The 106,166-nt window shown below is 60.7% G+C and carries 94 protein-coding genes and 1 pseudogene; 69 read left to right on the top strand and 26 right to left on the bottom strand.

All coding sequences use genetic code 11. The features are described from left to right. Nucleotides 1–74 precede the first annotated feature (74 nt). Nucleotides 75–578: pseudogene (locus tag ACP7AD_RS10240) on the bottom strand (FtsX-like permease family protein); the annotation flags it as partial. Nucleotides 579–756: 178 nt separating this feature from the next. Between ACP7AD_RS10240 and ACP7AD_RS10235 the strand changes: the two are divergent. The 3 genes from ACP7AD_RS10235 to ACP7AD_RS10225 are packed head-to-tail and all read left to right on the top strand — an operon-like array spanning nucleotide 757 to nucleotide 3,981. Then, nucleotides 757–1,152, top strand: a complete 396-nt coding sequence (locus ACP7AD_RS10235) for a hypothetical protein (RefSeq protein ID WP_426146350.1) — start codon at nucleotides 757–759, stop codon at nucleotides 1,150–1,152. Beyond that, nucleotides 1,152–2,534 (top strand): KGGVGR-motif variant AAA ATPase, encoded by a 1,383-nt coding sequence (locus ACP7AD_RS10230; RefSeq protein WP_426146352.1) that lies wholly within the window; start codon nucleotides 1,152–1,154, stop codon nucleotides 2,532–2,534. Before ACP7AD_RS10235 ends, ACP7AD_RS10230 begins: the two co-directional genes overlap by 1 nt. After that, nucleotides 2,527–3,981: a hypothetical protein gene (locus tag ACP7AD_RS10225; protein WP_426146353.1), complete on the top strand. Its 1,455-nt coding sequence runs from the start codon at nucleotides 2,527–2,529 to the stop codon at nucleotides 3,979–3,981. The genes ACP7AD_RS10230 and ACP7AD_RS10225 overlap by 8 nt, the downstream gene beginning before the upstream one ends. 30 nt (nucleotides 3,982–4,011) lie before the next feature. Here the strand turns inward: ACP7AD_RS10225 and ACP7AD_RS10220 are convergent, their stop codons facing one another. The 4 genes from ACP7AD_RS10220 to ACP7AD_RS10205 all read right to left on the bottom strand — a co-directional run bounded on the left by ACP7AD_RS10220 (nucleotide 4,012) and on the right by ACP7AD_RS10205 (nucleotide 8,845). After that, entirely contained in the window at nucleotides 4,012–5,220 is a 1,209-nt protein-coding gene (locus ACP7AD_RS10220; protein WP_426146355.1) for an ABC transporter permease, read from the bottom strand. After that, a complete protein-coding gene (locus ACP7AD_RS10215) occupies nucleotides 5,220–5,975 on the bottom strand; it encodes an ABC transporter ATP-binding protein (protein WP_426146357.1) in 756 nt (251 codons plus the stop codon). Before ACP7AD_RS10215 ends, ACP7AD_RS10220 begins: the two co-directional genes overlap by 1 nt. Further along, on the bottom strand, nucleotides 5,972–7,321 hold the full coding sequence (locus ACP7AD_RS10210) for an efflux RND transporter periplasmic adaptor subunit (RefSeq protein ID WP_426146359.1): 1,350 nt from the start codon (nucleotides 7,319–7,321) through the stop codon (nucleotides 5,972–5,974). Before ACP7AD_RS10210 ends, ACP7AD_RS10215 begins: the two co-directional genes overlap by 4 nt. Nucleotides 7,322–7,384: 63 nt before the next feature. After that, on the bottom strand, nucleotides 7,385–8,845 hold the full coding sequence (locus ACP7AD_RS10205; protein WP_426146360.1) for an efflux transporter outer membrane subunit: 1,461 nt from the start codon (nucleotides 8,843–8,845) through the stop codon (nucleotides 7,385–7,387). Nucleotides 8,846–9,564: 719 nt separating this feature from the next. On the opposite strand from ACP7AD_RS10205, the gene ACP7AD_RS10200 reads away from it, so the two are divergent. The 5 genes from ACP7AD_RS10200 to ACP7AD_RS10180 all read left to right on the top strand — a co-directional run bounded on the left by ACP7AD_RS10200 (nucleotide 9,565) and on the right by ACP7AD_RS10180 (nucleotide 14,402). Then, a complete protein-coding gene (locus ACP7AD_RS10200; protein WP_029526237.1) occupies nucleotides 9,565–10,338 on the top strand; it encodes an ABC transporter ATP-binding protein in 774 nt (257 codons plus the stop codon). Nucleotides 10,339–10,340: 2 nt separating this feature from the next. Then, on the top strand, nucleotides 10,341–11,045 hold the full coding sequence (locus tag ACP7AD_RS10195; protein ID WP_426146363.1) for an ABC transporter ATP-binding protein: 705 nt from the start codon (nucleotides 10,341–10,343) through the stop codon (nucleotides 11,043–11,045). Between the two features lie 59 nt (nucleotides 11,046–11,104). Next, entirely contained in the window at nucleotides 11,105–12,298 is a 1,194-nt protein-coding gene (locus ACP7AD_RS10190; protein ID WP_426146364.1) for an ABC transporter substrate-binding protein, read from the top strand. 81 nt (nucleotides 12,299–12,379) lie between these two features. Continuing rightward, a complete protein-coding gene (locus ACP7AD_RS10185) occupies nucleotides 12,380–13,264 on the top strand; it encodes a branched-chain amino acid ABC transporter permease (protein ID WP_426146365.1) in 885 nt (294 codons plus the stop codon). A 169-nt stretch (nucleotides 13,265–13,433) separates the two neighbouring features. After that, nucleotides 13,434–14,402 (top strand): branched-chain amino acid ABC transporter permease, encoded by a 969-nt coding sequence (locus ACP7AD_RS10180; RefSeq protein WP_426146367.1) that lies wholly within the window; start codon nucleotides 13,434–13,436, stop codon nucleotides 14,400–14,402. A 218-nt stretch (nucleotides 14,403–14,620) separates the two neighbouring features. On the opposite strand, the gene ACP7AD_RS10175 is transcribed toward ACP7AD_RS10180, so the two are convergent. Both ACP7AD_RS10175 and dbpA read right to left on the bottom strand, forming a co-directional pair. After that, on the bottom strand, nucleotides 14,621–15,355 hold the full coding sequence (locus tag ACP7AD_RS10175) for an SDR family NAD(P)-dependent oxidoreductase (RefSeq protein WP_426146369.1): 735 nt from the start codon (nucleotides 15,353–15,355) through the stop codon (nucleotides 14,621–14,623). Between the two features lie 82 nt (nucleotides 15,356–15,437). Further along, nucleotides 15,438–16,847 (bottom strand): ATP-dependent RNA helicase DbpA, encoded by a 1,410-nt coding sequence (gene dbpA, locus ACP7AD_RS10170; protein WP_426146370.1) that lies wholly within the window; start codon nucleotides 16,845–16,847, stop codon nucleotides 15,438–15,440. Nucleotides 16,848–16,974: 127 nt separating this feature from the next. Between dbpA and ACP7AD_RS10165 the strand changes: the two genes are divergently transcribed. The 6 genes from ACP7AD_RS10165 to ACP7AD_RS10140 all read left to right on the top strand — a co-directional run bounded on the left by ACP7AD_RS10165 (nucleotide 16,975) and on the right by ACP7AD_RS10140 (nucleotide 22,773). Beyond that, nucleotides 16,975–17,796 carry a phosphatase PAP2 family protein gene (locus tag ACP7AD_RS10165; RefSeq protein WP_426146372.1) on the top strand — a complete coding sequence of 274 codons (822 nt, stop codon included), beginning with the start codon at nucleotides 16,975–16,977 and terminating at the stop codon, nucleotides 17,794–17,796. Nucleotides 17,797–17,878: 82 nt separating this feature from the next. Beyond that, a complete protein-coding gene (gene gorA, locus ACP7AD_RS10160) occupies nucleotides 17,879–19,246 on the top strand; it encodes a glutathione-disulfide reductase (RefSeq protein WP_426146374.1) in 1,368 nt (455 codons plus the stop codon). A gap of 71 nt (nucleotides 19,247–19,317) precedes the next feature. Continuing rightward, nucleotides 19,318–20,817 (top strand): AMP nucleosidase, encoded by a 1,500-nt coding sequence (locus ACP7AD_RS10155; RefSeq protein WP_426146375.1) that lies wholly within the window; start codon nucleotides 19,318–19,320, stop codon nucleotides 20,815–20,817. Between the two features lie 463 nt (nucleotides 20,818–21,280). After that, nucleotides 21,281–22,354: a DUF6352 family protein gene (locus ACP7AD_RS10150; RefSeq protein WP_426146377.1), complete on the top strand. Its 1,074-nt coding sequence runs from the start codon at nucleotides 21,281–21,283 to the stop codon at nucleotides 22,352–22,354. A 103-nt stretch (nucleotides 22,355–22,457) separates the two neighbouring features. Continuing rightward, complete coding sequence (locus ACP7AD_RS10145; RefSeq protein WP_426146378.1) at nucleotides 22,458–22,598, top strand: hypothetical protein; 141 nt, start codon at nucleotides 22,458–22,460, stop codon at nucleotides 22,596–22,598. A gap of 13 nt (nucleotides 22,599–22,611) precedes the next feature. Then, entirely contained in the window at nucleotides 22,612–22,773 is a 162-nt protein-coding gene (locus tag ACP7AD_RS10140; RefSeq protein WP_011802893.1) for a hypothetical protein, read from the top strand. A 126-nt stretch (nucleotides 22,774–22,899) separates the two neighbouring features. Here ACP7AD_RS10140 and icmF read toward each other — a convergent pair whose 3' ends face one another. Further along, complete coding sequence (gene icmF, locus ACP7AD_RS10135; RefSeq protein ID WP_426146381.1) at nucleotides 22,900–26,193, bottom strand: fused isobutyryl-CoA mutase/GTPase IcmF; 3,294 nt, start codon at nucleotides 26,191–26,193, stop codon at nucleotides 22,900–22,902. A 391-nt stretch (nucleotides 26,194–26,584) separates the two neighbouring features. Here icmF and ACP7AD_RS10130 point away from each other — a divergent pair, with 391 nt between their 5' ends. From ACP7AD_RS10130 to ACP7AD_RS10115, 4 genes are all read left to right on the top strand, one after another. Next, complete coding sequence (locus ACP7AD_RS10130) at nucleotides 26,585–27,787, top strand: ABC transporter substrate-binding protein (protein ID WP_426146383.1); 1,203 nt, start codon at nucleotides 26,585–26,587, stop codon at nucleotides 27,785–27,787. A 110-nt stretch (nucleotides 27,788–27,897) separates the two neighbouring features. Beyond that, nucleotides 27,898–28,773, top strand: coding sequence for a branched-chain amino acid ABC transporter permease (locus tag ACP7AD_RS10125; RefSeq protein ID WP_426146385.1), 876 nt, complete (start codon nucleotides 27,898–27,900; stop codon nucleotides 28,771–28,773). Nucleotides 28,774–28,775: 2 nt separating this feature from the next. Then, nucleotides 28,776–30,713, top strand: coding sequence for an ABC transporter permease subunit (locus ACP7AD_RS10120; RefSeq protein ID WP_426146387.1), 1,938 nt, complete (start codon nucleotides 28,776–28,778; stop codon nucleotides 30,711–30,713). A 13-nt stretch (nucleotides 30,714–30,726) separates the two neighbouring features. Then, nucleotides 30,727–31,449, top strand: a complete 723-nt coding sequence (locus ACP7AD_RS10115; protein ID WP_426146389.1) for an ABC transporter ATP-binding protein — start codon at nucleotides 30,727–30,729, stop codon at nucleotides 31,447–31,449. A 118-nt stretch (nucleotides 31,450–31,567) separates the two neighbouring features. On the opposite strand, the gene ACP7AD_RS10110 is transcribed toward ACP7AD_RS10115, so the two are convergent. Further along, nucleotides 31,568–32,497: a PPK2 family polyphosphate kinase gene (locus tag ACP7AD_RS10110; RefSeq protein ID WP_426146390.1), complete on the bottom strand. Its 930-nt coding sequence runs from the start codon at nucleotides 32,495–32,497 to the stop codon at nucleotides 31,568–31,570. A 151-nt stretch (nucleotides 32,498–32,648) separates the two neighbouring features. On the opposite strand from ACP7AD_RS10110, the gene ACP7AD_RS10105 reads away from it, so the two are divergent. Both ACP7AD_RS10105 and cqsA read left to right on the top strand, forming a co-directional pair. Beyond that, nucleotides 32,649–33,089, top strand: a complete 441-nt coding sequence (locus tag ACP7AD_RS10105; RefSeq protein ID WP_426146392.1) for a rhodanese-like domain-containing protein — start codon at nucleotides 32,649–32,651, stop codon at nucleotides 33,087–33,089. 151 nt (nucleotides 33,090–33,240) lie between these two features. Continuing rightward, nucleotides 33,241–34,488, top strand: coding sequence for an alpha-hydroxyketone-type quorum-sensing autoinducer synthase (gene cqsA / locus ACP7AD_RS10100; RefSeq protein ID WP_426146394.1), 1,248 nt, complete (start codon nucleotides 33,241–33,243; stop codon nucleotides 34,486–34,488). Nucleotides 34,489–34,492: 4 nt separating this feature from the next. Here cqsA and ACP7AD_RS10095 read toward each other — a convergent pair whose 3' ends face one another. Both ACP7AD_RS10095 and ACP7AD_RS10090 read right to left on the bottom strand, forming a co-directional pair. Further along, entirely contained in the window at nucleotides 34,493–35,482 is a 990-nt protein-coding gene (locus ACP7AD_RS10095) for a response regulator (RefSeq protein ID WP_426146395.1), read from the bottom strand. A 47-nt stretch (nucleotides 35,483–35,529) separates the two neighbouring features. Beyond that, nucleotides 35,530–36,807 carry a sensor histidine kinase gene (locus ACP7AD_RS10090; RefSeq protein WP_426146396.1) on the bottom strand — a complete coding sequence of 426 codons (1,278 nt, stop codon included), beginning with the start codon at nucleotides 36,805–36,807 and terminating at the stop codon, nucleotides 35,530–35,532. An 85-nt stretch (nucleotides 36,808–36,892) separates the two neighbouring features. Here ACP7AD_RS10090 and ACP7AD_RS10085 point away from each other — a divergent pair, with 85 nt between their 5' ends. Beyond that, entirely contained in the window at nucleotides 36,893–37,561 is a 669-nt protein-coding gene (locus tag ACP7AD_RS10085; RefSeq protein ID WP_426146398.1) for a LuxR C-terminal-related transcriptional regulator, read from the top strand. 86 nt (nucleotides 37,562–37,647) lie between these two features. After that, complete coding sequence (locus ACP7AD_RS10080) at nucleotides 37,648–38,415, top strand: type III pantothenate kinase (protein WP_426146400.1); 768 nt, start codon at nucleotides 37,648–37,650, stop codon at nucleotides 38,413–38,415. A 622-nt stretch (nucleotides 38,416–39,037) separates the two neighbouring features. Here the strand turns inward: ACP7AD_RS10080 and ACP7AD_RS10075 are convergent. Next, nucleotides 39,038–40,513: a wax ester/triacylglycerol synthase family O-acyltransferase gene (locus tag ACP7AD_RS10075; protein WP_426166100.1), complete on the bottom strand. Its 1,476-nt coding sequence runs from the start codon at nucleotides 40,511–40,513 to the stop codon at nucleotides 39,038–39,040. Nucleotides 40,514–40,787: 274 nt separating this feature from the next. On the opposite strand from ACP7AD_RS10075, the gene ACP7AD_RS10070 reads away from it, so the two are divergent. Continuing rightward, nucleotides 40,788–41,042 (top strand): acyl-CoA-binding protein, encoded by a 255-nt coding sequence (locus tag ACP7AD_RS10070; RefSeq protein ID WP_426146403.1) that lies wholly within the window; start codon nucleotides 40,788–40,790, stop codon nucleotides 41,040–41,042. A 20-nt stretch (nucleotides 41,043–41,062) separates the two neighbouring features. Here the strand turns inward: ACP7AD_RS10070 and ACP7AD_RS10065 are convergent, their stop codons facing one another. Both ACP7AD_RS10065 and ACP7AD_RS10060 read right to left on the bottom strand, forming a co-directional pair. Continuing rightward, nucleotides 41,063–41,230: a hypothetical protein gene (locus ACP7AD_RS10065; protein ID WP_426146404.1), complete on the bottom strand. Its 168-nt coding sequence runs from the start codon at nucleotides 41,228–41,230 to the stop codon at nucleotides 41,063–41,065. Between the two features lie 12 nt (nucleotides 41,231–41,242). Continuing rightward, a complete protein-coding gene (locus ACP7AD_RS10060) occupies nucleotides 41,243–41,590 on the bottom strand; it encodes a polyhydroxyalkanoic acid system family protein (RefSeq protein WP_426146406.1) in 348 nt (115 codons plus the stop codon). Between the two features lie 543 nt (nucleotides 41,591–42,133). Here ACP7AD_RS10060 and ACP7AD_RS10055 point away from each other — a divergent pair. Further along, nucleotides 42,134–44,956, top strand: a complete 2,823-nt coding sequence (locus tag ACP7AD_RS10055) for a PAS domain S-box protein (protein ID WP_426146408.1) — start codon at nucleotides 42,134–42,136, stop codon at nucleotides 44,954–44,956. Here the strand turns inward: ACP7AD_RS10055 and ACP7AD_RS10050 are convergent. After that, entirely contained in the window at nucleotides 44,946–46,079 is a 1,134-nt protein-coding gene (locus ACP7AD_RS10050) for an aminopeptidase (protein ID WP_426146410.1), read from the bottom strand. The two genes, ACP7AD_RS10055 and ACP7AD_RS10050, sit on opposite strands and share 11 nt — an antisense overlap. A 16-nt stretch (nucleotides 46,080–46,095) precedes the next feature. After that, nucleotides 46,096–48,198, bottom strand: a complete 2,103-nt coding sequence (locus tag ACP7AD_RS10045; RefSeq protein WP_426146411.1) for a molybdopterin-containing oxidoreductase family protein — start codon at nucleotides 48,196–48,198, stop codon at nucleotides 46,096–46,098. Nucleotides 48,199–48,349: 151 nt separating this feature from the next. On the opposite strand from ACP7AD_RS10045, the gene ACP7AD_RS10040 reads away from it, so the two are divergent. From ACP7AD_RS10040 to ACP7AD_RS10025, 4 genes are all read left to right on the top strand, one after another. Beyond that, nucleotides 48,350–49,486, top strand: coding sequence for an ABC transporter substrate-binding protein (locus tag ACP7AD_RS10040; protein WP_426146413.1), 1,137 nt, complete (start codon nucleotides 48,350–48,352; stop codon nucleotides 49,484–49,486). Nucleotides 49,487–49,632: 146 nt separating this feature from the next. After that, the gene (locus ACP7AD_RS10035; protein WP_426146415.1) at nucleotides 49,633–50,499 is read left to right on the top strand and encodes a UbiA prenyltransferase family protein; all 867 of its coding nucleotides are present in this window, start codon (nucleotides 49,633–49,635) and stop codon (nucleotides 50,497–50,499) included. After that, nucleotides 50,496–51,467: a lysylphosphatidylglycerol synthase transmembrane domain-containing protein gene (locus ACP7AD_RS10030; RefSeq protein ID WP_426146417.1), complete on the top strand. Its 972-nt coding sequence runs from the start codon at nucleotides 50,496–50,498 to the stop codon at nucleotides 51,465–51,467. The genes ACP7AD_RS10035 and ACP7AD_RS10030 overlap by 4 nt, the downstream gene beginning before the upstream one ends. A 102-nt stretch (nucleotides 51,468–51,569) precedes the next feature. After that, entirely contained in the window at nucleotides 51,570–53,120 is a 1,551-nt protein-coding gene (locus ACP7AD_RS10025) for an ArnT family glycosyltransferase (RefSeq protein ID WP_426146418.1), read from the top strand. Between the two features lie 937 nt (nucleotides 53,121–54,057). Here ACP7AD_RS10025 and ACP7AD_RS10020 read toward each other — a convergent pair. From ACP7AD_RS10020 to ACP7AD_RS10010, 3 genes are all read right to left on the bottom strand, one after another. After that, nucleotides 54,058–54,831 (bottom strand): hypothetical protein, encoded by a 774-nt coding sequence (locus ACP7AD_RS10020; RefSeq protein WP_426146420.1) that lies wholly within the window; start codon nucleotides 54,829–54,831, stop codon nucleotides 54,058–54,060. Nucleotides 54,832–54,907: 76 nt separating this feature from the next. After that, nucleotides 54,908–55,579: a TetR/AcrR family transcriptional regulator gene (locus tag ACP7AD_RS10015; RefSeq protein ID WP_426146422.1), complete on the bottom strand. Its 672-nt coding sequence runs from the start codon at nucleotides 55,577–55,579 to the stop codon at nucleotides 54,908–54,910. A gap of 229 nt (nucleotides 55,580–55,808) precedes the next feature. Beyond that, on the bottom strand, nucleotides 55,809–56,408 hold the full coding sequence (locus tag ACP7AD_RS10010; RefSeq protein WP_426146424.1) for a phasin family protein: 600 nt from the start codon (nucleotides 56,406–56,408) through the stop codon (nucleotides 55,809–55,811). 234 nt (nucleotides 56,409–56,642) lie between these two features. On the opposite strand from ACP7AD_RS10010, the gene ACP7AD_RS10005 reads away from it, so the two are divergent. Further along, nucleotides 56,643–58,637 carry an SDR family oxidoreductase gene (locus ACP7AD_RS10005; RefSeq protein ID WP_426146426.1) on the top strand — a complete coding sequence of 665 codons (1,995 nt, stop codon included), beginning with the start codon at nucleotides 56,643–56,645 and terminating at the stop codon, nucleotides 58,635–58,637. 36 nt (nucleotides 58,638–58,673) lie between these two features. Here the strand turns inward: ACP7AD_RS10005 and ACP7AD_RS10000 are convergent, their stop codons facing one another. After that, nucleotides 58,674–59,015, bottom strand: coding sequence for an H-NS family nucleoid-associated regulatory protein (locus ACP7AD_RS10000; protein WP_426146427.1), 342 nt, complete (start codon nucleotides 59,013–59,015; stop codon nucleotides 58,674–58,676). Between the two features lie 487 nt (nucleotides 59,016–59,502). On the opposite strand from ACP7AD_RS10000, the gene ACP7AD_RS09995 reads away from it, so the two are divergent. The 27 genes from ACP7AD_RS09995 to ACP7AD_RS09865 all read left to right on the top strand — a co-directional run bounded on the left by ACP7AD_RS09995 (nucleotide 59,503) and on the right by ACP7AD_RS09865 (nucleotide 86,958). Then, nucleotides 59,503–60,354 (top strand): Wzz/FepE/Etk N-terminal domain-containing protein, encoded by an 852-nt coding sequence (locus ACP7AD_RS09995; RefSeq protein WP_426146429.1) that lies wholly within the window; start codon nucleotides 59,503–59,505, stop codon nucleotides 60,352–60,354. Between the two features lie 97 nt (nucleotides 60,355–60,451). Beyond that, nucleotides 60,452–61,525: a dTDP-glucose 4,6-dehydratase gene (gene rfbB, locus ACP7AD_RS09990; RefSeq protein WP_426146431.1), complete on the top strand. Its 1,074-nt coding sequence runs from the start codon at nucleotides 60,452–60,454 to the stop codon at nucleotides 61,523–61,525. Beyond that, a complete protein-coding gene (gene rfbD, locus ACP7AD_RS09985) occupies nucleotides 61,522–62,427 on the top strand; it encodes a dTDP-4-dehydrorhamnose reductase (protein ID WP_426146433.1) in 906 nt (301 codons plus the stop codon). Before rfbB ends, rfbD begins: the two co-directional genes overlap by 4 nt. A 32-nt stretch (nucleotides 62,428–62,459) precedes the next feature. Then, nucleotides 62,460–62,744: a nucleotidyltransferase family protein gene (locus ACP7AD_RS09980; RefSeq protein WP_426146434.1), complete on the top strand. Its 285-nt coding sequence runs from the start codon at nucleotides 62,460–62,462 to the stop codon at nucleotides 62,742–62,744. After that, entirely contained in the window at nucleotides 62,741–63,205 is a 465-nt protein-coding gene (locus ACP7AD_RS09975; protein WP_426146435.1) for a hypothetical protein, read from the top strand. The genes ACP7AD_RS09980 and ACP7AD_RS09975 overlap by 4 nt, the downstream gene beginning before the upstream one ends. 33 nt (nucleotides 63,206–63,238) lie before the next feature. Further along, nucleotides 63,239–64,126, top strand: coding sequence for a glucose-1-phosphate thymidylyltransferase RfbA (rfbA, locus tag ACP7AD_RS09970; protein ID WP_426146436.1), 888 nt, complete (start codon nucleotides 63,239–63,241; stop codon nucleotides 64,124–64,126). Continuing rightward, entirely contained in the window at nucleotides 64,123–65,169 is a 1,047-nt protein-coding gene (locus ACP7AD_RS09965) for a PDDEXK nuclease domain-containing protein (RefSeq protein ID WP_426146437.1), read from the top strand. Before rfbA ends, ACP7AD_RS09965 begins: the two co-directional genes overlap by 4 nt. Before the next feature lie 14 nt (nucleotides 65,170–65,183). Next, a complete protein-coding gene (gene rfbC, locus ACP7AD_RS09960) occupies nucleotides 65,184–65,726 on the top strand; it encodes a dTDP-4-dehydrorhamnose 3,5-epimerase (RefSeq protein ID WP_426146439.1) in 543 nt (180 codons plus the stop codon). Between the two features lie 149 nt (nucleotides 65,727–65,875). Beyond that, on the top strand, nucleotides 65,876–66,811 hold the full coding sequence (locus ACP7AD_RS09955) for a WxcM-like domain-containing protein (protein ID WP_426146441.1): 936 nt from the start codon (nucleotides 65,876–65,878) through the stop codon (nucleotides 66,809–66,811). After that, nucleotides 66,808–67,377 carry a GNAT family N-acetyltransferase gene (locus ACP7AD_RS09950; protein ID WP_426146442.1) on the top strand — a complete coding sequence of 190 codons (570 nt, stop codon included), beginning with the start codon at nucleotides 66,808–66,810 and terminating at the stop codon, nucleotides 67,375–67,377. The genes ACP7AD_RS09955 and ACP7AD_RS09950 overlap by 4 nt, the downstream gene beginning before the upstream one ends. After that, nucleotides 67,374–68,471 carry a DegT/DnrJ/EryC1/StrS family aminotransferase gene (locus ACP7AD_RS09945; protein ID WP_426146444.1) on the top strand — a complete coding sequence of 366 codons (1,098 nt, stop codon included), beginning with the start codon at nucleotides 67,374–67,376 and terminating at the stop codon, nucleotides 68,469–68,471. The genes ACP7AD_RS09950 and ACP7AD_RS09945 overlap by 4 nt, the downstream gene beginning before the upstream one ends. A 126-nt stretch (nucleotides 68,472–68,597) precedes the next feature. Continuing rightward, nucleotides 68,598–69,848, top strand: a complete 1,251-nt coding sequence (locus ACP7AD_RS09940; RefSeq protein ID WP_426146446.1) for an O-antigen translocase — start codon at nucleotides 68,598–68,600, stop codon at nucleotides 69,846–69,848. Nucleotides 69,849–69,892: 44 nt separating this feature from the next. Beyond that, nucleotides 69,893–70,804 carry a glycosyltransferase family 2 protein gene (locus ACP7AD_RS09935; RefSeq protein ID WP_426146448.1) on the top strand — a complete coding sequence of 304 codons (912 nt, stop codon included), beginning with the start codon at nucleotides 69,893–69,895 and terminating at the stop codon, nucleotides 70,802–70,804. Next, nucleotides 70,729–72,150 (top strand): hypothetical protein, encoded by a 1,422-nt coding sequence (locus ACP7AD_RS09930; protein WP_426166097.1) that lies wholly within the window; start codon nucleotides 70,729–70,731, stop codon nucleotides 72,148–72,150. Before ACP7AD_RS09935 ends, ACP7AD_RS09930 begins: the two co-directional genes overlap by 76 nt. Next, nucleotides 72,147–73,040 carry a glycosyltransferase family 2 protein gene (locus ACP7AD_RS09925; RefSeq protein ID WP_426146452.1) on the top strand — a complete coding sequence of 298 codons (894 nt, stop codon included), beginning with the start codon at nucleotides 72,147–72,149 and terminating at the stop codon, nucleotides 73,038–73,040. The genes ACP7AD_RS09930 and ACP7AD_RS09925 overlap by 4 nt, the downstream gene beginning before the upstream one ends. A 48-nt stretch (nucleotides 73,041–73,088) precedes the next feature. After that, complete coding sequence (locus ACP7AD_RS09920; protein ID WP_426146454.1) at nucleotides 73,089–73,886, top strand: glycosyltransferase; 798 nt, start codon at nucleotides 73,089–73,091, stop codon at nucleotides 73,884–73,886. A gap of 63 nt (nucleotides 73,887–73,949) precedes the next feature. Beyond that, nucleotides 73,950–74,903: a UDP-glucose 4-epimerase family protein gene (locus ACP7AD_RS09915; RefSeq protein ID WP_426146456.1), complete on the top strand. Its 954-nt coding sequence runs from the start codon at nucleotides 73,950–73,952 to the stop codon at nucleotides 74,901–74,903. After that, complete coding sequence (locus ACP7AD_RS09910) at nucleotides 74,900–75,460, top strand: sugar transferase (RefSeq protein ID WP_426146458.1); 561 nt, start codon at nucleotides 74,900–74,902, stop codon at nucleotides 75,458–75,460. Before ACP7AD_RS09915 ends, ACP7AD_RS09910 begins: the two co-directional genes overlap by 4 nt. Nucleotides 75,461–75,599: 139 nt before the next feature. Further along, on the top strand, nucleotides 75,600–77,582 hold the full coding sequence (locus ACP7AD_RS09905) for a polysaccharide biosynthesis protein (protein WP_426146460.1): 1,983 nt from the start codon (nucleotides 75,600–75,602) through the stop codon (nucleotides 77,580–77,582). Between the two features lie 124 nt (nucleotides 77,583–77,706). After that, entirely contained in the window at nucleotides 77,707–78,633 is a 927-nt protein-coding gene (gene argB / locus ACP7AD_RS09900; RefSeq protein ID WP_426146462.1) for an acetylglutamate kinase, read from the top strand. Nucleotides 78,634–78,918: 285 nt separating this feature from the next. Further along, complete coding sequence (locus ACP7AD_RS09895) at nucleotides 78,919–79,608, top strand: TetR/AcrR family transcriptional regulator (RefSeq protein WP_426146464.1); 690 nt, start codon at nucleotides 78,919–78,921, stop codon at nucleotides 79,606–79,608. 24 nt (nucleotides 79,609–79,632) lie between these two features. Then, nucleotides 79,633–81,429, top strand: a complete 1,797-nt coding sequence (locus ACP7AD_RS09890) for an acyl-CoA dehydrogenase C-terminal domain-containing protein (RefSeq protein WP_426146466.1) — start codon at nucleotides 79,633–79,635, stop codon at nucleotides 81,427–81,429. A 29-nt stretch (nucleotides 81,430–81,458) separates the two neighbouring features. Continuing rightward, complete coding sequence (locus ACP7AD_RS09885) at nucleotides 81,459–81,893, top strand: DUF2147 domain-containing protein (protein WP_426146468.1); 435 nt, start codon at nucleotides 81,459–81,461, stop codon at nucleotides 81,891–81,893. 48 nt (nucleotides 81,894–81,941) lie between these two features. Next, nucleotides 81,942–84,356, top strand: a complete 2,415-nt coding sequence (locus ACP7AD_RS09880; RefSeq protein ID WP_426146470.1) for a 3-hydroxyacyl-CoA dehydrogenase/enoyl-CoA hydratase family protein — start codon at nucleotides 81,942–81,944, stop codon at nucleotides 84,354–84,356. Nucleotides 84,357–84,409: 53 nt separating this feature from the next. Further along, entirely contained in the window at nucleotides 84,410–84,892 is a 483-nt protein-coding gene (locus tag ACP7AD_RS09875; RefSeq protein WP_426146472.1) for an endonuclease domain-containing protein, read from the top strand. A 53-nt stretch (nucleotides 84,893–84,945) separates the two neighbouring features. Beyond that, entirely contained in the window at nucleotides 84,946–86,142 is a 1,197-nt protein-coding gene (locus tag ACP7AD_RS09870; protein WP_426146473.1) for an acetyl-CoA C-acyltransferase, read from the top strand. 30 nt (nucleotides 86,143–86,172) lie between these two features. Next, entirely contained in the window at nucleotides 86,173–86,958 is a 786-nt protein-coding gene (locus ACP7AD_RS09865; protein WP_426146475.1) for an enoyl-CoA hydratase, read from the top strand. A gap of 193 nt (nucleotides 86,959–87,151) precedes the next feature. On the opposite strand, the gene ACP7AD_RS09860 is transcribed toward ACP7AD_RS09865, so the two are convergent. Next, nucleotides 87,152–88,813 (bottom strand): L-lactate permease, encoded by a 1,662-nt coding sequence (locus ACP7AD_RS09860; RefSeq protein WP_426146476.1) that lies wholly within the window; start codon nucleotides 88,811–88,813, stop codon nucleotides 87,152–87,154. A gap of 519 nt (nucleotides 88,814–89,332) precedes the next feature. Here ACP7AD_RS09860 and kdsA point away from each other — a divergent pair. Further along, nucleotides 89,333–90,175 (top strand): 3-deoxy-8-phosphooctulonate synthase, encoded by an 843-nt coding sequence (kdsA, locus tag ACP7AD_RS09855; protein WP_426146478.1) that lies wholly within the window; start codon nucleotides 89,333–89,335, stop codon nucleotides 90,173–90,175. A 42-nt stretch (nucleotides 90,176–90,217) separates the two neighbouring features. Here kdsA and ACP7AD_RS09850 read toward each other — a convergent pair whose 3' ends face one another. Beyond that, nucleotides 90,218–91,633 carry a phospholipase D-like domain-containing protein gene (locus ACP7AD_RS09850; RefSeq protein ID WP_426146479.1) on the bottom strand — a complete coding sequence of 472 codons (1,416 nt, stop codon included), beginning with the start codon at nucleotides 91,631–91,633 and terminating at the stop codon, nucleotides 90,218–90,220. A gap of 315 nt (nucleotides 91,634–91,948) precedes the next feature. Here ACP7AD_RS09850 and ACP7AD_RS09845 point away from each other — a divergent pair, with 315 nt between their 5' ends. After that, the gene (locus ACP7AD_RS09845; RefSeq protein WP_426146481.1) at nucleotides 91,949–92,473 is read left to right on the top strand and encodes a phasin family protein; all 525 of its coding nucleotides are present in this window, start codon (nucleotides 91,949–91,951) and stop codon (nucleotides 92,471–92,473) included. Between the two features lie 152 nt (nucleotides 92,474–92,625). Beyond that, complete coding sequence (locus ACP7AD_RS09840; RefSeq protein WP_426146483.1) at nucleotides 92,626–93,117, top strand: thioesterase family protein; 492 nt, start codon at nucleotides 92,626–92,628, stop codon at nucleotides 93,115–93,117. Between the two features lie 4 nt (nucleotides 93,118–93,121). Here the strand turns inward: ACP7AD_RS09840 and ACP7AD_RS09835 are convergent, their stop codons facing one another. Further along, a complete protein-coding gene (locus tag ACP7AD_RS09835) occupies nucleotides 93,122–94,396 on the bottom strand; it encodes a multifunctional CCA addition/repair protein (protein WP_426146485.1) in 1,275 nt (424 codons plus the stop codon). A gap of 276 nt (nucleotides 94,397–94,672) precedes the next feature. Between ACP7AD_RS09835 and ACP7AD_RS09830 the strand changes: the two genes are divergently transcribed. After that, the gene (locus ACP7AD_RS09830; protein WP_426146486.1) at nucleotides 94,673–94,903 is read left to right on the top strand and encodes a hypothetical protein; all 231 of its coding nucleotides are present in this window, start codon (nucleotides 94,673–94,675) and stop codon (nucleotides 94,901–94,903) included. 18 nt (nucleotides 94,904–94,921) lie between these two features. On the opposite strand, the gene ACP7AD_RS09825 is transcribed toward ACP7AD_RS09830, so the two are convergent. Next, nucleotides 94,922–95,605: a glutathione S-transferase family protein gene (locus ACP7AD_RS09825; RefSeq protein ID WP_426146488.1), complete on the bottom strand. Its 684-nt coding sequence runs from the start codon at nucleotides 95,603–95,605 to the stop codon at nucleotides 94,922–94,924. Nucleotides 95,606–95,629: 24 nt separating this feature from the next. Continuing rightward, nucleotides 95,630–96,580, bottom strand: coding sequence for a complex I NDUFA9 subunit family protein (locus ACP7AD_RS09820; RefSeq protein WP_426146490.1), 951 nt, complete (start codon nucleotides 96,578–96,580; stop codon nucleotides 95,630–95,632). A 148-nt stretch (nucleotides 96,581–96,728) separates the two neighbouring features. On the opposite strand from ACP7AD_RS09820, the gene ACP7AD_RS09815 reads away from it, so the two are divergent. Further along, nucleotides 96,729–97,172, top strand: a complete 444-nt coding sequence (locus ACP7AD_RS09815; RefSeq protein WP_426146491.1) for a hemerythrin domain-containing protein — start codon at nucleotides 96,729–96,731, stop codon at nucleotides 97,170–97,172. Nucleotides 97,173–97,326: 154 nt separating this feature from the next. On the opposite strand, the gene ACP7AD_RS09810 is transcribed toward ACP7AD_RS09815, so the two are convergent. Beyond that, a complete protein-coding gene (locus ACP7AD_RS09810) occupies nucleotides 97,327–97,794 on the bottom strand; it encodes an acyl-CoA thioesterase (protein WP_426146492.1) in 468 nt (155 codons plus the stop codon). Between the two features lie 47 nt (nucleotides 97,795–97,841). On the opposite strand from ACP7AD_RS09810, the gene ACP7AD_RS09805 reads away from it, so the two are divergent. From ACP7AD_RS09805 to ACP7AD_RS09770, 8 genes are all read left to right on the top strand, one after another. Further along, nucleotides 97,842–99,704 (top strand): ABCB family ABC transporter ATP-binding protein/permease, encoded by a 1,863-nt coding sequence (locus ACP7AD_RS09805; RefSeq protein ID WP_426146494.1) that lies wholly within the window; start codon nucleotides 97,842–97,844, stop codon nucleotides 99,702–99,704. Nucleotides 99,705–99,803: 99 nt separating this feature from the next. Next, complete coding sequence (locus tag ACP7AD_RS09800) at nucleotides 99,804–100,763, top strand: LysR substrate-binding domain-containing protein (protein WP_426146495.1); 960 nt, start codon at nucleotides 99,804–99,806, stop codon at nucleotides 100,761–100,763. A 193-nt stretch (nucleotides 100,764–100,956) separates the two neighbouring features. Continuing rightward, entirely contained in the window at nucleotides 100,957–101,856 is a 900-nt protein-coding gene (locus tag ACP7AD_RS09795; protein WP_426146497.1) for an amino acid ABC transporter substrate-binding protein, read from the top strand. A 109-nt stretch (nucleotides 101,857–101,965) separates the two neighbouring features. After that, entirely contained in the window at nucleotides 101,966–102,688 is a 723-nt protein-coding gene (locus ACP7AD_RS09790; RefSeq protein WP_426146499.1) for an amino acid ABC transporter permease, read from the top strand. A 1-nt stretch (nucleotide 102,689) separates the two neighbouring features. Beyond that, nucleotides 102,690–103,358 carry an amino acid ABC transporter permease gene (locus tag ACP7AD_RS09785; protein WP_426146501.1) on the top strand — a complete coding sequence of 223 codons (669 nt, stop codon included), beginning with the start codon at nucleotides 102,690–102,692 and terminating at the stop codon, nucleotides 103,356–103,358. Nucleotides 103,359–103,404: 46 nt separating this feature from the next. Next, a complete protein-coding gene (locus tag ACP7AD_RS09780) occupies nucleotides 103,405–104,142 on the top strand; it encodes an amino acid ABC transporter ATP-binding protein (RefSeq protein WP_426146503.1) in 738 nt (245 codons plus the stop codon). Between the two features lie 97 nt (nucleotides 104,143–104,239). Then, nucleotides 104,240–105,298, top strand: a complete 1,059-nt coding sequence (gene pyrC, locus ACP7AD_RS09775; RefSeq protein ID WP_426146505.1) for a dihydroorotase — start codon at nucleotides 104,240–104,242, stop codon at nucleotides 105,296–105,298. After that, nucleotides 105,295–106,152, top strand: a complete 858-nt coding sequence (locus ACP7AD_RS09770; protein ID WP_426146506.1) for a DUF3025 domain-containing protein — start codon at nucleotides 105,295–105,297, stop codon at nucleotides 106,150–106,152. The genes pyrC and ACP7AD_RS09770 overlap by 4 nt, the downstream gene beginning before the upstream one ends. The last annotated feature ends 14 nt before the right edge of the window (nucleotides 106,153–106,166 follow it).

Here is a 106,166-nt window from a genome sequence, read left to right as displayed (position 1 = left end):
CTGAAATACCGGTTTTTCTGAATCACGATAGGAACTTAGCTTAGCTGTCGATAAGCTCTGGTTCCTAAGCCCCTAAACAAATAGAGCACCTGCATCAGGCTGGCCAGTCCGATCGACGCGCCGGTTGCCAGCACGATGCCGATCAGCCCGCCCAGCGCCGCCAGCGCCACCGCCTCGATCAAAAACTGCAGCAGCACCTCGCGCTCCAGCGCGCCAATCGCCAGCCGCAGGCCAATCTCGCGGGTGCGCTCGGTCACGCTGACCAGCATGATGTTCATGATGCCGATGCCGCCCACCAGCAAGCTCACCGCCGCCACCGCGCCCAGCAGCATGGTCATGACCTTCGTCGTGCTGGAGAGCGTGTCGGCCAGCTGCTTGGTGTCCAGCACGTTGAAGTTGTCCTCGTCGCTGTCGGCCAGCTTGCGTCGCTCGCGCAGCAGCTGGCTCAGGCTGGCCTTCACGCGCTCGGCGTTGCTGCCTTCCTTCATCGACACCAGCAGGGTGTTGACGCGGGTGTTGCCGGTGATGCGGCGCTGCAGCGTCTTGATCGGCAGCAGCACCATGTCGTCCTGGTCGTTGAAACAGTACAAAAGTGGCGGAAAATGAACCTCGATTTTCAGTACTGCATTGACTTTGCAATACAAACTAGAAACCGTCTGTCTTGGCAACAGCCAAACGTAGCAAAAGGATTTCAAGCACATGAGCGCAGCGACGATGCCCCGCCCCGTAGACTATATAGAGTCAGCACGCCGACACATGAAAGACGCTCGCGTTTTGATGGATGCTGGCCGCCAGGCGAATGCGGGCCAACTGCTGGGATTTACTGTTGAATGTGGCCTGAAAGCCTTGCTGGTCGCTTGCGGTGTTGAGAAGGACCCAGAGGGTGGCGTGTCATTTGGCAGCAAATTACGAGAGCATTTACCCAAGCTGAACACAAAGATTGTTTCATTGGGGCACCTAATTCCCGATGGACAGCGCTCCACACACTATCTGGCCATGCTACCCAATGTGGACAAATTCTTAGACTGGAAAGTGGAGCACCGCTACTTCAGGGAGTCGGCTTTGCCACTAACTTCCCTGCCGCAGTGGAATCTGGCGGCACAAGAAATAAATGAAATGCTGGATCAAGCAGAAATTGATGGAGTGATGTGATGGCAATGACCCGATTTAACGATGCCTTGCGACTGGCTACTGAAACAGTTCACGCTCCAGAACTGCCCAAAGAGTGGCCGGTGTGTGTGGTGCGTGATGTCTATGGCCGGATACGTTTTGCCATTGACTGCAATGCAGACCAATATCCCACTCACGCCCGCGAACACCTTGAGTCCACATTGGCCAAACTGGGTGCTTACGCCACCAAAGGCGAAATCATTTTCAGGGATGATTTATCCAACCCAGACGTCCTTTTTAAAAGCCCGGACTGGCACTTGACCACTGTTTCTAGCGGTTTTGACGAGGAAGGACAGGCGAAACCGGAGTTGCCCGTTCAGGTGTTGGACCGTCAAATCATGGGTCAAGACTGGCTTAACCCTGTCAATCAGCCAGAGCCACACCCGCACAGAATTGTTTTCTATGGACTTAAAGGAGGCGTTGGCCGATCCACCGCTTTAGCGATGGTTGCTTATGGGTTGGCGCGTACAGGCAAGCAGGTTTTATTACTTGACTTCGACTTGGAGTCTCCCGGTCTGTCTGGCTTGCTGCTGCCGCCTGAGCGGGTCACCGAGTTCGGCCTAGTGGACTGGTTTGTGGAAGACGCGGTTGGGCAGGGTGACTCTGTCTTGAGAAATCTTGTCTCCTCCAGTCCACTAGCTGACACCACGCCAGGCACCATTCGCGTGGCCTCTGCCATGGGGCAAGGCGAGTCGGCTTATTTGTCCAAGCTGGCTCGCGTCTATGCCGACGTGCCCAGCCGCGAAGGCCGTCCAGGCTTGCAGCGCTTTGCGGCCCGAATGCAATCTGTGGTGCAGCAGTTGGAAGCCCAAGAACAGCCCGATGTCGTGCTGATCGACAGCCGGGCTGGCTTGCATGATGTGGCCGCTATTTCCATCACCAGCTTGGCAGACACGGCATTGTTATTTGCCACGGACGGGGCGCAGAACTGGCAGGGCTATGAACAACTGTTTGCGCATTGGCAGCATCGGCCAGAAGTCTGCAGGCAAGTGCGCGAGCGGCTGGCCATCGTGCAGGCGCTGGCCCCCAAGGGCAACCGGGAAGGCCGCTCCAAAGCATTCCTGAATCACGCGTACGAGCTGTTTTCGAGCACGCTTTATGACGAGATTGCGCCTCCTTCCATCAATGCCGCCGTGCCGTTGCCTGTGGTTCAGTCCGATGATGATGCTCCTTACAACCCTGACATGGGTAATGAGGCCGCGCCGCATTTCCCCATCCGGGTTGATTGGGATGAAGTCTTTCAAGAGTTCGACCCCAAGGTTCGCCCGGAACAGGGCGGCGTGAGCGACGCCGAAATTGATGCCAAATTTGGGGCCCTGATTTCCTGGGTGAAATCGAGATTGCAGGGGACTAATAATGAATGACGTGCAAAAACTCAGGGCCGGAGTCCGTGAAGCGGCCGATTCTTTGGATCAAGCCGGTGGGGTACCTGACCGTGCTCCTGTGTTTACCTATGTGCCGCCCAGCCATGCGCGTGCTCTGGACCCAGCAGTCACGTTGGTCGAGGGGATTCGAGGGGCGGGTAAAAGCTTTTGGTGGGCGCAACTCGCATCACCAAGTCACCGGAAATTTATTCAGACTGCATTTCCAGAGGTTCGTTTTAATGCGCGCTTGAAAGTAGCACGTGGCTTTGGGACCAGACTGGAAACTAGTGATGCACCCAGTGCGGAGGTCCTTGCCCAATTGATTGAAAATTATCGCCCGCGCTCCATCTGGCGTGCCGTGCTGGCTTTTCACGCGGGCTTTGGCGGTGAATTTTCTACCTTGAAGCGTTGGTCTGAACGGGTTAAATGGATTCAGTCCAATCCGGAAGATTTTGATGAACTGCTAGATCAGGCAGATAAAAATCTCGATGCACGCGGTGAAACTTTGCTGATATTGTTCGACGCACTAGATCGGCTTGCTGAAGACTGGAAGCACATCAACCCATTGGCAAAAGCATTATTGCAAGTAGCTTTGGATGCGCGTTCCACGCGCCGGATTCGGTTTAAAGTTTTTGTGCGGCCCGATATCTTGCAAGACCCTGCCATTACCGGATTTCCTGATTTTTCCAAACTTCTGGCACATAAAGCTGATTTGAATTGGCGAAGGGCTGATTTATATGCTTTATTTTTCCAATGCATGGGCAACTCAGAAACAGGTGGTGCAACTTTTCGCAGTATGGTGAAAGAAGTATCTGGTGTTGCATTAATCAAAAAAGGGGATGGCTGGGTATTGCCTCCTTTGTTGCGCTCTGATGAATCACTGCAAGAGCAGCTTTTTATCGAATTGGCCGGCGAAGCTATGGGCAGCAGTAAAAAACGTGGCAAACCCTATACTTGGCTGGTTAATCACCTGCAAGATGGTCTGAATCAGGTGAGTCCGCGTAGTTTTTTTGCAGCACTCAGAACAGCAGCAGAAGATACTCCCGATGATTTTCCGCTGACCATTGATTACAGAGCTATTCAGACGGGCGTACAAAAAGCTTCACAGATTCGTGTGCAGGAGATCACAGGTGAGGATTACCCTTGGATTCAATTGGTGATGGCTCCGCTCTACGGAAATTTAACGGTGCCTTGTGAGACCCAGGAATTCGAGAAAATCTGGCACCAGCACGACACGCTGGCAGGCTTGGAAGAAAAATTGAAGGCCGGTAAAGCTGCTGTCAAACTGCCCCCACAAAATCTGGCTCTTGGAACCCCCGGAATCTTGCGTGATTTGGAGCTTTTGGGCATCGTTCAACGCCTGCTTGATCAACGCATACAAATGCCCGATGTTTATCGGATCGCCTTTGGGCTTGGCCGCCGGGGAGGCGTCAAGCCGTTGAAGTGAATTTTTGTGATAGCCAGCTTCTGGCCGTGTTCACTCGTGCCGCAGCGCCTCGATCGGGTCCATGCGGGCGGCGCGCCTGGCCGGAAAATAGCCGAACAGCACACCAATGCCGGCCGAAAACACAAATGACACAACATTCACCGTCGGATTAAACAAATAGGGCACCTGCATCAGGCTGGCCAGTCCGATCGACGCGCCGGTTGCCAGCACGATGCCGATCAGCCCGCCCAGCGCCGCCAGCGCCACCGCCTCGATCAAAAACTGCAGCAGCACCTCGCGCTCCAGCGCGCCAATCGCCAGCCGCAGGCCAATCTCGCGGGTGCGCTCGGTCACGCTGACCAGCATGATGTTCATGATGCCGATGCCGCCCACCAGCAAGCTCACCGCCGCCACCGCGCCCAGCAGCATGGTCATGACCTTCGTCGTGCTGGAGAGCGTGTCGGCCAGCTGCTTGGTGTCCAGCACGTTGAAGTTGTCCTCGTCGCTGTCGGCCAGCTTGCGTCGCTCGCGCAGCAGCTGGCTCAGGCTGGCCTTCACGCGCTCGGCGTTGCTGCCTTCCTTCATCGACACCAGCAGGGTGTTGATGCGGGTGTTGCCGGTGATGCGGCGCTGCAGCGTCTTGATCGGCAGCAGCACCACGTCGTCCTGGTCGTTGCCGAAGGCGCCCTGGCCCTTGGACGCCAGCACGCCAACCACTTCGCAGGAAATCTGCTTGACGCGCAGCGGCTCACCAAGGGCCGGGCGCGCGCCAAACAGTTCGCGGCGCACGGTTTCGCCAATCAGGCAGACGGCGGCGCCGGCGCGCAGCTCGTCGCGGGAGAATTCCCGGCCGTCGCCGATGGTCCAGTTGCCGGTTTGCAGCCAGGCGTTGGTGCTGCCGATGACGCTGCTGGTCCAGTTGCGGCCGTTGGCCACCAGCGTGCTGCTGGCGCGGGCCTCGGGCGCGACCGCCACAATGCCGCCGATCTGGCTGGCGATGGCGTCGGCGTCGAGTTCGCTGAACGAAGGCGCGACGGCGCCGCCGCTGCCCGGCCCCATGCGCTGGCCGGGGCGCACCTGCAGCAGGTTGGTGCCCAGCCCGGAAATCTGGTTTTGCACCGCCAGCGTCGCGCCGTTGCCCAGCGTGACCATGGTGATGACGGCGCTGACGCCAATCACGATGCCCAGGATGGTTAAAAAGGAACGCAGCAAATTGCGCCGGATCGAGCGCAGCGCCAGCAGCAGGGTGTTGAGCAGCATCAGCGGACCTCCGCCACGGGCAGGGCAGCGCCGGGATGTTCCAATCCGGCCGGGTGCGGGTTGCGCATATCGCTTTCCACCAGGCCATCGACGAATCGCACGATGCGCCGCGCATAGGCGGCCATGTCGGGCTCGTGCGTGACCATCAGCACGGTGATGCCCTGGTCGGCATTGAGCCGCCACAGCAGTTCCATGATCTCGCGGCTGCGCTGGGTATCAAGGTTGCCGGTCGGCTCGTCGGCCAGCAGCACCGCCGGATTCGTGACGATGGCGCGGGCAATCGCCACGCGCTGCTGCTGCCCGCCGGACAGCTCGGACGGCATGTGGTGTTCCCAGCCCTTGAGGCCTACCTGGTCGAGCGCCCGCGCGGCGCTGGCATGGCGGGCGCCAGCGGCTTCGCCTCGGTAGAGCAGCGGCAGCTCGACGTTTTCCTGCGCCGAGGTGCGCGCCAGCAGGTTGAAGCCCTGGAACACAAAGCCGAAAAAGCGCCGTCGCAGCAGGGCGCGCTGGTCGCGCGTGAGCGACTCGACATGCACGCCCTGGAACAGGTATTCGCCCGAGGTCGGCGTGTCCAGGCAGCCCAGCGTGTTCATGGCGGTGGATTTTCCTGATCCGCTGGGGCCCATGATGGCGACAAAATCGCCAGCCTCGATGTCCAGGTCAACGCCCTTGAGCGCCAGCAGCGCGGTGGCGCCTTCGCCATACAGCTTGGTGATGCCGCGCAGGCGGATCAGCGGCGGGGCAGTGTCGCTCACGATGCGGCCCCGGTAGCCTGCTGGTCGGTGATGACCGCCATGCCTTCTTGCAGTTCGGTGCTGCTGACTTCGGTCATGCGGCCGTCGCTGATGCCGGTGGTCACCGAAACGGCCAAGGCCTGGCCGTCCTTTAGGACCCAGACCTGCCTGGCGCCGGCGGCTGCTGCGGCGCTGGTGTCGGCTGGTTTGCGCGCGCCGGGGCGTGGCATGCGCGGCATGAGTTTGGAGGCAAAGCTGCCGCCGGACGCCGCCGCCGCCGGGCTGCCGTCCTGCGCCGGCGCAAAGCGCAGCGCGGTGTTGGGCACCAGCAGCACGCCGCTGCGCTCGGTGGCAATGATGGTGGCCGCCGCCGTCATGCCGGGGCGCAGGCTCAGGTCGGTGTTGTCGACGTTCAGGTAGGTGACGTAGGTGACGACGTTGTCGGTCTTGGTCGAGCCGAAGGCGACGCGTGTCAGCACGGCCGGGTAGCGGCGCGACGGGTAGGCGCTGACGGTGAAGCTGGCCTTCTGGCCGGTCTTGACCGCGCCGACGTCGGCTTCATCCACGTTGACTTCCAGGCGCAGCTGCGTCAGGTCCTCGGCCACGGTGAACAGCGTCACCGCCTGCAGCGAAGCGGCCACGGCGTTGCCCGGATCGACCGTGCGCGTCAGCACCACGCCGTCGATCGGCGAGCGGATCGACGCCTTGGACAGGTTGGTCACGTCGGTCGAGACGGCGGCGCGCGCTTCGGCCACATTGGCGCGGGCGCTGGCTTCAGCCGCCACGGCGCGGTCCAGGGTGGCGCGGGCGGTGTCGAGTTCGGCCGCCGACGGCACCTTTCCGCCGGACAGGCGTGCGACTTCCTCGAAGCGCGCCAGGCTGGCCCTGGACTCCTTGACGGTGGCGCTGCTTTGCGCCTGCTGCGCCTGCGTGGCGGCCAGCGAGGCGCGCGAGCGCAGCACCTGGTCTGACAGCTTGGCGGTGTCGAGTTCGACCAGCACCTGGCCTTTCTTGATGCGGTCGTTCACATCGACCAGCACACGCTTGACGGTGCCCGAGAGTTCGCTGCCGATGTTCACCGCGCGCGTCGGCTGCAGCGTGCCGTTGGCCAGCACATTGAGGGTCAGGCCGCCCCGGCTGACGGTTTGCGTCACATAGCGCGGCAAGGCGCTGGCCTTTTGCCCGGCCTGCCAGTACGCCAGGCCGGCCAGCAGCGCCACGACGAGCGCGGCGACGATCCAGGGCGCGGGGCGCCGCCACCAGGGCCGCGCCTGGTCCTCGTTCAGCAGGGCCTGGAGGTCGTCGGCCGACGGCGTGGACGGCGATGCGGGCGAGGGCGAAGCGGCAAGGGGCTTGGGGGTGTTCATGGCGTGGGCGTGGGCGCGAATGGCGTGTGAAGTGGCGAGAAAAAGGGTGCGTGCCGTGCGCGGCTAGGCCGGCGGCTGGGGCGGCGACTCCAGCGCGCGCGTCCAGCCGCCGCCCAGCGCCTTGTACAGCCGCACATGGTCGGTGCTCAGGCTGGCGCGGGTGCTTTCCACGCTGTCCTGCGTCGAAAGCAAGGTGCGCTGGGTTTCCAGCACCGCGCGAAAGTCGATCAGCCCGCTGGCATAGCGCTGGCGGGCCAGCAGGTCTGCATTGCCGGCCGCTTCAGCCGCCGCCTGCAGACGGGCCAAGCGCTCGCGGTTGCCCTGTAGCGACACCAGCGCGTCCTCGACGTCTTTCAGCGCGATCAGCACCGTGGCCTGGTAGCCAAGGCGCGCCTGCTCCAGCGCGGCCTGCTGCGCGCGCACCTGCGCCCGCGCCGCGCCGCCGTCGAACAGCGGCACCGAGACGCCGGCCAGCAGCGCGTTGGCGACCGACGCGCCGCCGGTCAGCGTTCCCAGCGTCAGCGCGCGCAGCCCGAGCGAGCCGCTCAGCTGAAAGCCGGGGTAGCGCGCCGCATCGGCCTGCGCCATGCGGGCCAGCGCCGCCGTGATGCGGTGCTCGGCAGCGCGCACATCGGGGCGCTGGCGCAGGGTTTCGGCCGGAAAGGCCAGCGCCAGGTCGGCTGCCGCCTGCGGCACTGGCGCGTCCGTTGCCAGTTCGCTGCGCAGCACGCCGGGCGACTGGCCGGTCAGCACCGCCAGACTGCTGGCGACCTGCGCGATGCCAATGTCGAGCGACGGAATCTGCGCGGCGGTCTGCTCGCTGGCGGCAATGCCTTGCTCCACGTCGAGCGACGACGCCAGCCCGGCCTGGGCGCGCCAGCGGGTGAGCTGCAGCGTCTCGCGCTGCGCCGCGAGGCTGCCCTGGGCAATCAGGCGCTGCGCCTGCAGTCCGCGCAGCTGGAGGTAATTGATGGCGGTTTCGGCGGCCAGCGACACCTGCACATTGCCCAGGCTGGCGGTGGCGGCCCCGACATCGGCATCGGACGCGTTCAATGCGCTGCGGTTGCCGCCGAACACGTCGGGCTCCCAGCTGGCATCAAAGCCGGCCTGAAACAGGTTGCCCGCATGGCTGCCGCCCGACTTGCTGCGCTGCGCTGAGGCCGAGGTGTCCACCCGGGGACCAAGTCCGGCCGCGCTCACGTCGCGCAGCGCTCGCTCCTGCCCCAAGGCGGCCTGCGCGGTGCGGATGTCGGTGTTGGCCTGCAATGCCCGGGTGACCAGTTCGGTCAGCTGCGGGTCCTGAAAGCCCTGCCACCATACGGCCAGCGACGCGGCGTCGGCGGGGCCGGAGGCGTAAGGCGCGGGCGTTGACCATTCGGCGGGCACTTGCGTTTCCGGCAGGGCTTGATTGGAAGGCGTGGTTGACGCGCAGGCTGAAAGCAGCGCTGCCAGCGCCAAGGCCAGCGGGGCCAAGCGGTTGCGGGCTTTGCGGGGCAGGCAATGGGCGGGAGGTTTAAGCGGCATCGGGTCAGACGGTGGGGCGGGCTTGGTCATTTTGCGGCGGTGATGGCCGGGTAATCCCTGATGATTGATGAATTTATGTAAAGCTTGGGTTGGCATGGCTTGATCTTCGTCTTGTGGGCGCTGCTTCGCTTTGCTGGCCGGGAATCGCCCGGCGGTGACTCACTTTTCTTTGCTTCGCCGAAGAAAAGTAAGCAAAAGAAAGGCGATCCGGCTGTCTGGAACCCTTCGCTGCGCTAGGGGCAGCGCCGGCCCGGCCAACACGGGGCAAGCAAGGATAAACAGCCGAACAGCCGCAGCGACGGGTTCCAATCAATAAGTGCTACTAATTCAATATCGACTAGTGCATGTGTAATCAAACGCAAGAAGCACTTTTACTCAAAATCCGGACTGAATTGGCGTGCGGCCTTACTTTCCATTTCACGCAGACAGCGCACGGCCAGAAGCATTTTCGCAGCCGGGGCATGAATTGAAGCCAGGCCGGATCGCAGCAGCCAGTCTGCCGGACACAAGGTGCCGTATCCAGTCTGGATTCAGTGACTTGAAAGTGGCACGGGACGCTACCTTTCATTACGAAAAACTACCTAAGGGTCTAACCCGGTAGCGGCGCGTCCTCTGCATGAATAGGATTGCCCTGTAAGTTTCACGAAACGCTGTGCAACAGCCGTACAGGCCGTTTCGTGAAATGAAGTGACCTCAACCCAACCTGCCGGAGAGCCAATTTGCCAGTGGACTTCATTCTTGAAACGCGCAGCCTGACCAAAGAATTCAAGGGATTCATTGCGGTCAACAATGTGGACCTGAAAGTCCAGCGCGGGCACATTCATGCGCTCATCGGCCCCAATGGCGCCGGCAAGACGACCTTCTTCAACCTGCTGACCAAGTTCTTGACGCCCACGCGCGGCAGCATCACCTTCAACGGCACCGACATCACCTTCGAAAAGCCGGCGCAGACCGCCCGGCGCGGCATCGTCCGCTCGTTCCAGATCTCTGCGGTGTTCCCGCACATGACGGTGCTGGAAAACGTACGCGCCGCGCTGCAGCGCAACCTGGGCACGTCGTTTCATTTCTGGAAGGCCGAAAGCACGCTGTACCCGCTGCACGACCGTGCCCGCGCCCTGCTCGATGAAGTCGACCTGGGCCAGTTTGCCGACGTGCTGACGGTCAACCTGCCTTATGGCCGCAAGCGCGCGCTGGAACTGGCGACCACGCTGGCGCTGGAGCCCGAGCTGATGCTGCTGGACGAACCCACGCAGGGCATGGGCCATGAAGACGTGGACCGGGTCACGCAGCTGATCAAGAAAGTCTCGGCTGGCCGCACCATCCTGATGGTCGAGCACAACATGAACGTGGTGTCGTCGATTGCCGACCGCATCACCGTGCTGCAGCGCGGCGCCATCATTGCCGATGGCCCCTATGCCGAGGTGGCGAAGAATCCACTGGTCATTGAAGCCTACATGGGCACGACCAACACCGAGTTGCAAGGCGCGCACTGACCATGACCAAAGAACTGCTCCGCATCGAAGACCTGCACGCCTGGTATGGCGAGTCGCACATCCTGCATGGCGTGAACCTGACCGTGAACGAAGGCGAAGTCGTCACGCTGCTGGGCCGCAACGGCGCTGGCCGCACCACCACGTTGCGCGCCATTGTCGGCATGACCGGTGCCCGCAAGGGCTCGATCAGGGTCAACGGCGAAGAAGCGCTCAAGCTCGCGCCGCACAAGGTGGCCCGGCTCGGCGTGGGCTACTGCCCCGAGGAACGCGGCATTTTCGCCAGCCTTTCGGCTGAAGAGAACCTGATGCTGCCGCCGACGATTGCGCCGGGCGGAATGACGCTTGAAGAGATCTACGCCATGTTCCCCAACCTCAAGGAACGTGCCAGTAGCCCCGGAACCCGCCTGTCGGGCGGCGAGCAGCAGATGCTGGCGGTGGCGCGCATTCTGCGCACCGGCGCGCGGCTCTTGCTGCTCGATGAAATCTCCGAAGGGCTGGCGCCGGTGATCGTGCAAAAGCTCGCCGAGATGATCCTGGCGCTGAAAGCCAAGGGCTACACCATCGTGCTGGTCGAGCAGAACTTCCGCTTTGCCGCGCCGCTGGCCGACCGCTTTTATGTCATGGAACACGGCCAGATCGTCAAGCAGTTTGCCCAATCCGAGCTGAGCCAGAACATGGGCATGCTGCAGGAGTACCTGGGCGTGTAGGCCACAAGCCTGCCCGCCTTTTTTCAACCGTTTCAACCACGCAACCAGGAGACAAAAAAATGAAACTCAAACTACTCGCGCTGTCCATCACGCTCGGATTTTCCGCTGCTGCTTCGGCGCAGAACACCGGTCCGGTCAAGATCGGCTTTATCACCGACATGTCCAGCCTGTATGCCGACATCGACGGCCCGGCCGGCGGTGAAATGGTCAAGTTGGCGGTGCAGGATTTCGGCGGCAAGGTGCTGAACCGTCCCATCGAGGTGCTGACCGCCGACCACCAGAACAAGGCCGACGTGGCTTCGTCCAAGGCTAGAGAATGGATCGACAAAGACGGCTTGTCCATGCTGATTGGCGGCACCAACTCCGGCACGGCCCTGGCCATGGCCAAGATCGCCGAAGAAAAGAAGCGCCCCTTCATGGCGATTGGTCCCGGATCAGCCCGACTGACCAATGAAGCCTGCTCGCCGTACACGGTGCATTACGCCTATGACACCGTGGCCCTGGCCAAGGTCGCCGGCACGGCGCTGGTCAAGTCCGGCGCCAAGAACTGGTTCTTCCTGACGGCCGACTATGCCTTTGGCTATTCGCTCGAAGGCGACGCGTCCAACGTGGTCAAGGCCAATGGCGGCACCGTGGCCGGCGCGGTGCGCCATCCGCTCAATGCCTCGGACTTTTCGTCTTTCCTGCTGCAAGCCCAGACCTCAAAGGCGCAGGTGCTGGCGCTGGCCAATGCGGGCGGCGACTTCACCAACGCCATGAAGGCCGCGCGTGAATTCGGCATCAACAAGACCATGAAGATCGCCGGCCTGCTGGTGTTCATCAACGACGTGCACAGCCTGGGACTGGCCAACACCGAAGGCCTGCAGCTGGCTGACAGCTGGTACTGGAACCAGGACGACGCATCGCGCGCCTTCGCCAAGCGTTTCTTTGACAAATACAAGCGCATGCCTTCGAGCCTGCAGGCCGCCGACTATTCGGCCGCGACGACCTACCTCAAGGCCGTCCAGACTGCCGGAACCACCGATGCCGACAAGGTGATGGCGACCATGAAATCCATGAAGATCGACGATTTCTACCACAAGGGCCAGATCCGCGCCGACGGCCGGATGATCCACGACATGTACCTGTATCAGGTCAAGTCGGCCAAGGAATCGACGGTGCCATGGGACTACTACAAGCTGGTGGCCAAGGTTCCTGGCGACCAGGCCTTCACCACGGCGGCCGAGTCCAAGTGCGCACTGATCAAAAAATAAGCTGAAGCACGGGGCGGCTGGTCGCTTGGCGCGACCAGCCGCTTTTTTTTAACTTGGCAAGGCATGAACTGACGGTCACCCATGGAAATTTTCGGTATTCCCCATCAAGCGTTTCTGGGCCAGCTGCTGCTGGGCCTGGTCAACGGCGCGTTCTACGCGATGCTCAGCCTGGGGCTGGCAGTCATCTTCGGCCTGCTCGGCGTGGTCAATTTCGCGCACGGCGCGCTCTACATGCTGGGCGCCTTCGCTGCCTGGATCATGCTCGACAAGTTTGGCATCAACTACTGGTTTGCGCTCGTGCTGGCGCCGCTGGTGGTGGGCGCCTTCGGCGTGGTGATCGAGCGGCTGTTCCTCAAGCACCTGTACAAGCTCGACCCTTTGTACGGCTTGCTGCTCACCTTCGGCCTGGCCTTGATCGTCGAAGGCGTTTTCCGCGAACTGTATGGTGCTTCGGGCCAGTCCTATCCGGTGCCCGAACTGCTGTCGGGCGCCACCGACCTGGGCTTCATGATCCTGCCGAACTACCGCGCCTGGGTGGTGCTGGTGTCGCTGGTGGTCTGCCTGGGAACTTGGTTCATCATCGAGCGCACCAGCCTGGGCGCCAACCTGCGCGCCGGCACCGAAAACGCCGCGCTGGTGCAGACCTTCGGCATCAACGTGCCGATGATGGTCATGCTGACCTACGGCGCCGGTGCTGCGCTGGCGGCGCTGGCCGGCGTGCTGGCCGCACCGATCATCCAGGTCAACCCCTTGATGGGATCAAACCTGATCATCATCGTGTTCGCCGTGGTCGTGATTGGCGGCATGGGCTCGATTCTGGGCTCGGTCATCACCGGTCTGGCGCTGGGCCTGGTCGAGGGCATGACGCGCGTTTTTTACCCCGAGGCTTCCAGCATCGTGGTGTTCGTCGTGATGGTGATCGTACTGATGGTGCGGCCCGCAGGACTTTTTGGCAAAGAAGCATGAACATGGCCCCCACGCTCCCCACTTCGTGTGGTTCGCTGCCCCCCGGGTGGGCCGCTGCGCCTGCGGCCCGGCAAAGCCGGTTCCGCGGCCCCTGCTTGCTGGGAGGGGGCGCACCTGCGCTCCCCGCTGCGCTTGGCTCGTTGCACACCATGCCCTTCGGAACCATCCAATGAACAACTCAAAAAAAATCACCCGTATCACCTACATCGCGCTGCTGGCGCTGCTGCTGGCCGCGCCGGTCATCGGTCTCTATCCCGTATTCGTGATGAAGCTGCTGTGCTTTGCGCTGTTTGCCTGCGCGTTCAATTTGCTGCTGGGCTTTACCGGCTTGCTGTCGTTCGGCCATGCCGCGTTTTTCGGCTCGGCCGCTTATATCACTGGCTGGTTCGTCAAGGAACAGAACTGGACGCCTGAACTGGCGATTCTGGCCGGCACCGTGGGCGCCGGATTCATCGGGCTGGTGGTCGGCGCCGTGGCGATTCGCCGCCAGGGAATCTACTTTGCGATGATCACGCTGGCGATTGCACAGATGGTGTATTTCGTCTGCCTGCAGGCGCCCTTCACCGGTGGCGAGGACGGCCTGCAAGGGGTGTCGCGCGGCAATCTGCTCGGAATGTTCTCACTCCAGTCCGACACGGCCATGTACTACTTCGTGGTGGCCATTTTCGTGCTGTGTTTCCTGTTCATCACGCGCATCGTCAACTCGCCGTTTGGCCAGGTGCTGAAAATGATCCGGGAAAACGAGCCTAGAGCCATTTCGCTGGGCTACCAGGTGGACCGCTACAAGCTGCTGGCCTTCGTGCTGTCGTCAGCGCTGGCCGGGCTGGCCGGTTCGCTCAAGACGCTGGTCATGGGCTTTGCCACGCTGTCCGACGTGCACTGGTCGATGTCCGGCGAGGTGATCCTGATGTCGCTGCTGGGCGGCGTGGGCACCTTCTTCGGCCCGGTGATGGGCGCGGGCATCGTGATTTCGTTGCAGAACCTGCTGGCCGACAAGGTCGGCTCCTGGGTCACGGTGATCATCGGAGTGATCTTCGTGCTCTGCGTGCTGGCCTTCCGCAAGGGCGTGGTCGGCGAGTTGCAGGCATTGCGGGAGCGCCGCAAGGCGGCCGCGCAGCTGGCTGCCAAGCAGGCTTGACGCTACACCGGCGCCGGTGCTGGCGCCGGTCAAAGACAAAATACGCGCAAGGCAACTTGCCGCGCACTTTTTCGCTTGACTATGCTTTTTATAGCTGCTAGCGCAGTTGCGGTATGCGCAAAAGCCTGTTTTCTCTTAAAAAATGGCAGCGTCGCAGCGCCAGCCAGCTTGACCGGCCAGACACTGAAAGCAGGAGCGAAATTTCAGCAGGATACCGCTCAAAAAGGCAGCGTCCGGCCCTGGTAGTCCATCAGGCTGCCGGTGTCGGCCGGCTGCAACCCCCCCATCACGGCCAGCAGGTCGCCGGCGGCTTCGCTGGCCGCCCGCACTTTCAAGCCGGTCTTGGCAAACGGCTGGCTCAGCGCGGTGTCGATCGTGCCCGGATGCAGCGCGACGCAAACCGACGCGCGGTTGCGCCGGGTCATCTCGACCGACGCGGTTTTGACCAGCTGGTTCAGCGCCGCCTTGGAGGCGCGGTAGCCGTACCATCCGCCCAGCGCGTTGTCGCCGATGCTGCCGACCCTGGCGGAAACGAACGCCGCCACGCAGCGGCCCTGCCGGGGCAGTAGCGGCAGGAAATGCTTCATCACCAGCGCCGGGCCGATGGCGTTGACCTGAAACACATGCTGCAAATAGCCGGCGTCCAGCTGGCTGAAGCTGCGTTCGGGCTGGCCATGCGGGCCGTGCAGAAAGCCGCTGGCGACGACCAGCAGGCGAAGCTCAAGATGCCGCGAAGCGCACTGCGCCGCGACCCAGTCCGCCGCCACTTTCAAACTCGCTTCATCGCCATAGTCAATGGCCGGAAGGCTGCTGCGGCTCAGCGCCAGCACCGCCGCATAAGGCTGCGGCCCGCCGGCCGCGCCGGAAAGATTCGCCACCAGCGCCGCTCCGAGGCCGCCAGCGGCGCCGATCACCAGCGCCGCGCCGGAAGGCGGATTTTCAGCAGGGTTCATGATGCTTCTTTATTCATAGCGTTCAGCGCAAGCACAGCAAGCGCAAACAGCTGGTTTGATCATGCAAATGCCGTGCATTCGCTCAGGCCTCGTCTTCCATCAGCCGAACCCGCACGCTCTTGCCCTTGACCTTGCCCATGGCCAGCTTGTGCAGCGCGTCAGCCGCAATACGGCGGTCCACCGCCACATAGGTCGAGAACTCGTTGACGTTGATCTTGCCGACCTGCTCGCGGGTGAAGCCGGCCTCGCCGGTCAGCGCGCCGAGCACGTCGCCGGCGCGGATCTTTTCCTTGCGGCCGCCAACAATTTGCAGCGTCGCCATCGGCGGGCGCAGCGGCTCCTTGCTCGCGGGCGTCAATTCTTCCAGCTTGTGCCATTCGGACTCGGCCTTTTGCAGCACCTCGATCTTGCCGACCGAGCCCATCTCGTCCATGCTCGCCAAGCTAATCGCCCAGCCCTCCTCGTCGGCGCGGCCGGTGCGGCCGATGCGGTGGATGTGGATTTCACTGTCCGGCGTCACATCGACGTTGATGACCATCTCCAGCTGCGAAATATCGAGCCCGCGCGCGGCCACGTCGGTCGCCACCAGCACCGAGCAGCTGCGGTTGGCAAACTGCACCAGCACCTGGTCGCGCTCGCGCTGCTCCAGCTCGCCGAACAGCGCCAGGGCGATGAAGCCCTTGTCCTTGAGCAGCTGCACCAGCGCCCGGCATTGCGACTTGGTGTTGCAAAACGCCAGCGTGCTGACCGGCCGGTAGTGGCTCAGCACGCGCGCCACCGCGTCCAGGCGCGCCTCGTCGTGGTCGCTGTCCTCGACCTGGTACCAGCGCTGGCGAATCTTGCTTTTCTCGTGCTGCGCCTGCACGGTAATCGTCTGCGGGTTCTTCATGAACTGCTGGCTGATCTTGGCGATGCCTTCCGGGTAGGTCGCCGAGAACAGCAAGGTCTGGCGCTCTTTCGGGCATTGCTTAACGACAGTGGCGATGTCGTCGAAAAAGCCCATGTCGAGCATGCGGTCGGCTTCATCTAACACCAGCGTGTTCATGGCCTCCAGGTTCAGGTTGCCGCGCCCCAGATGGTCCATGATGCGGCCCGGCGTGCCGACGACGATGTGCGCGCCGTGCTCCAGGCTGGCGATCTGGCCGCGCAGCGCGACGCCGCCGCACAGCGTCACGACCTTGATGTTTTCCTCGGCGCGCGCCAGGCGGCGGATTTCGGTGGTGACCTGGTCGGCCAGCTCGCGCGTCGGGCACAGCACCATCGCCTGGATGGCGAAGCGACGGGCGTTCAGGTTTGCCAGCAGCGCCAGCGCGAAGGCGGCGGTCTTGCCACTGCCGGTCTTGGCCTGGGCGATCAGGTCCTTGCCGAGCAAGGCGACCGGCAGGGCGGCGGCCTGGATCGGCGTCATCTGGGTGTAGCCCAGTTGCGTCAGGTTGGCCAGCACATGGGCCGGCAGCGACAGGGCGCTGAAGTCAGTAGAAGGAGTAGTCATATCCCTTGATTATCGTGACTCGCGCCCTGCCTGCGGCCGGGCAAGGCTGCTGCGGCAAACCCCGGTAAGCTTTGGCGGTGCCCGCGCCCTTGCCTTTGCCGCCGTTTTGGACACCTGACATACCGCCATGGAACTTGATTCACCTGCTGTTTTGAACGCCGTCCAGTCGCTGGCCCTTCATGCGCTGCCCGCCTTTGGCGTGGCGCTGGCGGCGGTCATCGCCGCCGTCAGCGGCCTGTGGTGGCTGGGCCTGCGCTACGGCGTCCACCAGGACACCAGCCGGTTCACGCCACTGGCCTACCTGCTGGGCTACCTCGCGCTAGGCTTTGCGCTGATCATCGGCGCGGCATCGCTGTTTGCCGAAATCGCTGAAAACCTGGGCGACGGCCGCAAGCTGGGCCAGCTGGACCTGCTGTTCTCGGACACGATCCGCTCCACGCTGGCCCCGGGCGCTTTCAGGGTGTTTGCCCTGCTGACCCATTTTGGCGACACCCTCACACTGACCAGCTTGTGCATTCTGGGTGCGCTGTGGCTGCTGCGCCAGCGCCAGCGCGGCCTGTGCCTGGGTTGGGTGCTGGCGTTCGTCGGCAATGCGCTGCTGAACCGGACGCTGAAAAGCATTTTTGAACGCACCCGCCCGGTGCATGACAACGCCCTGGCCTTTGCCGACGGCTGGAGCTTTCCGAGCGGCCATGCGTCGGGTTCGGTCGTGGCCTATGGCATGCTGGCCTATCTGTTGGTGCGGTTGCTGCCGGCCCGCTTCGCCCGCGCGCACCTGCCAATGGTGGCGCTGGCAGCGGCGTTGGCGTTTACCGTGGGCAGCAGCCGCGTGTTCCTGCAGGTTCACTTTGCCAGTGACGTGCTGGCCGGTTTTGCCTCGGGCTCGGCCTGGCTGGCGGTGTGCATCGCCGCGCTGGAACTCAGGCGCTACCGCCAGCGCCAACCGTGAGGCCACGCCAGCAACAACGCCGTCGCTGCCAAAAGGTCATCCGAAAACAGCACAATCACGGCAAGACTACACAAGGAACCCTATGAGCGATTTTGACTTTGACCTGTTCGTGATTGGCGGCGGCAGCGGCGGCGTGCGCGCGGCGCGCATGGCGGCGCAGCGCGGCGCGCGCGTCGGCCTGGCCGAAGTGGCCGAGATGGGCGGCACCTGCGTCAACCTGGGCTGCATCCCGAAAAAGCTCTACAGCTACGCAGCCCACTTCGCCGAAAGCTTCGAGGAATCGCACGGCTTCGGCTGGGTCAGCGAAGCGCCCGTGCTGAACTGGGACACGCTCAAATCCAACCGCGCCAGGGAAATTTCACGCCTCAACGGCATTTATGTGCAGCTGCTCAAAAGCTCGGGCGTTCATACCATCAATGGCTGGGCGTGCCTGGTGGACGCGCACACAGTCGATGTTGGCGGCCAGCGCCACAGCGCCAAACACATCCTGGTCGCCACCGGCGGCAAGCCCAGCATTCCCGAATTTCCGGGCAGCGAGCACGTCATCAGCTCCAACGAGATGTTCGACCTGTCACCCTTCCCGCAGCGCCTGCTGGTGGTCGGCGGCGGCTACATCGCCTGCGAATTCGCGTCGATCTTCAACGGTCTGGGCGCGAAGGTCACACAGCTTTACCGGGGCCATCAGGTGCTGCGCGGCTTTGACGAGGAAGTGCGCGCCTTCATCGCTGGCGAAATGGTCAAGAGCGGCGTGACGCTGCACCTCAACACCGACGTCGCCTCTATCGAGCGCTCCGAAGGCGGGCTGCAGGTGCGGCTGCTCGACGGCAGCCACCTCACGGTGGACAGCGTGCTGTATGCCACCGGCCGCGTGCCGCTGGTCGAAGGCCTGGGCCTGGACGCGGCCGGCGTGCGGCAAGCCAAATCCGGCGCGGTCGAGGTGAACGAGCAGTACCAGACCTCGGTGCCATCAATCTACGCCGTCGGCGACGTCACCGCGCGGGTGCAGCTCACGCCAGTGGCGCTGGCCGAGGCGATGGTCGTGGTCGATGCGCTGTTCGGCCCGGCCGGCGGCAAAGCGCCGCGCAGCATGAGCTACGACTTCATCCCGACCGCCGTGTTCACGCACCCGAACATTGGCACCGTCGGCTATACGGAGCTTGACGCGAGTGAGAAATTCGGCAAGATCAGCGTCTATAAAAGCGACTTCAAGGCGCTCAAGCACACGCTGAGCGGCAGCACCGAACGCACCTTGATGAAGCTGATCGTCGAGGACGCCACCGACCGCGTGGTCGGCCTGCACATGGTCGGCGCCGACGCCGGCGAGATCGTCCAGGGCTTTGCCGTGGCGATGAAGGCCGGCGCCACCAAGGCGGTGTTTGACGGCACCATCGGCATTCACCCAACGATGGCCGAAGAATTCGTGACGATGCGCGAGGCGGTCAAGCGCTGAATCTTGCGGGGCAGCACGAATCCTGCCCTGCCGCCCATGATGAATACCAAAACCGCAAAGTGATCGAGTCCATGCCCTTCCTGCCCCCTTTCATCGCCCCCACCCGCTACAGCGACCCGGCGGTCGCGCTGGCGCAGGTGCGCGCCATCTACGACCAGCAGATCAGCCACCTGCGCAGCGCCATGCAGCGCTACGTGGCCGGCGACACGCTGCCCGGCCATGTGCGCGCCTGCTATCCGTTCGTGCGCATCCACACCGAGACAGTGGCGCGGGCCATCCTGGAAACGCCAGACATCGTGCAGCTGAGCTACGGCTTTGTCGCCGGACCGGGCCACTTTGAAACCACCCTGACGCGGCCCGACCTGTACAGCGACTACTACCTGGCGCAATTTCGCCTCTTGATGCAAAACCATGACGTCGAGCTCGAAGTGGGCACCAGCACCCAGCCGATCCCGATCCACTTCTCGTTTGCCGAGAACGACCATATCGAGGGCACGATGAGCACGGCGCGGCGCATGCTGATGCGCGACGTGTTCGACCTGCCCGACCTGGCGGCCATGGACGACGGCATCGCCAACGGCACCTACGAGGCCAGCCCTGGCCAGCCACAGCCGCTGGCGCTGTTCACGGCGGCGCGCGTCGATTATTCGCTGCAGCGCCTGCGCCACTACACCGGCACGTCGCCGCACTGGTTCCAGAATTTCGTGCTGTTCACCAACTACCAGTTTTATATTGACGAATTCGTTCGCCTGGGCCACCAGGAAATGGCCAACCCTGACAGCGAATACATCGCCTTCATCGAACCGGGCAACGTGGTCACGCGCCGCGCCGGCCTGAGCGCGCAGGAAGGCGACGAGCTGGGCGTGCAGCCCCCGCGCCTGCCGCAGATGCCGGCCTACCACCTGGTGCGCGCCGACCGCAGCGGCACCACGATGGTGAACATCGGCGTCGGACCGGCCAACGCCAAGAACATCACCGACCATGTCGCCGTGCTGCGCCCGCACGCGTGGATCATGCTTGGCCACTGCGCCGGCCTGCGCAACAGCCAGCAGCTGGGCGACTATGTGCTGGCCCATGGCTATGTGCGCGAAGACCATGTGCTCGACGAGGAACTGCCGCTGTGGGTGCCGATTCCGGCGCTGGCCGAGATTCAGGTTGCGCTGGAGGCGGCCGTGTCGGAGGTGACGCAGCTCAAGGGGCCGGAACTCAAGCGCATCATGCGCACCGGCACCGTCGCCTCGACCGACAACCGCAACTGGGAACTGCTGCCGGGCAACCAGCCGCAGCGCCGCTTCAGCCAGAGCCGGGCGATTGCGCTTGACATGGAAAGCGCGACGATTGCGGCCAACGGCTTTCGCTTCCGGGTGCCCTACGGCACGCTGCTGTGCGTGAGCGACAAGCCGCTGCACGGCGAGATCAAGCTGCCGGGCATGGCGAACCAGTTCTACCGCGACCGGGTGGACCAGCATTTGCGCATTGGCATGCGGGCGGTGGAGTTGCTGCGGGCCGAGGGCATCAGCCAGTTGCACAGCCGCAAGCTGCGGAGTTTTTCGGAGGTGGCATTTCAGTAATTTTTGCTATGGTTTGAATAGCTCGTTGCGCTTACTGGTAGTGCGCAGGAGTGCTTTTTGGCCATGATTTGTTGGTTGATGAGCAGCAGGGGCTTTGCTTGGTTGGGCTGGCCGGGGGTTGCCCGGCGGCAACTCACTTTCTTTTGCTTCGCCAAAAGAAAGTAAGCAAAGAAAAGGCGACCCGGCTGTCTGGGTCCCTGCGCTTCGCTTCGGGCAACCTGTGATGAGCGGCAAAAGCGGGGGGCCGCGCAAACTCGCCTGCGGCTCAAACAGCGCGCGGCCCTGATCCCGCTTTTGCCGCTCATCACAGGCCCAGCCAGAACGGGACTTGCGGGAGCGGATTCGGATTCGGGCGTTTTCGCCTCTAAAGTTCCTTCCGGTTTACGCGTCTGGGCGGCTATCAACAGAAATTATTTTCTGACTCTTTCCCGCGGTCCCATCACGCTGTGCGACGATGGCGCTCATGCAAAATTTCTGGCCTTCCAGTGGCTTTAGCCCGCTTCAGCGCAATCCTCGCGGATGGCTGTTGCCAACCGACGATTACCTGCGGTGTTTCCTGGCCCGTCCGGAACTGGCGCCAGTGCCAGAATCCTGCCAGGCCGAACGGGCTTTGCATGCGGCCCTGCTGGCATTGCCGTCCGGGCCGGTCACACCTGCCGATTTGCAGAAGGTGCAGGACCAGGATGCGCGCGACAGCTACCAGCTCTTTTTGCGCTTTCGCGATGGCCTGCTGGCCGCCGGCACGCTGGAAGCCTATTACCTGGGGCTGTTCGCGCGCGACGGAACGGGCGTCATCACCATTCCCCCGCTGTTCATCGACCTGCTGGCGCAGGCCATCGTTCACAACCTGCTCCATGATTCGCAAGATGCGTATGAAGTGCGCGCCGGCGAAATGCTGTTTCGCCCCCAGCGCATCAGCACGCAGGACGGCCAGGTGCTCAGTGGCGACCGCGAGGTGATCGACATGTTCAACGAAACCGGCGGCCTGGGCGACTTTGGGCGTTTTCTGGCTGAGTCCAAGGCGCCGCTGCGAACCGTCAGCCTGCAGGTGCTTGGCGACGCCAACGCTTCCGATTACTGGCAATTGGCTGATCGCCATGCTTTCTTGCTCGACCTCACGCACGAAGTCACCACTGACCTGAGCCACGGCCTGGTGCTGAAAATGACCCGGGCGCGCTCCGGCCTGAAGGCGCTGGCCGGCGTGCTGCAAAAATGGGTTCGCCACTTTCTGGGCATCGGCGTCGTCATCCGGCCCTTGCAAAAGATCGATGATGATGCCTGGCGCTGGCATCTGGGACTCGACACGGAGGCGACGGCCCTGCTCAATGACCTGTATGAAGGCCGGGACGTGGCAACGGAACGCCTGAGCCGGCTGGTCAGCCTGTTCCGCCTTGATTTCGAAGACCCGCAGGAAATGCGCGCCGACGTGGCAGGCAAGCCGGTCTATCTGGGACTGATGATGAATGCCGAGGGTGTGCTTCGGATCAAACCGCAAAACCTGCTGGTGAACCTGCCGCTGCGTGCTTGGATGCAGTGAGGGCGTGTGCGCCTGACAGGCTACCGGCCTCTTGCCATCGCCTGTCCCAACGGCAAGGGCTCGCCTGCAAGTCGCCCATGCGGCCGTAAAAGCAGGGCTGCGTATGGGCTTCACCCTGGCGTGCGTGTCGCTGCCGCTATTGCCTGCCATCGGCGAGGCCGGTGGCGAATTGGCCAGGGATGGCTGCACAAATGCAGACGATGGCGCGCAGTGGCTTAAAATCAGCCGTTCAGCCCATTTTTAACCCGGAGTCTCCCATGTCCAAGAAAATCAGAGTCGAGGCCGACATCTGCGCCCCCAAGCCAGTGCCGCCAAAAGGCTACACCATCACCACTGGCAACGGCCAGAAGATCAGCCTTGAGCGTGGTTCGCACACCCGCAGCAAGAAGAATCCAGGCAAGCGTCCCCACCAGGGTTAAGCCACGGACTGGCCGGAGCCTTATGTGCTCGGCCAAAAAGAAACCCGGACTACCGAGGCGCGATCCGCATCGGTTGTCCGGGTTTCTTTTTTTTAATGCCGGGTGCGGAGCCGGTGCTGGTGAGGCTTACATATTGCGCCGGTACTGCCCGCCGACTTCAAACAGCGCATTGGTAATCTGCCCGAGCGAGCAGACGCGCACCGCGTCCATCAGCACCTCGAACACGTTCTTGTTCTCGATCACCGCCTGCTGCAGGCGCTTGAGCTGTGCCGGGGCTTCGCCGGCATGGCGGGCGTGGAAGTCTGCCAGCCGCTGGAGCTGGCTCTGCTTTTCCTCGTCGGTCGAGCGGGCGAGCTCTAACTTGTCGTGCACCGCGTCGCCGTGCGGGTTGCGAAAGGTGTTGACGCCGATGATCGGCAATTCGCCAGTGTGTTTCAGCATCTCGTAGTGCATCGACTCGTCCTGGATGCGGCCGCGCTGGTAGCCGGTTTCCATGGCGCCGAGCACGCCGCCCCGGTCGGCGATGTTCTGGAATTCAGCCAGTACGGCTTCCTCGACCATTTCGGTCAATTCCTCAATGATGAACGCGCCTTGCGACGGGTTTTCATTCTTGGCCAGGCCCCATTCGCGGTTGATGATGAGCTGGATCGCCATGGCGCGACGCACGCTGTCTTCGGTCGGCGTGGTGATGGCTTCGTCAAAAGCGTTGGTGTGCAGCGAGTTGCAGTTGTCGTAAATCGCAATCAAGGCCTGCAGCGTGGTGCGGATGTCGTTGAACTGGATTTCCTGCGCATGCAGGCTGCGGCCCGAGGTCTGGATGTGGTATTTGAGCTTCTGGCTGCGTTCGTTCGCGCCGTATTTTTCCTTCATCGCCACGGCCCAGATGCGGCGGGCGACGCGGCCCATTACGGTGTATTCCGGGTCCATGCCGTTGCTGAAGAAAAAGCTCAGGTTCGGCGCGAAGTCGTCGATGTGCATGCCGCGCGCCAGGTAGGCTTCGACAAACGTGAAGCCGTTCGAGAGCGTGAACGCCAGCTGCGAAATCGGATTCGCGCCGGCTTCGGCGATGTGGTAACCGCTGATCGACACGCTGTAGAAGTTGCGCACATTGTGATGCACGAAATACTCGGCGATGTCGCCCATCACCTTCAGGCTGAACTCGGTCGAGAAGATGCAGGTGTTCTGGCCTTGGTCTTCCTTCAGGATGTCGGCCTGCACCGTGCCGCGCACATTGGCCTGCACCCATTCGCGGATTTTCAGGATCTCGGTGTCGGTCGGCTCGCGGCCGTTGTCCGCCTTGAACTTGTCGATGTTCTGGTCGATGGCGGTGTTCATGAACATCGCCAGGATGCTGGGCGCCGGGCCGTTGATGGTCATCGACACGCTGGTCGTCGGGCTGCACAAATCGAAGCCGCCGTAGAGCACCTTCATATCGTCCAGCGTGGCAATCGACACGCCCGAGTTGCCGACCTTGCCGTAAATGTCCGGGCGCGGGTCGGGGTCGTTTCCGTAGAGCGTGACCGAGTCGAAGGCGGTGGACAGGCGCTTGGCCGCCATGCCCGAACTCAGCAGCTTGAAGCGCGTGTTGGTGCGAAACGGGTCGCCTTCGCCGGCGAACATGCGGGTTGGGTCTTCACCCTCGCGCTTGAAGGCAAAGGTGCCGGCGGTGTAGGGGTAGCTGCCCGGCACGTTGTCCAGGATCAGCCACTTGAGGATTTCGCCGTGGTCTTCGTAGGTCGGCAGGCAGACCTTGCGGATCGTCGTGCCCGACAGCGATTTGCTGGTCAGCGCGGTGCGGATTTCCTTGTCGCGGATCTTGACCACGTACTCGTCGCCGGCGTAAGCCTTTTGCATCTCGGGCCACTGGGCCAGCAGCTTTTTGGCTGACGGGTCCTGTGTCTGTTCGCGCTCGACGGCCAGCTTGACTACCGCGTCAACAGCGTCAAGGGTGTCGGATTTGCTGGCGGTCAACATGCTTGAAGTGGCGCGCAGCTGCTGGATTTCCCGTGCCAGGTGGGCTTGTTCTTTTCCGCGCTTCTTGTAGCCGCGCACCGTGTCGGTGATTTCGGCCAGGTAGCGCGTGCGTGCGGCCGGCACCACCGGCGTCTGGTTGGTGCTGTGGCGCACATTGACCAAGGGCAGGGCGCCGTCAGTGAGCGACAGGCCGAGCGCGCCCAGGCGCACCTTGAGCGCCTGGTACAGCGCGGTCACGCCGTCGTCGTTGAAGCGCGCGGCCATGGTGCCGAACACCGGCATCTGGTCGGCCGGCGTGTTCCAGGCTTCCTTGTTGCGCTGCACCTGCTTGGCCACGTCGCGCAAGGCGTCGAGCGCGCCCTTGCGGTCGAACTTGTTGATGGCGACGAACTCGGCAAAATCGAGCATGTCGATTTTTTCCAGCTGACTGGCTGCGCCGAATTCGGGCGTCATGACGTACATCGGCACATCGACATGCGGCACGATGGCCGCGTCGCCCTGGCCGATGCCGGAAGTTTCCACGATGATCAGATCGAAGCCGGCGGCCTTGCAGGCGGCAATCACGTCCGGCAGAGCCTTGCTGATTTCCGAGCCGAAGTCGCGCGTTGCCAGACTTCGCATGAAGACGCGTTGGCCCTGGCTCCACGGGTTGATGGCGTTCATGCGGATGCGGTCGCCGAGCAGCGCGCCGCCGCTCTTGCGCCGCGACGGGTCGATGCTGATCAGGGCCACGCGCAACTGGTCGTTCTGGTCGAGCCGCAGGCGGCGGATCAATTCGTCGGTCAGCGATGACTTGCCGGCGCCGCCGGTGCCGGTGATGCCCAGTACCGGTATCTTTTTAGTAGCAGCCTGCGTCCGCACCGCCTGCACCAGAGCCTCATTTGCCTTGCCATCTTCAAGCGCGGTAATCAGCTGGGCCAGCGCCCGCCAGTTCATCTCGCCATGACCTTCGATGGCCTCGATGCCGGTGGGCGCAAAGCCAGAGAGGTCCTTGTCGCAGCGCATCACCATCTCGCCGATCATGCCGGCCAGGCCCATGCGCTGGCCGTCCTCGGGGCTGAAGATGCGCGCCACGCCGTAAGCCTGCAGTTCGCGGATTTCCGGCCCGACGATCACGCCGCCGCCGCCGCCAAACACTTGGATATGCTCACCGCCCCGGCTTTTGAGCAAGTCCACCATGTACTTGAAGTACTCCACATGTCCGCCCTGGTAGGAGCTGATGGCAATGCCCTGCGCGTCTTCCTGCAGCGCGGCCGTCACGACCTCGTCGACGCTGCGGTTGTGGCCCAGATGCACGACTTCGGCGCCCATGCCCTGCAGGATGCGCCGCATGATGTTGATGGCTGCGTCGTGCCCGTCAAACAGGCTGGCGGCGGTGATGAAACGCACCTTGTTCGTGGGGCGGTAGCTGGCAAGGGCTTTGTAGTCGGCAGACAGATCGGTCATGGGGAAGTCTCCTCGGGGGTGGCAAAAAGCACCCTGAGGTGCCAAAACGCCATGATATTACGTTTACGTAAACGTCAACTTACAGCGGCGGAAAATATCGGTACTTTTAGCTTCAATAAGCGACTCGATTTTTTAGGCTGTTGAGCAAAGGGTTAACCCGAATGTTTTTTTGCGGGGATATTGGAAAGTGATGGCGTGAAATATTTTGTGTGTCGTGTTAAAAAATATTCAGCTTTTTTGGGCCTGGCTGAGGGTTTCTCTGAGGAAAACACCCATGCGGGTTTCTGTCGAGTCGGCTAGATTAATAACCAACCCATGCGCTGTAAAAGCCACGGGGCAGTCTGGCGTTGAACACTGCGTACGCCGAGCTTATTCATCATTAGGAGACATCATGACTTTTCGTTTTGCCCAACTGGCGGTGGCCTCAGCCGTTCTGAGTTTCGCTGGCATGGCCAGCGCGGCTGACCCCATCAAGATCGGTGTGTCGGGTCCGTTTACCGGCGGTTCGTCGTCGATGGGGGTCAGCATGCGCGACGGCGTCCGGCTTGCGGTCGATGAAATCAACAAGTCCGGTGGCGTGATTGGCCGCCAGCTGCAGGTCGTCGAGCGCGATGACGAAGCCAAGAATGAGCGTGGCGTGCAGATTGCGCAGGAGCTGATCAACAAGGAAAAGGTTTCGGCCACTGTGGGCTACATCAATACCGGTGTGGCGCTGGCGTCGCAGCGGTTTTTCCAGGAAGCCAAGATTCCGGTCATGAACAACGTGGCCACCGGCAGCCTGATCACGCAGCAGTTCAAGGACCAGCCTGAAAACTACATCTTCCGCAATGCGGCGCATGACAGCATCCAGGCCCCGATGATTGTGGAAGAAGCCATCACACGGCGCGGCTTCAAGAAGGTCGCCATTCTGGCCGACTCTACCAACTACGGCCAGCTTGGCCGCGCCGATCTGGAGACCGCGCTGAAAGCCAAGGGCATCACCCCGGTGGCCACCGAGAAGTTCAACATCAAGGATGTGGACATGACGGCCCAGTTGCTCAAGGCCAAGGAAGCCGGCGCCGAAGTCATCCTGACCTACGGCATCGGCCCCGAACTGGCGCAGATCGCTAACGGCATGACCAAGCTGGGCTGGAAAGTGCCGATGGTCGGCAGCTGGACGCTGTCGATGGCCAACTACATCGACAATGCCGGCCCCGGCGGCGAGGGCGCGCGCATGCCGCAAACCTTCATCCAGGAGCCGACGACGCCCAAGCGCCAGGCGTTCATCATCAACTACCTGAAAACCTTCAACCCGAAGAACCAGCGTATCGACTCGCCGGTGTCGGCGGCCCAGGGCTACGACTCCATCTACCTGCTGGCTGCCGCCATCAAGCAGGCGAACTCCACCGAAGGCCCCAAGATCAAGGCGGCGCTGGAGGACCTGAAGACGCCGGTTGAAGGCGTGATCACCACCTACAACAAGCCCTTCACCGCCAAGGACCACGAAGCCATCACGGCCAACATTCCGGTGTTCGGCGAGGTCAAGGGCCAGCGCGTGGTGTATGCCTACCCGGACGACCAGAAGAAGGCGTCTGAAGTGCGCGTCAAGAAGTAAGTCTGAAAGACTGCAGAGAGCAAAGCACCGCGCCAGCTGCCGCGGTGCTTTTTTATTGTCCGCCGCCGTGTGCGGCCTGACCAGACCTAATTTTTTGCGGAATTGAATATATGGAAATCCTGCTTCAACTCATTTACAGCGGTGTCGCGCTGGGCATGATCTACGCAGTCATTGCGTTTGGCTATCAGCTCACCTTCCAGACTTCCGATACCCTGAACTTTGGCCAGGGCGATGCGCTGATGCTGGGCGCCATGGTCGGGCTGACGCTGGTCAACATGGGCGTGAACTACTGGCTGATGCTGCCGCTGGTGATCGTGTTTGGCCTGCTGCAGGGCGGCCTGGTGGAGCGCATCGGCGTGCGCCCGGCGATCAAGATCAAGAGCGAGTTCGGCTGGATCATGTCCACCATTGCGCTGGGCATCATTTTCAAGAACGTCGCCGAGAACATCTGGGGCCGCGACGACCTGAAGTTTCCATCCCCCTTGCCCGAAGCGCCGCTGAAAGTGCTGGGCGCCAATGTGCTGCCCATGGAAATCCTGGTGGTGGTCGGCGCCGTGCTGATGATGCTGGCGGTCGAGTTCTTCAACCGCAAGACCATCTACGGCAAGGCCGTGGTGGCGACTTTCAACGACCGCGACGCGGCTAAGCTGATGGGCATCAACACCGGGCTGGTGATCACCTTTTCGTATGCGCTGTCCTCGGCCACCGCCGCGTTTGCCGGCGCACTGATCGCGCCGCTGACGCTGACCGGCGCCACCATGGGTTCGGTGCTGGGCCTGAAGGCCTTTGCCGTGGCCATCATCGGCGGGCTGACCAGCGGCATGGGCATCATCGTTGGCGGCATCATTTTGGGCGTGGCGGAAACCACCACCGGGTTTTACCTGTCCACCGGCTACAAGGACGTTCCGGGACTGGTGCTGCTGCTGCTGGTGCTGGCGTTCAAGCCGGCCGGCCTGTTTGGTAAAAACGCGATCAAGAAAGTTTGAAGATGAACCGAAAGACCCTTGTGGCCGCCCTGATCGGGCTGGCCCTGCTGGCGGCTGCACCGCTGATGACCAGCAATTCGTACTACATCCACATGATCGGCACGATCATGATCTATGCCATCTTGCTGTATGGACTGGACATCGTGGTCGGCTACACCGGTCAGGTGTCGCTCGGCCATGCCGGCCTGTTCGGCGTGGGTTCGTACACCGCCGGCGTGCTGTTCCTGAAGCTGGGCGCGCCGCTGTGGGTCATCATCCCGGCCAGCATCGCGGTGACGGCCGGTTTTGGCGCGCTGCTGGCATTGCCGGCGCTGCGCGTGACCGGACCTTACCTGGCGATGGTGACGCTGGCCTTCGGCACCATCATCCAGATCTTGATCAACGAAATGACCTTCCTCACCGAAGGCCCGCTGGGCATCACCATTCCCAAGCCGATGGTGTTTGGCCAAAAGCTCACCGAGCACGGTTTTTACTGGCTGACATTCGGTCTGATGGTGATCTCGCTGGTGGTGGTGGACCGCATTCTCAAGTCGCAACTAGGCCGTGCTTTTGAAGCGCTGCGCGGCAGCCCGGTGGCATCTGACTGCATGGGCGTGTCGGTCTACCGCTACAAGGTCTATGCCTTCGTGATCAGCGCCGGCTTTGCCGGACTGGCCGGCTGCCTGTACGCCTATTCGGAGCAGTACATCTCGCCCAATACCTACAACTTCGAGCTGACCGTGCTGTTTCTGCTGGCCGTCATCATGGGCGGGCGCAAGACGCGTTCGGGCGCCTTGCTGGGCGCGGCCATCATCGTGATCCTGCCCAAGCTGCTCGACGACCTGGAACTGTTTCGCATTGTTGCCACGGCGCTGGCGGTCCTGATGGCGGTCGGTGCCGGGGTGGGCCTGGCCAAGAAGGTCACCACGCCCAAGGCGGTGGCGATTCCAGTGGTCGGCACCATCGCGCTGGCCGGCTTCGCCTTCTGGCTGCAGTCGATCACCGACTGGCGCTTGAGCATCTTCGGCCTGATGATCCTGTTCGTGGTGTATTACCTGCAAAACGGCATCGTCGGCTTTGTGCGCGCGCTGTTCCATGTGCGCAAGCCTGCACCCGAGTTCATCGGCAAGGCAGGCGAGGACCATGGCAAGGATGCCATTTCGGTGGCCGCCCGTTCCGGTGGCGCCGAGGCCGGCGGCGACCTGCTGATTGCAAAGGGCGTGCTGATGCAGTTTGGCGGCCTCAAAGCGATCAACCAGGTGGACCTGCGCATCAAGCGCGGCACCATTCACGGCCTGATCGGCCCGAACGGCTCGGGCAAGAGCACCATGATGAATGTGCTGACCGGCATTTATGTGCCGACCGCCGGCAGCATCGACTTTGCTGGCCGCTCGGTGGTCGGGCGCACCTCGTCCGACATCGCGTTGTCGGGCATTGCACGGACCTTCCAGAACGTGCAGCTGTTCGGCGAAATGACGGCCTTGCAAAACGTCCAGGTCGGCCTGCACCACACCTTTGACAGCACTATCCTCGATGTGGCGCTGCACACGCCGCGCTACCGGCGCGAGGAAACGTCGGCCATCGAACGCGGCATGGGCCTGCTGCGCTTTGTCGGTCTGGCCGAGCTGGCCAGCGAAGAAGCGCGCAACCTGCCTTACGGCAAGCAGCGCCTGCTGGAAATCGCGCGTGCACTGGCGCTCGACCCGCAACTGCTGCTGCTCGACGAACCGGCTGCCGGCCTGACCGCGCCCGACATCAAGGAGCTGGTCACCATCATCCGCAAGATCCGCGACCATGGCATCACCGTGATCCTGATCGAGCACCACATGGACGTGGTGATGAGCATGTGCGACACCGTCTCGGTGCTCGACTTCGGCCAGAAGATTGCCGAAGGCAAGCCTGCCGATGTGCAGGCGGATGAAAAAGTCATCGAGGCCTACCTCGGCGGCACGGTCGCATAAGGAAAGAAACACCATGTTGAGTATCAAGAACCTGGAAGCCGGTTACGGCAAGGTGCAGGTCCTGCACGGCATTTCGATGGAAGTGCCCAAGGGCCAGGTCGTCACGCTGATCGGCTCGAACGGCGCCGGCAAGACCACCACCATGCGCGCCATCTCGGGAATGATCCAGCCGACCGCCGGCGAAATCAACCTGCACGGCAAGCGCATCGATGGCCTGGAGTCCTACGCCATCGCCAAGCAGGGGCTGGCGCATTCGCCGGAAGGCCGGCGCGTGTTTGCCACCATGACCGTGACCGACAACCTGATCCTGGGCGCCTTTCCGCGCCTGACCGGCAGCCGTCCCAAGGGCGATGTGCAGGGCGACCTGGAAAAGGCTATGGAGCTGTTTCCGCGCCTGAAGGAGCGGCGCACGCAACTGGCCGGCACGCTCTCGGGCGGCGAGCAGCAGATGCTGGCGATGGCGCGCGCCGTGATGCTCAACCCCGAGATCGTTCTGCTCGACGAGCCATCGATGGGACTGGCGCCGATTCTGGTCGAGGAAGTGTTCCGCATCATTGCCGACCTGAAGTCGCGCGGCGTCACCATGCTGCTGGTCGAGCAGTTCGCCGCCGCCGCGCTGAAGGTGGCCGACTACGGCTATGTGCTGGAGAATGGCCGCATCTCGGTGCATGGCGAGGCGTCAAAACTGCGTGACGACCCGGCGGTGAAGGCGGCCTATCTGGGCGGTGGGCATTGACCGCTAGTCTGAAACTGCTATTGAAAATATAGCTGCTAACGCAGATAAGACGTGCGGAAACGGCATGAATTGCTTGAAATTCTGGCCGGCAACGGCTTGACATCTCGCCGCTGGTTTCTCAAACCACCTTGATGCCCTTGAGCGCCTCGTTTTCGGGCGGGTAGCGCAGGTCGAGCTGTTCAAAGGCCTGGCGAACCCGCAGGGCGATCATCAGGTTGCGGTGGGTTTTGGAATCGGCCGGTACCACCGTCCAGGGCGCCCACGGTGTGCTGGTGGCGTTGAGCAGGTCTTCATAAGCGTGCTGGTACTGCTTCCACTGTTTGCGTGCATCCAGGTCGCCCATCGCGAACTTCCAGTGCTTGGTTACGTCGTCAATCCGCTCCTGCAGCCGCTCGCCTTGTTCCTTGAAGCTGATGTGCAGCATGAACTTCAGGATCACCGTGCCGTTTTCGCTGAGCATGCGCTCAAAGTCATTGATCTGCCGGTAGCGCTGCGCGGTTTGCGCCGGCGTGATCCAGCCGTTCACCGGCGGCACCAGCACGTCTTCATAGTGGCTGCGGTTGAAGACCATGATTTCGCCGGCGGCCGGCACCTTCTGGTGGATGCGCCACAGGTAGTCGCGGGCGCGCTCGTCTTCATTCGGCGCTTTCCAGGCCGCCGTGTGCACGCCCAGCGGGCTCATGCGGCTGAACACACTGCGCAGCGTGCCGTCCTTGCCCGAGGTGTCGGTGCCCTGCAGGACCACCAGCAGCTTGTAGCGGCGGTCGGCATAAAACAGGTTTTGCAGCCCGTCGAGTTCCAGCGCCAGCGCGTCCACCGCTTCCTTGTCGCGCGCTTTGTCGTCCGATGAAAGCGGCTTGGCGCCCGGGTCGAAATCGGCCAGGCTGCAGGCCTTGCTTTTCTTCTTGCCGTTGCCGTTGCCGAGGTCGCCGACCAGCGGAACCTGCCAGCGCAGGAGCTTTTCGGCCACCGCCTTGCGTTCATCCTTGCCGGCCGGGGAGCCGGGCGCACTCTGGGCAAAAGAGGTGTCAGCCGTTTTTGAGGTCATCGGGGTTTCGTGAAATGTGTGTGGTTGGAGTTGATTCTGCGCGCCGATGCCGGTGTAGCCTGAACGAATACACTTATTTTTATGCCAGAGGCCGCGCCGTCCGCGTGGCGGAAACGGGCAGGCCCTGGCCTTAACCGTGACAGGAATTTTTATGAAAACCGATTCGACAACAGACGCTGCAGACGCCGGCATGCAAGCGGCCACCGGCTATGCCGGCGACATCACGCCAGCGCTGGCCTGGCAATGGCTGCAGGCGGGCAAGGCCGTGCTGGTTGATGTGCGGACCGACGCTGAACGCGAATGGGTTGGCTTTGTCCCGGGCGCCGTGCCCGTGGCCTGGAAACAGTGGCCTGGCATGGAACTGAATACCGGTTTTGACGATGCCCTGAAGGCGGCGGTTTCCGCTGGCTCCAAGGTTGTGCTGCTGTGCCGAAGCGGTGTTCGCTCGGTGGCCGCTGCCCGCCGTGCTACGGAACTGGGGCTTGAGGCCTACAACATTCTTGAAGGCTTTGAAGGCGACGCCGACGGTCAAGCCCAGCGCGGTCACCGGGGCGGCTGGCGCCTGCGGGGCCTGCCCTGGATGCAGAAGTAATGGCCTCAACGGGGAGATTGTTGCAACGTCGCATGGTGAGAACTTTTCAGGAGAAGCAAACGCGCTAGCCTGTCAGATGTAGCAGGGGTCAAGGCGTGACTATTTGTGAGAAAGTTTTCAATAAGTCTGTTTTTAACAAAGGAACAGCCTTATGCAAATACTTGATCGCACCACCCGTCCTGGCACTGCCGCCCCCCGCAATCCGCCCCTGTTGCCGCGCCTGCGCGAGCGCTTTGAGCAAAAATTCATGGCCCACTGGCAAAGCCAGTGGGGCGGAAAACCCATCCTGCATGGCCGCAACCCCGGATCGGACTCGATCCGGCTCGATGGCAATGACTACCTGGGCATAGCGGGCCATCCGGACATCGTCCGGGCGCAGATTGCCAGCCTGCAGCACAGCAACGAAAGCGTGATCCAGTCGGGCGTTTTCCTGCTCGATGCCCATCCGTGCCGAACGCTCGAAGCGTCTCTCGCGGCCTGGGTCGGGAAGGAAGACGGTTTTGTCTGCCAGTCGGGCTATTCGGCCAATGTCGGGTTGCTGCAGGCGATTGCCGACGAGCAGACGCCGGTCTACCTCGACAGCCTGGCCCATACCTCGCTCTGGGAAGGCGCGCATGCTGCACGCGCGCCGGCCCATGCGTTTCGCCACAACGACCCGGAGCACCTGTCGCGCATGATCGAGCGCCACGGGCCGGGCGTGGTGGTGGTGGACTCGGTGTACAGCACCACCGGCGCGCTGTGCCCGCTGGTCCGGATGGTCGAGGTGGTCGAGCAGCACGGCTGCACGATCCTGGTCGATGAGTCGCATTCGCTGGGAACCCACGGCCCGCACGGCGCGGGGCTGTGCGCCGAGCTGGGCCTGACGGATCGCGTGCATTTCATCACCGCCAGCCTGGCCAAGGCGTTTGCCGGCCGCGCCGGCTTTTTCACCATTCCGGCCGCCATGCGTTACTACGTGCTGCACAACAGCTACCCGAACATCTTCAGCTCGTGCCTGCTGCCGCACGAGATTGCCGGGCTGGCGGCCACGCTGGAGGTGGTTCGCGGCAGCGACGCCGAGCGGGAGCGGCTGCATGCCAACACCCGCCGGTTGCGCGCCAGCCTGTCCAGCATGGGCTACCCGATCCACCAGGGCAGCCAGCAGATCATTGCGCTGGAAACCGGCACCGAGCCGGCCACCATGGTGCTGCGCGACCAGCTCGAGGCACACCAGATTTTTGGCGCGATTTTCTGCGCCCCGGCCACCAGCCGCAACCGCGCGATGGTGCGGCTGACGCTCAACGCCGGCCTGACCGGCGCCGAAATGGACCGCATCGAGCAGACGATGCGCACGCTGTTGCCCGTGCTCCAGCCGTCGGAGTGGCCGATTGCCCGGCGCGCCCGCACCGAACAGGTGTGATGGCCTAATCTTGCGGCAATCGCCTTTCGCCATGGTTGGCCAAAAAGCGCACGTAGCTGGTGCTCAAGCCCGGGCTGAACGGCTCACCGATGGCAAAGATAGCCGCATGAAGCTGGCCAGCCTCGCCGGTCAGGACGAACGCTTCGCAAGGCTTGGGCTGATGGCCGGCGCCTAGTGCCAGCTGCAGTTCCAGGTCCACAAGCCTCTTTCCGCTGCGAATGTCCTGGACGACGCGCTCGTTCCAGCCCTGGGACAGCGCCATCTCGGCCAGCTCGCCCAGGTTGCCGGCTGGCTCCAGCTGCAGCCAGCTGGCCTGTCCCCGGGCGTTGAGCGCCAGCATGCCAAACGGCGCGCCGATGACGACATGTTCGCTCCAGCCGTGCTGCTGCGTGAGACTGTGCAGCGCCTGGAAAATGACCGGGTCGGCCAGCAGCGCAAGCTGGCCGGGCGACAGCGTGGCGCACCAGATCTGCTGGTGGCGCTGGTCGGGCTGATGGCGCAGGTCCTCGATGGCGCGCATCAGGCAGGCGCGCAGGTCTGGCGACTGCTTGGGGATGAACTGGTTGATCAGCCCCCGGTTGAACGCCGAAACTGCCAGCTGCTCGTCGGCGCGGCCAGTCAGCAAGATGCGCGAGCCCGGCCAGTCCCGCAACTCGCCCAGCACCCGCAGCCCGCTCATGGCCGGCATGGCGTAGTCCACCACGGCAAGCTGCACCAGAGCGAAGCGCGCGGCTCTGTCGCCCTGCCAGTAGCGCAGGATCTGCGGGATCAGCAGGGCGCCTTCGCGCCAGCGGTGGATGATTTCCTGCTGAGCCCAAGCGTCTTTTTCGCGCTGCGCGGTATCTTGCTTGAGCAGGTCGATGCAGGCGATGGGCCGCAGGAACAGCTGCACGGGCCAGTCGGGTGGCATGACCTCGCCCAGCATTTCCAGGTAATCCGGGTCATCGTCGAGAAAAATCACGCGGCCGGGCCGGCGATAAAGGGGGAAAGACATGGCGGGAGGCTTTGTAAAGGAAATTCAAACGCAGTCATCGGCAGCGTTCAGGACGGGGCGAGCGGCAGGGTCAGCGTGAAGACAGCGCCTATGGCATGGCTTGACTCCACCCGGATGCTGCCCCCTGCGCTGCGCACCACCTGCTGGCAAAAGGCCAGGCCCAGGCCATGCCCGGTGCTGCGGTTGCTGGAGAAAAAGGGCTTGAAAATATGCGGCAGCAAGGCCGGATCGACGCCGACGCCGTCATCTGCCACGGCAATGCGGCCGCTGTCCGGCCCACAGTCGACCGTGATGCGCAGCGCACCTGCCGCGTACGACGAATCGGCCGCCGCCAGGGAGTGCAGGGCGTTTTTCATCAGGTTCATCAGCACTTGGGAAAACTGGGCCGGGGAGCCGCAAAAAGTGAAGTCATGGTGAATCACCACACTAACGCACTCCCGCTGGCGGCTTGAGGTGTAGGGATAGGCCGCCACGGTATCGCTGACCAGGCTGGCGGCGCAGACCGCTTCGCTGTAGCGCGGCAGTTGCAGCAGCTTGGCGTTGGCAATCTGGGTGTCGATCTGGTGATTCATCGAGCGCACCAGCGCCTGCAGGCGCTGGCCCAGCTGTTCAAGTTTGGCAGCACGCGGATGCGCCTGCTCGCGCCCGATTTCCATTTGCAGCGCGTCGCCGATCAGCGAAGCCGTGGACAGCGGCGTGCGCAGCTCGTGCGCCATGATGCCCATGGTGGCCAGCGTGTGGGCCAGCTGGTCGCGCCGCAGGTTGGCCGACGACAGGCCGAGCAGCAGCGCGCAGGTCCAGCTGTAGGCGATGACCACTCCATCGACCGGATTGGCCTGGAGCCCGTTCGGCATCAGCCAGGCAAACAGCGTCCATGACAGCAGGGCGCCGCTGGCGATGCCTGCCGTGGCGATGCGCCAGTCGGTCAGGAGGTAGTAGCACACGATCATGGTGCAGACGGTACCCAGCCAGGCTGCGCTACCGGCATTGCAAAAGTACATCCAGCTGAAAAAAAGGGGGATTTCGATCCACATGATCAGGGTGACCAGCAGCCGCGTCGCTGGGCTGGAAAAATCCCGGCTCAGCCCGGGCAGCAGCAGCGTGGCGCCCAGCAGGCTCATCAGGCCGCGCAGCCACAGGTTTTCGTAGGGCTGCACCAGCCAGCTGGACCAGATCCAGCCGAACAGCGGCTGGCCCAGCATCGTCGCCAAGCCTAGCAGACGCATGCGCCACGGCGACGCATGCAAAATCGGCTCCAGGGGCGCGAGTGTCCAGCGGCGTGGCGCGTGCTGTAAAAACTGTGAGGTGCGGCGAATTTTTTCCATCTGGCGTTGAGCCGGAGCCTGCGTATCGAGCCATAACTTGTCTTGCCCTTTAAACCATTGTCCCTGTTCTTCCCCTTCATCCTTGATGCAACTACCTGCTAACTTTGACAGCGTCTGCCTGGACGGCATCATGAGCGACTGGTTGTCGTCGCTGCGCGAATTCTCGGTCGAGGCGCTGGTGGTGCTCGGTCCCGACCCGTTCGCCGGACAGGAAAGCCGGCTGGTGCTGGCCCTGCATCCGCCGCGCCTGCTCGAAGCGGCGTATGCGCTGGCCGCCAGCCAGGACTTCGGGGCGCCCTGGCGGGATTCCGATGCGCCGCTGGTGGCCTGGCAGGATATTTCCCGGTCGGCTTTCAGCGACATGGGCCGCTGGCGCAGGCTGTGGCTGGCGCACGGTTTTCAAAGCGTGGTGCGTATCGCCTTTCCACTGACCATGGGCCGCGCCTTCGAATGCTACCTGTTCAGCGCGCGCCAGTGGCCTGACCGAACCGAGCCGTCGCAGCTGGCCTGGTCGGCGCTGAACATCTGGCCGCTGCTCAAGCGGGCGCTGGCTCAGGCGCGCAATCCGCTGAGTCCGCGCGAACTCGAATGCCTGGAACTGGCCTTCCAGGGAATGACCGCGCGCAAGACTGGCGAGATGCTGGCGTGCAGCGAGCGCACCGTCAACTTTCACCTGGCCAACGCCATGGGCAAGCTCCAGGTCGACAACAAGCTGGCGGCGGTGCAGCGCGCCTGCTGGTACGGCCTGATTTGATCTGGCGCAGCAGGGCACCCTATTGCGGGAAAACCATCGTCGATCAGGCGCTGGCCGTGGCGCAAACCTGTTCATAATCCAGCCCCATGACTTTCCTAGCGCTTGATGTGGGTAACACCCGCCTGAAATGGGCCCAGTACGACGCCCCGGTGACAGGCGCCAAGCTGCTGGCCCATGGCGCGGTGTTCCTTGAAAATATCGACCGGCTCGCCGAGGAGGACTGGCGGGGGCTGGCCGAGCCTTCGGCCATCCTGGGCTGCGTGGTGGCCGGCGACGCCATCAAGCGGCGCCTGACCGAGCAGATGGAAATCTGGGACGTGCTGCCAAGTTGGGTGATTTCCAGTCCGCAGGAGGCCGGCCTGAGCAACGGCTACGACCATCCGGCGCGGCTCGGGTCCGACCGCTGGGTGGCCATGATCGGCGCGCACCACCGGCTGCTGGCACGCGGCATCCGCAAGCCCTGCCTGGTGGTGATGGTGGGCACCGCTGTCACGGTCGAGGCCATCGACGCATCGGGCAAGTTCCTGGGCGGCATCATCCTGCCGGGCCACGGCATCATGCTGCGCGCGCTCGAATCGGGCACGGCCGGGCTGCATGTGCCGACCGGCGAGGTGCGGGATTTTCCGACCAACACCAGCGACGCGCTGACCAGCGGCGGCACGTTTGCGATTGCCGGCGCGGTCCAGCGCATGGTCGACAACCTCACGAGCCACTGCGGCGAAGCGCCCGAATGCATCATGACCGGCGGCGCCGGCTGGAAAATGGCGCCGAGCATGACCGTCCGCTTCGAGCTGGTCGAAAACCTGATCTTCGACGGCCTGCTGGAAATTGCCTCCCGGCGTTTCAAGGCTTGACGCTATTGAATAGATAGCTGCTTACGCCCGTGAATAAAGCGTGGAAGGCTGATTTGATGCATATTTCGTAACTACTAATGCTTCCGATTTGATTGCTGCGTCGATTGTTGATTGCCTTTGGCTTGGTAAGTTCTTCTGTGGTTTGGCGGGTGAGCGCCTTCCCGGCGGGGGGTAACTTTCTTTTCTGGCAAAAAAGAAAGTCACCAAAGAAAGTTGCCTGAGGTCGGGAGCGGGTTAGAGCTGAACGCTCTGACAGGCCATCGCTTCGCTGGGCCCTTGGATACTTGATCTTATGGCTGGCAGCCAATGACAGGCATTGGCCGCGAGCCACCAATCAAGGAACCCAGGGCCAAGCGAAGCGATGGCTCGTCAGAGCGTTCAGCTCTAACCCGCTCCCAAGGCAACTTTCTTTCGTGAGTTTCTTTTTTGCCAGAAAAGAAAGTTACCCCCCGCCGGGAAGGCGCTCATCCCTCAAACCACAGAAGCAGCAGGAAAAAGAGACCGCAAACCTGCACTTTGCCAAAAAAGGCCATCACAAAAGATCAATAAAACCGTTGACCTGCAGCAAGGCAAGCAGTCACCACATTTCAAGGCGTGAAGCCCGCACCGCATCATCAGGCCTTCACGCCTCGTCCCACGGCAGCATCAGCGTCACCATCGACAGCCGGGCGAACTCCGGCATGAATTCGTCAACGATGCGCTGCGGCTGCGGGCACAGCGCGCTGTCGGTGATCACGCCGAACTGAACGCCGCCGCCGTAGCTCAGGATCGACACGCCCAGCCCGACATCGCCCGACTGCGGCACCCAGAACATGGTTTGCTCCAGCACTGCGCCGCAAAACCGCAGCTTGCCCTGCGGCCCCGGCACATTGGTCATCACCGCCGTGGTCTTTTTCGAGAAGAATTCGAGCATGGCGTCTTGCGCAGACTTCGGGCAAAGGCCGGCTGCGGCCATCAGGCCGAAGGCTAGCAGCGGCTGGTAGCTGCCCTTGAGCGCGGCCATGCGCCGGCGCACCTCAAAGACCCGCTCGACCGGGTTGCTGACGCCAATCGGCAGCAGCAGCGGCGCCAGGCCAAAGTGGTTGCCCAGCGTGGGGCTTGGCGCCGGCTCTCGCAGGTTGACGGGCACCATGGCGCGGATGTCCTGGCCGTCCACGTCATCGCCGAGCGACTTCAGGTATTCGCCCAGCGCGCCGGCCAGGCAGCCGAGCAGCACATCGTTGAGCGAGCAGCCCAGCGCCTTGCCGACCGCCTTCACCTCGTCCAGCGGAACCGGCTGGCACCAGGCGACCTTCTTGATGCCGCAAGACTTGCCCTTGAGCCGGGTCGCCGAGTCGTTTGGCATCAGCGTCAGCGCGGCCGAATCGCCCGCCACCTGCAGCAGCAGCCTAGCCATGTCCAGCGAACCCTTCACGCCCGCCTCGATGCCGCGCTCCAGCCCCAGCCCGCCGCCCGGCTGGTTCAGCCGGCCAAGCGAGCGCGCCGCGCCGTCGCCCAGCGCATCCAGCGTCCGGACCGCCAGCCGCGTCAGCGGCGTGAGCACGCTGTCGACCATCCACGCCTGCGCGTCCTGCCCGTTCTGCGTGTCCGGCGGCGCGGCGGCAGCGCCCGGTTCGCCGGGCATGGGCGGCGGCGCGCCGCCATCGGCCATCGACATGATCACGCCGAGCAGCGCAATGCCGTCGGCAATGCAGTGGTGGATGCGCAAAATCATCGCGCTGCCGCGCACGCCGTCAAGGCTGGTGTAGTGCTCGACCAGGTGGAACTGCCAGAGCGGCCGGCTGCGGTCCAGCGGCTGGCTGGCGAGTTCGGCCACGCGCTCTTGCAAGGCCAGCTCTTGGGCGCCCGGGGCGCTGGCCGGCAACTTTTCGCGCAGCACATGGTGCGCCAGGTCAAAGTGGCGGTCGGCTACCCAGGAGGCGCCGGTCGCGTCCTGCACCGCGCACTGGCGGAAGCGGTCGTAGCGGACCAGGGTGTTTTCAATGCGTTCGCAGACCGCCGCGTACTTCACGCCAGGGGCAAATTGCCACACGCCGGTGATCTGCATCAGGTTTCCGGGGTTGTCCATGCGCAGAAAGGCGGTGTCCACCTTGCTCATGCGTTCGTCGGGCAGGTGCGGCCGCCATGGCGGCGATGCGGCGGGTTTTTCCGGCCTTCGGGGCGCGGTTTTTTCAGGCTGGAGCCGGGCCGGTCTTTTGCCTGTTAGAGCCGCTGTAACGCGTGTGACCATCAAGTATTTCCCCTGTGCAACGCCGCCCCGAGCTGGAGTGGCTAGAGTATTTTGCGGGGAACTTGTCGCTAAGATAACCGGCAGTTACCCGAAGCTTTTCCTTCGGGGGCTTGCGTGCAAAAAAACGAACGGAGCATTTCCCATGTCAGACCTGAAAGCGGCTTTCGACCAAGCCATGATCGATTCCAAAAACTTGAGCGAGCGGCCCGACAATGCCACGCTGTTGAAACTCTACGCGTTCTACAAGCAGGGCAGTGCGGGCGACAACCTGGAGAAAAAGCCCGGCTTCGGCGACATGGTGGCGCGCGCCAAATGGGATGCCTGGAGCAAGCTCAAGGGCACGCCGCAGGACGCGGCGATGCAGCAATACATCGACCTGATCAAGGAGCTCGGTTGAACCGGCTTGCGCCGTAAATTTCAATCAAAAAGGCTTTTTGCGCAAGCGGGGCCGGCGCATCCAGCTATTGATTTGATAGTTGCCAGCGTGGCGATGGGCAAGCCCATGGTGCCGGCCTGCGCGCAGTCCACCGCCAGGCGGATCGACACCAGGTCAAACCCGACAAGGTTGTAGCGCTCGGGCAGCAAGTGCCCGGCTGCTCAGGCGGTTTTCTTGCGGGTGGCTGCTTTTTTGGCCGCTGCCTTGGGCACGGCGGCCTTGCTGGCAATCAGCGTGTCAAGGTTCTTGACAATCTCGGCTTCGATTTTTTCCTTGAAGGCGCCGAGCAAAAACCCGAGTTTTGCTGCCAGCTCAAAACCGTCGTCCGTCACGCTCAGCGTGCCGTGGACGCCGGTGCGGCTGAAGCTGACCAGGTCGCTGGCCGTGCCTTCCTCATAGGTGCATTCCATGCCAAATTGCGCTTCGGCCTGTTCGGCCCATTTGAAGGCGATCTGGCGTGCTTCATGCAGCCCCAGCGTGTGAACGCGATCAATGTAAATGTCAGCCATGGGGTTCTCCGGGTAGGTGGTGGTCAGCTTGGCGCGCCCCGCCTGCCCCCAAGGCAGTCGGCGCCGTTGGACAGCATCATAAAACTGCTGCGCGAGACAAACGGGCCAGGCCGGCGGGTAATGCTGTGAGTGCCCTCCCAAAAAAGGCCAAGCCTGTAAAATGTAGAATTCGCTAAACATGTAAATAAATACGAAAAATTGTTAATTTGACATGTAACAGCGTTTTTGATTTAATGCCCCGCGCGGCTGTCGGTTTTGCCGGCTTGCCGCCGGTTTTTGAGCCGAAACAGCGCGTACCCCAACCCGCCCTGGCGCCATCCATCCAGCCGCAATGCCATCGGCATGGGCGGCACCGGTCTCTTTCATTCCATTTAGCCTCATTCAGTTGCAGGCAAGCGCAGAACACCTCAATGCAACGTCTGTCAGGCCGGCTGGCGTACGCCTTCAGCACCGGCGAAATTTCGTCACACAGCCACATGCAAAGCGGCCTGCGGGCTGCGGGAGTCCGTTCAATACCCCTTTGTTGCCAACCAGGGCCTTGCCATGAGGCTTGAAGACGAGCCGATGGAGCCGTCCATCACCGCCTCGCTGCTGGCGAGCGTGCTGGAGTCGGCGATGGACGCCATCATCACCGTGAACCAGCGGCATGAAATCGTCCTGTTCAACCAGGCTGCCGAAAAGATGTTTGGCAGGCTTCGCCAGGAGGTGATGGGCCAGCCGCTCGAAATGCTGATTCCGCAGGGCTTTCGGGCCTGTCACGCCGGCCACGTCGCGCAGTTCGGCGCGACCGGGTCCACCGCCCGGAACATGGGCAGCGCCGCTGTCTTGATTCACGGGCTGCGCGCCGATGGGCAGGAATTCCCGACCGAGGTGTCCATCTCGAAGGTTGAAACCCCGGGGGGGCTTTTGTTCACCGCCATCGTGCGGGACATCACCGACCGGCAGGCCGCGCAGGCGCACTTGATGCTGCTGGAAGCCAGCATTTCCCACCTCAACGACATGGTGATCATCACCGAAGCCGAGCCGATTAAAGCGCCGGGGCCGCGCATCGTTTTTGTCAATGCCGCGTTTGAGCGCCACACCGGTTACAGCCGCAAGGAAGTGATGGGGAAAACGCCGCGCCTGCTGCAAGGCCCGCTGACGCAACGGACCGAACTCGACCGTATCGGCGTCGCCCTCGCGAAGTGGCAGCCGATCCGGACCGAACTGATCAATTACACCAAGACCGGGCAGGCTTTCTGGGTCGAACTCGAAATCGTGCCCATCGCCGATGCCCGGGGCCGGTTCACGCACTGGGTTTCGGTGCAGCGCGACGTTACCGCGCGCAAGCAGGCCGAGCAGGCACTGGTGGACAGCGAAAAGCGCTATGCCGCGCTGTTTGCCTCGGCGCCCGTGCCGATGTGGGTGTTCGACCGGGCCAGCGGCAAGTTCCTGATGGTCAACCAGACGGCCATCGAGGACTACGGCTTTTCGGAGTCCGAGTTCATGGCGATGACGCTGTCCGAGATTTATGTCGGCGAGGCACCGGCGTGCCTGCCCCATGGTTTGCCCGATGCCGCGCAAAAGCGCCAGGAGCCGCACCAGCATCGGCGCAAGGACGGTTCGCTGTTTTTCGTCGATGCGGTGGCCCGGCCCATCCAGTTCAGCGGCCAGCCGGCGTGTTTCCTGGTGGCGCTGGACACCACCGCCCGGGTCAAGGCCGAAGCGGAGGTGCGCGAGCATTTGTTCACCCTGCAGCGTGCCGCCGATGCCGCCCAGGCAATCACCCTGCACCGGACGCTGGACGGCATGACGCAGGAGCTGGCAGACCAGGCGCGCGGCGTGATCGGCGCGCATCAGGCGGCGGTCAGCCTTGCCATTGACAGTGACTGGACGCAGGCCATCGATGCGCTGTCGCTTTCAAGCGACTATTTGCCCTACCGCAGCCGGCTACCGCTGGCCCACGGCAGCAGCATCTTCACCCGTGGCGCCAACTGCACCCGTCCGGTGCGCCTGACACAGGCCGAGGTGCAGGCGCATCCCGAGTGGCGCCTGGTCGGCAGCCCTGCCGGCAGGAACCACATGATGCGCGGCTGGCTGGCCGTCCCCTTGACAGGCCGCGATGGCCGGCACATCGGCGTGCTTCAGCTGTCCGGCAAGTACGAGGGCGACTTCACCCAGCAAGATGAATATGTCGCAACGGAAATGGCGCAGCTGGCCTGCATCGCGGTAGAAAATGCCCGCCTGATGCAGGAGATCACCCAGCTCAACACCGGGCTGGAGAAAAAGGTCGCCGAACGCACGGCCGCGCTGGCGCGCCAGGAGGCTTTGTTCCGCGCTCTGGCCGAGCAGGCGCCGCAGATCATCTGGACCATCGACCAGAACGGCGAGGTCACCTTCCTGAACCGCGCATGGCTGGAGCTGATGGGCGGCACGCTGCAGGACTGGACGGGATGGCAGTGGATTGCTGCCCTTCACCCCGAAGACATTGCCGGTGTGAAGCAGAACTGGACGCAGGCCCGGTCCCGCCAGCTGCCTTTTTCCGGCGTGCGGCGCTGGCTGTGCCAAAACGGCAGCGTTCACACCATGGCGTACCGGGTGTCGCCGGTGCGTGACGCCCAGGGCGCTGTGTCCTTCTGGGTCGGCATCGATGCCGATGTGACCGAGTTCAAGCTGGTCGAGGAGGCCCTGCGCCGGTCCAACGAGGAGCTCGAAGCCTTTTCCTACTCGGTGTCGCACGATCTGCGCGCGCCGCTGAGCACCATCAACGGCTTCGGGGCCCTGCTGGCCAGGCAGCTGGCGGGCGACGGCAACGAAAAGGTCAGGCATTACCTGAGCCGCATCCAGCATGGCGTGGTGCAAATGGGCCGCCTGATCGAGGATTTGCTGTCGCTGGCGCGGGTGACGCGCACCCGCTTGCACTACACGCAGGTCGATCTGTCCGCCATGGCGCGCCACATTCTGGCCGAGTGGCATGTGCGCCAGCCGGCGCGCGTGGTCACAACGCAGGTCGAAGCCGGCTTGACGGCCCACGCGGACGAAGCACTGCTCAGGGTGGTCATGGAAAACCTGCTGGGCAACGCCTGGAAATTCACCGGCCTGAAGCCCGAAGCCCGGATCACCATCGGCCAGCAACTCGATGCCGCCGGACAGCCGGTGTTTTTTGTGCGGGACAACGGCGCCGGATTTGACATGGCGCATGCCGAAAAGCTGTTTCTGCCGTTTGAGCGCCTGCATGCGGCGCCGGAATTTCCCGGCTCCGGCGTCGGCCTGGCCACCGTCAGCCGTATCGTCGGCCACCATGGCGGCCAGCTGTGGGCAGACGCCACGCCCGGGCTCGGGGCGACTTTTTACTTCACGTTTCCCCGTCAGGCGCTCATTGCCTGACCTGCGGGCTGCTCGGTTCGGCCATGGCGGCCACTGACGGCAAAGGGTCGGCCTTCAGGCGCGCCTGGCGCTCGGTCTTGGGCAGCGCGGCCAGGTGCTTGACGGCGCCGTAGAAGCGTTGCCAGTCGCGGCCCTCGCGTTGAAACAAGGCTTCGAAAGCCGGCACGCCTTCGTCATAAGCCGCCTGGGCGCCGAAGGACGCATTGTTGGCGCGCGCCACCCACGGGTCGTAACCGGCATATCCGTCCCATTCGGCCTTGAACTGCGCATACTGCTCTCTGAAATGCTGCATTGCTATGGTTTTTAGAGCTAGCTGCGCCCGTGGTTCACGCGCAAAAGCCTTGTTGGGTTCATAAATGGCGGTCAGTTCCCGGCGCGTGGCCGCCGCCAGTTCCCGAAACTGCCGGCGCCGGCCGTCAAAGCGCTCATAAGCCTGGCGGGCTTCCTCGCTGCCCCGGCCGGTTTGGGCCTCAAGCCATTGCTGCACGCCCAGCCGCTCGACGGCGGTGGCAAACGATTCGTTGAACTCCGTGTCGCCGGGCGCATAGGCCACCTGGTGCGCCAGTTCGTGGAACACCAGCCGCGCCAGCTCGCCTTCCGGGTAGCCGATGAAGGTGCTGAGCAGCGGGTCGCCGCCGGCCCAGTTCATCCAGCCCAGCGTGGAATAGGCCGGCACGCCATAGACGCTGGTTTCCAGCCCCTGCGCGGCCAGCCGGTCGGCCTCGGCCCGGGCCTCGGCCTCGTTGAAATACCCCCGGTAGCCGACGCAGCCGGCTACCGGAAAACACCAGGTCCTGAGCGTGAGCGAGAAAGGCGGCGCCGCCACCACGTTCCAGACGACGGCGCTGCGGTGCAGGTCGGCATAGCGCTGGTAGCTCGGGTTGTCGGGCAGCTTCAGTTCAGTCACGGCAAAGCGGCGGATGCGCTGCGCCAGCGCCAGCCGGCTTTTGAGCGGCGCCGATGTCTGCGCATCGCCCAGCCAGTCGTTCACCGGGCGCGCGGCATTGAGCATCGTCAGGTGGCCGTTGACCGACTGCCAGTAGTAGCCCAGGTCCGCGCAGCCGGCCAGGCTGGCTGCGGCCAGGGCGGCCGCCAGCAGCTTCTTGCGCCTTGTCCATGCCATGTCCGGATGCCCCTTCTCAAGCCGCCTGCACTTGCACCAGGCAGTCGTAGAACACCGGCCCGCGCCCCAGGTCGGTCAGGCGCTGGCTGGTGAGCTGGTTGACGTTGGTGCCGCCCAGGCCCAGCTTGCGCCACCAGATGCCCAGGCCATTGACCACGCCGGGCCGTGCGCGCAGCGAGACCTCGACCTTGACCCGATAGTCGCCGCGCGCGTTGAACACCCGCACCACGGCGCCGCTGGCAATGCCGCGCGCGGCGGCGTCGTGCGGATGCATTTCCAGCACCGGCTCGCCCTCCATGGCGCGCAACGTCTTGACGTTGACAAAGGTCGAATTCATGAAGTTGCGCGCCGGCGGCGAGATCATGGCCAGCGGAAAGTCGCTGGACGAGCCCGGCGCTTCATGGTTCGGCACATGGCCGGGCAGGCCGTCCAGCCCCTGCGCGGCCAGGCGTTCGCTGAAAAACTCGCATTTGCCCGACGGCGTGGGAAAGCCGCCTTCGGCGAACGGCGCATCCGGCAGCGCCAAAGTGGCAAAGCCCTGGTCCAGCAGCGTCTGGAAATCGACCCGCTCGCCAAACGTCGCGCGGCACAGCGTTTCGTCGCTGTCGGCAAAGCAGGGCTCGGCAAAACCCATGCGCGCGGCGAGTTCGCGAAAGATCTGCGTGTTCGGCTTGCTGTCGCCCTGCGGCGCAATGGCCGGGCGATTGAGCAGCACATCGGTGTGGCCGTAGGTGGTGTGGATATCCCAGTGCTCCAGTTGCGTCGTGGCCGGCAAAATGAAGTCGGCCTGGTCGGCGGTGTCGGTCTGGAACTGCTCCAGCACGACGATGAACAGGTCGTCCCTCGCAAAGCCGCGCACCACTTGGCCGGAGTCGGGCGCGACGGCTACCGGGTTGCTGTTGTAGACGATCAGCGCCTCGATCTTCGGGCCGAAGGCGGGCGAGCTTTTGCGCAGCAGGTCGTCGCCGATGGTGCTCATGTTGACGGTGCGCGGCGTGCGCCCGGCCAGCAGGTCGGGCCGCTGCAGCGCCGCCCGGTCCACTGGAAAAACGCCCGAGCTGCTCATCAGCAGGCCGCCGGCCCGGTGCCGCCAGGCGCCAGTGAGCGCGGGCAAACAAGCCACGGCGCGGGTGGCGTTGCCGCCGCCGCGCACCCGCTGCATGCCGTAATTCAGGCGAATCGCCGCCGGCTGCCTGTCGATGAAGCACTGGCCGTAGTCGCGCGCCAGCGAGCGGATCTGTTCGGCCGGCACGCCGCACACGCTGGCGGCGCGCTCGGGGCTCCATTCAAGCGCGCGCTCGCGCAGCGCCGTCCAGCCCAGCGTGTGGCAGGCGATGTAGTCGTGGTCCAGCCAGTCGTGGATGATGAGTTCGTGCGTCAAGGAAAGGGCGAGGGCGGCGTCGGTTCCCGGCAGCAGGGCGATGTGTTCATGGCATTTTTCAGCCGTTTCGCTCTTGCGCGGGTCGATGCAGACGAGCCTGGCGCCGTTTCGCTTGGCCACTTGCGCATAACGCCAGAAATGTAGGTTGCTGCCAATCGAATTGCTGCCCCAGATGATGATCAGTTTGGACTCGGCAAAAAACTCCACCCGCATGCCGACCTTGCCGCCCAGCGTCTGCGTCAAGCCTTCGGCGCCAGCGGCGGCGCAGATCGTGCGGTCGAGCAAGGAAGCGCCCAGCCGGTTGAAAAAACGCCCGGCCATGGCTTCGCCTTGCACCTGCCCCATGGTGCCGCAGTAGCTGTAGGGAAGAATAGCTTCGGGGTTGCGCGCGGCAATGGCTTGCAGGCGCGCGGCAATCTCGCTAAGGGCAGTGTCCCAGCTGACCGGCTCGAAGCGGCCGCTGCCCTTGGGGCCGGCGCGCTTGAGGGGCTGCAGCAGGCGCTCGGCATGGTAGGTGCGCTCGGTGTAGCGCGACACCTTGTTGCACAGCACGCCACCGGTCTGCGGATGGCCGGGGTTGCCCTGCACGCGTGTGGCCACGCCGCCCTCCACGGTGGTCAGCAGCGAACAGGTGTCCGGGCAGTCGTGCGGGCAGGCGCCGCGCACCTGCACGCTGGCCGGTTGCGGCGCTTGCGCCGGCGGGGTCGCGGCAGGAAACGGGATCGAATGTGAATGCATGCCTGCACTTTATAGCGATTGACCAGCGGTCCCGGCCATTTGCACGGGAAACCCTGATGCCAAGTTCGTTCAGACCGGTTGAAATGTCCTGTGCAAAAAACGCTTTTTGATACAGTGGCATGAATTCAATAAAACTTGTGAAAATTTAGCCATGACGCTGACACGCAGAAAATTTTCCATCAGTTCGGGAGCCGCCCTGCTGGCAGGCTTCACCACCGTTCGCGCCCAGTCTGAAGGCCGCATCGTCCTGGGTCAGTCGGCCGCTTTCACCGGACCCGCCGCGCAGCTGGGCATCCAGTTTTACCAGGGCGCCAGGGTCTATTTCGACCAGGTCAACGCCCAAGGCGGCATTGCCCGGCAGCAGATCGAGCTGCGCAAGCTCGATGACGGCTACGAGCCCGCCCGCTGCGCCGAAAACACCAAAAAATTCATCGCTGACGATGTGTTTGCGCTGTTCGGCTACATCGGAACGCCGACCAGCGTGGTGGCGCTGCCCATGGCCATCAAGGAAAAGATCCCCTTCATCGCGCCGTTCACCGGCGCCATGGCGCTGCGCGAACCGTTCAGCCGCTACGCCTTTCATGTGCGGGCGTCGTACAACGATGAAACCGCGCTGATTGTCAAACAGCTGACCAACCTGGGCCTGAAGAAAATCGCGGTGTTCTACCAGAATGATGCCTATGGCAAGGCTGGCCTCGACGGCGTCCACCTGGCGCTGGGGCGCCTGAACCTCAAGACGGTGGCCGAAGCCACGGTGGAGCGCAATTCGGTCGATGTGGCGCTGTCCGTCAAGACGCTGGTGGCCGCCGGGCCCGATGCGGTGGTGCAGATCGGCGCCTACAAGGCGTGCGCGGCCTTTATCCGCGAGGCCCGCAAGGCCGGCTATGGCGGCACCTTCTACAACGTGTCGTTTGTCGGCACGCAGGCGCTGGCCGACGAACTGGGCAAGGACGGCGCGGGCGTGGTGGTGTCGCAGGTCGTGCCGTCGCCCTACAACGCGGGGCGCCCCATTGCCCGCGAATTCGCCGACGCGGTGAAGGCCGTGGGTAACAAGGAGATCCAGGCCAACTTTTCCAGCATGGAAGGCTACCTGGCCGCCAAGGTGTTCGCCGAGGGCCTCAGACGCGCCGGCAACAAGCCGACGCGCGAATCGCTGATGGCCGGCCTGGAAAGCATTGGCAGCCAATCCTTTGGCGGATTTGCGGTGTCGTTCGGGCCTGGCGACCATGTGGCGTCAAGCTTTGTCGAACTCTCGATGCTGACCGGCGACGGACGCGTGCGCACTTGAGCGGCCCGCCCGCCCTGGCGGGTGACGCGCGCAAAGCCTGATTTGTTCAGGCTTTTTTTTGCCTGTTCGCCTGCTATCGGCTTGGCAGGCGAGTCAGTTATGCTTCAAAGCCGATTCCCGGTTGCACGCTTTTGCCTTATCCATTGATGCCTTTCTCTTTTTCAAGCCTGTGGGCGCTCGTGCGCCTGATGCGGCCGCACCAGTGGGTCAAGAACGTGTTCGTGTTTGCCGGGTTGGTGTTCAGCCAGAGCTGGGACGTTCTTGCGCTGGACTTGGCGGTTTTGCAGGCCTTTGCGGCCTTTTGCTGCGCTTCCAGCCTGGTCTATATCCTGAACGACTGGCATGACCGCGCCAGCGACGCGCTGCATCCGGTCAAGCGCAAGCGACCGCTGGCCAGTGGCGCGGTGACGGCGGTTCCTGCGCTGCTGCTGGCGGCCGCGCTGCTGGCCGCAGGCGTTTTGCTGGCAGCCGGCAACCGCACGCTGCTGCTGCTGTTGGCGTTGTATGTGGCGCTGAACATCGCGTATTCGTGGCGGCTCAAGCAGGTGCCGGTGGTCGATGTGTCCATCATTGCGGCCGGCTTCATGCTCAGGCTGCTGGCCGGAACGGTGGCGGTCGGGATTCCGCCATCGCGCTGGCTGCTGCTGACCGGGATTTTCATGACGCTGTACCTCGGCTTTTGCAAGCGCAAGGCCGAAAGCTTCCAGGAAGAAGCCAGCCAGCGGGCGGTGATGGCGGGCTACCCGACGGCGCTGCTCGACACCTTCATCGCCACCACCATGACGGCGACGCTGACCACCTACAGCCTGTTTGCCACCAGTCTGGAAGCGCAGCTGCAGCACGGCCAGCGCCTGCTCTACACCGTGCCGGTGGTCATTTTCGCGCTGCTGCGCTACACCTACCAGGTGCATCGCGGCCATGGCGAGGACGTGGCGCGCGACCTGCTGCGCGATGGCTGGCTGCTGAGCGCGGGCCTGCTGTGGATGGTCATCTTCCTGAGCCAGCGGTTTTGACGGCGGACCCGCAGCGCCCGGCGCCAGGCCCTTCGCCATCGCGCCCTGGCTTCAGGCTGCCGGTCAAGCAACTGCTGCTGGTGCTGGGGCTGGTCGCCACGCTGTATGCGGCGGCGCTGCTGGTCTGGAGCGACAGCCCGCGCACGTCCCTGGCCCGCCTGTGGTCGCCAAGCGGCCTGCAGGCGGCAAGCCTGTGCCTGCTCAGCTACGGCCTGCGCGGCCTGCGCTGGCGTTTCTGGATGGCGCATTACGGACGCCACTTCGGCCTGCTGCAGGGGCTGCGGCTGTACCTGGCAGGCTATGCATTCACGCCCACGCCCGGCAATGTCGGCGAGGCGGTCAGGGGCCTGGTGCTGGCGCGCGAACCCCTGGGCGCCCGGCAGAGCCTGGCCATCTTTGGCGCCGAGCGCCTGGCCGACCTGCTGTGCCTGCTGCTGCTGTGCCTGCCTGCCGCCGCCTGGGCCTGGGAGCAGGGCGTGGTCCAGCGGATGCCTGGCTGGGCGGTGTGGCTGCTGCTGGGCGGGGCGGTCGCTGCGATGCTGGCGGCCGTTGCGCTGTTCAAGTTTCGGCATGGCGCGCTGCGGTTGCCGGGCTGGCTGCAGGAGGCCTGGACATGCCTGCGCCTGCGGCCGCTGGCCTGGTTCAGCCTGACGCTGGCCGCTTGGGTTGCGCAGGCCGTGGCGGTCTGGCTGATCTGCAACGACATGGGCTTTTCTCTGGGGCTGGCCACGGCGACCGGTTTTTACGCCGTGGCCATGGTCGGCGGCGCCTTGTCGGCCCTGCCGGCGGGCCTGGGCGGCACCGAAGCGGTGCTGACCGGTCTGCTGGTGGCCCATGGCGCTGGCGCCGGCAGCGCCCTGGGCATGACCGTGGTGGTCCGGCTGCTGACGCTGTGGCTGGCTGTGGCCATTGGCCTGCTGGCCTTGCTTTATAGTGCGGCCTTCGCCCGGGACATCAGTTTGCGCTAGCTGCTTTCCGTTTCATTTTTCTTGTATTGGCCGTGTTGCGGCGCGCATCCGGCAGCGCGCCTTTGGCCTGCCGCATCCGCGCTGTTTATCCGACCCTTTCCCATGTCCCACAACCCCGTCATTGCTTCTTCCCCGCAGGCTGTTTGCGCCACGCTGAGCCGCTGGCTGCTGGCGGCCGGGCTGGCTTCGCTGCTGCTGCGCTTCTGGATTGCGGCGACCTTTCCAATCTCCGGCGACGAGGCGTTTTTCTACTGGTGGGGCGTTTACCCGGACTGGGGCTACTCCGACCATCCGCCGATGGTCGGCTGGCTGATTGCCTTGATGCGCGCCACCTTGGGCGACAGCATCCTGTCGATTCGCCTGCCGGCGGTGCTGCTGCCCTTGGCGCTGGGCGCGGCGCTGTGGTGGGCGCTGGCGCCGCTGGACCGGGTGCGCGCGGCCTGGGCGGTGCTGTTGTTCTGGCTGGCGCCGCTGAACTGGCTCTACGCCATCATCACCACCGACACACCGCTGATTTTCTGGTCGATGCTGTCGGTGGCGGCCTTGATGCGCGCCGAGCAGCGCGCCCGGCTGGACCGCGCAGCCTATGGGCTGTATGCGCTGTCGGGCGTGTTCCTAGGCTGCGCTTTCTTGTCGAAGTATTTCTCGGTGGTGCTGGGGCTGACCTACCTGCTGTACTTTTTGTTGTACCGCCGCGAGCGGCTGGCGGGCCTGGCGCTGCTGGTGGCCTGCGCCTTGCCCGGCCCGGCGATCAACATTGCCTACAACCTGTCGCACGGCTGGTCGAACATCATGTTCAACGTCTACAACCGCAACCAGGATGCGGCGTTCGAATGGCGCAAGCCGCTGCTGTATGTCGGCATGATGGCTTACCTGATCACGCCGGTGGCGCTCTGGCTGGCCGCGCGGCACCGCCAGGCGCTGCTGGCCAGCGCCCGGTCCCACCGCCTGCTGGCCTGCCTGGTCGTCGTGCCCCTGCTGTTTTTCATGCTGCTCTCCAGCAAGAAAGTCATTGGCCTGCACTGGGTGCTGTCGTTCTACCCTTTTGGCTTTGCCTGGCTGGCCTTTGCCCTGCCGGCTGACAAGCTCAAGACCTGCGCCAAAGGCCTGGCGCTGTTTGCCGGCCTGCACGTTGCGGGGATCGCCGGCCTGTACCTGACGACGCTGGACACCTGGCGCAGCGCCAAGATCTACCCGCAAATCGTTCGCAGCGTCAAGACCGCCGACATCCTCAAGCAGGCCGACCGCCCGGGCGCGGTGCTGATGGCCGACTCGTACACCGCCGCGTCGATCTACGGTTTCGAACGCCGCCAGTACATGCCGGTGTTTGGCGTGGGCCGCTTCCATGCGCGGCAGGACGACATGCTGGTGGATTTTTCGCTCTATCAAGGAAAAACGGTGCGAATCATCACGCCGGACAAGCCCGAACTGGAAGAATTCAAGCCTTACTTTGACAGCGTCGCCGTGCTGGGTTTCATGCAGGATGGCGTGGCTTTCTACGTGGTCGAAGGCGCCGGATTCAACTACCCGGCCTACCGCCAGGGCGTGCTGGGCGAGGCCTTCCGGCAGTTCTACAACATACCGGCCTGGCTGCCGATGACCGGTTGCCCGTTTTGCGAACGCTACTGCGGCCAGGTGCGCTGCCCTGGCTAGGCGATAAACAACGTAACCCCTAACGCTGCCGATTTGATCGCTGCGTCGTTTATCGATTGCCTTTAGCTTGGCGGGTTCTTCTGTGGTTTGAGGGGTGAGCGCCTTCCCGGCGGGGGGTAACTTTCTTTTCTGGCAAAAAAGAAACTCACGAAAGAAAGTTGCCTGCAATGCGGGGATGAGCTGAGCGCTCACTCGGGCCATCGCTTCGCTGGGCCCTGGCCTCCTTGATCGGTGGCTGGCGGCGATGCCTGGGACTGGCTGGTTCTACCCTTCGTTCGCCAACAGCTTCACGCTCTGCTTGATCGTCTCTTTTGTGCCTCAAGGCACTGCAGGCAGTTTCTTGCCCCTCTTTTCCTCGGTCAAGGCAGGGCGGGGCTGGCAGCGACCGGTGAAAAGAACCCTCGTGGTTCCACAGCCACTGACCTACCAGCCCACACCCAGCAGGCGAGGAAACAGAAAAATGGCGCAGCCGACAGCGACGTGCAAGCCAGTCAGCGAGATCAAGCAGAGCGTGAAGCTGTTGGCGAACGAGCGGTAGAACCAGCCAGCCATCGGCATCGCCGCCAGTCCTCAGATCAAGTACCCCAGGGCCTAGCGAAGCGATGGCCCGTCAGAGCGCCCAGCTCTAACCCGCTCCCAAGGCAACTTTCTTTGGTAACTTTCTTTTTTGCCCAAAAAGAAAGTTACCCCCCGCCGGGCAGGCGCTCCACACCCAAAAACCCAACAGAAGCAAGCAAAAGAGACCGCAACCCCGCGCATCGCCAAGCAAGGCCAACATCAAGGACCGATAAAGCCGTTGACCTGCAGCGAGGTAAGTCGTTACTAAATAACGGTCAAAAATGCCTTTTGCGCAAGCAGGGTATGCGTCGATAGCTATTGAAAAGAGAGTGACAAGTTTTGCTGACACAGGCTTGCAGGGCCAAGCCCGGCCGGCGTTTCAGTCCTGCAGTTCCACCCGGGCCATGTCCACGTCCAGCCGCTCCATCGCGTCCAGCGCTTCGGTAGCTGCGGCCTGCTCGTAAAGCCGGGTGGCTTCTTTCATCCGCTTGTTGCCTTCGAGCATCACCATGCCGTTGGCATATTCGGTCATGGCGATGGCCGAGCCAGGATTGAGCTTGAGCGCTTCCTTGAACAGCGCCAGGCCGGTGTCCTTGCGCGCGCCGTAGGTCATGCTGCCGATCAGCGAGCCGACCTTGTCGATCACCTCGGCATGAAAAGCGCCCAGCGCAATGTGCGCATCGGCATGCTGCGGCGCGAGCTGGATGGTCTGCTCCAGCGCGGCCTTGACCTTGCTGCCCAGTCCCTGCGCCAGCGCCTTGGCCACGCTGATGCCCTGGCTGTAACGCCCCAGGGCATAAGCCTGCCAGTACCAGGCATTCGGATTTTTCGGGTTTGACGCCTGCTGCGCCTCGGCCCGTTGCGCCGCTTCCAGCAACAGGTCGAGCTTGGTTTTTTCCTTGTTTTCCAGGTAATTGGCATAGATGCAGGTGGCCTTGTTGGCCGCCGTGATGCCATCGCCGCCGGCTTTCAGTCCGGCCTCGGCCGCTTGCTGGAATTCGCCGTTGTGAAACAGCACCCAGGCCTTGAGCACTGCAGCATCGGTGGGCAGCGGCTCGCAGTCGCCCCGGTGCAGCCGCGTCCAGTTTTTCCTCAAGCTGGCGGTGTCAAAAGCATAGGCGCCGGGGTGGGGGAAAGGGTTCCATTTGGCCATGTTGTTGTCTCCTTGACGCATCTTTCATTATTCATTTCTTATTTTTACGCCATCGCGTGGCCCGCGCCGGCACGGTTCAGGCTGGCAGGCTGGCCGGGCTGCTGTAAGCGCCTGCCAGGCTTTGCAGGTGGTTTTTTTCGGCCGGCTCAAGATACGGAACCAGCAGGCTCAGCACATGGTGCGCGCCGCGCATCAGGGCCGACTGGGCATTCTCCGGCTCCAGGGCATGGCGCGGATTGCACACATATTCAAAGCTCAGCCAGTAGGTCAGCAGCACCACCATGCTGGTGGCCGTTGCGTCGACTTCGCGCGAGTCCAGCGCCACGGCGCCAGAGCGGCCCATGCTCCCGAGCATGGTCCTGACGGCGCGCGCCTTGTTCTTGAGCACCCACTGGAAATGCGTTTCCAGCCGCCGGTTCTTGCTCAGCAGGTCGTTCAGGTCGCGGTACAGGAAGCGGTACTGCCAGATCAGTTCAAACAGCGTGTGCATGAAAAACCAGGCGTCTTCCACGTTGCGCACGCCGTCGCTGGCATTGAGCAACTCGTTGAGCGCCTGCTCGTAGCGGTCAAACAGCGAGTTGATCAGCTCGTCCTTGGCCGGGTAGTGGTAGTACAGGTTGCCCGGGCTGATGCCGAGTTCGGCAGAAATCAGCGTGGTCGATACATTGGGCTCGCCAAACCGGTTGAACAGTTCGAGCGTGACCTCCAGAATGCGCTCTGCGGTGCGACGCGGCGCTTTTTTCACCATAGCTGTCTCTCTTTGTTTTGTTCCCTGACTCTAACCCAGCGCCCTGCGGGAAGGAATCAGGAAAACCTCATGTGGGGCATTCGAGCAAGGAAGATTTCCGGACATACAGGCGAAAAAAAAGGGACATGACGTCCCTTTTCCGTGACTCCGCACCTTGCTTGCGGCTGTCATCCCGTTTCAAGTATTGACTGCGTGTCCAACCCCTTTGCAGGCGCTTGTCCGCTGCGGATTATTCGGCTGCGCTTGGCACGGCGCCTGCACCGCCCTCTGCGGGCGTTTTGGCCACTGTGCGCCTGGCGGACTTTTTGGCGGCGGGCTTGACGGCCTGCGGCTCTGCGGTCTTGGTGGCAGCCCGGGCGCGTGGCTTGGCGGCTGGTTTGGCCGCCGGCCTGGCGATCGGGACTGCGGCCGCGCTACCGCCCTTCAGTTTGCGGACCTGCTGGTCAAGCAGATCGACGCGTTCCGTCAGTGCGCTCACGTCCCGTGCCGACGGGACGCCGAGTTTGCCCAGCGCCTTGGCGACGCGCTCCTCGAAAATATTTTCCAGCTTGTCCCAGCGGTTGCCTGCTTTGGACTGGATGTCGCTGGCCATGTCGCTCATGCGGCTGGTGGCCTCGCTGATCTTTTCTTCAGTGGCTGCCTGGGTCTTGCGCTGAATCGCCAGGCCTTCCTTGACCAGGCTGTCGAACACCTTGCTGCCTTCCTCCTGCGCCTTGGAAAAAGCCCCCAGGCCGGCCAGCCAGATCTGCTGGGCAGAGTCCTTGACGGCGCTGGAGAGTTGGGGAGTGGCTTTTTGGGCGGCGCTCATTTTTTGCAGTTTTTTGACCATGGAAGGCTCCTGGAGGGTTGGATAAAAAAAGGGACTGCGGCCATCGCCGCACACCAAGAGGAATGTAAGCCTGCGGCGCCCCGGTGTTTAGGGTCAGGCTTCTAGAGCGCTAGGCAGGAGGTCCTATGGATTTGCGCTGGATCGGGCGGGGTTCGCGGGTTTGTGCTGAAGGGACAAAGGCGCAAATCTGAACAAAATAAAAATTTTGTCAGCCACGTCAATGCGGAGAATTCAATGAACTATTTCGTCACAGGCGCCACCGGTTTCATCGGCAAGCGGCTGGTCAAGAAACTGCTGGAGCGCAAGGGCACCAAGGTCTATTTCCTGATCCGGCCAGAGAGCGCGGGCAAAGCGGCCGGACTGCGTGAGTACTGGGGCGCGGGCGCTGGCCGGGCGATTGCGGTGCATGGCGACCTGACCGGCAAAAAGCTCGACGTGAAGGCCGAGGACATCAAGAAGCTCAAGGGCCAGATCAGCCATTTCTACCACCTCGCAGCGGTGTATGACCTGGAGGCCGACGAGCAAAGCCAGATCGCCGTCAACATTGACGGCACGCGCAACACGGTTGAGTTTGCCAGGGCGATTGACGCCGGGCATTTTCACCATGTCAGCTCGATTGTCGCCGCCGGACTGTACGAAGGTGTGTTTCGCGAAGACATGTTCGAGGAGGCCGAAAACTACGAGCACCCGTATTTCAGGACCAAGCACGAGAGCGAAAAAATCGTCCGCAGCGAATGCACGGTGCCGTGGACGGTGTTTCGCCCGGCGATGGTGGTGGGCCACAGCGTGACGGGCGAGATGGACAAGGTCGACGGGCCGTATTATTTTTTCAAGCTGATCCAGCGCATCCGCAAGCTGCTGCCATCGTGGATGCCCATGGTCGGCCTGGAAGGCGGCCGGATCAACATCGTTCCGGTCGATTTCGTGGTGGATTCGCTCGATTACATCAGCCATCACGATCAAGCCAGCGGCAAGTGCTACCACCTGGTGGACCCGGTCGGCTACCGCGTCGGCGATGTGCTCGACATCCTGAGCAAGGCCGCGCACGGCCCACGCGTGAACCTGTTCGTCAACGCGGCGCTGCTGGGCTTCATTCCCAAGGCGGTCAAGAAAGGCCTGATGGCGCTGGCGCCGGTGCGGCGCATGCATGCGGCCATCATGGCCGACCTGGGCGTTCCCGAGGACATCCTGACCTTCGTCAATTACCCGACCCGTTTCGACTGCCGCGAAACCCTGGCCGCGCTCAAGGGCAGCGGCATTGCCTGCCCGAACCTGCACGACTACGCCTGGCGCCTGTGGGATTATTGGGAGCGGCATCTGGACCCGGACCTGTTCATCGACCGCTCGCTGCGCGGCACGGTCGGCGGCAAGGTGGTGCTGATCACCGGCGGTTCGTCGGGCATCGGCCTAGCGACGGCGCACCGGTTTGCCGAAGCCGGCGCCACCACGATCATCTGCGGCCGCGACCAGGACAAGCTCGATGCCGCCTGCCGCGAAGCCGAGGCAAAAGGCCACGCTTTTATCGCCTACCCGGCCGACATAGCCGACATGGCCGACTGCGACCGCTTCATCAAGGCGCTGCTGGCCGACCATGGCGGCGTCGATTTCCTGGTCAACAACGCTGGCCGCTCGATCCGCCGCGCCATCGAAGGCAGCTACGACCGTTTTCATGACTACGAGCGCACCATGCAGCTCAATTATTTCGGCAGCCTGCGCGTGACCATGGGCCTGCTGCCCGGCATGGCGCAAAAGGGCGCCGGCCATGTGGTCAACATCAGCTCCATTGGCGTGCTGACCAATGCGCCGCGCTTTTCCGCCTATGTGGCGAGCAAGGCGGCGCTCGATGCCTGGACGCGCTGCGCGTCGAGCGAGTTCGCCGATGTGGGCGTCAGCTTCACCACCATCAACATGCCGCTGGTGCGAACGCCGATGATCGCGCCGACCAACCTGTACAACAACGTGCCCACGCTGGCCCCCGAGGAAGCGGCCGAACTGGTGGCGCAGGCCTGCATCTGCAAGCCGGTGCGCATCGCCACCCGCTTGGGCATTGCCGGGCAGGTGCTGCATGCGGTGATGCCGCGCATCGCCCAGATCGCGATGAATACCAGTTTTCGCATGTTTGCCGATTCATCCGCCGCCAAGGGCGAGAAGGGCGCTAAAGACGAAAAACCCAGGCTGTCGCCCGAAGCGCTGGCGATGCAGCAGATGATGCGCGGGGTGCATTTTTAAATACACTCAACATCAGTCTTGGAAAAGATTGATGTATTAACTTTTAATCAAAAATTCTTGTTTATCCCGGCCGGCCGAAAGCTGGGCGCTTAACCAGGCCGGGGACTTGCCGCGACCTGTCCATGTTTTTCCACTTTGGGGGTCTTGGTATTTAGGGGCGACCACATTTCGCTTGTCTCCTGTAACCCGCTTGGCTGCACCCTTGCCTGCAAGGCCCAGATCTGTGGCTGTCAGGTCATAATTTTTGATCAACTCTTTCGCGGCCGTGATGGCTTGCGTACGTTCGCCTTTGCGTTCGAAGTCCTGTTGTTTGCGCAACTCATTAAGCTTGGCCTCAAATTCATTGATTTGTTGTTGTAGCTCATTTGACTTTTGCATGAGAGAATTTTCCTTACTAAAGGGATTGATGTTAATCGATTATTTAGTTGAAATATTAATGAAAAGCATAAATATTCAAAATTCTATTGAGCTTCACATTCCAAATCAATCTCTAAAAAATTTCCAGCTTTGCTTCTTGGATGCTGCTTTCCAAAATTGACGTGGTGCTTAATTTGGCGCCTTGAGTTATCTGGGGTTTTGCAGCAATGTTTGTGTGGAATATTAATTTTTGTAAGATTTTGATGATTGAGGTTGCTGTAATTCAGCCATGGATTCAAGGACTTTTACAGAGCTGCCTTGATAAAAATGGACTGAGTGCAAGAGCGTAATGTGGGGCATGAAGAAGATGTTTATCTTGGAAGGCTGTGCAAGGGCAAGTAGAAATTTTCATATTTTGTAGCTAAAAATGCAGGATTTATGGCTCCAAGGTAGTCGAAAAATTGCGCCAAGTAGAATGAAGCCCTCATAGATTTGACAACGGGCAAAAATGGAAGATTCTGCAAACCCTGCAAATAGTGCTAACAATGAAGTGGGTCTATTGGACTTGCTGGTCACTTTGGCTGAAAATATCAAGCTGTTGGTCCTTGGTCCGCTGGCTGTTGGCGTGTGCGCCCTGGTTGTCAGTTTTCTGCTTCCTCAAACTTTTCAAAGTGTCGCTGTGCTGCAGGCTGACCAAACCACAGCCAGCCTGATAGGTACTGCAGCCGTTCTGGACCCGGTCATTGCCTCTCTCGGTCTAGCAAAAGACAATACTGTCGAAGAAGCGCGTACCAGACTGCGCGAGCGGATTAAAGCCGTTGTCGGACGAACTGACAAGTTGCTTACATTGACGGTGTCTGACCGTACCGCATCACAGGCCCAAGCCATTGCCAATGCGCTTCTCCAGCAAACCTATCAGGAAAGCCGTCCCAAGGGCAGTGCTCGTATACGACTTGGTGTGCAACTGGAAGAAGCGCGAACGCGGCTTAAAAATGCGCAGGATGCGTCGGTTGGCGTGCTCAAGCGCCTCGAAACCAATGGTTCTGGCGCTGCTGGCGGGGTGGAATTGGCACGGGGTTATGCCGAGTTATTAACTGCTACGGGAGCAGCGCAAGGGCAGGTCAGCCTCCTGGAGGCTCAGCTGGAAGGCTTGACTGATGCTCAGTTGGTTCAGGCTCCCACCTTGGCGCAGAAACCCAGCCAGCCGAAGAAAGGTTTGATCGCCATAGGTGCTACGCTCGCGGCGGGAATGGCCTTGTTGCTGTTTATTTTTATACGGCAAGCCTTTCTCAATACCACACCAAGCGAAACGACTTCTGCGAAGGTAATGCGTATTCGCAACTCCTTCCGTATGAAATAACCCTTTGGCACTTGGCAACAAAGCGGTGGCAGGAGTGAATGCTTATTCATTCCTGCAATGCCCCATATAAATAGCACAGCAGATTGTTGATAACGTTATGACTATTCTCATCACCGGCGGAGCCGGCTTTATTGGCGCAAACTTTGTCCTGGACTGGCTGGCGCAGTCGGACGAAGCCATCATCAATCTGGACAAACTGACCTACGCGGGCAATCTGGAAACGCTGGCTTCGCTGCAGGGCGATGCGCGGCATGTGTTCGTGCAGGGCGACATCGGCGACAGCGCGCTGGTCGATGGTCTGCTGGCGCGCTACCGCCCCCGGGCCGTGCTCAACTTCGCCGCCGAAAGCCATGTGGACCGCTCGATTCACAGCCCTGGTGATTTCATCCAGACCAACATCGTCGGCACCTTTGGCCTGCTGGAGTCGGTGCGCGCTTACTGGAATGAACTCGAAGGCGAAGCCAAGGCAGCGTTTCGTTTCCTGCACGTTTCCACCGACGAGGTCTATGGCTCACTCGGCGCCGCCGATCCGGCCTTCACCGAAGACCATCGCTACGAGCCCAACAGCCCGTACTCGGCCAGCAAGGCCGCCAGCGACCACTTGGTGCGCGCTTATCACCACACCTACGGCCTGCCGGTGCTGACCACCAACTGCTCCAACAACTACGGGCCGTATCACTTTCCTGAAAAGCTGATTCCGCTGATGATCGTCAACGCCCTAGCCGGCAAGGCGCTACCGGTGTACGGTGACGGCATGCAGGTGCGTGACTGGCTGTATGTGAAGGACCATTGCAGCGCCATCCGCCGCGTGCTTGAAGCAGGCCAGCCGGGCGAGGTCTACAACGTCGGCGGCTGGAACGAAAAGCCCAACATCGAGATTGTCAACACCGTCTGCGCACTACTCGACGAGTTGCGCCCACGGCAGGACGCCAGCAGCTACAGCGTGCAGATCAGCTACGTCAAGGACCGCCCCGGCCACGACCGGCGCTACGCCATCGACGCCAGCAAGATCGAGCGTGAACTTGGCTGGCGGCCTGCCGAGACGTTTGAGTCCGGCATCCGCAAGACAGTGCAGTGGTACCTGGCCAACCCCGAGTGGGTCGCCCATGTGCAAAGCGGCACCTACCGCGACTGGGTGCAAATCCAGTACGCAGTAAAGGCTGATGCATGAAAATCCTGCTGCTCGGCAAAAACGGCCAGGTCGGCTGGGAGCTGCAGCGCAGCCTGGCCCCGCTGGGTGACGTCATCGCGCTGGACCGCCACAGCCAGGATTTCTGCGGTGACCTGAGCAACCTGCCCGGACTCGCCGACACGGTACGCGCACTGCGCCCCGACGTGATCGTCAATGCCGCCGCCCACACCGCCGTCGACAAAGCCGAAAGCGAGCCCGAACTGGCCCGCACCATCAACGCGCTGGCTCCCGGCGTGCTGGCCCAAGAAGCCCACAAGCTGGGCGCCTGGCTGGTGCATTACTCGACCGACTACGTGTTTGACGGCAGCGGCAGCCAGCCCTGGGTGGAAACCGACACGCCCGCGCCGCTGGGCGTTTATGGTGAAACCAAGCTGGAGGGTGAGCGGCTGGTGGCCGGGTACTGCGAGCGCCACCTGATGTTTCGCACCAGCTGGGTCTACGCCGCGCGCGGCGGCAACTTTGCCAAAACCATGCTGCGCCTGGCGCAGGAACGCGAACGCCTCACCGTGATCGACGACCAGTTCGGCGCCCCCACCGGTGCCGATCTGATTGCCGACGTCACGGCCCACGCCATTCGCCAGGTGTTACAGCGTCCGCAGGACGCCGGGCTCTACCATCTGGCCGCCCAGGGCGAAACCACCTGGAATCGCTATGCAAAACACGTGATTGCGCAGGCGCAGCGGGCACAACCAGCTATGAAAATAGTAGCTAGTGAAGTCGCTGCCGTGCCCGCCAGTGCTTTTCCGACACCGGCGCAGCGGCCGCACAACTCGCGCCTGGACTGCACCCGGCTGCAAAGCATTTTCGGCTTGATGCTGCCTGCCTGGCAGCAGGGCGTTGACCGTATGCTGGTAGAGATTCTGGCCGCTACCAACCCGTGAGATGGTTTTTCCTCGCAACCTACAATTCATCCATGCGCATCACCCCCACGCAACTGCAAACCATACACCAGCAGATTCACCAATATTTTGGAGATTCCACCGCTGTATGGCTTTTTGGTTCGCGGCTTGACGACACGCAAAAGGGAGGCGATGTCGATCTTTATGTTGAAACCGGCCCCTATCGTTTGCTGGACGAATTACGCTGCAAGATCAGCTTGGAAGAGTGTCTGGATATCCCTGTGGATCTCGTTGTGCGTCAGTCTTCGGACAGTTCGCCCATTGCCACTATTGCAAAAAAACATGGACAAAGGTTGTGAGCGAACATGTTCAACTGATCAGGAAAAAGATCGAACATCTGCACCGCATGAAGGTGTACCTGGACTATTCCTTGGCGCAAACCTTGCCTTTAGTGCCGATCAGCGATTGGCAGGCGCTGACGCCGGAACAACACGAAACCCTGGCAGCTTTCCGGGTGCGATTCAGTGACTTTCAGGAGCAGCTTGGCAAAACCATGCGGGCCATCGCCCGCGAAGAAGAACAAAACACAGAGCCATTCAGTGTCGTGCTCATCTACATGACCAAACTGGGCATTCTTGACTCAGTTGAACAATGGAAACTGATCCGTGAGTTGCGCAACGCAGTGAATCACGAATACGAAGAGAACACTGAGCGTCTTTCAGAATTTTTTCAAGAACTGACACAAGCCACGCCGGCGCTGTTTCTTTGGCTTGGCCGTATGGTGGCTTTTTGCGGATCAACTTACCCACAACGCCGGTGAAGCAATATCTTTTATTAAGTACCTCGGAAAAAAATGACCCAACGCAAAGGCATCATCCTCGCCGGCGGCTCCGGCAGCCGGCTGCACCCGGCCACGCTGGCCATCAGCAAGCAGTTGCTGCCGGTGTACGACAAGCCCATGATTTACTACCCGCTCAGCACCTTGATGCTGGCCGGCATTCGCGACGTCTTGATCATCAGCACCCCGCAGGACACGCCGCGCTTTGCGCAACTGCTGGGCGATGGCAGTCAGTGGGGAATGAATTTGCAGTATGCCGTCCAGGCCAGCCCGGACGGATTGGCGCAGGCTTTCCTGATTGGTGAAAACTTCATCGGTAACCACCCGAGCGCCCTGGTGCTGGGCGACAACATCTTTCACGGCCATGATTTTGTGCCCTTGCTGGCCGAGGCCGACGCGCAGGCGGGCGGCGCCACGGTGTTTGCCTACCATGTGCAGGACCCCGAGCGCTACGGCGTCGTGGCCTTCGATAACAACGGCAAGGCCAGCAGCATCGAGGAAAAGCCGCTCAAGCCAAAGAGCAACTACGCCGTCACTGGCCTGTATTTTTATGACCAGCAGGTGGTGGACATCGCCAAGGCCGTGAAGCCCAGCGCGCGCGGCGAGCTGGAGATCACCGCCGTCAACCAGGCTTATCTGGACCGGGGCCGGCTCAATGTGCAGATCATGAAGCGTGGCTATGCCTGGCTGGACACCGGCACGCACGACAGCCTGCTGGACGCCGGCCAGTTCATTGCCACGCTGGAGCGCAGGCAAGGCCTGAAGATTGCCTGCCCCGAGGAAATTGCCTGGCGCAATGGCTTCATTAATGACGAACAACTCGAAAAGCTGGCCCAGCCGCTGGCCAAAAACGGCTACGGTCAGTACCTGCAGCGCTTGTTAACTGAAGGGGTTCAGCTTTGAAAAAGCTGGCCGTTCAAGCCCAGGAATCCCTCCCCACGCTGATCAGCCAGTTGCGCGGGCTGATCGAATCCGCACGTGGGCAAGCCCTTCGGGCAGTGGATTCCATACAGGTGCGCACTTGCTGGGAAATTGGACGGCATATCGTAGAGTTCGAGCAGCAAGGCGCAGACCGCGCAATGTATGGTGCCCGCCTGATACCCAAGTTAGCAGAATCGCTGACCGGCGAGTTCGGGCGGGGGTTTGATGCCTCCAATTTGCGCTACATGCGACTTTTTTACCTAGCGTTCCCGATTTGTGACGCGCTGCGTCACGAATTGAGTTGGACCCACTACCGCAACTTATTGCGCGTAGATGGCGAACAGGCCCGACATTGGTACATGAACGAAGCTGCAGACCAGAATTGGAGCACCCGCGCACTGGACAGGCAAATCGGCACGCTGTATTACGAGCGCCTGCTCGCCAGCCGCGACCGTGACCCCGTGCGTCAAGAATCAGCCGCGCAGATGGCCCCCTTGCAAAAGACGCCGCGTGAATTCGTGCGTGACCCGGTGTTACTGGAATTTCTTGGTCTGCCTGAAACTGGCCGGCTGTTAGAAGCTGACCTGGAACAAGCCCTCATCAATAAATTACAAGGATTTTTACTGGAGCTGGGCAAAGGCTTTGCCTTCGTTGCCCGCCAAATGCGCATCAGCACCGAAACCAAGGACTTCTACATTGACTTGGTGTTCTACAACTACCTGCTCAAATGCTTCGTTCTCTTTGACTTGAAGGCCGGAGAACTCACCCATCAAGATATTGGCCAGATGGACATGTACGTGCGCATGGTTGATGACCTCAAGCGTGCCCCGGACGACAACCCCACAGTAGGCATCATCCTTTGCGCAGGCAAAGATACCTCTGTGGTGCGTTATTCCGTTTTGCACGAGAACGAACAGCTCTTTGCCAGCAAATACAAACTGGTGCTGCCGTCCGAAGACGAACTCAGGGCAGAGCTGGAAAAAGAACAACTGTGGCTGGCAGAGCGAGGAAAGGCCGCAAAATAAGCGACAAAACTCAAATGAAAATCACCCCCACCACCATCCCAGACGTTCTCATCATCGAACCCAAGGTGTTCGGCGACGCCCGTGGTTTTTTCTTTGAAAGCTTCAACCAGAAAGCTTTCAACCAAGCGACTGGCCTGAACCTGAAGTTTGTGCAAGACAACCACAGCCGCAGCGCCAAGAGTGTGTTGCGTGGGTTGCATTATCAAATTCAGCAGCCCCAAGGCAAGCTGGTGCGGGTAGTGCGCGGGGCGGTATTTGATGTGGCGGTGGATATTCGCAAGGGCTCGCCGACATTTGGCAAGTGGGTGGGCATAAAACTGAGCGAAGACAACCACAAGCAACTCTGGATACCTGCAGGCTTTGCGCATGGCTTTCTGGTAACCAGCGATTCGGCAGAGTTTCTGTACAAAACCACCGACTACTATGTGCCAGAACATGAGCGATGCATTGCTTGGAACGACCCCGCCATTGGCATCCAATGGCCATTGATAACAGCGCCCAGCCTATCTGCCAAAGACCAGCAGGGGCTTGTATTGCACGAAGCCGAGACGTTTTAATTGCTGGCGACCTGCCTTACATGCCATACCATGACAGCTACCTTAGAAGTAGTGATAAAAACAGCCACAATCCCCCGTCAGATATGCGCAAATAGCTACTAAAAACATCGCGTTTTTAATCTACCGTTTACGCCAATCCAAGGTATTTCATGACACCCCCCTTTATTCATGCACTGGCTGACGTCCAGTCCACAGCTCTCGGCGCCGGCACGCGCGTCTGGCAATTTGTCGTCGTGCTGCCAGCCGCCACAATAGGCCAGGACTGCAATATCTGCTCGCATTGCCTGATCGAGAACGATGTAGTCATTGGTAACCGCGTTACCGTCAAGAGTGGTGTGCAGTTGTGGGACGGATTGCGCGTGGGAAACGATGTATTCATCGGCCCTAACGCATCGTTTGCCAACGACCGATTCCCGCGCAGCCGTCAAAAGCCCCAGAAATTTTTGGTCACTACTATTCACGATAGCGCTTCCATTGGCGCAGGCGCAGTGATCCTGCCCGGCCTGGAGATCGGCCGCAATGCCATGGTTGCCGCCGGGGCAGTCGTCACCCGTTCGGTGCCTCCGAATGCCGTGGTGGAAGGTAATCCGGCTAAGATCATCGGCTATGTGGATGCCGCGCGCGGCGCGGATGTTAGTGTGGTGTCAGGAAATGCTGAGGTGGGCACGTCCGCAACCAGTGTGAAAGGTGTCATGTTGCATCACTTGCCCCGTGTGCCTGACATTCGCGGCAGTCTGACGGTAGGCGAGTTTGAACGCAGTATTCCTTTTGCCGCTAAACGCTACTTCATGGTTTTCGATGTGCCTAGCGTGGAGACTCGTGGCGAGCACGCGCACCGGGAATGTCATCAATTCCTCATTTGCGTACGCGGCAGTTGTGCCGTGGTGGCGGATGACGGAATTAACCGCCAAGAGTTTCAGCTTGATCGCCCGGATGTAGGCCTTCACTTGTCGCCAATGGTCTGGGGTATTCAATACAAATACTCGGCAGACGCTGTATTGCTGGTGTTTGCCTCGCATTATTACGACAGCGCAGATTACATACGAAATTACACCGATTTTCTCGCCTTGGTAAAGCCGTCATGAGTACCGTTCAAGTTCGCAAGGCTAGATGCATTCGAGGTAAAACGCTTGTGTTGCGTAATGCCGTTGTTGCTGACGCCACCTTCATCTTGTCTCTGCGAACAAACCCAGAAAAGTCCAGGCATTTGTCAAAAGTCTCTGACGATCTGGATGCACAGGTTGCATGGCTCATCAGTTATAAAGAGCGAGACACTGAGGCATATTTCATCATCGAAGACGTTCATGGCGTTCCACTGGGAACCGTCAGGATCTACGATGCCCAGAGTGACAGTTTTTGTTGGGGAAGTTGGATTCTCCTGGGAGCCGCACCGACCTCTGCTGCTATCGAATCAGCGTTGATGGTCTATGCGTACGCTCTTGAAGCGCTTGGATTTCAACGTGCTCATTTTCAAGTACAAAAAGCTAATGAGCGTGTTTGGCGGTTTCACGAACGGTTCGGCGCCAAACGCATTTCCGAAAACGAAGTGCAGTATGAATACAGGTTGTCGAACGCTGCGATTAAATCATCCGTTGACCGGTACCGAAGGTATCTGCCGGATGGTATTTTATTTGAGGAACTTTTGAAATGATCCCCTTTCTTGACTTGAAAGCCCCATACCTGGAATTGAAACAGGAACTAGACGAGGCTATAGCCCGCGTTGTTAGCTCCGGTTGGTTTATTGGTGGCAGCGAGGTCGATCAGTTTGAGGCGGACTATGCCCAATACTGCGGCGCGAGCTATGCTGTGGGTGTAGCCAACGGCCTTGATGCTCTGCATCTGGCACTGCGCGCCATGGATGTGGGCCCTGGCGACGAAGTAATTGTGCCCAGTAACACCTACATTGCAACTTGGCTGGCGGTCAGCCAGTGCGGGGCCACGCCCATTCCGGTGGAGCCCGATGCGCACACCTACAACATCGACCCGGCGCTGATTGAAGCTGCCATCACGCCACGTACCAAAGTCATTCTACCCGTTCACCTGTACGGTCAGCCGGCCGACATGGACCCTATCCTGGCTATTGCCCGCAAGCATGGTCTGCGCGTACTTGAAGACGGTGCGCAGGCACACGGTGCGCGCTACAAAGGCCAGCGCCTGGGCGCGCATGGCGACGCCGTGGCCTGGAGTTTTTACCCCGGCAAGAACCTGGGCGCCATGGGCGACGGCGGCGCAGTGACCACCAACGACCCGCAACTGGCCGACCGCATCCGCGTGCTACGCAACTACGGCTCGCGCGTGAAGTATGTCAATGAAATGCAGGGCTACAACAGCCGGCTTGACCCGCTGCAAGCCGCCATCCTGCGCGTGAAACTGGCGCATCTAGACGAATGGAACGCCCGCCGCAGCGTCATCGCCCAGCTTTACCAAGCCGGTTTGGCCGACTGCGGTCTGACGCTGCCGCATGTTCCCGACTGGGCCGAGCCGGTGTGGCATTTATACGTGGTGCAACACCCGCAACGCGATGCACTGCAAAAGGCGCTTACCAATGCTGGCGTGGGTTCACTGATTCATTACCCCATTCCGCCGCATCTGCAACAAGCGTATGCAAATGCAGGTTGGAAAATGGGTCCATTACCTTTGGCAGAGAGCATGGCCAACCACGTACTTAGCTTGCCAATTGGACCAAACATGACGCATGAGCAAGTCAAAGCGGTGATTAGATCGATTCGTGAAATTGCGTGTTGAATGCTTAAGTAAAAGCATGTTGAAAGTAAGTATGGATGCGAACAAAGCGACGCGTTTGAGTAAAAAGAAATTCTGCGACAAATGCTTACGATTTTCTAAGGAAATGCCAAGCGGCAACGCTGGAGCATGACACTCTTCAGAACCAGTTTGCTTAATGGCATTGCGGTGTTTATCAAAATGTTGACGCTGCTAGGAATTAACAAAATATTGGCCGTCTACGTTGGCCCATCTGGTTATGCAGCGCTTGGGCAATTCCAAAATGCTGTGCAGATGATCACCACTTTTGCCAGTGGAGCCATCAATACAGGTGTCACCAAATATACAGCGCAATATAATGGAGATGAAGAGGAACAACATAAAGTATGGGGAACAGCGGGAACCATCGCTTTAGCAGGTTCACTCAGTACAGCGGTAGTTATCGCTGTACTCCACAGATCATTAGCAATATGGTTTCTTAAAGATCCCAATTACGGCGGTGTTTTCCTCTGGTTTGCAGCGACTTTAGTGTTGTTTACTTTTAATACGCTGTTGCTGGCGATTCTCAACGGGAAAAAAGAAATTGGACGCTATGTACTTGCCAACATAGCAGGCAGCATTTTTGCATTGCTGGCGACTGGATTCATGGCGATTGAATTTGGCCTCTACGGTGCATTGGTTGCACTGGCGGTATACCAATCAATAACTTGTTTTGTCACTTTGTTGATTTGTAAAAATGCACCGTGGTTCAAAATTAGCTATTTAATTGGTGGCATAGACAAACAGACGGCTATTAATCTCGGAAAATATACCGCAATGGCTCTAACTTCAGCAGCATGCGTGCCAGTTAGCCATATATTGATACGTAATCACTTGGGCGAAATTCTGGGATGGCAATCAGCGGGTTATTGGGAAGCAATGTGGCGTCTCAGTTCGGCCTATTTGTTGTTAGTAACTACCACGCTTAGCGTGTATTATCTGCCTAAACTTTCAGAGTTAAAAGCCCCCAAGGATTTGAAGAGAGAAATAATTCAAGGCTATAAAATTATATTGCCAATAGTTGCATTGGTCGGGTTGGTTATTTATTTTTTACGTGATTTTGTTATTGGACTGCTTTTCACGCAGGATTTTAATCAAATGCGCGTTTTATTTGGTTGGCAGATGATTGGCGACACGTTAAAAATCGGCAGTTGGATCTTATCCTATCTAATGTTAGCAAAAGCCATGTTTAAGCTATTCATGATTTCTGAGATAGTTTTTTCGTTTGGATTTATTGCGTTGACTTGGATATTCAGCGATTTATTTGGACTTGAAGGCGTAGCCATTGCCCATGCAATTAATTATGCACTTTATTGGCTTGCTATGGCATTTTTTGTTACATGGAATCTTGAAAAAGGATAAATATTATTTCATATAATTTATCCTTCCTAATATAAAAGTTTTAAATGTTAACAATTGTTATACCTTCCTACAATCACGAAAATTATATTCTTGATTGTTTAAATGCTGCGTGCAAATTGGATGTTGTCGGTAAAAAAATTATTGTAATTGACGATGGATCGACAGATGAAACAGAAGAAATAGTACGTCAGTTCATCGAAGAGAGAAATAAAGATGATGTTAGGCTGGTTTGTAAAAAAAATTCTGGATTGGTTTCCTCGCTTAATATGGGCCTTGCCCTTGCTGATACAGAGTATTTTTATCTTGTTGCTTCTGATGACATTCCGGTTCTTCAGGGGATATTGCAGTGTGTCACTGAATTACAAAAAAATCCTTTAGTCCAATTTTGTATTGGAGGGGGAAATAATTTTTGTAAAGAATGGGGCGACCGCAAAACATCGATATATGGAAAAAAGCATGAATTGTTTTTTGGAATGGAAAAACATAGACGCAAAAAAGAAATATTTTTAAATTGCCCAGCCCCAATATTGCTGCAATCTACTGTGTTCCGAGTGGAGGCGTTACGAGCTATAGGCGGATGGGACCCAAAGTTAATTTGGGACGATTACCCAACATTTGTAAAAATGTTAGAAAAATTTCCTCAGAAGGGGAAAGACTTTATTTATGAACCCAATTTTTGCGTCGTTGAGTACAGGCATCATGGGTCAAATTCCTATAAAAATTTGTTTAAGCAATTTTCCATACTAAGGCAAAGTTATCTAACTTTAGCCCCACCTGAATTGTTAGACCGCGCTATAGGAAACGCCTTGGGATATTACGTGCTAGTCGGGTTACGCGAACGTGATTTTAAAGGTGTTATAAAAATAATAAAGACTGCATCTTGGAAAGCCAGATTCTATGCGCTTCCATCAGCTGCAAATGTGATGATCGACAAGTGGCTGCGATCGCTAAAATGAGTGATATAGATTTTTTTGCAATATTTTTTAGTAATTTGCCTCTTTTTTTGATGGCAATGTTGCTAATGACTTCACTCTTGTATCTTAGTGTTCGGAATACCACGTTAGCAGGTTATTTTGATCCAATTCACTTTTATTGGACCTTCACCTTTGGGACTGCATATGGAATAATAATTTCTTTGTATGTTTTAGGATTCATTGAGAATTATCTTTTTTTAATGGTTAGTGGTTACGGAATTCTTTTTATAGTTTCATTTCGTTTCTTTATTCAAGTACTAACAAATCCATTTAAAAAGGTCATTGATCTTTTTCTGGTGCCTGTTGATGATGGTTATGTTGAGTTTCTCTTTGCATTAGTTTGCTACTTGTTGCTTATATTGACGATTATGTGGTTTGTTGGTTTGGGCATGTTTGCTGAAACTAATCGCTTCGAACAAAATCGCGGATTTGGTGCTTTCGTGCGTTTGGCTGATGCATTAAGGTTATTTGTAGTTGCTTATATTTCATTGTTAATATTAAATAGATATAAAAAAAATGGCCGGCCTAGTTTTGGGGCGTTTTTGTTAATTATTTTTTTTATTCTATTAATTGTTTTGGGGGCTGTTGTAAATGGCTCGAAATTTGCGCTACTTGAATCAATTTATGCGATAGTTTTGGCTGTATGCATATATAGGGAGAAGCCTAAATTCAAAGTATTTGCTGTTGTCGCTACTTTTTCTGTGATACTTGGATTTGCGTTGTTAGTGCTTTCTATTAATTTGGATAAATCAGGCTTTGACAAGGATGCTGGACCTGCTTACATGGCAGGCAATTCTGTTTTACTTGAAAGATTATTGCTTAGAGTTTTGGCTAATGCAGATAAATATTATTTTTCTTTACCTGGTAATGTAGTTGATAACTTGGAGGTTGATAGCGTAATCGTAAGATTTATATCGCCATTGATAGGAGAGACTCAGATGAGCGCACTTCTGGGTTATAACGTTGGAGACTATGGGTTGGGACGGCAAACTATAATGTATCATTATCCGTCGTTTGATGTTGCAGGTGGTCCGACCAGCCATTTTGACTTGTTTGCTTATGTGTTTTTCGGGTTAGGCTTTGGCTGGATTTTTGTTATTTTTGTTTCCTTTGTGCTTTCATCACTTTTGTTATTGACCAAGACTGGAAAAAATAATATATTTTATTCTGCATTGGTTGCTGCTTTTTGGCTAAGAGGTCTGGCCTTGCTACTTGAGCCTCCCATGGGGCTTGCCTATGTTTTTGATATTTTTATTTTGTTTTTCATAGTCAAAGTTTTTGGTTTGTGTGTGAAATCTAAAATTATTTTAAATAAAGACGCTTTATGAAGTGTAAATCTATTTCTGAATCGGTTCAAAGTACTTCAATTATTGTTACCACATATAACCCTGATTTGGAATCGTTAAATAGGAACCTGACAAGCTATGCTTATCAGGTTGGGCTGGTATTGATTTGTGATAATTCAGATGATTTAATTATTCAGCAGACAATAAAAGCTCTGGCAATTAAATTTGCAAATGTTACTTGTTTGTCAATGGATGGAAATCAAGGTATTGCTTTTGCTCAAAATCATGGTATTCAATACGCAATTGAGAAGGGGTGTGAATATTTCTTAGAGGTTGATCAGGATTCAAGCTTTCCACCTGACTATGTGGTAAAAGTTATTGATTCTTATTTTAAACTCATCGCTAATGGCGAATCAGTCGCTGGTTTGGGTCCGCTTGCTGTACGCGCAGATGGTTATATTTATGATGGATATAAAAATTTAGCTCATATCGTTCGTGTTGACAAAACTCTGAGTTCCGGATTTTTTTTCCCAAGGTCTAGTTTTGAAGTTGTCGGCCCTAAAGATGAATCTCTTTTTATAGATTATGTAGACTGGGAGTGGTGCTGGCGCAGCAAAGGTTATGGCCTCAACGTTTTTGTAGATACAAATTTACGAATTGTGCATATGCTTGGAAGTGGGCATAAAAAAATATTCTGTTTTGATGTTGGGTTGCCTGCGCCAATTCGTCATTATTATCAATTTAGAAATTCAATCTATTTATTTTTCAGGGGCTACATTCCGATTGGCTGGAGGATAAAACGAGTATTTGTGAATTTGTTTAAATTGCCAATTTATTCTTTCTTGGTTGGTGAAGGCAAGTTGAGAAGAAAGTACATATGTATGGCATTTAAAGATGCAGCTTCTAAAAAAACAGGTAAGATTGGGTTTTAGTTTGTTTTTTTATGCATTAATTTAAATTATAAAAACTTGAAAGATTAAATGAGTTTTTCTGTTTTGATGTCTGTTTATAAAAAAGAAAATGCTACATATTTAGATGAGTGTTTAGAAAGTTTGACGCGCCAAACTAAACAGGCTTCAGAAATCGTTCTGGTTGAAGATGGAGAGATAACTGTCGAGTTGTCTGGCGTGATTGAAAAATATTTGCACTTACTTCCGATAAAAAGTGTCGTACTCGAAAAAAATGGCGGATTAGCCGCCGCTCTTAATGCCGGACTAAAATGCTGCTCAAATGAGCTTGTGGCGCGCATGGATACTGATGACGTTTGTTTACCTTTTCGCTTTGAACGTCAAGTAGCGTACATGCTGGCTCATCCCGAGGTCAGCGTTTCCAGCGCATGGATTGAAGAAAAAGATGAGCAAATGTCAGAATTTCTTTTTCTTAAAAAGTTGCCGTCAACTCATGATGATATTTTGAAGTTCGCGAAAAAACGTAATCCGATAAGCCATCCAGTTTCTATTTTTAGAAAAACTGCTGTTATGTCCGTGGGCGCGTACCCTGAAGTTTTCCCTGAAGACTATGCGCTTTGGTCGCTAATGATCGTCAATGGGTTTAAATTTGAAAATATTCCCGAGACACTTCTCTATATGAGGACCGGGTCTAATTTCATGGGGCGTCGTGGATTGGATTTTTTTAAAGGCGAAATAGGTCTTTTGAAATATCAACGGACTATTGGATTTTTAAGTTTTTCTGAGTTTTGTCGTAATCTTTTGATCCGCTCTGTAGTACGACTTGCTCCAGTAAAAATTAGAACTCTATTTTATAAATTCGCTAGATAATTATTTATTTGTCGCCTGCGGTCTTTTTTGATTGTGAAAGTAATTTTCGTATGGCTTTAGCAAATGTCTAAGACTCTTGTTACCGGTGCGACCGGCTTTGTCGGGAATGCAGTAGTTCAAAGGTTATTAAGTCAAGACGAGTTTCGGGAAATCTCAGTGGCTGTGCGTCGAAATGGCCAGCATTGGTCAGATCGGGTGCGGCAACATAGTGTTGGTAACTTGGACAGAGCCAATGACTGGTCAAGTGCGCTTGAGGGAATATCTGATGTTGTCCACTGTGCCGCTCGAGCGCATCAAATAGTTGATACGTCGACAAGACCGCTATATGAATTTCGTGAGACTAATGTTCATGGCACTTTAAATTTAGCCACGCAGGCCGCAGCAGCTGGCGTGCAGCGGTTTGTGTTTATCAGCTCTATAGGCGTTAATGGTGCCGAGACTTTTCACCAACCGTTTACCGACAAGGATCGGGGCGCTCCACATTCACCCTACGCAGTATCCAAGCACGAGGCTGAAGTAGGACTACAAGCACTTGCCGCTGATACCGGTATGGAAGTGGTGATCATTCGCCCTCCACTGGTATATGGTCCAGATGCGCCCGGAAATTTTGGCTCACTAATGCGTTGGCTTAAGCGCGGTGTGCCCTTGCCGCTGGGCGCCATCCACAACCAGCGCAGCCTGGTGGCGCTGGACAACTTGGTCGATCTGATCATTACCTGCCTGACCCATCCGGCCGCAGCCAACCAGACTTTTCTTGTCTCCGATGGCGAAGATGTTTCCACCACGGAACTGCTTCGCCGCATGGGCCAGGCCATGAACCGTCCGGCGCGGCTGATTCCTGTGCCGGCTGGCTGGCTGGAGCAGGCGGCTGCACTGGTCGGCAAGCGGGACATGGCCCAGCGCCTGTGCGGTTCGCTGCAGGTGGATATTCAGAAAACGCGTCAGTTGCTGGGCTGGAAACCGCCCTTGACCCTGGACCAGGGATTGAAGAAGGCTGCGCAAGGGTTGGCCCCATGAAACGGATGTTTGACCTTCTGCTTGCCCTGGCGGCGGCCTTCATCCTGGCCGTGCCGGTAGTGCTGGTCGCGGTATTGGTGCGATTGACCTCGCCCGGCCCGGCCCTTTACTGGTCAGACAGGGTAGGGCGCCACAACAAGATTTTCAAAATGCCAAAGTTCCGTAGCATGCGCGTCGGCACACCGGCCGTGGCCACGCACCTGCTGACAGACCCTGGCGCCTACCTCACGCCTATCGGCAGCTTTTTGCGCAAAAGCAGCTTGGACGAACTGCCTCAACTCTGGAGCATTCTGGCTGGAGACATGAGCTTTGTCGGCCCCCGCCCTGCGCTGTTCAACCAGCACGACCTGGTTGAAATGAGGACTCGCCTCGGTGTGCACGAACTGGTGCCGGGGCTGACGGGCTGGGCGCAAATCAATGGACGTGATGAGTTACCCATTCCCGACAAGGTCAAGCTCGATGTGGAGTATCTTCAGCGGCAGTCTTTCTGGCTCGATATCCGCATCTTGTGGCTGACCTTTGTGAAGGTCATCCGCCGCGATGGAATCACGCACTAAAACTACAGGCTGTCTGGACAAAGGAGTGGTAAATATGGCTCACGTTTTTTTGGCTAAAACGGGTGGCTTTTGTTGACGTCTGATGTACGGACCCTGTGCATTTTTTACGGCTGCTGGCAGCCAACTACAAGAACGAGAAATGCTTTCCAATAAAGTAATTACGGAGCCTTTGCTGGCCTTGCCCCGCTCTGCCAAACGGCTGGTGGTCATGGCCCTTGACGTATTGATGATGCTGGTTTCAGTGTGGATTGCCTTTTATTTGCGAATTGACCAAACCAGCATGCCGCAAATGCAGCAATCATATGTTTACCTGCTTTCGCCCTTGCTGGCGATTCCGATTTTTTTGCGCTTTGGGCTGTACCGGGCCATTTTTCGCTACACGGGCATGGCCGCTCTGGCCACCACGGCCAAAGCTGTTGCTCTTTACACGCTGCTGTTTTTTCTGGCCCTGCTATTTTTTAAATGGGAGGGCGTTCCACGGACGCTGGGCCTGATCCAGCCCCTGCTGTTGCTGTTGCTGGTGGGCACCAGCCGGGCCATGGCCCGGTTCTGGCTGGCTGGATGGTCTAGCAAGGCGCGCCATGCGGTTGGGCGCTTGCTGATCTACGGCGCTGGCGAGGCGGGCGTGGAAACCGCCTCTGCCCTGGCAGTGGCCCGCCAGTTCGTGCTGCTGGGTTTCATCGACGATGACAAAACGAAGGCCGGAAGAAGCATCAACGGCGTCGACATCATGACGCCTGCCGAAGCGGCCGATGCGGTGGAACGCATGGGCGTGACCGACATCCTGCTGGCCATGCCGTCCCTGGACCGTGTGCGGCGCAATGAAATCATCGCCAGCCTTCGGGAGTTGCCGGTCCACGTCCGGACCGTGCCTGGCATGGGCGATATGGCGTCGGGGCGGGTGACGATCCAGGATTTTCAGGAACTCGATGTGGAAGACCTGCTGGGCCGACCGGCCGTGCCGCCTGATTCGACCCTGCTGGCGCGCAACCTGGCCGACCAGGTGGTGCTGGTCACCGGCGCAGGCGGCAGCATCGGTAGCGAGTTGTGCCGCCAGATACTGATGGAAAAACCGCGCCGGCTGGTGCTGGTCGAGCTCAATGAATTTGCCCTGTACACCATTCACCGCGAACTGCTGGGTTTGTGCAGCGAGCATGGGCTGCAAACCGAGGTGACGCCCTTGCTGGCCAGCGTCGGGAATTTTGGCCGCCTGAAAGAAATCTTTCATCTTTACCGGCCGGCCACGGTGTATCACGCAGCAGCCTACAAGCATGTGCCGCTGGTCGAGAGCAATCCGTCGGAGGGCGTGCTGAACAATGTCTTTGGCACCCTGAACGCCGCCCGCGCCGCCATGGAAAGCGGAACGGCCCATTTCGTGCTGATTTCCACCGACAAGGCGGTTCGCCCCACCAATGTCATGGGCGCGACCAAGCGCATGGCTGAACTGGTGCTCCAGGCGCTGGCGGCCAGTCCGTCGGTGTGCTTTGTGTCCCCCGACGGCAGCTACAGTCCGGACGTCCCGAACCGCACCGTGTTTGCCATGGTCCGCTTTGGCAATGTGCTGGGCAGCAGCGGCAGCGTGGTGCCGCTGTTTCGTAAGCAGCTGCGTGACGGCGGCCCGCTGACGGTCACGCATCCCGAAGTCACGCGCTATTTCATGACGATTCCCGAGGCGGCCCAGCTGGTGCTGCAGGCCGGTGCCATGGCCCATGGCGGCGACGTGTTCGTGCTGGACATGGGCAGCCCGTTGAAGATTGTCGATCTGGCCCGGCGCATGGCGCAGCTGTCGGGCCTGAGCCTGCGCGATGCGCACCATCCTGACGGCGACATCGAAATTAAAATCACCGGCCTTCGCCCCGGCGAGAAGCTTTACGAGGAACTGCTGATTGGCGACAACCCCGAGAAAACGGCGCATCAGCGGATCATGAAGGCGCATGAGGATTTTGTTCCCTGGCTTGAGCTCGCGCCCATCCTGGTGGACATGCGCCATGCCGCCACGCTCAACCACGAGCCGGTGATGCGCGCCATCCTGCTCCGGCTGGTGCATGGCTACAGTCCGCATCGAGACTGCGGTACTGGCGAGCCTGCGCAGAGTCCTGCGGTTCCGGCAAAAGCCGCCTGAGGCTGGTTTCGGGCGCGCGGGAACCCGCCGTTACTGGACTGGCCCGGTCGGTTGGGCCCAGCGCCCCAAGTCGTCACGTCCATGCGGCACAATTTGCAGATTCACCACTTCCAGGCTTGATGACATGACCCATCCTTCCTTTCCCGCCTCTTCTTCTTCCGACCCTGACTTGTCGCACATCGGCCCGCGTGACAAGGCCGAGATCCTGGCCCAGGCGCTGCCTTACATCCGCAAGTTCCACGGCAAGACCCTGGTCATCAAGTACGGCGGTAACGCCATGACCGACCCGGCGCTGCAGGCCGATTTTGCCGAGGACGTGGTGCTGCTCAAACTGGTCGGCATGAACCCGGTGGTCGTGCACGGCGGCGGCCCGCAGATCGAGACTGCGCTCAACCGCCTGGGCAAAAAAGGCCATTTCATCCAGGGCATGCGCGTGACCGACGACGAAACCATGGAAGTCGTCGAATGGGTGCTGGCCGGCCAAGTGCAGCAAGACATCGTCGGCCTGATCAACCAGGCCGGCGGCAAGGCGGTCGGCCTGACCGGGCGCGACGGCGGCATGATCCGGGCGAAAAAGCTCACCATGCTCGACAAGGACGATGCGAGCAAGGAGCACGACATCGGCTTTGTTGGCGAGATCGTCAGCATCGACCCGAGTGTGGTCAAGGCTCTGCAGGACGACGCCTTCATTCCGGTCATCAGCCCGATCGGCTTTGGCGAAAACAACGAAAGCTACAACATCAACGCCGATGTGGTGGCCGGCAAGCTGGCGACCGTGCTGAAGGCCGAAAAGCTGGTGCTGTTGACCAACATTCCGGGCGTGCTGAACAAGGCGGGAGAGCTGCTGACCGACCTGACGGCGCGCGAGATCGATGCGCTGTTTGCCGACGGCACGATTTCAGGCGGCATGCTGCCCAAGATCGAAGGTGCACTCGATGCCGCCAAAAGCGGCGTGAACGCCGTCCACATCATCGACGGCCGGGTGCCGCATGCGATGCTGCTGGAAATCCTGACCGACAAGGCTTATGGAACCATGATCCGCTCGCATTGAGAAGGACGTGCCGGCCGGCATCATGAGATTTTAGTCAAATAGGCCTCTTGCGCAGACACGTCAAGCGTTAGTAGCTATAAATTAAATAGCAAAAAAACTGCCGTCTGCCTTGGCTACCATCGCTGAAGGGTCGGCTGAATTCTCTCTCTCCCGGCCAGGTTAAGGGTAAACCCCTTCATTGCCTAGAAGCCGAACTCTAAAAAATAGCGCCTTGAGGGACTGCTGACGATTAAATTACTGCAAAATAGAACGACCGTTCTTTTATTGCCTTGATTGCCCCGACCCATGCCCGTCAGCCCACCTTCAGTCACAAACGCCCGCTCCGCCCCGGCAAGGAGCGCGTCCAAAAGCGCCTACAAAGGCCAGCTGACCAAGGCCGCCATCGTGGAAGCGGCCTTGGGCCTGGCGACGCAGATCGGCCTGGAGGGCCTGAGCATTGGCGCGCTGGCCGAGGTCATGCACATGAGCAAATCAGGCGTGTTCGCCCATTTCGGCTCACGCGAGGAACTGCAGATTTCGGTCGTCCGTGAATACCATGCCCGGTTCGAGGAAGAGGTCTTCTTTCCGGCCCTGCGCCAGCCGCGCGGTCTTCCGCGCCTGCATGCGATGTTCGACAACTGGATGAACCGGACGTCGGTGGAGATCGATTCGGGCTGCATCTACATCAGCGGCGCTGTCGAATTCGACGACCGGCCCGGCCCGGTGCGCGACGCACTCGCCGACTCGGTACGGACCTGGCTGGCCGCCATGCACCGCGTGGTGGTGCAAGCGACGGACGCCGGCCATTTTCACCAGGATACCGATGCGCATCAGGTGGTGTTCGAGATCCATGGACTCATCCTGGCGCTGCACTACGAAGCCCGCTTCCTGAAGACACCCGGCTCCATCGCCCGGGCCAAGACAGCCTTTGCCGGCATGCTGGTGCGCTACGGCAGCGCCGCCGTGCCAAACCCTTCTCTTTCCAAACCCGCTTGATCCCCCTAACGCCAAAGGATTTCCATGCCCCAGTACAACCCCCCCCTTCGCGACATGCAGTTCGTCATGCACGAAGTGCTCAAGGTCACCGACGAGCTGAAGGTCTTGCCGCCGCATGCCGATATCGACGCCGACACCATCAACGCCGTGCTGGAAGAGGGTGGAAAGTTCGCGGTCGAGGTGACTTTTCCGCTCAACATCAGCGGCGACGAAGAGGGGTGCACACTCGACAAGACCACGCATGAAGTCACGCCGCCCAAAGGCTTCAAGGAAGCCTATGCCCAGTATGTCGAAGGCGGCTGGGCGGCGCTGAGCTGCGACCCCGCGTACGGCGGCCAGGGTCTGCCTTTTGTCGTCAATCAGTGCTTCTACGAGATGATGAATTCGGCCAACCAGGCCTGGACCATGTACCCCGGCCTGTCGCACGGCGCCTACGAGGCGCTGCATGCGCATGGCACCGACGCGCAGAAAAAGCTGTATTTGCCCAAGCTGGTCAGCGGCGAATGGACCGGCACCATGTGCCTGACCGAGCCGCATTGCGGCACCGACCTCGGGATGCTGCGCACCAAGGCCGAACCGCAGCCAGATGGCACCTACAAGCTGACCGGCAACAAGATTTTCATCAGCGCCGGCGAGCACGACATGACCCCGAACATCCTGCACCTGGTGCTGGCGCGCCTGCCGGATGCGCCGCAGGGCAGCAAGGGCATCAGCCTGTTCATCGTGCCGAAATTCAATGTCAATGAAGACGGCTCCATCGGTTCGCGCAACGGCATCTGGTGCGGCAGCCTGGAGCACAAGATGGGCATCCATGGCAACGCCACCGCGCAAATCGTGATGGAAGACGCCGTGGGCACCATGGTCGGCGCGCCCAACAAGGGCCTGGCCGCTATGTTCGTGATGATGAACGCAGCCCGCCTGGGCGTGGGCAACCAGTCGCTGGGCCTGACCGAAGTGGCCTACCAGAATGCGCTGGCCTATGCCAAGGACCGCATCCAGATGCGTTCGCTCTCGGGCGTCAAGGCGAAAGACAAGCCGGCTGATCCGATCATCGTGCATCCCGACGTGCGCAAGATGCTGCTGACTGCCAAGGCCTATGCCGAGGGCGGCCGCGCGCTGGCGGTTTATTGCACGCTGCTGCTCGACAAGGAACTGCACCACCCCGACGAAAAGGTGCGCAAGGATTCAGGCGAGATCGTCGCGTTGCTCACGCCCATCGTCAAAGCCTTTTTGACCGACAACGGCCACATCGCCACCAACGCCTGCATGCAGGTGTTCGGCGGCCACGGCTATGTCAAGGAATGGGGCATGGAGCAACTGGTGCGCGACAACCGCATCAACATGATCTACGAAGGCACCAACACCATCCAGTCGCTCGACCTGCTGGGCCGCAAAATTCTGGGCAACAACGGCGCGACGCTGAAGAAGTTCGGCAAGCTGATCGGCGCGCTGATTGCCGAGGAAGGCGTCAACGAGAAGATGGCCGAGTTCATCAACCCACTGGCCTACCTGGCTGACCAGATGACCAAGTTCACCACCGAACTGGGCTTCAAGGGTTTCCAAAATCCCGACGAAGTGGGCGCAGCCGCTGTCGATTACCTGCGCGTGGCCGGTCACCTGGTGTTTGGCTACTTCTGGGCGCGCATGGCGCAAACCGCGCTGCGCGAAATCGCCGCCGGCAATGCCGACCCGTTCTACCTGGCCAAGGTGCAGACCGCGCGCTTTTACTTCGCCAAGCTGTTCCCAGAGACCGCCACCTTGATGCGCACCGCGCGCAGCGGCAGCCGCTCGCTGATGGACACCGACGCAGCGTTGGCCTGATTTATTAACGTTTTACTGCTGGAGCGCCTATGTACCGTGCACTGCTAGCTATTGTTTTAGGAGCTGCTTTCGGGTCCGCGATGGCCCAGAGCACGCCGCTGGGCCTGTGGCGCAGTTTCGATGAGAAGACCGGCGAGGCCAAGGCCGAAGTCCGGATTGCCGAGACGGCCGGGGTGCTGAGCGGAAAAATCGAAAAGCGTCTGCTCAAGACGGCCAAGCCAGAGGACGTTTGCACCGAATGCAGCGACGACCGCAAGGGCCAGCAGCTGCTCGGTCTTGAAATCATCCGAGGTGCCAAAAAGGCCGAAGGCCGCGAAGTGTGGGAGGGCGGCAAGATTCTGGACCCCGAGAACGGCCGCAACTACACGCTGAAGATGACGCCGGTCGAAGACGGCAAAAAGCTGGACGTCCGGGGCTCGTTCGGGCCGTTCGGCAGGACCCAGACCTGGACCCGCATTCAGTAAACCAGACGAGCGGCGCATCCGTCGCGTCATTCGAAGAAAGAAAAATCCATGTCAAGTTTTCAAGTCAAGAAAGTCGCCGTGCTCGGCGCCGGCGTGATGGGCGCGCAAATCGCCGCCCATCTGGTCAATTGCCGCGTGCCGGTGGTGCTGTTCGACTTGCCGGCCAGGGAAGGCCCGAAGAACGGCATCGTCAGCAAGGCCATCGAGGGCCTGAAAAAGCTCAAGCCTGCGCCGCTCGGCGTGCTTGACGACGCCAGCCTGATCCAGCAGGCCAACTACGAAGAACACATGGATGTTCTGAAAGAGTGCGACCTGATCATCGAGGCGATTGCCGAGCGCATGGACTGGAAGACCGACCTGTATCACAAGATCGCTCCTTTCATCGCTGAAGGCGCCATCGTCGCCAGCAACACCTCGGGCCTGTCGATCACCACGCTGAGCGAAGCGCTGCCCGAATCGATCAAGCCGCGTTTTTGCGGCATCCATTTTTTCAACCCGCCGCGCTACATGGCGCTGGTCGAGCTGATCAACACGCCGACGACGCAAGCCGCCGTGCTCGACGACCTCGAAGCCTTTGTGACCACCGCGCTGGGCAAGGGCGTGATCCGCGCGCATGACACGCCCAACTTCATCGCCAACCGCGTCGGCATCGCCGGCATGCTGGCGACGATCAAGGAAGCCGAAGCTTTCGGCCTGAGCTATGACGTGGTCGATGACCTGACCGGCAAGAAGCTGGGCCGCGCCAGCTCGGGCACTTTCCGAACCGCCGACGTGGTTGGACTCGACACGATGGCGCATGTCATCAAGACGCTGCAGGACAACCTGGGCGAAGGAAAAATTGCCGACCCGTTCGCCGCCATGTACGGCACACCGCCGGTGCTCGCCGCCTTGTTAGAGGCCAAGAGCCTGGGCCAGAAGACCGGCGCCGGTTTCTACAAGAAGGTAGGCCGCGACATCCTGCGGCTGGACCCCGAGAGCATGGAATACGTTCCCGGCGGCGCCAAGGCTGACGAAGTGGTCGGCCGCATGCTCAAAAAGCCCGCCGGCGAGCGCCTGGGGCTGCTGCGCAATGCCGAAGGCGCTGAGCCGCGCTTCCTGTGGGCCGTGCTGCGCGACCAGTTCCACTATGCTGCCGTGCACCTCGCCAGCATTGCCGAAACCGCGCGCGACATCGACTTTGCGATGCGCTGGGGCTTTGGCGCCAAACAGGGGCCGTTCGAGCTGTGGCAGGAAGCCGGCTGGTTGCAGGTGGCCTACTGGATTCAGCAGGACATCGACGCCGGCAAGGCGCTCAGCAGCGCACCGCTGCCCGACTGGGTGTTCAATGGCCCGGTGGCCAAGGCGGGTGGCGTGCACACGCCCGAAGGCTCGTGGAGCGCCTCCAGCCAGAAATTCATTCCGCGCCGCCAGCTGCCGGTTTATGCGCGCCAGCATTTCCCCGAAGATGTGCTGGGCGCCAAGGCGCCAGCGTTCGAGGCCGCCGGCACGACGCTGCACGAGGACGATGCGATTCGCCTCTGGACACTGGATGGCGACCAGAGCGACGTGCTGATCGCCAGTATCAAGACCAAGATGCACGCCATCAGTCCCGATGTGGCCGAAGGCCTGGCGCTGGGTGTGGACCTGGCCGAGAAAAGCTACAAGGGCCTGGTGATCTGGTCCAACCACGCGATGTTCTCGGCTGGTGCCGACCTGCAGGCCATGCTGCCCGCCTTCATGATGGCCGGCGTATCGGCCGTGGAAGGTGCGGAGGCCGAGATGCAGGCCGTGATGCTCAAGCTGCGCTATGCGTCGGTTCCAGTGGTGTCGGCCATTCGTGGCCTGGCGCTGGGCGGCGGCTGCGAAATGGCGGTGTATTCAGCCAAACGCGTGGCGGCGATGGAAAGCTATATCGGCCTGGTCGAAGTCGGCGTGGGTCTGGTGCCCGGCGCCGGCGGTCTGACCTATATTGCACGCCGCGCCGCTGAAAACGCCAGCAAATCGAGCAACAAGGATGTGCTGCCTTTCCTGCTGGAGGGCTTCACCGCAGCCGCCATGGCCACGGTCGGCACCAGCGCGCTGGAAAGCCGCAAGCTGGGCTATTTGCTCGACAGCGATGTCATCGTGCCGAACAAGGACGAGCTGCTGTTCGTCGCGCTGAACGAAGCGCGTGCGCTCTGCACCTCTGGCTACCGTGCGCCGCTGCGCCGGCTGTTCCCGGTGGCGGGCCGCAACGGCATCGCGACCATCAAAGGCCAGCTGGTCAATATGCGCGACGGCGGCTTTATCAGCGCCCACGACTTCCACATCGCCAGCCTGATCGCCAATGTGGTCTGCGGCGGCGATGTCGATGCCGGCACGCTGGTCAGCGAGGAATATGTGATGACACTGGAGCGCAAGGCGTTTTGCGCGCTGCTGGAGCACCCGAAAACGCAGGACCGCATCATGGGCATGATGAGCACCGGCAAGCCGGTGCGTAACTGACTTGTATTCCTCCTTCCCCCGCTGGGGGAAGGCCGGGATGGGGGTTCCACGACATGCAAGACCAAGCCAGCACCAACGCCAGAAAGTTCGCCAAATTCCTGCGCCGGGAGATGACCGACGGCGAGCGGCTGGTGTGGCAGCGGCTGCGCGGTGAGCAACTGGGGTTCAAGTTCAGACGTCAGCATCCGCTGGGGGCTTATGTAGCGGATTTTGCTTGTCTTGCACCGCGATTGATTGTTGAGCTGGATGGCTCGCAGCATGCGGTTCAGGCAGTTTATGACGCACGGCGTGACGATTTTTTCAGGAATGCAGGGTTTGACGTGATGCGGTTTCCTGCGAACTTGCCTTTTTTGGAATTGCAGTCGATGGTTGAGGCGATTTACAACCGGGTGATGGAATTGAGCGCGCTGGCCCCCATCCCAACCTTCCCCCAAAGGGGGAAGGAGCAAGAAAAGGCATGCGCCCGACTCCCCGATTTACCCCTTCCCCCTCTGGGGGACGGCAGGGATGGGGGCCTCCCCGCACCCACTCTCTGAATTTATTCATTCAAACAAACGGCCTTTAAAAAATTCACCGAGAAAGATTCAATATGAAACAAGTCCAGGAAGCCTATATCGTTGCCGCCACGCGCACGCCCATCGGGCGTTCGCACCGGGGGTTTTTCCGCAATACCCGGCCTGACGACCTCTTGGTCAGCGTCCTCAAGGCCGCGCTGGCCCAAGTGCCGACGCTCGACCCGAAAGCCATCGAAGACATCATCTGCGGCTGCGCTATTCCCGAAGGCCCGCAGGGCCTGAACATCGCACGCATCGGCGCGGTGCTCGCCGGCCTGCCGACCAGCGTGGGCGGCATCACCGTCAACCGCTTTTGCGCTTCGGGCCTGTCGGCCATCCAGATGGCCGCCGACCGCATCCGCGTCGGCGAGGCCGATGTGATGTTTGCCGCCGGCGTTGAGAGCATGAGCATGGTGCCGATGTCGGGCAATTCGCCGTCGCTGTCGCCGGCCATGTTCGCCAACGACGAGAACGTCGGCATTGCCTACGGCATGGGCCTGACCGCCGAGAAGGTCGCGCAGCAATGGAAAGTCTCGCGCCAGGCGCAGGACCAGTTCGCCTACGAATCGCACATGAAGGCGCTCAAGGCGCAGCAAGCCGGCGAATTCAGCGCCGAGATCACGCCGGTCGAAGTCACCGACCGCACAGCTAACCTGGAAACCGGCGAAGTCATCGCCACCCGCCGCACCGTCAGCCTGGACGAAGGCGCGCGCCCCGACACCACGCTCGAAGGCCTGGCCAAACTGAAGACGCCGTTTGCCGCGCGCGGCTCGGTCACGGCCGGCAACAGCTCGCAAACCTCGGACGGCGCCGGTGCCTTGATCCTGGCCAGCGAAAAAGCGGTCAAGCAGTTCGGCCTCAAGCCGCTGGCGCGCTTTGTCAGCTATGCGGCCAAGGGCGTGCCGCCCGAAATCATGGGCATCGGCCCGATCGAGGCGATTCCCGCAGCGCTGCGTTACGCGGGTTTGAGCCAAAACGACATCGACTGGTTCGAGCTGAACGAAGCCTTTGCCGCGCAGTCGCTGGCGGTCATGAACACGCTGGGTCTGGACCCGGCCAAGGTCAACCCGATGGGCGGCGCGATTGCGCTGGGCCATCCGCTGGGCGCCACCGGGGCGATTCGCGCCGCCACGGTGATCCATGCGCTGCACCGTCACCAGCTGAAATACGGCATGGTGACGATGTGTGTCGGCATGGGGCAGGGCGCCGCTGGCATTTTCGAGCGCGTCTAAACCGGGACGCATCCTTTATCCTCTACGCTTATGACCAATACCATCCAGACCCCTCCGGAAATCCTGACCCATGTCGATGCCGGCGTGATGACGATCACGCTCAACCGCGTGGAACGCAAAAACTCCATCACCGCCGCCATGTACGATGCGCTGGCCGATGCGCTGGATTCAGCCAACCATGACGCGGCGGTTCGCGCCGTGGTCATCCAGGGCCATGAAACGATCTTTTCGGCCGGCAACGACATTGGCGACTTCCTGAACAAGCCGCCGTCCACCGCGGACGCGCCGGTGTTTCGTTTCCTGCGTGGCATCAGCAGCTTTCCCAAGCCCATCGTCGCCAGCGTGTGCGGCCCGGCGGTCGGCATTGGCACCACCATGCTGCTGCATTGCGACCTGGTCTATGCCGGTGACAATGCGGCGTTTTCCATGCCCTTCGTCAACCTGGGCCTGTGCCCCGAGGCGGCGTCGAGCTTTCTGGCAGCGCAGCTGATGGGCTATCCGCGCGCTGCCGAGGCACTGCTGCTGGGCGAGCCCTTCATGGCCGAGACGGCGCTGGACATGGGCCTGATCAACCGCATCGTGCCACCCGCCGAAGCCAACGCCCTGGCGCAACGGCAGGCACTCAAGCTGGCCGCCAAGCCGCTGACGTCGCTGATGGAAACCAAGCGGCTGATGAAAAAAGGCAATGCCGGCATGGTGGCCGAGCGCATGGCCGAAGAGGGCGCGAGTTTTGGCCGAATGCTGCAGGAGCCCGCCGCGCGCGAGGCGTTCACCGCCTTCATGGAAAAGCGCAAGCCGGATTTCTCGGCACTCTGAGCCGTTTCGCGCCCGGTTTCAAGTAAAAATAGCTGTTTGCGCAAGCGGTACGGGCGCCTATAGCTACTTTATTAATAGCAGCGGGCGCTGCGTAGCGAATAAAAAAAGCCGCTGTCAGTTGCTGACAGCGGCTTTTTTATTGAGAGGTGCCGTGCTCAGCGCACCCCTCAAACGCTTGGATCGCTGTCAGCGATCAGTGCACCACCATCAGCGTGAACGGCCACACATACGCCTGCAGCGTCACCAGGCCGCCGACCAGGCAGGCCAGCACGACGGAATGGAAAAACACATAGCGCAGGATGTCGCCTTCGTGGTTAAACCACTTGGTGGCGGTCGAGGCGACGACGATGGACTGCGCGTCGATCATCTTGCCCATCACGCCACCCGAGCTGTTGGCCGCGCCCATCAGGTTGGCCGACAGGCCCAGCTGCTCGGCCGCCACTTTCTGCATGCCGCCAAACAGCACGTTGGACGCGGTGTCCGAACCGGTCATGGCCACGCCGATCCAGCCCATCAGCGTGCCGAAGAAGGGGTAGAACACGCCGCTGTTGGCAAAGGCCAGGCCGAGCGTGGTGTCGGTGCCCGAGTAGCGGGTCAGCGTGCCCAGTGCCAGCATCAGCACAATGGTGACCAGCGAATAGCGCACCAGCCAGAAGGTGCGGAAAAAGACCTTGACGATTTCAATCGGGTTGTACTTCATGATCAGCGCGCTGATGATGGCCGACAGCAAGATGCCGGTGCCGGTGGCTGACAGCAGGTTGAGCACATAAACGGCCGTTTCCTTGTGCGGCACGGGCACCACGGGCGGCACTTTCTCGATCAGGTTGTGCAGTCCGGTCATGGGAAACGACGGCGCGAAGATGCCGTTGAGCCAGGCCTTGACGGGCGGCAGTCCCCAGATGAAGACAAACACCGACAAGATCACCCAGGGCGTCCAGGCGCGGATCAGCGCGGCGCGGTCATGCACCACCACGGGGCCCTGCGGCTTGGCTTCATGCGCGCTGATGTCATGGCCCTTGATCGACGGCGAGGTCCAGATGGTCTTGGGCTGCCAGACGCGCAGAAACAGCACCAGGGAAACCATGGAAACGATAGCGGCAATGATGTCCACCAGTTCGGGCCCGATAAAATTGCTGACCAGGAACTGCGGAATCGCGAACGACAGGCCGGTCACCAAAATGGCCGGCCAGATTTCCATCATCGCCTTGCGACCGGCAAAAGCCCAGATCAACCAGAACGGCACCAGCAGCGAGAAGAATGGCAGCTGGCGGCCGATCATGGCGGTGACTTCCATCAGGTCGTAGCCGTGCACCTTGGCCAGTGTGATGACCGGCGTGCCCAGCGCGCCAAAGGCGACCGGCGCGGTGTTGGCAATCAAGGAAAGGCCCGATGCGGCCAGCGGCGAAAAGCCCAGGCCGATCAGGATGCCGGCCGTGACCGCCACGGGCGTGCCGAAGCCGGCCGCGCCTTCAAAGAAAGCGCCAAAGCAAAAGGCGATCAGCAGCAACTGCAGTCGGCGATCCGCCGTGATGCCCGAGAGCGAATCCTGCAGTATCTTGAAGCTGCCATTTTGTTCGGCCAGCTGCTGCAAAAAGATGATGTTCAGCACGATCCAGCCAATCGGCAGCAGGCCGGTGAAACCACCATAGACAGCCGCCCGGCCCGCCATGTCCATCGGCATGCCATAGGCAAACACCGCCACAGCAACGGCGGCAATCAGTCCAAGGCCGGCCGCTATGTGCGCCTTGATGTGCAAAAAGCCCAGCGCCACCAGCATCACCACCACCGGTATGGCGGCTAGTAAGGTGGATAGGTACATGTTGCCGAAAGGGTCGTATATCTGTTGCCAAATCATGAAATGTCTCCTGGAAGGTTGAATGTCTGCAGGGTTGCTTCACGCGTTGGATGCGCTTTGCACGCCTTTAGCCGTTTGCATTTCTACGAACGGCTAGGGGCGCACTGAACCGTGGCGGGACTATACGGACTAAATGCCCTGTGATTTTGAATCTTTTGATGAAATGGTTGCAAAAATTTTGTGGACTTTAATTCGGACTTTTTTGGAAAAGTGAAAATTTGCTGTAGGCGTCGCAAAGCTACAACGACAGCCAGCGGCTCAAGCCTCTAAAGTTCCATCGCGGGATAGGTCGATTTCGCCCAATACAGCTTGGCGATAGCAACGAACTCGGCGTTTTTGCATTGGTCGCCGCGCCCATGAACGGGAAACCAAGCGCCGCAGCTGGCGTAAAGTGCCTGACGGGCGCGAATGAGGAGACCGGACATCCTTGCCGGGAATTTATGCAATGCTCGGAAAGCTGGGTTTATTGAATAAGTTCAAGGAACCACATTGGAAGAATTTAACGGGCTGGAGAATTACTTGATCACCATCAATAACAACATTAACGTCAGCAACTCGGGCAGCTTCGTGCTGTTCGGCGGCATCAACGTCCTCGAATCGCGCGATCTGGCTTTGCGTGCCTGCGCAGAATATGTCCGCGTCACCCAAAAGCTAGGCATTCCCTATGTCTTCAAGGCCAGCTTTGACAAGGCGAACCGCTCGTCCATCCATTCCTACCGTGGTCCCGGACTCGAAGAAGGCCTGCGGATTTTTGAAGCGGTGAAGGCTGAATTCGGTGTTCCGCTGATTACCGATGTGCACGAAACCTGGCAGGCCGCGCCGGTGGCCGAGGTGGTCGATGTGCTGCAACTGCCTGCCTTTCTGGCGCGTCAAACCGACCTGGTGGTGGCCTTGGCCAAGACCGGCCGGGTGATCAACATCAAGAAGCCGCAGTTCCTCAGCCCCAGCCAAGTGGCCAATATTGTCGAAAAGTTCAGGGAAGCCGGCAACGACCAGTTGATTTTGTGCGACCGTGGCACCTGCTTTGGCTACGACAACCTGGTGGTGGACATGCTGGGCTTTGGCGTGATGAAAAAGGTTTGCAATGACTTGCCGATCATTTTTGATGTCACGCACGCATTGCAGCAGCGCGACCCCGGGGGCGCGGCGTCCGGCGGGCGTCGCCAGCAGGTGGCCGACCTGGCCCGCTCCGGCCTGGCGGTGGGCCTGGCGGGCCTGTTTCTGGAAGCGCATCCTGATCCTGACCATGCCAAGTGCGACGGTCCGAGTGCCTTGCCACTGGACCAGCTGGAGCCTTTTCTTGCGCAGCTGAAGGCGCTGGATGATCTGGTGAAGTCATTCGCACCGTTGAACATCAGGTGAGAGAACTGACCGGGCAAAGCCTTTGCTGCGCAAAAGCGCCGCTCAGAGCTGAAACGCCAGCCAGCGGATCAGGCCTTCTGAAAACACGACCAACGGACTGGGTGCTTTTGCCTGGTACCGCCTGGCCGTGGCGCGCTGCTGCTCGATCCAGCAGGCAAAGCGATGCACGTCGGCGGGCCTGAAAAAGGCGATCATCAATTCGTAATTCAGGAACAGGCTGCGCTCATCCAGGTTGGCCGATCCGGCCAGCGCCAGCTCGGTGTCGATGACGACGGCTTTGGCATGGACCATTTCATCGACCAGCCAGACGCTGGCGCCTGCCGCTGCCATCTCGCGCAGGGCAGCTGGCCGCGCCAGATCGGTCAGCCGGTGGTTGGAATGGCGCGGCAGCACCAGGTCAACGGCCACGCCGCGCCGGGCGGCCAGCGTCAGCGCCAGCAGCAGCGTGGCATCGGGCACGAAGTAGGGCGTGATGATCAGGATGCGGCTGCGCGCCGTGAAGCAACTGGCGATCAGCAGCGAATACAGCGTGTCTTCTGCCTGGTCGGGGCCGCTGGCAATCAGCTGTGCGCCCGCCACGTCGGAGGCCGGCTCGGCAAATGCGGGCAGTGGCAGTGCCGGCAGCGCCGCCTGCGTGGCAAAGGCCCAGTCCTGGTCAAAGCGCTGCTGCGACTGTCGCGCCAGGTCGCCGCGAAAGTCAAAGCTCAGGTCGATCCAGGGTGCTTTGGGCGGCTGGCTGGCCGCGTCGCCGGTAAAGTATTCGGCCGCCAGATTGCGCCCCCCGGTCCACATGCGCCGGCCATCGGCAATCACCATCTTGCGGTGATTGCGCAGGTTGGTGCGGCCGGGGAGCGGCGAGCGAAAAGGCGAGACGAACAGCGCCACCTGCACGCCGGCAGCCGACAGCGGCTTCAGGTCGGGCCGTCCGCCCAGGTACACGCCAATGCCGTCCACCAGCAGGCGGACGCGCACGCCGCTGCGCGCCTGGCGCATCAGCAGTTCGCCAACTTCCCGACCCAGGGCATCGCGTCCCAGAAGGAAGGTGCAAACGTCGAGCGTTTCCCTGGCTTGCAGCAGCACGCTGCGAAGCGCGGCCAGCGCTTCCCTGCCGTCCTGGTGAATGGCCAGCTGCTCGTACGGCGCAGCGCGCGCAAGGCCCATGGCGGCGGAAAGCTGCTGGAACCGGTACGCCGGCGCATTTGAAGGGGGGCCGTTGACCGGCAGGACGGGCGTGTAGTGCGGTAGCGGGCCGCGCGTTACCTTGCGGCTGCCAAACAACAGGTACAGCGGCAGTGCCAGGTAAGGCATCAGCGCGAGTGACACGACCCAGGCGATGGCGGCCGAGGGGTGCCTGCGCTGGCGCCGGGCATGCGAGGCGATGACGTAGATCGCCAGGCCTGCCAGCGTCACCAGGCCATGCACCGTCAGTCCCCACTGACTCAGGAACTCATGCAGCATGGCCTGTCACGGAACGATTCTGGCCAGGTTCGGACGTCTGCCGGACGGCAAGCTTCAAGACGTCAAGGAGTAGGAAAAGCGCGCCTGCAGTCATTGAATCACTATAGCGTGTCACCTTGCGAGGACCGTGGCAGTGCAAGCCACCGCTCGATGATGCGGCTACCCACGTCGGCGCCAAAAGAGGAGTCAGCCATAAAAATGGGGGTTTCCACCTAAATCCAAGCGTAATGATGGGGCTTTCTTGCAATCCTGGATTGGTGGTGGTGTAATTGCTGCACTGCAACATTTTTTCAACCGCAACCCCAAGGAGCTACCATGAACTTCACCAACGACCAGCTGATCGCCACTCAGAAATCCAATGTCGAAGCCTTTGCCGGCTTGTCGGAAAAAGCATTCGCCAGCTTTGAAAAGCTGATCGAGTTGAACATGGCCGCTTCCAAAGCCCTGCTCGGCGAGTCCATCAGCCACCTGCAAGCCCTGACCGAAGTCAAGGATGCCCAAGAGCTGATGACCCTGCAGTCAAGCCTGGCCAAGCCGATGGCTGAAAAAGCCGCTTCCTACAGCCGCCACCTGTATGACATCGTCTCCGGCAGCAGCGCCGATTTCACCAAGGTTTTCGAATCGACCAGCGCTGAATCGCAAAAAACCGTCACGGAACTGCTGGAAACCTCGCTGAAGAATGCACCGGCCGGTTCCGAAGCCGCCGTGGCCGTCATCAAGTCCGCCATGACAGCCGGCAACAATGCCGTGGAAACCGCCCAGAAGAGCGCCAAGCAGGCCGCGCAAATGGTCGAATCCAACATCTCCGCCTTGTCTACTGCTGCCCAGAAAGCCGAGTAAGCACTGATCGGACGCCAGGGGCTTCAAGGCCCTGGCAGCATATGACGGCACCTTCGGGTGCCGTTTTTTTTATTGGCGACCGGGAAAATTGCCCGGCCGGATGATCTGGTGGGCTACCGCGATCGGGCATGGGCTCGCCGACAATGCAGGCCATGACCAAACACCTGATCCATCCCGCGCCCGTGCCCGAGTTCGAAGAGGAGTTCCTCGCCGGACTTAAGGCCATCTTCGAGGAACAAATCGTCTTCAACCAGCTGCTGGGCTTGAAGATCGCATCGATCAAGGCCGACCGCGTCATCGGGTGCATCGACATGCGGCCCGAACTCATCGGCCATGCGGCGCACCACCGCATCCATGGCGGCGTGATCAGCGCCGGGCTGGACGCGATCGGCGCGCTGGCCGTGATGGCCGCCATCGGCGCGCGGCACATGGACGAAACGCCGGCGCAGCGCCTGCAGCGCTTTTACAAGCTCGGCACGATTGACCTGCGCGTTGACTATCTGCGCCCCGGTATCGGCGAGCGCTTTGAGCTGCGCGCCGAAGTGATGCGGCTGGGCTCGCGCGTGGCGAGCACGCGCATGGAATTTCTGGGTGCCGACGGCAAGCTGCTCTCGACGGCGGCGGCGGCCTACATCGTCTCGTAGCGCTTCAAGGCGCAGCAGCAGCCGCCGCATCCTGCCTGACGGCCTCCACCCGCGCCCGGTGAATCCACTCGCCGATTTGCGGGCCACTCTGGCCGGCTTCCATGGCCTGGGCCGCCACCTGGTCCGTTGCCACGCCCTGGCTTGCGACCAGCGCTTGCAGCAGCCGGGGCCGCTGCGGATAGGGCGTTTGTTCAAACCCGAGCCGGCCGCGCGCATCGCATTCGCAGGCCAGCAACACGTCGGCAAAACGCTGCGGCTTGCGAAACGCATCGCAGCGCTCCAGCAGGCGCACCACGGCGGCCGGGCTGAAGTCGCCGCTGCGGTGGATGTTGCCGTGCTCGCGCGCCACCACATCGGCAATCTCGCGGCACTCGACTGGCACACGCAGGCGCTGGCACACGCCTTTGAGCAGCCGGGCGCTGCGCTCCTCGTGGCCGATGTGGCGCGGCAGCACGTCAGCCGGCGTCGTTCCCTTGCCCAGGTCGTGGCCCAGGCAGGCAAAGCGCACCGGCAGCGGGGCACCGAGTTGCGCGGCCATGTCCAGCACCATCATCAGGTGGATGCCGGTATCGACTTCGGGGTGGTATTCGGCGCGCTGCGGCACACCCCACAGCCGGTCCACTTCGGGCAGCAGGTGCCCCAAAGCACCGCAAGCCCGCAGCACTTCAAACATGCGCGAGGGCTTGTCTTCCATCAGGCCGCGCGCCAGTTCCTGCCAGACGCGCTCGGGCACCAGCCCATCGACTTCGCCGTCCGCCACCATCTCCTGCATCATCGCCAGCGTCTCTAGCGCGATGGAAAAGTCGGCAAACCGCGCCGCGAACCGGGCCAGTCGCAAAATGCGCACCGGGTCTTCGCGGAAGGCGTCGGTGACGTGGCGCAGGATTTTGGCCTGCAAATCGCGCTGGCCGCCGTAGGGATCGACGAGCGCATCAAAATCAGGCTCAAATAGGCCTCTTGCGCTTTCTGGATGGGCGGGAGCAGCTATTGAATTGATAGTCAGGTCGCGCCGCGCCAGATCCTGCTCCAGCGTGACTTCGGGCGCGGCATAGACCTCGAATCCCCGGTAGCCGCGCGCGCTGTTGCGCTCGGTGCGCGCCAGCGCGTACTCTTCGCGGGTCTGCGGGTGCAAAAACACCGGAAAGTCCTTGCCGACCGGCAAAAAGCCCTGCGCCGTCAAGGCTTCGGGCGTGGCGCCCACCACCACCCAGTCGTGGTCGGTGACCGGCAGGCCCAGCAATTTGTCGCGCACCGCGCCGCCGACCATGTAGATTTTCATGCCGGCAGTTTAGCGCCGGTACAAAGGCCAGGGCCGGCGTGCGGCCGCAGGCTGTTGCCCCGCTGCCGCAAGCGCCTGTTTCCTACCGCAGTTGTCGAAATTCGCCAGCGCCGCCGGGCCGCCAGTCCGGCAATCATGTCGGCATCCGGGCCATGCCATATCGTGTGACCGGGCTGCCTTGGAATGGACGACCGTCATGCTTTTTTCTGAACCCAACAACCCCCGCCCCGTAACCATGCCGCCCTGCCTGCCGGGCGCCGCAGGCAAGAGGCCCGCATGGACATGCTGAACCTGGTGCAATGGCCGGCCATGCTGGTCACCGTGGTGGCGGCCTGGTATGTGGCGTCGAACCGCAAGGGCAAGCGCAACTGGGGCTTCTGGCTGTTTCTGGCCAGCAATGCGCTGTGGATCGTCTGGGGCGTTCACACCGGCGCGCCGGCACTGGTTGTGCTGCAGGTCTGCCTGGCGGCCGTGAACATTCGCGGGGCGATGAAGGCGCAGGCCTGAAGCCTGATCTGCGGCATGTCAGCGCCGCAGACGGTAGGGCTCCTCGAATTCGCGAAAGTCGTTTTCCGCCAGCGCGCCGTCGATCCAGGCCTTCACGCCGGGCAGGGCGGACAAGCGTGCGATGTAGGCGGCGATGTCTTCGGGCACCGGCAGCGCATAGCCCTTGAGCCGCATGCAGACCGGCGCGAAAAAAGCGTCGGCAACGCAGAAGTCGCCGAACAGCATGGCCCCCTCGTGTCCGGCCAGCAGTTCGCGCCACATGGCGACCAGGCGCGCCACGTCGGCGCGCACGGCGGGCTTGTCGCGCCAGACCAGCGCGCCGATGCCCGCCAGGTCGGCCTCGATGTTCATCGGGCAGGCGCCGCGCAGGGCGGCAAAGCCGCTGTGCATTTCTGCGCAGACGCTGCGCGCCCGGGCGCGCGCCTGAACGCCTTGCGGCCAGAGGTTTTTTTCAGGAAAACGCTCGGCCAGGTATTCGGCAATCGCCAGCGTGTCCCAGACCTTCAAGCCGTCGTCGTCGAGCACTGGCACCTTGCCGACCGGGCTGACGGTGCTGATCTGCTTTCTGAAGTCGGAGCCTTCGTCGAACGAATCAAAGCGCACGACGATTTCTTCAAAGGCAATGCCGGCCTGCCTGAGCAGCACCCACGGCCGCATCGACCAGGACGAATAATTTTTGTTGCCGACGTAGAGCTTGAGCATGGGTTTCCCGGGGAAGTTAAAGGTTCAGAACCGTCCTGAGGTTTTTCGTTTGGCCATCAGCCCGCTGCGCAGGCCGCGCGCGCCGAGGTAGGTTGGGCCTATCGCCTCCAGCGACGCCGGTGTGATGCCAAGCGCCTGCAGGCCGGGCAGCTTGCCGCTGGCGACGTTGTCGGTCTTCATGGCGTCGAGGTTGTCGCGGCTGAGCACCGGGTCGCCCGGCGCGAGTTCCATGAAAAAGGCTTGCACCCGCGCCAGCGCGTTGGGCAGTCCGATCACCGGGCGGCCCTGGCCAATGCCGGCGTAGCGGCCGGCCAGCTGCACCAGCTGGCGCAGCGTGAAGACATCGGGGCCGCAGGCTTCATACACCTGGCCGATGGTAGCGCTGTCCTGCAGGCAGTGCACCACGGCGCTGGCCACGTCGCCGACCCACACCGGCTGGAAGCGCGCGGTGCTGCCTGCCAGTGGAATTACCGGGAACACCTGCTGCAGGCTGGCGAAGGTGTTGAGGAACTTGTCGTCCGCGCCAAAGATGACGCTGGGGCGCAGCACCGTCACGTCCAGCCCCGAGCCGAGCAGGGCGGCTTCGCCGCGCGCCTTGCTGCGCTGGTACATCGAAGCCGAGTCAAGCGAGGCGCCCAGCGCGCTGATGTGCACCAGCCGCCGCACACCGGCGGCCTTGCAGGCGCGAATCAGGGTCAGCGGCCACTGCACATGCGCTTTTTGAAAAGCGTCTTCCGAGCCGTGCAGGATGGCGACCAGGTTGACCACCGCGTCGTGCCCGGCCACCAGCGCAGCCAGCGCTGCAGCGTCATGCAGGTCGATGGGCGCCACATCGACCAGCGGCAGCAACTGCAGGTGCCGGGCGCTGCTGCGGCGGCGCGTGGCCACGGTCACATGGCATTGCAGCTGGTTGAGCTTTTCGCAAACCTGGGTACCGACAAAGCCGGTGCCGCCAAAGATCAGAATTTTTTTCATGGGGCCTAATTTAGCGTGTTTGCCGGAGTTTTCCATGAAAACCTTTTTTAAGGCGCCAGAAAAAACCAGGGGCTGGCGCGCAGGAACGCAGGCCATCTTTCGCCCTTGGCCTACAACCGGCCCCCGGCCCTGTTCGCATAATGAAACGATGAATATTTTCGAAGCATTGCGCATCAGCCATGTGACCCAGCGCGCACTGGCCGACAACCTGATCCAGACGCAGGGTGACACGCTTGAGAGGGCATCGATCTTCAATGCGCTCAAGCTGGAACTGGCCGCGCATGCGGCGGCCGAGGAGCGGTTTTTCTATGTGCCGCTGATCGCGCATGACATGACGCAGGAGCCTTCGCGCCACGGCATTGCCGAGCACCACCAGATGGACAAGCTGGTCGAGGCGCTGGAAACGACCGATCCCAGTTCGCCGGCCTGGCTGGCTGCGGCCAAAGCGCTGCACCACAAGATCTACCACCACCTGGAAGATGAGGAGCACAGCGTCTTCCAGCTGGCCGGCAAGGTGCTGGGCGAGGACGAAAAGCTGTCGCTGGCACGCGATTACGAAGGCGAATTCGTCTCGCAGCGCCTGAAGGACTGATCGGCGCCAGGCGAAAATTTAGAGGCGATGGTTTGTTCCGCCCGTTGTCACGGGCCTGAACCCATGCGAGTTCCTTCGGTAGACTTGTTTTTGTGGCTAAAAGTGCTTCTTGCGCATATTCAGCATGCGCACCATGCTATTTATTCAATAGCATTCAAGGCTTGGCGATCTTTTGCGGCTTGCCGGCATCGTCAATCGCCACGTAGGTCAGGCTGGCTTCTGTGACCTTGAAGTAGCGACCCTGCGCACGAAAGCCTTCGGCAAACACCTCGACCTGCACCGTGATCGAGGTATTGCCGATGCGGGTCACGGCGGCAAAGAACGACAAGATGTCGCCGACCCGCACCGGCTGCTTGAAGATGAACTGGTTGACCGCCACGGTCGCCATGCGGCCATCGACATAGCGCGCCGGCAGCACCGCGCCCGCCAGATCCACCTGCGCCATCACCCAGCCGCCGAAAATGTCGCCGTTGGCATTGCAGTCGCGCGGCAACGGAATCACCTTGAGCACCAGTTCCTTGTCGGTCGGCAATTGGCCGTGCAGGGCGCGGGTGTCCAGGCCGGCGCCGGTTGGGGTGGAGGCTGCGGTATTGGCCGGGGAGGCGCTTGATTCAAAAGACATAGGCACAATCTCAGAGGTTTGAAAAATTTCTAATTGAATTGTGACGTATGCGCTCCCGAGCTTCCACCGCTGATTCCTATCCTGTGCCTGCCGTGACGGCGGGCGCCCCGGCGGTGCCGGTGCCTGTGCGTTCCGACTGGGACACGCTGAAAAGACTGTTCCCCTACCTCTGGGAATACAAGTGGCGAGCCATGGCGGCTCTAGCCTTCATGGTCGGCGCCAAGCTGGCCAACGTCGGCGTGCCGCTGTTGCTCAAGGACCTGGTCGACACCATGAGTTTCAAGCCTGGTGATGTAAAGGCTGTGCTGGTGGTGCCGGTCGCGCTGCTGCTGGCTTACGGCCTGCTGCGGCTGTCGACCACGCTGTTCACCGAGCTGCGCGAGCTGGTGTTCGCCAAGGCCACCGAAGGCGCGGCGCGGCGCATCTCGCTCGAAGTGTTCCGGCATCTGCATGCGCTGAGCCTGCGCTTTCACCTGGAGCGCCAGACCGGCGGCATGACGCGCGACATCGAGCGCGGCACGCGCGGCGTGCATTCGCTGATCTCGTATTCGCTCTACAGCATCATTCCGACGCTGATCGAGGTGACGCTGGTGCTGAGCCTGCTGGCGGTCAAGTTCGATGTCTGGTTTGCCGGCATCACGCTGATCGCGCTGGTGTTCTACATCTCCTTCACGGTGATCGTGACCAACTGGCGCACGCAGTTTCGCAAGACCATGAACGAGCTCGATTCGTCGGCGCACAGCCGCGCCGTCGATTCGCTGCTCAATTACGAAACCGTCAAGTACTTCAACAACGAAGAGTTCGAAGCCGGCCGCTACGACGAAAACCTCAATCGCTACCGCGCCGCCGCCATCAAGAGCCAGCGCACGCTGAGCATGCTCAACGCCGGCCAGCAACTCATCATTGCCTTTGGCCTGGTGGCGATGCTCTGGCGCGCCACGCAGGGCGTGGTCGATGGCCGCATGACGCTGGGCGACCTGGTGATGGTCAACGCCTTCATGATCCAGCTCTACATTCCGCTGGGTTTCCTGGGCGTGATTTACCGCGAGATCAAGCAAAGCCTGACCGACCTGGAAAAAATGTTCAACCTGATGGAAAAAGAGCGCGAAATCGCCGATGTGGCCGGCGCGCAGCCACTGCGCATCGAGGCCACGCCGGCGGTGCGTTTCGAGAACGTCAGCTTTGCCTATGATCCGAGCCGGCCGATTTTGCACAACGTGAGTTTCGAGATTCCGCCCGGCAAGACCGTCGCCGTGGTCGGCTCGTCGGGCGCGGGCAAATCGACGCTGGCGCGGCTGCTCTACCGCTTTTACGACGTGCAGCAGGGCCGCATCACGATTGCCGGGCAGGACATCAAGCAGGTCACGCAGGCGTCTGTGCGCCAGGCGATTGGCATCGTGCCGCAGGACACGGTGCTGTTCAACGACACCGTCGAATACAACATCGCCTATGGCAAGCCCGGCGCGACGCATGAAGAGGTGGAAGAGGCCGCGCGCGCTGCGCGCATCCACGACTTCATCGCCTCGACGCCGCTGGGCTACAACACCATGGTCGGCGAGCGCGGCCTGAAGTTGTCGGGCGGCGAGAAGCAGCGCGTGGCGATTGCCCGCACGCTGCTGAAAAACCCGCCGGTGGTGATTTTTGACGAAGCCACCTCGGCGCTGGATTCGGCCAACGAGCGCGCCATCCAGGGCGAACTGCGCACCGCCGCGCAGAACAAGACCACCTTGGTGATTGCGCACCGGCTGTCCACGGTCGTCGATGCGCATGAAATCCTGGTGATGGACGCCGGCCGCATCGTCGAGCGCGGCAGCCACCAGGCGCTGCTGGCGGCCAACGGCCGCTATGCCGACATGTGGGCCATGCAGCAGCAGGCCAGCGATAAAATTTTAGATGAAATCGGGGTTTAACGCTTTACTGGCGGGCGCAATCAGCTATAAAAAAATGAGTGAATAAGCGCCAGCCGATTGCGGGCGCCAGGGACGTGGCGCCCGCCGCATAATCCGCTCATGGAAACCAAATGGCTGGAAGATTTTGTCTCGCTTGCTGAAACCCGCAGTTTCAGCCGCTCCGCGCAACTGCGGCATGTCACCCAGCCGGCTTTTTCGCGGCGCATCCAGGCGCTTGAAGCCTGGGCCGGCAGCGACCTGGTAGACCGAAGCTCCTACCCGACGCGGTTGACACCGGCCGGCCAGACGCTCTACAACCAGTCGCTGGAAATGCTCCAAAGCCTGCAGTCAACCCGGGCGATGCTGCGCAGCCACACCTCGGCAGGGCAGGACTTCATTGAATTCGCCGTGCCGCACACGCTGGCCTTCACGTTCTTCCCGGCCTGGGTTAGCAGCCTGCAAGGCAAGTTCCGCCCGATCAAGAGCCGGCTGATCGCGCTCAATGTGCATGACGCGGTGCTGCGGCTGACCGAGGGCAGTTGCGACCTGCTCATTTCCTACCATCACGATTCCCAGCCTTTCCAGCTGGACCCGGGCCGCTATGACCTGGTGGTGCTGGGCCAGGAAGTGCTGGCGCCGTTTTGCCGGCCCAACGCCGCCGGCGAGCCGTTGTTTGGCTTGCCGGGGCGCGTCGGCCAGCCCTTGCCCTACCTGGGCTACGCGGCGGGCGCCTACCTTGGGCGCATCGTGGAGCTGATCCTCAAGCAGTCCAGCACCGCCATTCATCTGGACCGGGTCTATGAAACCGACATGGCCGAGGGCCTGAAGGCGATGGCGCTCGAAGGCCACGGCGTGGCGTTCCTGCCGCTGAGCGCAGTCAAGAAGGAGCTTCGGGCCAAAAAGCTGGTCAGCGCCGGCAGCCATCTGCGCATGACCATGGAGGTACGGATTTACCGCGAGCGACCCACCGCCAAGGCGCCCGCCAAGCCCCATGTCCAGGCCTTGTGGACCTATTTGCAGTCGCAGGCCAGCCCGAAAGCCGCTGCCGTGCCGCCCCCGGCCTTACCCGGCACTTGTTAGTGGCCTGAAACTTGCTGTAATCTGACATATGATGTCGCTCTTTCAAAGCGGCACCATTTTGGTTCTGCACAAGAATTTTCACCGCTTCCTGCCGTCTCCCCCGCCCCGGCCCGAGTCCAACAAGCCCGGGTAAACCTAGGTCGCGTCAAGCCGAGAATTCTCTAGACTGATTGTTTTATTCAAAGGAAACCTCATGAAACTCAAACTCGCTGCTTTAACCCTGGCGCTACTCGCTTCAGGCGCAGCTTTTGCTCAGGCGACCGATACCGTCGCCAAGGCCAAGGCTTCTGGTGTCGTCACCATGGGAGTTCGCGATTCTTCGGGCGCACTGTCCTATACCCTGGGTGATGGCAAGTACGTGGGTTATCACGTCGAGATCTGCCAGCGCATCATCGCCAACCTCGAAAAAGCGGCTGGCCGCAAGCTTGAGGTCAAGTACCTGCCGGTCACGTCGCAAAACCGGATTCCGCTGGTGCAAAACGGCACGGTCGACATCGAATGCGGCTCGACCACCAACAACGCAACCCGCGCCAAGGACGTCGCCTTCCTGCACACCACCTTTGTCGAGGAAGTGCGTATCGCGGTGAAAGCCAATTCCGGCATCAACTCGATTGCCCAGCTCGCCGGCAAGAACGTCGCCACCACGACCGGAACCACTTCGGTGCAGACGCTGCGCAAGAACGAGCGTGCCACCGGCGTCGACTTCAAGGAAGTCTACGGCAAGGACCATTCCGACAGCTTCCTGCTGCTGGAGTCGGGCCGCGCCGATGCGTTTGTCATGGATGGATCGATCCTGGCAGGCAACATTGCGTCCGCCAAGAACCCGGCCGATTTCAGGGTTGTCGGCGAAGTGCTCAGCGTCGAACCGATTGCCATCATGGTGCGCAAGGACGATGCGGCGCTGAAGAAGATCGGCGACGACACGATCGGTCAACTGATCAAGACCGGCGAGATGACCAAGCTCTACGACAAGTGGTTCATGCAACCGATTGCGCCAAAGAACACCCGTGTCGGTCTGCCCGCCAGCGACAGCGTCAAGGCGGCCTGGGCCATGCCGAATGACAAGCCGATGGAAGACTACGCCAAGAAGTAACACCTGCCACCAAGATCAGCAGACCCCGCTTGCGATTGCGCTGGCGGGGTTTGTTGTTTGACACGCGGAATTTTCATCAGGTAGCGAGCAACAACAGGCAGGAGTCACCATGACGTGGGATTGGAAAGTTTTTTTAAATGACGATGGCGGCGGACGCACCTACCTGGAGTGGATGATGACCGCCTGGGGCTGGACGCTGTCCGTGGCCATCGCCGCCTGGGTGGTCGCCATGCTGGTAGGCGCGCTGATGGGCACCTTTCGCACCCTGCCCAACAGCCCGTGGCTGGTGCGGCTGGGCAATGTCTGGGTCGAGCTGTTTCGCAACATTCCGCTGCTGGTGCAGATTTTCCTTTGGTACTTTGTCGTGCCCAAGATGTTTCCGGCCATGAAGGACGTGCCCGGTTTTGTGCTGGTGGTGCTGGCGCTGGGCTTTTTTACCTCGGCCCGCATCGCCGAGCAGGTGCGCGCCGGCATCCAGGCCCTGCCGCGCGGCCAGCGATATGCCGGCATGGCGCTGGGCTTTACCACCGTGCAGACCTACCGCTATGTGATTTTGCCGATGGCTTTTCGCATCATCATGCCGCCGCTGACCAGCGAGTCGATGAACCTGCTGAAGAATTCGTCGGTGGCGTTTGCGGTGTCGATTGCCGAACTCACCATGTTCGCCATGCAGGCGCAGGAAGAAACCTCGCGCGGCGTCGAGATCTACATCGCCGTCACTGCGCTGTATGCGATTTCCGCCTTTGCGGTCAACCGGCTGATGGCGCTGGTCGAAAAGAAAATGCAGATACCCGGCCTGGTCGTGGTGGGCGCCACCGGTGGAGGACACTGACATGTTCGGACTTGACCTGACCTTTCTGAGCTGGGACATCCTGTCCAAGTTCGTCATCAACGGCTTTTTGTTCAGCGTGCAGCTGACGGTCATTGCCACGCTGGGCGGCATCGTCCTGGGCACGCTGCTGGCGTTGATGCGCCTGTCGGGCAGCAAGCTGCTGGCGATTCCCGCCACCATCTATGTCAACGGCATGCGCTCGATTCCGCTGGTGATGGTGATCCTGTGGTTCTTCCTGCTGGTGCCGACCCTGATTGGCCGGCCCATCGGCGCGGAGCTTTCGGCCACCATCACCTTCATCGCCTTCGAGGCGGCGTATTTCAGCGAAATCGTGCGCGCCGGCATCCAGTCGATCTCGCGCGGCCAGGTGAACGCCGGCCGGGCGCTAGGCATGACCTACGGCCAGAACATGCGGCTGATCATCCTGCCGCAGGCCTTTCGCAACATGGTGCCGGTGCTGCTGACGCAGACCATCATCTTGTTCCAGGACACCTCGCTGGTCTATGCGATTGGCGCCTACGACCTGCTCAAGGGCTTCACCACCGCCGGCAAGATTTACGGCCGGCCTGAAGAGTCCTACCTGCTGGCGGCTGTGGTTTATTTCGTGCTGTGCTACAGCCTGTCCTACATGGTCAAGCGGCTCAACAGCCGGATTGCCATCATTCGCTAATGCCTTGCCCGACGCAGTAACACCCAAGAGAACATTGGAGAAGAAGATGATTGAGTTGAAGGAAGTTTCCAAATGGTACGGTGACGTGCAGGTGCTGAACAACTGCAGCACCCGCATTGAAAAAGGCGAAGTCGTCGTGGTGTGCGGGCCTTCGGGCTCGGGCAAATCGACGCTGATCAAGGTCATCAACGCGCTGGAGCCTTTCCAGAAGGGCCAGATTTTTGTTGATGGCCAGGCCGTGCATGAACCCAAGACCGACCTGCCCAAGCTGCGCTCCAGAGTCGGCATGGTGTTCCAGAATTTCGAGCTGTTTCCGCACCTGAGCGTGACCGAGAACCTGACGCTGGCGCAAATCAAGGTGCTGGGCCGCAAGCCCGACGAAGCCAAGAAGCATGGCCTGAAATACCTGGACCGCGTCGGCCTGATGCTGCACAAGGACAAGTTTCCCGGCCAGTTGTCGGGCGGCCAGCAGCAGCGCGTGGCGATTGCCCGGGCGCTGAGCATGGACCCGATTGCCATGCTGTTCGACGAGCCGACCTCGGCGCTCGACCCCGAAATGGTCGGCGAGGTGCTCGACTGCATGATGGGCCTGGCCACCGACGGCATGACCATGATGGTCGTCACCCACGAAATGGGTTTTGCCAAGAAGGTCGGCAGCCGCGTAATCTTCATGGATGTCGGCGGGAAAATCCTGGAAGACTGTTCAAAAGAGGAGTTTTTCAGCCATCCGGAAAACCGTCAGGAGCGCACCAAGGACTTCTTGAACAAGATCCTGTCGCACTGATCAATCCGTCTGCCGACTTGAAAAGCCCCTCGCGCAGGGGCTTTTTTCATGCGGTCCTGCAGCCGTCCGGGGAAGGGCCGGTGCGACAATTCAGCGCATGACTTCAGCCACCCTCACTCCTGCCACCTCGCTCACGATCACCCGGCCCGACGACTGGCACCTGCATGTGCGCGACGGCGAAGCCCTGCTCACCGTCGTGCCGCACACCGCCGCGCAGTTCGGCCGCGCCATCATCATGCCCAACCTGCGCCCGCCGGTGACCACCGCCGCGCAGGCGCTGGCCTACAAGGCGCGTATCGAGGCCGCCGTGCCCGAGGGCGTGGCCTTCGAGCCGCTGATGACGCTGTACCTGACCGACAACCTGCCGCCCGACGAAATCAAGCGCGCCAAGGACGCCGGCGTGATCGCCATCAAGCTCTACCCGGCCGGCGCCACCACCAACAGCGACGCCGGCGTGACCGACCTGCGCAAGGCCTACGCCACGCTCGAAGCGATGCAGCGCGAAGGCTTGCTGCTGCTGGTGCATGGCGAAGTGACCTCGCCCGACATCGACCTGTTCGACCGAGAAGCGGTGTTCATCGACACCCAGCTTGAACCGCTGCGCCGCGATTTTCCGGAACTCAAGATCGTTTTCGAGCACATCACGACCAAGGAAGCCGCGCAGTATGTGGCCGGGGCTGACCGTTTTCTCGGCGCCACGATCACCGCCCACCACCTGCTGTACAACCGCAACGCGATCTTCACCGGCGGCATCCGCCCGCATTACTACTGCCTGCCGGTGCTGAAGCGCGAAACGCACCGGCTGGCGCTGGTTGAGGCTGCCACGTCCGGAAATGCGCGCTTTTTTCTAGGGACCGACAGCGCGCCGCATCCGGCGCACCTGAAAGAGCACGCCACCGGCTGCGCGGGCTGCTACACCGCCCACGCGGCGATGGAGCTGTACGCAGAAGCGTTTGACGCGGCCGGCGCCTTGGGGCAGCTCGAAGCCTTTGCCAGCTTCAACGGCGCCGATTTCTACGGCCTGCCGCGCAATGCGGGCACGGTCACGCTGGTCAAGGAAAGCTGGACGCCGCCGGTGAGCTTTGCCTTCGGCGAGGCCGAACTCAAGCCGCTGCGCTCGGGGGAAAGCCTGCCGTGGAAACTGTTGGCTGAATGAGCGCCTTGCCCGAAAATGAGGCCGTTCCGTTCCCGCTGACGCCGCTGCCTGCACAAGCACTGGCTGGTATCGACTGGCATCCCGGCTGGCTTGGCGGCTGGCGTTCCACTGGCCAATTGGTGCAAGCTCAAATCCTGTCAGGCGCCACGGTGGCACAGGCGCTCAACGCGCTGGGCCGCGCGCCCGTCAGCTTCGTGCCGCAGTCGGCCTTGCCGCCCGGCATGGCTTACGAGCAGTTCATTTTCGAGCGCGGCGCCGTGCCCACCCGCGACAACCTGCACGATTTTTTCAACGGCCTGTGCTGGATGCGCTTTCCCGACACCAAGAAGCGGCTCAACCAGCTTCAGGCCGCCGAAATTGCCGCCGCCGGCGTGACTGCGTTGCGTGGCCCCGTGCGCGACGCGCTGACGGTTTTTGACGAGAACGCCGCCTTCCTGCTGGCGCCGCCGCCGCTCTGGGACGCGCTGGAGGCGCGCGACTGGCAGCGCCTGTTTGTCGGCCTGCGCCCGCTGTGGAAAGACGCGCAGCTGGTGCTTTTCGGCCATGCGCTGCTGGAAAAGCTCTGTTTTGCACGAAAACCGATCACCGCACATATCTACCGGGCACAACCAGCTATCGATTCAATAGCAGCGCTTGATGCCTGGGTGGCCGGTGACCTGAGCGCTGCCAAGCTCGCGGGCAAGCCTTTTTTGCCCTTGCCGGTGCTCGGCGTGCCCGGCTGGTGGCCCAGCAATGAGGACTTTTCCTTTTATGATGACCGTTCGGTTTTTCGCCCGCCCAATCAGGAAAAGATTCAGAAAAGTCTGGGTCTGAACCGGGCCATATTCCATACGGAAAAACTTGATTTGGGCTGAAAAATCCCCATTTC

This window comes from Polaromonas sp. DSP2-3-2b2 (genome assembly GCF_049895905.1).
Classification (GTDB): domain Bacteria; phylum Pseudomonadota; class Gammaproteobacteria; order Burkholderiales; family Burkholderiaceae_C; genus Polaromonas.
This window is presented reverse-complemented; position numbering and strand designations above follow the sequence as displayed.

What these genes read in the sequence shown, in the direction of transcription:
- ACP7AD_RS10235 (WP_426146350.1), top strand. Translation starts at nt 757, where the DNA reads ATGAAAGACGCTCGCGTTTTGATGGATGCTGGCCGCCAGGCGAATGCG.
- ACP7AD_RS10230 (WP_426146352.1), top strand. Translation starts at nt 1,152, where the DNA reads ATGGCAATGACCCGATTTAACGATGCCTTGCGACTGGCTACTGAAACA.
- ACP7AD_RS10225 (WP_426146353.1), top strand. Translation starts at nt 2,527, where the DNA reads ATGAATGACGTGCAAAAACTCAGGGCCGGAGTCCGTGAAGCGGCCGAT.
- ACP7AD_RS10220 (WP_426146355.1), bottom strand. Translation starts at nt 5,220, where the DNA reads ATGCTGCTCAACACCCTGCTGCTGGCGCTGCGCTCGATCCGGCGCAAT.
- ACP7AD_RS10210 (WP_426146359.1), bottom strand. Translation starts at nt 7,321, where the DNA reads ATGAACACCCCCAAGCCCCTTGCCGCTTCGCCCTCGCCCGCATCGCCG.
- ACP7AD_RS10205 (WP_426146360.1), bottom strand. Translation starts at nt 8,845, where the DNA reads ATGCCGCTTAAACCTCCCGCCCATTGCCTGCCCCGCAAAGCCCGCAAC.
- ACP7AD_RS10195 (WP_426146363.1), top strand. Translation starts at nt 10,341, where the DNA reads ATGACCAAAGAACTGCTCCGCATCGAAGACCTGCACGCCTGGTATGGC.
- ACP7AD_RS10190 (WP_426146364.1), top strand. Translation starts at nt 11,105, where the DNA reads ATGAAACTCAAACTACTCGCGCTGTCCATCACGCTCGGATTTTCCGCT.
- ACP7AD_RS10185 (WP_426146365.1), top strand. Translation starts at nt 12,380, where the DNA reads ATGGAAATTTTCGGTATTCCCCATCAAGCGTTTCTGGGCCAGCTGCTG.
- ACP7AD_RS10180 (WP_426146367.1), top strand. Translation starts at nt 13,434, where the DNA reads ATGAACAACTCAAAAAAAATCACCCGTATCACCTACATCGCGCTGCTG.
- ACP7AD_RS10175 (WP_426146369.1), bottom strand. Translation starts at nt 15,355, where the DNA reads ATGAACCCTGCTGAAAATCCGCCTTCCGGCGCGGCGCTGGTGATCGGC.
- dbpA (WP_426146370.1), bottom strand. Translation starts at nt 16,847, where the DNA reads ATGACTACTCCTTCTACTGACTTCAGCGCCCTGTCGCTGCCGGCCCAT.
- ACP7AD_RS10165 (WP_426146372.1), top strand. Translation starts at nt 16,975, where the DNA reads ATGGAACTTGATTCACCTGCTGTTTTGAACGCCGTCCAGTCGCTGGCC.
- gorA (WP_426146374.1), top strand. Translation starts at nt 17,879, where the DNA reads ATGAGCGATTTTGACTTTGACCTGTTCGTGATTGGCGGCGGCAGCGGC.
- ACP7AD_RS10155 (WP_426146375.1), top strand. Translation starts at nt 19,318, where the DNA reads ATGCCCTTCCTGCCCCCTTTCATCGCCCCCACCCGCTACAGCGACCCG.
- ACP7AD_RS10150 (WP_426146377.1), top strand. Translation starts at nt 21,281, where the DNA reads ATGCAAAATTTCTGGCCTTCCAGTGGCTTTAGCCCGCTTCAGCGCAAT.
- ACP7AD_RS10145 (WP_426146378.1), top strand. Translation starts at nt 22,458, where the DNA reads ATGGGCTTCACCCTGGCGTGCGTGTCGCTGCCGCTATTGCCTGCCATC.
- ACP7AD_RS10140 (WP_011802893.1), top strand. Translation starts at nt 22,612, where the DNA reads ATGTCCAAGAAAATCAGAGTCGAGGCCGACATCTGCGCCCCCAAGCCA.
- icmF (WP_426146381.1), bottom strand. Translation starts at nt 26,193, where the DNA reads ATGACCGATCTGTCTGCCGACTACAAAGCCCTTGCCAGCTACCGCCCC.
- ACP7AD_RS10130 (WP_426146383.1), top strand. Translation starts at nt 26,585, where the DNA reads ATGACTTTTCGTTTTGCCCAACTGGCGGTGGCCTCAGCCGTTCTGAGT.
- ACP7AD_RS10125 (WP_426146385.1), top strand. Translation starts at nt 27,898, where the DNA reads ATGGAAATCCTGCTTCAACTCATTTACAGCGGTGTCGCGCTGGGCATG.
- ACP7AD_RS10120 (WP_426146387.1), top strand. Translation starts at nt 28,776, where the DNA reads ATGAACCGAAAGACCCTTGTGGCCGCCCTGATCGGGCTGGCCCTGCTG.
- ACP7AD_RS10115 (WP_426146389.1), top strand. Translation starts at nt 30,727, where the DNA reads ATGTTGAGTATCAAGAACCTGGAAGCCGGTTACGGCAAGGTGCAGGTC.
- ACP7AD_RS10110 (WP_426146390.1), bottom strand. Translation starts at nt 32,497, where the DNA reads ATGACCTCAAAAACGGCTGACACCTCTTTTGCCCAGAGTGCGCCCGGC.
- ACP7AD_RS10105 (WP_426146392.1), top strand. Translation starts at nt 32,649, where the DNA reads ATGAAAACCGATTCGACAACAGACGCTGCAGACGCCGGCATGCAAGCG.
- cqsA (WP_426146394.1), top strand. Translation starts at nt 33,241, where the DNA reads ATGCAAATACTTGATCGCACCACCCGTCCTGGCACTGCCGCCCCCCGC.
- ACP7AD_RS10095 (WP_426146395.1), bottom strand. Translation starts at nt 35,482, where the DNA reads ATGTCTTTCCCCCTTTATCGCCGGCCCGGCCGCGTGATTTTTCTCGAC.
- ACP7AD_RS10090 (WP_426146396.1), bottom strand. Translation starts at nt 36,807, where the DNA reads ATGGAAAAAATTCGCCGCACCTCACAGTTTTTACAGCACGCGCCACGC.
- ACP7AD_RS10085 (WP_426146398.1), top strand. Translation starts at nt 36,893, where the DNA reads ATGCAACTACCTGCTAACTTTGACAGCGTCTGCCTGGACGGCATCATG.
- ACP7AD_RS10080 (WP_426146400.1), top strand. Translation starts at nt 37,648, where the DNA reads ATGACTTTCCTAGCGCTTGATGTGGGTAACACCCGCCTGAAATGGGCC.
- ACP7AD_RS10075 (WP_426166100.1), bottom strand. Translation starts at nt 40,513, where the DNA reads ATGAGCAAGGTGGACACCGCCTTTCTGCGCATGGACAACCCCGGAAAC.
- ACP7AD_RS10070 (WP_426146403.1), top strand. Translation starts at nt 40,788, where the DNA reads ATGTCAGACCTGAAAGCGGCTTTCGACCAAGCCATGATCGATTCCAAA.
- ACP7AD_RS10060 (WP_426146406.1), bottom strand. Translation starts at nt 41,590, where the DNA reads ATGGCTGACATTTACATTGATCGCGTTCACACGCTGGGGCTGCATGAA.
- ACP7AD_RS10055 (WP_426146408.1), top strand. Translation starts at nt 42,134, where the DNA reads ATGAGGCTTGAAGACGAGCCGATGGAGCCGTCCATCACCGCCTCGCTG.
- ACP7AD_RS10050 (WP_426146410.1), bottom strand. Translation starts at nt 46,079, where the DNA reads ATGGCATGGACAAGGCGCAAGAAGCTGCTGGCGGCCGCCCTGGCCGCA.
- ACP7AD_RS10045 (WP_426146411.1), bottom strand. Translation starts at nt 48,198, where the DNA reads ATGCATTCACATTCGATCCCGTTTCCTGCCGCGACCCCGCCGGCGCAA.
- ACP7AD_RS10040 (WP_426146413.1), top strand. Translation starts at nt 48,350, where the DNA reads ATGACGCTGACACGCAGAAAATTTTCCATCAGTTCGGGAGCCGCCCTG.
- ACP7AD_RS10035 (WP_426146415.1), top strand. Translation starts at nt 49,633, where the DNA reads ATGCCTTTCTCTTTTTCAAGCCTGTGGGCGCTCGTGCGCCTGATGCGG.
- ACP7AD_RS10025 (WP_426146418.1), top strand. Translation starts at nt 51,570, where the DNA reads ATGTCCCACAACCCCGTCATTGCTTCTTCCCCGCAGGCTGTTTGCGCC.
- ACP7AD_RS10020 (WP_426146420.1), bottom strand. Translation starts at nt 54,831, where the DNA reads ATGGCCAAATGGAACCCTTTCCCCCACCCCGGCGCCTATGCTTTTGAC.
- ACP7AD_RS10015 (WP_426146422.1), bottom strand. Translation starts at nt 55,579, where the DNA reads ATGGTGAAAAAAGCGCCGCGTCGCACCGCAGAGCGCATTCTGGAGGTC.
- ACP7AD_RS10010 (WP_426146424.1), bottom strand. Translation starts at nt 56,408, where the DNA reads ATGGTCAAAAAACTGCAAAAAATGAGCGCCGCCCAAAAAGCCACTCCC.
- ACP7AD_RS10005 (WP_426146426.1), top strand. Translation starts at nt 56,643, where the DNA reads ATGAACTATTTCGTCACAGGCGCCACCGGTTTCATCGGCAAGCGGCTG.
- ACP7AD_RS10000 (WP_426146427.1), bottom strand. Translation starts at nt 59,015, where the DNA reads ATGCAAAAGTCAAATGAGCTACAACAACAAATCAATGAATTTGAGGCC.
- ACP7AD_RS09995 (WP_426146429.1), top strand. Translation starts at nt 59,503, where the DNA reads ATGGAAGATTCTGCAAACCCTGCAAATAGTGCTAACAATGAAGTGGGT.
- rfbB (WP_426146431.1), top strand. Translation starts at nt 60,452, where the DNA reads ATGACTATTCTCATCACCGGCGGAGCCGGCTTTATTGGCGCAAACTTT.
- rfbD (WP_426146433.1), top strand. Translation starts at nt 61,522, where the DNA reads ATGAAAATCCTGCTGCTCGGCAAAAACGGCCAGGTCGGCTGGGAGCTG.
- ACP7AD_RS09980 (WP_426146434.1), top strand. Translation starts at nt 62,460, where the DNA reads ATGCGCATCACCCCCACGCAACTGCAAACCATACACCAGCAGATTCAC.
- rfbA (WP_426146436.1), top strand. Translation starts at nt 63,239, where the DNA reads ATGACCCAACGCAAAGGCATCATCCTCGCCGGCGGCTCCGGCAGCCGG.
- rfbC (WP_426146439.1), top strand. Translation starts at nt 65,184, where the DNA reads ATGAAAATCACCCCCACCACCATCCCAGACGTTCTCATCATCGAACCC.
- ACP7AD_RS09955 (WP_426146441.1), top strand. Translation starts at nt 65,876, where the DNA reads ATGACACCCCCCTTTATTCATGCACTGGCTGACGTCCAGTCCACAGCT.
- ACP7AD_RS09950 (WP_426146442.1), top strand. Translation starts at nt 66,808, where the DNA reads ATGAGTACCGTTCAAGTTCGCAAGGCTAGATGCATTCGAGGTAAAACG.
- ACP7AD_RS09945 (WP_426146444.1), top strand. Translation starts at nt 67,374, where the DNA reads ATGATCCCCTTTCTTGACTTGAAAGCCCCATACCTGGAATTGAAACAG.
- ACP7AD_RS09940 (WP_426146446.1), top strand. Translation starts at nt 68,598, where the DNA reads ATGACACTCTTCAGAACCAGTTTGCTTAATGGCATTGCGGTGTTTATC.
- ACP7AD_RS09935 (WP_426146448.1), top strand. Translation starts at nt 69,893, where the DNA reads ATGTTAACAATTGTTATACCTTCCTACAATCACGAAAATTATATTCTT.
- ACP7AD_RS09925 (WP_426146452.1), top strand. Translation starts at nt 72,147, where the DNA reads ATGAAGTGTAAATCTATTTCTGAATCGGTTCAAAGTACTTCAATTATT.
- ACP7AD_RS09920 (WP_426146454.1), top strand. Translation starts at nt 73,089, where the DNA reads ATGAGTTTTTCTGTTTTGATGTCTGTTTATAAAAAAGAAAATGCTACA.
- ACP7AD_RS09915 (WP_426146456.1), top strand. Translation starts at nt 73,950, where the DNA reads ATGTCTAAGACTCTTGTTACCGGTGCGACCGGCTTTGTCGGGAATGCA.
- ACP7AD_RS09910 (WP_426146458.1), top strand. Translation starts at nt 74,900, where the DNA reads ATGAAACGGATGTTTGACCTTCTGCTTGCCCTGGCGGCGGCCTTCATC.
- ACP7AD_RS09905 (WP_426146460.1), top strand. Translation starts at nt 75,600, where the DNA reads ATGCTTTCCAATAAAGTAATTACGGAGCCTTTGCTGGCCTTGCCCCGC.
- argB (WP_426146462.1), top strand. Translation starts at nt 77,707, where the DNA reads ATGACCCATCCTTCCTTTCCCGCCTCTTCTTCTTCCGACCCTGACTTG.
- ACP7AD_RS09895 (WP_426146464.1), top strand. Translation starts at nt 78,919, where the DNA reads ATGCCCGTCAGCCCACCTTCAGTCACAAACGCCCGCTCCGCCCCGGCA.
- ACP7AD_RS09890 (WP_426146466.1), top strand. Translation starts at nt 79,633, where the DNA reads ATGCCCCAGTACAACCCCCCCCTTCGCGACATGCAGTTCGTCATGCAC.
- ACP7AD_RS09885 (WP_426146468.1), top strand. Translation starts at nt 81,459, where the DNA reads ATGTACCGTGCACTGCTAGCTATTGTTTTAGGAGCTGCTTTCGGGTCC.
- ACP7AD_RS09880 (WP_426146470.1), top strand. Translation starts at nt 81,942, where the DNA reads ATGTCAAGTTTTCAAGTCAAGAAAGTCGCCGTGCTCGGCGCCGGCGTG.
- ACP7AD_RS09875 (WP_426146472.1), top strand. Translation starts at nt 84,410, where the DNA reads ATGCAAGACCAAGCCAGCACCAACGCCAGAAAGTTCGCCAAATTCCTG.
- ACP7AD_RS09870 (WP_426146473.1), top strand. Translation starts at nt 84,946, where the DNA reads ATGAAACAAGTCCAGGAAGCCTATATCGTTGCCGCCACGCGCACGCCC.
- ACP7AD_RS09865 (WP_426146475.1), top strand. Translation starts at nt 86,173, where the DNA reads ATGACCAATACCATCCAGACCCCTCCGGAAATCCTGACCCATGTCGAT.
- ACP7AD_RS09860 (WP_426146476.1), bottom strand. Translation starts at nt 88,813, where the DNA reads ATGATTTGGCAACAGATATACGACCCTTTCGGCAACATGTACCTATCC.
- ACP7AD_RS09850 (WP_426146479.1), bottom strand. Translation starts at nt 91,633, where the DNA reads ATGCTGCATGAGTTCCTGAGTCAGTGGGGACTGACGGTGCATGGCCTG.
- ACP7AD_RS09845 (WP_426146481.1), top strand. Translation starts at nt 91,949, where the DNA reads ATGAACTTCACCAACGACCAGCTGATCGCCACTCAGAAATCCAATGTC.
- ACP7AD_RS09840 (WP_426146483.1), top strand. Translation starts at nt 92,626, where the DNA reads ATGACCAAACACCTGATCCATCCCGCGCCCGTGCCCGAGTTCGAAGAG.
- ACP7AD_RS09835 (WP_426146485.1), bottom strand. Translation starts at nt 94,396, where the DNA reads ATGAAAATCTACATGGTCGGCGGCGCGGTGCGCGACAAATTGCTGGGC.
- ACP7AD_RS09830 (WP_426146486.1), top strand. Translation starts at nt 94,673, where the DNA reads ATGGACATGCTGAACCTGGTGCAATGGCCGGCCATGCTGGTCACCGTG.
- ACP7AD_RS09825 (WP_426146488.1), bottom strand. Translation starts at nt 95,605, where the DNA reads ATGCTCAAGCTCTACGTCGGCAACAAAAATTATTCGTCCTGGTCGATG.
- ACP7AD_RS09820 (WP_426146490.1), bottom strand. Translation starts at nt 96,580, where the DNA reads ATGAAAAAAATTCTGATCTTTGGCGGCACCGGCTTTGTCGGTACCCAG.
- ACP7AD_RS09815 (WP_426146491.1), top strand. Translation starts at nt 96,729, where the DNA reads ATGAATATTTTCGAAGCATTGCGCATCAGCCATGTGACCCAGCGCGCA.
- ACP7AD_RS09810 (WP_426146492.1), bottom strand. Translation starts at nt 97,794, where the DNA reads ATGTCTTTTGAATCAAGCGCCTCCCCGGCCAATACCGCAGCCTCCACC.
- ACP7AD_RS09805 (WP_426146494.1), top strand. Translation starts at nt 97,842, where the DNA reads ATGCGCTCCCGAGCTTCCACCGCTGATTCCTATCCTGTGCCTGCCGTG.
- ACP7AD_RS09800 (WP_426146495.1), top strand. Translation starts at nt 99,804, where the DNA reads ATGGAAACCAAATGGCTGGAAGATTTTGTCTCGCTTGCTGAAACCCGC.
- ACP7AD_RS09795 (WP_426146497.1), top strand. Translation starts at nt 100,957, where the DNA reads ATGAAACTCAAACTCGCTGCTTTAACCCTGGCGCTACTCGCTTCAGGC.
- ACP7AD_RS09790 (WP_426146499.1), top strand. Translation starts at nt 101,966, where the DNA reads ATGACGTGGGATTGGAAAGTTTTTTTAAATGACGATGGCGGCGGACGC.
- ACP7AD_RS09785 (WP_426146501.1), top strand. Translation starts at nt 102,690, where the DNA reads ATGTTCGGACTTGACCTGACCTTTCTGAGCTGGGACATCCTGTCCAAG.
- ACP7AD_RS09780 (WP_426146503.1), top strand. Translation starts at nt 103,405, where the DNA reads ATGATTGAGTTGAAGGAAGTTTCCAAATGGTACGGTGACGTGCAGGTG.
- pyrC (WP_426146505.1), top strand. Translation starts at nt 104,240, where the DNA reads ATGACTTCAGCCACCCTCACTCCTGCCACCTCGCTCACGATCACCCGG.
- ACP7AD_RS09770 (WP_426146506.1), top strand. Translation starts at nt 105,295, where the DNA reads ATGAGCGCCTTGCCCGAAAATGAGGCCGTTCCGTTCCCGCTGACGCCG.